Raw genomic sequence first — 90,773 nt, forward strand, 5'->3', positions numbered from 1 at the left:
ATTTGGTGGGTATCGCCTGACGGCTCCACCCACCCTACCCAAACGCGGCCCCAAACACGGCCCCACCGTAGGGTGGGTGGAGCGTAGCGATACCCACGCGGAAACAGGTGCGACGCCGCAGGCCGCCGGATAGCCGCCGATTTGGTGGGTATCGCCTGACGGCTCCACCCACCCTGCCCAAACGCGGCCCCAAACGCGGCTCCAACCGTAGGGTGGGAGGAGCGAAGCGATACCCACGCGGAAACGGGTGCAACGCCACAGGCCGCCGGACAGTCGCCGATTTGGTGGGTATCGCCTGACGGCTCCACCCACCCTACCCAAACGCGGCCCCAAACACGGCCCCACCGTAGGGTGGGAGGAGCGTAGCGATACCCACGCGGAAACGGATTCAACGCCACAGGCCGCCGGACAGCCGCCTGTTTGGTGGGTATCGCCTGACGGCTCCACCCACCCTACCTAAACGCGGCTCCAACCGTAGGGTGGGAGGCGCGCAGCGATACCCACGCGGAAACGGGTGCGACGCCGCAGGCCGCCGGACAGCCGCCTGTTTGGTGGGTATCGCCTGACGGCTCCACCCTCCCTACCCAAACGCAGCCCAAACGCGGCCCCAATCGTAGGGTGGGAGGAGCGCAGCGATACCCACGCGGAAACGGGTGCAACGCCACAGGCCGCCGGACAGCCGCCTGTTTGGTGGGTATCGCCTGACGGCTCCACCCTGCCTACCCAAACGCGGCCCCAACGCGGCTCCAACCGTAGGGTGGGAGGAGCGTAGCGATACCCACGCGGCAACGGGTGCAACGCCACAGGCCGCCGGACAGCCGCCGATTTGGTGGGTATCGCCTGACGGCTCCACTCACTCTACCCAAACGGGGCCCCAACCGTAGGGTGGGTGGAGCGCAGCGATACCCACGCGGAAACGAGTTCGACGCCACACCACCGGACAGCCGGCTATGGGGTCCCCCACATAGTGCGTTGCCTTTGGACGGCCAAAGGCTCCGGCATTGGCGCCCCCACCAAGGCCTGGCGGGCGGTGACCATATTGCTGAAGCCCGCCAGCCGATAACACTGCCGCACACAGGTGTCGCGGTTGGTCCATTTGCCGGACGCCCACATCCGCAATAAGGCGGTACGGGCTGGTTCGTGCTCGTCGCGCCATTGGTCCCAAAGCTCAAAACCCACCTGCGCCCGCCGGATCTCCAGATGAATGCTGGCGGTGTCGGCCGGATGGTCCGGGTGCTCGTCCGTCAACGCAATGGCCCCAATGCGCTCTTCATAGGCGGAGATCAAACTGGCGGCGCGTTTGAGGACGTCGTGGTGCTGGATCAGCAGCCTCATCATGACAATGCTCTCCTTGGCCGCCATCACAACACTCCGTTGACGTGCTCCAGACCGCGTTGCAAACGCTGCTGTATCGGCTCCAGCAAGGCCAGCGCTTCCTCGCTGCTGAACAGCAAGGGCTCGTCGCGGCGTTCCAGCAAGGTCAGCAGCGCCAACAGCCCGGTGTGGGCGGCGCGGATGTCCATCACCCCGCTCAACAGGGCGGAGTCCAGCTCGATATAGCAATCGTTCAATTGGCGGCCCAGATCGCCCAGCAGCAGCACATTGCCGGCGGCGGCGGGCAAGCGCTGAGCACAGGAATGCAGTTGCTCCATTACCGGCGCGGCGGCGGGCTCGGGGCGTTCTCCTGCGCAATGGGGGTAGGCGGGCGGCGGCATTGCGGGGGGAAAGGTAGAGAAGGTCATCACGGTCTCCATGTCATCTTTGGAAACCTGCCCAGGCGAGGCTGGGGCAGGCACATGACAAGGTTGCAAAACCGGCTAGCTTCTTCCAAAGAACCGGCAGCCCTCAAGGGGCTCCCTGCCACGACCCGCCCCGAATGGGAACGGCGTGGCAGCAGACGTAACAGTGCCAAAGCGGACTGTTGTGTCTGCGGGAGAAGCTAGTTATGGGTTTGCAAGCCCTGCGCCGTGTGATTGAGCACGACGCGGGACCAAGCCTAAACAGGCTGGGAGGGGGCGTCAAGGGTGGGGAGTGAAACGTAAAAAAGCCTGCGCTTTATGAGCGCAGGCTTGTGTTCAAGCTATATCAACGGTGGCTGATGTTTTCACATGTCTCTTTAACATTGGCGTGCACGAAGAAGACATGAGGTTTGCAGTTAAAGACTTGCCCATGTTTCCCATTGTGGGTAGCACACATGGGCACGATGTAGGATGCCTTTCGGTATCCCTCAAACTCGGCTCTTGGACGAGTCACGTGTGCTCCTACGGTTGCTTCCGCATAGCAGCCTGCTACGGAGCATGTTCCTGCTTTCACCCGGCTGAACTTGCTCCAATGATTTAGCCAACCATTGCATGTGCAGGTTCTTGTTCCTGTTCCAACCTCATTTTTGATAACTACAGAAGTGTCTACGGAGTAAACCTTTTCCATGTTCAATCACCTTTCCTACGACGCAGGTTCTGGGAGAGAGAGGGTGGTTGCCCACCCTCTACTACCTAGAGTTACTTCTTGCGAATAACGATCTTCCAGGGCTTCCCGTCAGCCCGGCGGATGCGCTTGCCATTACGGGTAATGGTCATCCGGAAGATCACTTCGTAGTCGTCATCATTCTTCATGACGTCTTACCTCCAAAGTGGAGGGGCTCGAACACATAACTCGGTGAAGGTTTACTTTTCGTCCTCTCTTGCATAAGATCGGATTGCATAGTTAAGTAACTTCAACGAGAGATCCCTAGAACCCCGGTTTAGTGATCTTTTCTGAGATTAAGCCGAGTAGATGCTCAGCTTAATGTTTCCCAAAAGGCTATCGAGTTGGCGCTCGATGGCCTTTTATTTTGTAGATGACCAAACATGTCGAAACGCAACATTGTCCGCTTGGCCAGTATCGCTACTACTAACTGTAGTGGGTGACCACAATGATGGCAAGTCTTGACAGCGGAACAAATTCATTAAAATCAACAGGCTAAGCTGGAAAAGTCCCGTGGAGTAATGGTTCTAAAGCAGGAAAATTTCTTGTCTGAGGGCAAAAAACCGTGGGTGTGATTAGGCGCTTAAGAAAAAAATAAACAGTTACCTACTGTTGTGATGCTTACGCGCAACTAAATGTTGATATTTGGCATGACTTTGGAATTTTTTATTGATTTGTTATACCGGTTGCAGGTGAAGAAGCTCCTGTCACCTTCTTCCATCCAGCTTCAAAGGTTGAGTGGTTCTTTCTCGTTTGTAGTACTGGTTCTGGGACTTCCTGGAAGAGCATGGCGCCTGTTTAACCCTCCACCCGATTCCGCCCATTCGCCTTGGCCCGATACAAGGCCTCGTCCGCGCGCTGGACGATGGTTTCGTGGGTGGCGTCGTCGTCGCGCGCGGTGGCCGCGCCTATGCTGACGGTGACCACGCCGGCCACGGTGTCGGAGGCGGCGGACACCGCCGCGCGCACGCGTTCGGCCAGCACCAGCGCGCCTTCGGCGTCGGTGTCCGGCAGCAGCAGCAGAAACTCCTCGCCGCCGTAGCGGGCGGTGAAGTCCGTGGCGCGCGCCGCGCCGTTCAGGGCGGCGGCGATTTGTTGCAGCACTTGGTCGCCCACCGCGTGGCCGTGGTTGTCGTTGACGCGTTTGAAGTGGTCGGCGTCCAGCAGCAGCACGGAGTAGGGCGCGCGGCTGCGGTGGTAGCGCTGGTATTCCGCCGTCAGCCATTCCGTGGCGGCCATGCGGTTGCCCAGGCCGGTCAGCGCGTCGTGGCGCGCCATCTGTTCCAGTTGCGCCGCTCTTTCCTCCAATTGGCGTTTGGCTTGGCTCAGCGCTTCCGTGCGTTCCTCCACTTTTTGTTCCAGGCCGGCGTTGGCGGCGGCCAGCTCGCCGCGGCGCGCCAGCAGGGCGGCGGTCATCTGCCGCATGGCCTGGGCCAGTTGTTGCAGTTCGCGGGCGCCGCTGCGCAAGCTCCAGTCCGCTTCTTCGTCGCCGGCGCTGACGCGCTGGGCGGTGCGGGCCAGGGTTTCCAGCGGGCGGCTGAAGGCGGCGGCCAGCCGGTAGACCACGATCATCAGCAGCAGGGTGATGATCAAGCCGGGCAGGGTCAGCGCGGAGCGCAGCCGGCTGAGGGCGGCGAAGGCTTGAGGCGGCGGCTGGCGGACGATGACGCGCCAGCCGGGGCCGGGGGCGTCGTCTATTGCGGCGTCGGCGTAGAGGTAGGTTTCGCCATCCGCCCAGTCGCCCTGTTGGTAGCCGGGGCCGCTCAGCGGCGCGGGCATGTCCGCCTGGCCCGGCGCGCCGGGCGGGAACAACGGGGCGTTGTTCTGGTTGACGATGAAGACTTGCGGCGCGTCCCCGGCGCTGCCGCGCGGCAGGCGGTCGGCGATCAGCGTCGCCACCCAGGCCCAGGCGCTTTGGGCGGCCAGCGCGCCGCGCAGCTTGCCGGCCTCGTCATGCAGCGGGGCGGCGAATTCAATGCGGGGAGACGGCGCTTTGCCGCTGGCGGAGACGATGCGGCCGTCCGGCGCGATCACGCCCAGCCAGGCGTAGTCCGGGTTGTGCAGCCTGATGTGTTCCAGGCCGCCGCGCAGCGCCGGGCTGTCCAGCGGGGCGCTGAGGAAGACCGGGGTTTGGGTGTGCAGGGCCAGTTCTCGCCGCCGTTGGCTGAGGCCGGCGGCCAGGGATTTGGCGATGCCGCGCGCGGTGGCCTGCAAGGCTTCGCCCTTGTCTTGCAGCAGGCCCTGGTTCAGTTGCGGCTCCAGCGCGGTGTCCAGCAAGGAGGCGAGCAGGAACAGGCCGCCGAACAGCAGGCTGAGCCGCAGCCGGAAACTGCGCGGCGAGAGCTGGGAGAGAAGCTTCATCTTGGTGCGGCCAATGGGGTGGTACAGCTTTATGTTTGTATCCACGGGCGCGGGATTGCAAGGCGGGAGGCGGGGTAAAAAGAGCGCGGCCAACTAGGGCCGCGCGAAAGGAGGGGATGGGGGGGCGGTAAGCGGCGCTTAGAACCTGTTTACGATCTGCTGCGCGTCGTGGAGCGTTACACGGTGAGTGCAGCTTCGAAATGCTGATGTAGCACTTGTACATTCCGCTTTCTCAGCGGTTTTCGCCTAGCTCGCGAGATCGCAAACACGTTCTTAGAGCGGCCAACACAATCTCTGAGGCAAGGCGCGCCGACGCAGCATCAGGGGTTTTTCGCCGTTCTTACTTTTCGGTGAGGCCGCCGCCCAGCGCCTTGTACAGCGCAATGGCGTTGCTCAGTTCGCCGCGGCGCAGGTCCAGCAGCCCTTGTTGGGCGGCGTAGAGTTGGCGTTGGGCGTCCAGCAGTTCCAGCCGGCCGTCCACGCCGGCGCGGTAGCGCTGGCCGGAGAGGTCGGCGCGGCGTTCGGCGCTGGCCACGGCGCGCGCCTGGGCGTCGATCTGGCGGCTGAAGGTTTCGCGGCCGGCCAGGCCGTCGGCCACTTCGCGGAAGGCGATCTGGATTGCGCGTTCGTATTCGGCCACGGCGCTGGATTTGCGCACTTCCGCCAGCCGCAGTTCGGCGCGCAGCCGGCCGCCCTGGAACAGCGGGATGTTGATTTGCGGCGCAAAGCTCCATGCGTGCTGGCCGCCGTCGAACAGATTGCGCATGCCGGGGCTGAGGAAGCCGGCGGAGGTGGTCAGCGACAGCCGCGGGAAGAAGGCGGCGCGCGCGGCGCCGATGTCGGCGTTGGCGGCTTGCAGTTGTTGTTCGGCTTGTAGGATGTCCGGGCGGCGGAACAGCAGTTCCGACGGCAGGCCGGTGGCCAGCCGGGTCACCACCGGCTGGCGGTCCAGCGGCAGCGGCTCGGGCAGGTCTTCCGGCGGTTCCGTGCCCAGCAGCAGGCGCAGCGCGTTGCGCGCTTGCTCCGCGGCGCGGGTGCGCGCTTCCAGGTCGGCGTCGGCGCTGGCCACTTGGCCTTCGGCCTGGGCCACGTCCAGGCCGCCGGCCTGTTGCGCGTCCTTGAGCCGGCGCGCCAGCGCCAGCGATTGCCGCCAGTCCGCCTGGGTGCGTTCCGCCAGCGCCAGTTGTTCGCGCGTCAGCCGTTCCGCGAAGTAGGCGTCCGCCACCGCGCCCACCAGAGCGATCTGGGCGGCGCGGCGGCCGTGGTCGGTGGCCAAGTAGCGGGCGAAGGCGGCGTCGGACAGCGCGCGCACGCGGCCGAATAGGTCAATCTCAAACGCGCTGACGCCCACGTTGACGCCGTACTGGTTTTGCACGGCGGCCGGGGCGAACGGATCGGTTTCGCGGTTGGCCGGGCTGCGCTGGCGGGTGAGGCCGGCGCCGGCGTCCACGGACGGCAGCCGCGCGGCGCGCTGGATGCCGTATTGGGCTTCGGCGGCTTCCACGTTGAGAGCGGCCAGGCGCAGGTCGCGGTTATTGCGCAGCGCCAGGTCTATCAGGCTTTGCAGCCGGCGGTCGCCGAACATGGCGCGCCAGCCCAGGTCGGCGGCGTTGGCGTTGGCATCGTCCGCGGCCGCCGTGGCGTAGCGGGCCGGCACCGGCGGCTCCGGCTTGCGCAGCGGCTGGGTCAGCGAGCAGGCGGAGACGCTTAAGGCCAGGGCCAGGGGGAGGAGCGCTTTCATGATTCAACTTTCTGTTCCGCGGCCGGACGCGGCTTGCGCCAGTTGGCGATGCGCGCTTGCGCGCTCATCACGACCACGAAGAATACGGGTACGAAGAAGATGGCCAGCACGGTGGCGGTGACCATGCCGCCGAACACGCCGGTGCCGATGGCGTTCTGGGTTTCGGCGCTGGCGCCGGTGGCCAGCATCAGCGGCAGCACGCCCAGGCCGAAGGCCAGCGAGGTCATCAGGATGGGGCGCAGCCGCAGCCGGGAGGCTTGCACCGCGGCGTCCACCAGGCTCTTGCCTTCTTCATGCAGTTGTTTGGCGAACTCGATGATCAGGATGGCGTTCTTGGCGGACAGGCCAATCACGGTGATCAGGCCCACTTTGAAGAACACGTCGTTGGGCATGCCGCGCAGCATCACCGCGCCGATGGCGCCGATCAGGCCCAGCGGCACCACCAGCATCACGGACAGCGGGATGGCCCAGCTTTCGTACAGCGCGGCCAGCACCAGGAACACCACGATCATGGACAGCGCCATCAGCATGGGGGCCTGGGCCGCGGACTGGCGTTCCTGTAGCGATTGGCCGGTCCAGGCCAGGGCGAAGCCGGGCGGCAGTTGCGTGGCCAGCCGCTCCATCTCGGCCATGGCCGCGCCGCTGGAGTAGCCGGGCGCGGCGCCGCCGGACAGGCGGGCGGACGGGTAGCCCTGGAAGCGCACCAGTTGCAGCGGGGTTTCGGACCAGGCCGGGCGCACCACTTCGGACAGCGGCACCATGCCGCCGCTGGCGTTGCGCACGTAGAGCTTGAGCACATTGTCCAGCTGCATGCGCGCCGGCGCGTCGGCCTGGATGATGACTTGCTGCATGCGGCCGGCGTGCGGGAAGTCGTTGACGTAGGTGGAACCCATGGCGGTGGACAGGGTGTCGCTGACGCTGTTGAAGGACACGCCCAGCGCCTCGGCCTTTTGCCGGTCTATGTCCAGGCGCACGCTGGTGCCGGCCGGCAGGCTGTCCGGGTAGACGCCCTGGACGATCTTGCTGCGGGAGGCCAGTTCCAGCAATTGGGCTTCGGCCGCTTTGAGCGCGGCGTGGCCCTGGTTGGCGCGGTCTTGCAGCCGCAGGCTGAAGCCGGAGCTGGTGCCCAGTTCGTCGATGGCCGGCGGCAGCAGGCTCATCGCCGCGCCTTCCGTGGCGGCGGACAGGCGATGTTGGGCGCGCATGGCTTCTTCCACGGTGCTGCTGTCGCCGCGTTGTTTCCAGTCTTTGAGCACGGCGAAGTTCAGCGCCGCGTTGGGGCCGGAGCCGGAGAAGCCGTAGCCGATGATGGAGATGCTGGACTGGAGCGCAGGGCGCGTCGCCAGATGGTCATCGAGCGTTTTAACCACGTCGCGGGTGCGCTCGACGGTGGCGTCCGCGGGCAAGAGAAAGCTGGTCATGAAATAGCCCTGGTCTTCTTCCGGCAGGAAGGAGGAGGGCAGCGCCTTGAAGCCGGCGGCCAGCGCGCCGGAGATGGCCAGGAACAGCAGCATCACGCGGCCGGCGCGGCCTATCAGCCGGCCTACGCGGGTTTCGTACCAGGCGGTGAGCTGGGCGAAGCGGCGGTTGAACCAGCCGAAAAAGCCGCGCTTTTCATGGTGTCCCTGCGGGATGGGCTTGAGCATGGTGGCGCACAGCGCCGGGGTCAGTGTCAGCGCCAGCAGCGCGGAGAACAGGATGGCCACGGCCATGGACAGGGAAAACTGTTGGTAGATCACGCCCACGGAGCCGCTGGACAGGGCCATGGGGATGAAGACGGCGGTGAGCACCAGGGTGATGCCGACGATGGCGCCGGTGATTTCCTTCATGGCCTTGGAGGTGGCGTCCTGCGGGGACAGGCCTTCTTCCGCCATCAGCCGTTCCACGTTTTCCACCACCACGATGGCGTCGTCTACGATGATGCCGATGGCCAGCACCATGCCGAACATGGTCAGCACATTGATGGAGAAGCCGGTGGCCAGCATCACGGCGAAGGTGCCCAGCATGGCCACCGGGGCGACGATGGCTGGGATCAGGGTGTAACGCGCGTTTTGCAGGAACAGATACATCACCAGGAAGACCAGCACCATCGCTTCCAGCAGGGTGTGGATCACTTTTTCGATGGAGATCTTGACGAAGGGCGCGGTGTCGAAGGGCACGGAGTAGCTGATGCCGGCCGGCATGGAGGTGCTCAGCTCGGCCAGCCGCGCCCGCACCGCTTCCGCGGTTTTGACCGCGTTGGCGCCCGGCGCCAGTTGCACGCCGGCGAAGGAGGCGGGCTTGCCGTTTTCGCGGCTGACGAAGCTATAGCCCTGGGAGCCTATCTCCACCCGCGCCACGTCGCCCAGCACCACTTTGGAGCCGTTGGCGTTGGCGCGCAGCACGATGGCGGCGAACTCTTCCGGCGCGGTCAGCTGGCCTTGCACGGTGAGCGGCACGGTGACGCGCTGGCCGGGCAGGGCGGGCGCGGCGCCCAGGCTGCCGGGGGCGATCTGGACGTTTTGCTGGGCGATGGCGGCGGTGAGCTCGCTCATGGACAGGCCGTAGGTGATCAGCTTGGCCGGGTCCACCCAGACGCGCATCGCTTGTTCCGTGCCAAATTGTTGGACGCGGCCCACGCCTTCGATGCGGCGCAGTTCTTCGGCGATATTGCGCGACAGGTAGTCGCTGAGCGCGCCTTCGTCGAAGCGGCCGCTGTCCGAGCGCAGGCCGATCAGCATCAGGAAGCCGGAGGAGGCGGATTCCACCATCACGCCGTTCTGGCGCACCGGGGCGGGCAGCCGCGGTTCCACCGCCTTGAGCTTGTTCTGCACGTCCACCTGGGCCAGCTCCGGGTCCGTGCCCGGCTTGAAGGTGACGGTGATCTGAGCGATGCCGGAGGTATCGGCCGAGGATTCGAAATACAGCAGGTTCTTGACGCCGGACAGCTCGCGCTCGATCAGGCTGAGCACGCCGTCGCTCATGGTCTGCGGCGTGGCGCCGGGGTAACTGGCGGTGATGGTGACCGAGGGCGGCGCCACCGAGGGGTAACGCGCGATCGGCAGCTGCGGGATGGCGATCACCCCCAGCAGGATGATGAACAGGGCGATCACCCAGGCGAACACCGGGCGGCGGATGAAGAATTGAGACATGGCGGCTTCCTTCGATCAGCGCTTGGCCGCGGGCGCGGCTTCGCTGGCGGCCACCACGGCGCCGTCGGCGAGGCGTTCCATGCCCTCGACCACGACCTTCTGCCCGGCGCGCAGGCCGGCGCGGATGCGGTATTGGCGGTTGGCCAGTTCGCCCAGCTCCACCACGTTCAGCCGCGCCTGGTTCTTGGCGTCCACGGTCCACAGCTGGGTTTTGCCGCCGATGCGCACCACGGCCTGCTGCGGCACGGTCAGCGCCGCCGCGTAGCTGGCGCGCGGCACGCGGGCGCGGACGAACATGCCGGGCAGCAACCGCCGCTCGGGGTTGTCCACCAGCACGCGCAAGAGCACGTCGCCGGTGCCGGCGTCCACGTTGACGCCGGAGAACAGGATGCGGCCGTTGAGGCCGTAGGGCGCGCCGTCGTCGCGCAGGATGGACACCGGCAGGCCGCCGCCGGCGCTGTCCGGCTGGGCGGCCAGGCTTTGGCGCACGGCTTCCAGCGCCGCCGCCGGCTGGCGCACGTCCACGTACACCTGGTCTATCTGTTGGATGCGGGCCATCGGGGCGCCGTCGGCGCCGCCCACCAGCGCGCCCTCGGTGACCAGGGCCTGGTCGATGCGGCCGGAGATGGGCGCTTCCACGCGGGAGAATTTCAGGTCCAGCTGGCGGCGGGCCAGCGCGGCGCGCGCCTGGGCCACGTCCGCGGCGGCCTGATCGCGCTGGGACGCGGCGTCGTCGTAAACCTGGCGGCTGACGGCGTCGGTTTCCACCAGCGGCTTGAGGCGGGCGGTTTGCACCCGCGCGCGGGCTAGCGCGGCCTCGGCGCGTTGCAGCGCGGCGGCGGCGGTGTCCACTTCCGCCTTGAACGGCGCCGGGTTGATCTGGAACAGCGGCTGACCGGCGCGCACTTCGGTGCCTTGCTCAAATTGCCGGCGCAGCACAATGCCGCTGACCTGGGGGCGGATTTCCGCCACCCGCACCGCGGCCACGCGGCCGGGCAGGTCTTCGCTCAGTTTGAGCGGGGCCGGGGCCGCGCTGAGGGTGCGCACCGGGATCGCCGGCGGCGGCGTTTGGGTCTCGGCCTGTCCGCAGGCGCTCAGCAGCGCCGCCGCCAGCAGGCAGCCGCCGCCGTAGAGGCTGGCTCGTTTACTCTTCATTTCCACTCCAATCAGGCTTGGGCGGGGAGCCGCCCGTAAAAAATATGCGGCAGTATGCCGGGGCCGGATGGGGTTTTTCGTGTGGTAGCATGGAGATTCGATGGAGATGCAAACAGGATGCGAAATCGGCGCCATGACTCAGACAATGCGACCGTCCGGCGGGGCTCAAGACCGTCAGGCCTTGATCCTCGTCGCTGAAGACGAACCCGAGATCGCGGAGATTCTCACCGCCTATCTGACCCGCAGCGGCATGCGCTGCGCGCACGCGGCGGACGGCCGGCAGGCGCTGGAGCTGCATCTGTCGCTGAAGCCGGATCTGGTCTTGCTGGACGTGCAGATGCCGCGGGCCGACGGCTGGCAGGTGTTGGCGGAAATCCGCCACCGCGGCGACACGCCGGTGATCATGCTGACGGCGCTGGACCAGGACATCGACAAGCTGATGGGCTTGCGCATCGGCGCGGACGACTACGTGGTCAAACCCTTCAATCCCGCCGAGGTGGTGGCGCGCACGCAGGCGGTGCTGCGCCGCTCCATGTCCGGCGCGCGTCAGGCGGAGCCGCGCGTGCTGCGCGCGGAGCCGTTCGAGATTGACCTGGAAAACCACGAAGTGGCGGTGCAGGCCGGCAAGCAGCGCCATGTGCTGACGCTGACCCTGACCGAATTCAAACTGCTGGCGCAACTGGCGCGCGCGCCGCGGCGGGTGTTCAGCCGCGCCGAGCTGCTGGCCGCCTGCCTGCCGGAAGGCGACGCCTTGGAGCGCACCGTGGACAGCCACATCAGCAAGCTGCGCAAGAAGCTGGAGGAGTGCGGCGTGGACGGCGTGCCGGTGGGCGTGCGCGGCGTGGGTTACAAGCTGTGGGGCGCGGAATGAGGCTGGAGGGGCTGAGCCGGCAGATTGCGCTGTCGATGGCGACGATGGCCTTCTGCGTGACCGTGCTGGTGGTGGTGACCGGCTTCACTTTCTACTATGTGGCGATGACCTACTGGCCGGTGCATTTCGAGACGCCGGGCTGGAAGATGACGATGCCGGAATGGGTGTGGCTGTTGTCCAGCACCGTGGCGGGCCTGGCGCTGTCGGTGGTGATGGGCTTGCGTCTGGCGCGCCGCATCCTGGTGCCGCTCAACTCGGTGGCGGAGGGCATACGCCGCGTGGCCCAGGGCGATCTGGACGCGCGCGCGGCGGCCGGGGACCGTTCGCTGCGCGAGGCGGCGGCGCTGGCCGACGACTTCAACGCGCTGGCGGGCCAGTTGCAACGCATGACCAAGGAGCAGGCGTTCTGGAACGCCGCCATCGCCCATGAGCTGCGCACCCCGGTGACGGTGCTGCGCGGACGGCTGCAAGGGCTGGCGGAAGGGGTGTTCACCCCGGACGAGAACCAGTTCCGCCGGCTGCTGGCCCAGGTGGAGAGCCTGGCGCATCTGATCGAGGACTTGCGCGTGATCAGCCTGGCGGAAAGCGGGCATCTGGACATAGAGATGCGGGACACCGATCTGGCCGCCGAAGTGCGCGCGGTGGTGGAGGTGTTCGAGGACGCCTTGTTGGCGGCCGGCTTGCAGGCGGTGCTGGATCTGGACGAGCGCCCGGCGCATTGCGATCCGGTGCGCATCCGTCAGGCGCTGCTGGCCTTGCTGGACAATGCGCGCCGCTACGCCCAGCCCGGCCTGGTGCGGGTGCGGCTGCGCATGGAGGACGGCCTGTGCAGCTTGCGGGTGGAGGACGAGGGGCCGGGCATTCCAGACGATTTCGCGCCGCACGCCTTCGAGGCCTTCCGCCGCGCGGACGCGGCGCGGCAAAGCGGCAAGGGCGGCAGCGGCCTGGGGCTGGCGGTGGTGGCCGCCATCGCGCTGGCTCACGGCGGCGAGGCCCGTTGCAGCCGCGTGGGCGGCGGCAGCCGTTTCGAGCTGAGCTGGCCGCAGCCGGCGCCTTAACCGGCTGGGCGCGCAGCCCGCTTCATGAACACAAGCTCCGGGTCGCCGTCGTCCAGATTGTCGATGCGTCCGCTTTCCCGGAAGCCCAGCTTGTCCAGCAAGCGCCGCATCGGCAGATTGGATTCATTGGCGGAGGTGAACAGCTTGTCGCCCGCGCATCGCCTTTCAAACTCCGCCATCAAGGCGCTGGCCACGCCGCGGCCTCTGGCGGTTTCCGCCACCATCAGCAGCGGGATGAAGCGCTGTTGAAAGAAGGAGCGGTCCAGAATGCCGTAGCCCAGCGCCTCCTCGGCCTCGGCCAGCCAGCAGCTTTGCGCGGCGATGGCTTCGCCCAGCATCCTGCGCCGGGCGGGGTCCTGCTGTGCGATGGCGTCGACGCCGATCAGGGCCGGCAGGTCCGCCGCTTGCGCGGCTCGTATCTTGATATCCAGTTTGAGCATGGCTTGCATGTGGTCATCCCGCGCCCGCTTTCAAGGCCGCGTTGATGGTTTTCCACTGCCGGGCGGCGCCGGCGATGAAGAGCAGCAGCAGGGCGCCGGTGGCGATCTGGAGGGCGGGCGCGTCGGGGCTGGACAAGAGGGGATGGCCCAAGGGCAGCCGGGTGGAGGTTTCCGTGACGGCCGGAATCCAATGGAACAGGAAGGTGGCGGACAAGCCGACGGCGGACGCATGGGCGGCCTTGCCGCCGAAAAGGCCCTTGAACTCCGCCAGCAGCGCCAGCAGCAGGACGACCAGCGTGATCAGGGCCAAGGCGTGCGGCTTGCCGAAGCCGCCGTGCTGAAAAATGCCCAGGGCGGTGACGCAGCTGATCACGGTGCCGATCACATAAGCCTGGCCCAGGCGATTGCGCGGGCTGATCCTGCCGTCGCGCCACAGCGCGATGGCGCCGAAAGCGACCGCCAGCAGGCTGACGGCGGTATGAAAGATCCCCAGCGGGGTGAGTCCATATAGCATTTGGATCTCCTTGCTCATAAAGGCTTGGATGCGGCCGGGCCGGAGTCTTGCCGGCCCAGGCTTTGCTGCCACAGCACTATCACTATAAGACCTATGGCCATCACGCATTCCAGCCGGAAGAAATCCAGACAGGACAGCAATTGCGATTGCTGCGTCAGCTGTCCCGCCAGCACGGCCATTCTTTGTTTGGCGCTCAGCTCCGGCAAGGCTTGCTGCAATTGGTCCAGCGCGGCGTTGAACGCCGGGTTGAGCACGCTGAAGCCCTCGGACAGGCGCTGGTAGTGCAAGGCGTTGCGCGCTTGCAGAAACACTGTACTGGCGGCCACCCCCATGGACAGCGACAGCTGACGGACGATGTTCTTGGTCTGGTAGGCGCGGGCGAAGTCGGGCTGATCGATATGGCTGAAGGTGGCCTGCGCCACCGCCATGATGAACAGGGACATGAAGCCGCCGTTGCAGATCAGGATGCTTACGATCAGGCTGGCCGGCGCGTTTTGATTGAGGCCGGACATCAGCACGCCGTAGAGCAGCAGCAGGCAGCAGGCCGCCGCCATCATGGCGCGCACGCCGCGCGCCCGGCGCTTGAGCAATAAGAAGGCGTAGAGCGTGGCAAACAGGATGCCGGCGACAAAGCTCACCGACAGCAAGCGCCCGGTCGTCGGCAGGTCAAAGCCCAGCGCCTGCTGCACCATCACCGGCAGGATGTAGCTGTTGGCGGAAACCAGCAGATAGCAGCAGCTGTAAAAGCCCAGGCCGGCCAGGTAGCGCAGCTGGAGCAGGGCTTTCTTGCGCAGCGGGCGCCGCCGGCGGTGGTATTGCCAGCCCCAGCCGGCCAGCAAGGCCAGCGCGAGGATGGCCAGCAGCCATTCGGGCCGGGAGAAGAAATCGTAGGGCAGCTGTTGAATCAGCCATTGCAGCGCCAGCACGCCGATGATCATGCACAGGAAGGCGCGCGAGCCCTGGGTGTGCGGATGGGCCGGCTCCGCCCGCTGGCTCAGCAGCCGGGTGGCCGGCCAGGCCAGCGCCAGCGCCGGCAGCACGGCGAAGAAAATCCAGCGCCAGTCCTGGCGGCTGATCAATTCCGCGCCCAGCAGCGGGCCGCAGGCGGAGCCCAGCATCAGCGCATAGCCGAAACAGAGCAGGCCCAGCATCTTGCTCTTGTCCGTCAGCGCGTTCACCTCCACCCGCGCCGCGGTGAAGAAAGCCGCCCCGCCCAGGCCTTGCAGCGCCCGGCCCAGTATCAGCTGGCTGGGGCTATTGGCGAAACCGCAGGTCAGCGCGCCGACGCCGAACACGATGATGGACAGGCGGATATAACGCCGCATCCCCAGGCGGCGGCTCAGCCATTCGTGCTGCAACAGCACCAGAACGGCGGCGCTGGCGTAAGCCATGGCCGCATAGCTGAACTCCTCCGGCGCGGCGCCCACGCCGCCCATCACCTGGCTGGAGGCGAAGTTGAGCAGGCCGTTCTGGAAAAACTCCAGACAGGCGATCAGCATGATGGAAATCAGATACCAGGGCGTGGCTTGCGTGCGTTCGGCGTTCATGGGCTCGGGACTCGGGAGGGTGTCCCCATTATCGGAGCCGGCTATAATTCAATAAAATCGATTGTTTACATGGAATCTATCGAAATGACTGATATAGACGCGGTCTGGCTGCGCCGCCTGGATCTCAACAATATGGTGGCCTTGCACACGCTGCTGAGCACGCGCAGCGTCAGCCAGAGCGCGCGGCTGCTGTGCCTGGGGCAGCCGGCGGTCAGCCATCTGCTCAAGCAGCTGCGGGAGCAGTTGCAGGACGCCTTGCTGTACCGGCACGGCCAGCGCATGATGCCCACCCCGTTCGCCGAGGCCTTGCTGCCTGAATTGGAAGCCTGGCTGGGCGCCGGCGAGCGCCTGTTCCGGCAGCGGCCCGTGGACCTGGAAACCGTGGAAAGAACGGTGCGGCTGGCCTTGCCGGACGCGCTGGAGGCCGCCTTGCTGCCCGGCTTGCTCGGGGCCTGCCGCGAGCGGGCGCCGGGCCTGAGCGTGGATGTGGCGGCCTTGTCCGCCGCTCAGGCGCTGGCGGCGCTGGAATCGGCGCAGATTGATTACGCCGTCGGCTACTTTCCCTTCCCCACGCCCCGGCTGGAACGCCAGACCCTGCTGCGCAGCGGCTTCGCCTGCCTCTATCACCGCGAACAGCTGCAATTGCCGGCCGTGGTGGGCGCGGAGGAAGTGGCGGCCTGGCCGCATGTCTACACCTCTTACATCGGCGAAGCGCTCAGCCTGATAGACCATTACCTGCAACTGCGCGGCTTGCAGCGCCGCGTCCTGGCGCGCGCCGCCAGCCTGCTGGCCATTCCGCCGATACTGGCTGCGGTGCCGGCGGTGGCGGTGCTGCCCTCCGTGGTTTGCGCCATCGTCGGCCGGCATCAGGCGGGCATTGCCAGCGCGCGGATAGACGAGCCCAGCTTGCAGCTAGACGTGGAGCTGCTCTGGCATCCGCGAGTGAATCAGGATCTGGTCCATCAATTCGTGCGGGCCGTGTTGATCGGGCAGTGCGCGGATGGGCGGCTGGGAGCGGCCTCCGGCACGGCCGCTAGAGAAGCGCATGCCTGGCAGGTGAAAGCTGAGCCTTATGAGCCGCTGGGGCAGCGCGGCGCATAGCGCGCCAGGCCTTGGTCTGGGTGCTTGATCCAATTGCCGATCTGCCGATAGACGCCGGGCAAATACGATTCCCGGCCCTGATACAGGAAGTAGGCTTGCTTGTACCATGGCCAGTCGGATTCGAGCTGGTAATTGAAGCTGGATGCCTTCATCAAGTTATGCGTCCCGCCGGGAATCAGCGCCACGCTGGCATCGGGCTTGGCGTGCAAGCTGTGTTGAAAGCGGCAGCTGTCGGTCTTGGCGTCGACATTCAAATCGTCCTCGCCCAAGGCGATCAGGACGGGGCCTTGCATGCGGCTTAGGAACGGACGCGAGTCGCTTTGGTAATTCTTCTGCACAAAGATCAAGCGGTCCGGCGACATATCGCTGCGCTGCGCCGCCGCCTGGCCCTTGGCCGCAGGCCCGAACAGAGCGTCGTTTTCTTGCCGCTCGCGCGCGAGCAAGGCTTGGATCTCCTCCGGGCTTTTACCCTGGCTGCGATAGCGCAGAGCCTGGTAGTACTGCCCTTGGTCCCGCCAGTTGGCGGCGCCGCCTATGATCACGGAAAAATCGCTGGCCTGGCGCGAGGCGGCAATGGGAATGACCCAGCCGGCTTGCGAGTAGCCGAAATAGCCGACGGGAATCTTTTGGCCTCGGTAATGGCCGGCGATCATTTCCCGCGCGGCGATGGCTTCGTCCGCCCGGTCGGACATGGATTGATGCAGCCAATTGCCCTGGCTTTTCCCTATGCCGGCCTTGTCCCAGCTGAAGATGGCCAGGTTCTCGGACAACAGCAGATTGAACAAGGGGTAATAGCCATGGTTCGCATAGCGATCCATCGGGCCGTCGCCATGGATCAGCAAGATCACGGCATCCGGTGTTTTGTTCTCGGCTTGCAGCAAGGTGCCGGAAAGCCGCTGGCCATTGTGCTGAAACGTCAGCTCTTCCGCCTTGATGCCGTTGAGCTCGAAGTCGTCGATATGGCTGCTGAAGAAAACGGCGGCGGCCAAGAGCAGGCCGCTCAGCAATAAGGCGGCGAGTAGATGGGTTTTTTTCATGAGAAGGGTGTCCGGCATCGTCCCGCCGCGGCCGGCGGCAAGGCGGGTCATGCTGTCCGGGCTGCGGGTTTGCAAAGATCCTGGGATATTCCCATTGAGTACTACTGTTTTGCAAACCTTTGCCGCGCCGCGGGTGTCGGCGCGGGCATGCCGGGCGGGCCGGATAGGCGTTGGATATGAAAAAAGCCGCCATCCTGATTGGGATGCGGCTTAGACATGGTGTGGACGGTTTGGAGCCGAAGTGGCGCCCCGACAGGAAGTAAATTGCAATCATATGTATTTGTTTTTAATATAATTTATAACGTATGTTTTTTTAAAATGCCCCGCGATATACCCCCTTCGTCATTTCCCAGATCGAATGCTATGAGCGGCTAACAAAAATTCTGATGCTGTGTTGTCACGACTGGCCGAACTGCTTGTACTGCTGCATCGGCGCGGTTTGTCGTAGATGCTGCGCTTGGTTTTGTTAGCTGCTTTTACGTTGTGCCCAAGCTTGGAATAACCCAAGAAATGAAGAGAGACCTCTCTCTATTTATCATTTGTATAGCTTGAGCTGAGGGCTGATTAGTATTGCTGTTCTTGATTACTATATATTACTATGCTTTTGGCATGACTGTCGGTTTGAAACTTGTCAAAAAATTCAATACAGAAGTTTATAGAGTTTATATTGATTGATTTAAGTTGATGTTTGAGCTTATTCGATTAAACATTTTTTATATGAATTGCAGAGAATTTTTATGTCTAAGCTTGTTGCGATTAGAGTTCGAAATTTAAGATCACTTGAGGATACGGGATTTATTGAATTAAAGCCGATTACTATTTTGGTTGGTAAAAATAGTGCTGGGAAAAGCACTTTTGCAAGACTGCTTCCATTGTTAAGACAAACTGCTGAGGTGCAAAAGAAAGAGCCTATATTATGGTGGGGTAGGTTTGTAGATTTTGGCTCGTTTTCCGACTCGGTTAGTAAAAATTCCTCAGCAAGAGAGATAGAGCTAACATTCAAGGTTCTGATAGAGGATATGCTTGGCAATAAAGCATATATATTAAAAGGCTGGAAATCTCCAGGCTCGGAAGAGCTGACAGAGGTTGAGGCAGGCATAGTATTAAAAGAAAATGATGCTACTCACGAGTCTTATTTGGCAAGGGTTAAAATAAAACAAGGCATTGATGAATATACGATTGATTTTGATAATTCGCAAAAATTGGTGTCGATTAAGGTTAATGATTTTTCTCCCGACTTGAGTAGCGTGGCATTAACTCAAGTTGTACTTGCTTCTATTTTTCCACGAATTGAGTTTTTCAAGAAGAGAAAAGTGGCTCTTCCGGATAATAGTACAGGAGAGGTGCTGTATTCCGCAGATCAAATTAAATTTGAATTGTTGCGGTTTTTTTCGGTTGCGGGTTTGGTTCATGGTAATACTGGGTGGGATACAGTTTTAGATATTATTAGACAGTTAGATGTTAGCAGTATCGAGTCTTTGTTGACATCAATGAAGGGGGTCGTGGGAGCTCCCTCTTCATGGCGGTCAACCGTAGATAATTTAAATAAAAATAATCAGAAATTGGTTGATTTGCGTAATAGAATATTGGCTAGTGGCATACTTGGTATGCTGGAGCAAATTGATTCTGTTCTTGTAAGTGCTGTTTCGAGTTGTTCATATATTGAGCCTCTTAGGGCTACCGCAGAAAGGTACTATAGAAAGCAAGGTTTGTCAGTAGCTGAGGTTGACTCAAAAGGTGCAAATGTTCCTTTCTTTTTAGAGAGCTTGACCAGAGGAGATAGGGATCAGTTTGAGAGTTGGATGGAAGCTCATTTGAAAGCAAGAGTAAGAACTGTTCCAGATGGAGGAGGGCATCTTGTTATTCTTTTAAAAGAAAAGTCTGGAATAGAGGTCAATTTAGCTGATGTTGGATTCGGCTTTTCCCAAGTTCTGCCTGTCGCTCTTCAGCTTTGGGCGGCATCAAGGAAAAAAATGAGGAAACGTATTGCACCGAATGCAAATTCATCAATAGTTGTGATTGAGCAGCCAGAGCTGCATCTTCATCCTGAATATCAGGCCAAAATAGCAGACCTCATAAAGTCAACTGTCGATTCAGGGTTTGTTAATGTGATTGTTGAAACACATAGCCCGTCAATTATAAATCGGCTAGGTTTTCTCATTGCGACTGAAAAATTAGATCGAGGCATGATTCAAGTACTTAGGTTTGAGAAAGATGAGACATCTACTTCAACATTTATTTCGACCTCTTCATTTGATAGCGATGGTGTCTTGCAAGATTGGCCTTATGGTTTCTTTGATATATAGCATATGAATATAATTTTGACGAAAGAACTGTGCGATATTGAGGATTGGAATTTGATCCGGATTTCCGCAATTGACAAACTGGCAAGTAGTGGCTTTTATGGTCACCATATGATTTCAATTGAAAATTATTATGTTGCTGATTGCCTTTTATCGAAAGGGGTGGGTTTTAGTGCCGTAACAAAAGCTGTATTGGATAATTGTAGATCTAAGTTTGCTTTTTATGGTGGGCTAAAAAATTTGCCTGGATCAAGGTATGTTGTAACTTCAGATTCGTTGGGTTTTGGTCCGTTAAAATATCCCAATCAGATGGTGTTGGAAAGTGTTGGTTTTTTGTCTTTAGAGCCGTCAACAATAATTGCTGAAAATGTTACCGACTCGGCTATTTTTGATGTGGCAGGTCAGCATTATGCACAATATAAAAAATATAAAGGCATTAATGTGCGTTGTACTCCACGAGGAGGTGGTGGGAATGGCATAAAGGTGGAGTTTAATATGATTGTGCAGGCTGGTAGAGAGCTATGTTTAGCTATCACGGATGGGGACCAAAATTGGCCTGGGCGACCAGAGTCTGATGTATCTAAAGGGTGCTCAAAAATTGCTGCAATGAACCCTGTCTATTGCGAACATTTTAGGCTTCCTGTTAGAGAGCTAGAAAATTTGATCCCAATTTCTGCTGCTTATGAGATTGGTGCTAATCATAATTTGGAATTGATAGAAAAAGTATTGGAAAGGGCACCTCAAGTAAGAATGCACGGCGATTTAAAGGATGGGGTTGACTTTAAAAAAATATACAAAATGAAAAAAAATGGAAGTGAGAGACTGTTTCTTGAAGATGTGCATAGAAGAACCTCATTGCCGGTTAGAGTTTGTGAAGAGTGTTCGGCTGGAGATGGAGAGAAATGTGAATGTGTATTAATCCCAAATTTTAAGGCAGGAATCTCAGTTGAATTTAAAGATTGGTTATTGAGTCAGTCAAGACATAAATCTTTTGAGCGATTTGGTGGTGAATGGCGAGATGATTGGCTAAAAGTTGGAGAAGTGGTTTTTAATTTTTGCTGTGCCATGCCACAAATAAGAGTTTAATTTTAAAAATTTACGAGTAGCTTTTTACTTGCTTATTATGAATTTCAATGAAAGATCGTAAGGTCTTGAATGTTATATTTAAGATCTACCTTCTTTTTAACGTATGTAGCAAAAACTACTGCCAACACTGCCAAATCGTCTATAAGTTGCTGATTGGTATGGGTTTAGTTGTTGGCAGTGGCGGCTAAAGCACTGCCAACAGGCTGGGGCAAACTGCCAACTGGGCGGGATGGGGTGGTTTCACTGCCAATTGACTGCCAACACTGCCAACTCACTGCCAACAGATAAAACTATATAAATCAGTCTATTGGAGAGGTGTTGGCAGAGTTGGCAGTGGGTTTGGCCTCATGTGAGGGATTTTTCGCTTACTCTTCCGCTTCGCAGTCGTGCGGATGTAACTGCATGCGGTAGGCCTGGCCCACGCCTTTGCCGCCATGCACGGTCCAACCAGCGCGCCCCTTTGGTCGTTGCAGCATCCCCGCCCGGTACAGCACTTCGCAGGCATGCCGCACTTCATAGCCGGCGATGACTTCGCCCTTGAAGGCGCCCGGCGTCACCAGAAACACCGCTTCGCCTTCCAGCGTGTAGCGCTTGTAGCCCATCAGGTTGGGGACCAGCGGGTCGCTGTCATTCATCGGCAGCAGCACGAAGCGGGCATACTGGCTGGCCTGCAGCACGGTGGCGGCCTGGTCGATCAGGCGCGCGTCGTCGCGGTCTTCGATGCCGAAAGCCTGCATCCAGCGCTGCCAGGTGGGTTCCACCCCTTGAATCGCCTGTTCCTCCGTCCAGCCGGTCAGGCCGGCATGGCTGGCCATCTCGGCGGCCGCCGACAGAATGGCGAACTTGCGCGTCGCGCGGCGCACAGTCGGGGCGGCCCCCTCCGGCACGGCTGCCAGCATGCGCTGTTGCGACTGCTCCACCCACTGCACCGCCGCCGCCCGGTTATCCTGCAGCCAAGCGACGAAGGCGCGGCCGACGGTGCCGTAATGGCTGCGGGCATGCCGGGTCAGCTCGTCGGCGAAGACTTCGCCATTGCTGCGACTGTGGATGTGATCGAAAGCGCGATAGGGACCGGTGTCGGCCGGGATGTCGAGCTGGCGGATTTCCTGCCCGCCGCGCGGCATCTGGCCACCTTCGGTCAGATACTGGCTCATCGCCACTTCGCCGGTGGAACGTCGATGGCATCAGATATGCCGATCAGCGAACGCCGTATTGCGGAAATTACAAACCGGGTCTTGGGGTTGGGTTGTGCCGCGCTCCCACACAACAAAAAATTTGAAATGCCAAAAAAATGCGGAATTTGCTATGCACGACGGGTGGGAAAACAGGAACGCTGGCGCAAAATGGCCTGCCACGGAACGGCATCGGATGGCGGTGGACTTGGTAGGACGGACTCAGCGGCAAGGAAACGGGGGGAGGCAGGAAGAAGCGAAGAGGAGGCGGTCAGCGAACACGGCAACTGCATGCATAGCGTGCATGAAAACGCATGAGTCCGGGCAGGGGGACAAGGGCGTGCCAGGCCATAAGGCAAGGGCCTGGCACGGGTTCATGCAGCTGCATGATTAGCGGCCCATGAAGTGCGGGGGCGAGGCGGGGCTTCGATAGCGCGCGCAGGGGTTGAGGTAGCGAACAGGGTGTGAAGTTTCATTCAAAATGAATTGTGTGTTGTGAGTTAAGCCTCAGGGAGAGCTTTATTGCATGATTAATGATTTTTTCGCTTGATGGTGTACTCGTCTTTTCTTGTGAAGATATAGCTTCCGCTCTTTTCAAAAATGGCAATCTCTTTACTACTTAGCGCAACTAGAAGCCCTTCGTGAATAACTTCTCCTTTTTCATTTTGAACTGTAAAGCATTTGTCCCATGTGCTTGTTTTTTCTTTTGTGCAGCCAAGTTTTTTAAAGGTGTTAACCTTTTCGGTTTCAATATCGTAACCTTTTTTGTACGCAATGGTTGGAAATATCCACCAGGCAACTGCGCTAGTTGTTATTGCTGCGGGGATAAAGTAAATAATGTACGAAGAAATAAATATAAGTGCGCAAGCTTTAGTGAGCTTGTTGTTTTTAGGGTTTAAGTATTTTGTTATGTTGTTGATTGTTTTTGGATTGATTTGATTGGTTCTTCGTTGTCTATCTTTTAATTTTAATGAAACGTATGTTGTTAGAATTGAGAGTGTGATCAATCCTATTATCCAGAATGCGCCAGGCTTACTTGTGCTCCATTCAAAGATAGTATTGGATATTTCGCCTGCGGTAAGAAGAAAGTAACCAATGGCAAAATATGTATGAATGTATATGTCGGTTGTCGCTAATGGAAATGCTTCCGAGCTAATGCCGTATGCTGCTAAAACCCCTTGGTAGTACCCAAGGCCAATCAAGTATGCTGCCGGTGTCGCGAGTGCAACTAGCGCGGTAAAAAACAGCTTCTTCGAAATGGTTTTTTTGATAGATTCTTCGTTTGTACTGTTTTCTGAGTTGGGTTTTTCAGTCATTGAAGGCTCGTTTTAAGTTTTCGCTTATTTGGTAATGGCTAGTAGAAAGTTTGCACACCAATTCATCATTTCTCTGCGGTCATTTATATACTCGGCTCTGTTGTAAGCGGCAGGCACTTTATTTTTTTCGGTGTGGAATAGTTGTCGTTCAATTACATCCGGGTTAAATCCTTGCTCGTTTAGGATGGTGGATGCAGTTGACCGAAAGCCGTGTACGTCCGCTTTGCCCTTGAAACCCATACTATGCAGTGCCCGACGCAAGGTTTCTGGAGACATCGGGCGGCGTGGGTTGTTGCGATTTGGAAATATATGCTCCCTTCCTCCTGTTATGTCATGTAGCTTTTTTAACACTTCTAAGGTCGGGGGTGAAAGAGGCACAAGGTGAGGCGGTGCGGTTTTTTTGGATTTCTCCGGCAGCTTGCGATGTTCCGGCGGGATGGTCCACAGCGCCTTGTCGAAATCGATTTCTTCCCACCTGGCCATGGCCATCTCTCCGACGCGGGTGAAGGTCAGCAGCATTAGCTTCATCATCAGCTTGGTTTGCACGCTGCCGTCGTACTTCTCCAGCGCATCGAGGAAGGCGGGGATGCCCTCGCGCATCAGCGCCTTGCGCGGGGTGGATTGCTGGCTCTTGAGGGCATCGGTTAGCGGCGCGGCTGGATCGCTGTCACAGTGGCCGGTCAGGATGGCCAAGCGAAAGATGGCAGAGCAGCGTTGTCGAAGGCGCTTGGTTGTGTCGATGCTGCCGGCGTTCTCTACCTTGCGCAGCACCTCCAACAACTCAAGCGGGCGGATATCGTTTATGGGCTTGTCGCCGATATAAGGGAAAATGTGGGCTTTCATGGCCGAAAGGACGCGCTCGCTGTGGGCTGCGGACCATTCGTGGCTTTCTCTTTCATGCCACTCCAGCGCGATGGCTTCAAATGTGTTGGCGGCGGCAGCCAGCTTTATCACCTTATCCATCTTTCGAATTGATGCCGGATCTTCGCCATCGGCGATCTGCTTGCGGGTGCATCATCGCGCTTCAGCCTGGCTTCCTTCTCAGACTGACTTTCGGGTATACGCCCAGCGCCAGCTGCTTCTCTTTGCCATTGATACGATATTTCAGCCGCCAATACTTCGCGCTTGTCGGCATAACCCATAGAGACAGCCCCTGTCCATCGGTGAGCTTGGGATGCTTGCCATCCTCGCGGGGCTTGGCGTTTTTGATGGCGGCGTCGGTTAGGGGCATGGGGGTACTCCTCGCTTTGGGGGGATCGAAATCTGGGGGTGCACAAGATGCCACCAAACATACTCCCACGTACCCCCGGCTTTGCTTGGATGGTTTCGGACTGCTTTGGACGTAAAAAAACCCGCAAAGCCTTATTTGGCGCGGGTTTGTGTACTTTCTCGGACTGCTTTGGAAGTGTAGGTGGCGCCCCCGACAGGAATCGAACCTGTAACTGCCCCTTAGGAGGGGGCCGTTATATCCATTTAACTATCGGATTGGCGGGATAAGCCAGCGCCCTTGATTTTGCTGGATTTCCTATGTTGCGCAACGGTTATGTTATGTTTTGGCGTGGTGCTATTTCCGTTTGTTTCCGTGTGTTTCTGTAGGTTTTCTAGTGCTTAGTGCTACCATAGTGCTACGAAAATGACTCAAGTGATACGCGAAGTAGCACCATGGCGACGATTATACCGATCAATGGAAAGTGGCGCGCGACCGTCCGCAAGAAGCAGGGCGGCAAGCTGGTATTGAACAAAACCAAGACTTTCGACAGCAAGAAGCTGGCGGAGGACTGGGCCAAGCGTCTGGAGGTGAAGGTTCAAGACGATGGCGGGCTGAAATCCGTGCAGGACACGATGTCCACCCGCGGTGTGCTTGTCTCGACGTTGATCCAGAAGTACATGGACTACGTGGAGGCGGTGAAGCCGCTGGGGGAGACCAAGAAGAACGTGCTCAAGGTGCTGCGCGATTCGACCCTGGGACAGAAAACAGCAACCGGCTTGAAGGCTCAGGATCTGATCGACTATTGCATGGAGCGGCACGACCTGTATGGCAACGGCCCCGCCACGCTGTACCAGTATGTCGGGTATTTCCGGCAGGTGTTTGCGATCGCGCCATCAGCCTGGGGCATAGCGGTCACTACCACCGCAATTGATGAGGCCAAGCCGGTGCTGACGCATCTGGGGCTGATCGGGCAGGGGAATGAACGCGATCGGCGCCTCGAGGGAGACGAGTACCAGCGGCTGCTGGAATGGTTCACCGAATACGACCGGGGCCGCGCGCGCGAGGTTGAGATGCTGCCCGTGTTCCGCTTTGCCGTGGCGCTGCCGCTACGGCGCGGGGAGATATGTGGGATCAGCCGTCGGCATCTGGATATCAAGAAAAGAACGGTCATCATCAAAGACCGGAAGGACCCCAAGAAGAAAATCGGTAATGATCAGGAAGTGCCGCTGCTGGGCGAGGCGTGGGATATCGTCCAGGCTCAGCTTGCCGGCCGGGCCGAAGGCGACAAAGAGGAGCGAATTTTCCCGTATAACGTCACCACGGTCAGCGCGGTGTTTCAGCGAGCTGTTGAGTCGCTGGGGATTGAGGATTTGCACTTCCACGACCTGCGCCACGAGGGTACGTCCCGCTTGTTTGAGGCCGGCTACAGCATTGAGGAGGTTGCGCTGGTGACCGGCCACAAGAACTGGAACACGCTGCGCCGGTATACGCAATTGCGGCCGGCGTCGCTGCACCATAAGCCAGCGGCGGCCAACCTCGGAGGAACTCCTGTTGCTCCTCTGGAATCCAAGAGAGCAGTGGGCATAAAGCGCAAGGTCTGGATCGTGAAAACCCCTGATGGTTACCTGCATCCGCTGGAGGATGGTATGGGGTATGTCGAATCAGAGGGTGAAGCATGGGGATGGCTGACAGCGGATGAGGCGCAAGATGCGTTGGAGGGGGAGGGTGGTGCCGGTGAGCTCTTGCGGGTGCTGATGCCAGTCAGCTAAACCAAGATGGGGTTGTGTTGTAAGATTGGCTATGGAAAATTTTCAAAAAATCAATGGGCTATGTGCTAACGTCAGTATGACAAGGGATTTCCCTGCCGTGTAAAAATGATCATTTTTTTGACGGCTTGTTCTTTTTCGCTAATAATCACGTCGAATTCTTCCCGCCATTAGGCGGCCCCGCTGGCCTGAGCCGGCGGATATGTTCTTCCCGTGCACTTGAGGCGCGGCCCCGTGAGCCCGTGCTTGCGGAAATCATCCCGAGTGGTACGCTACTCGGCCCCATGGTCCTGTGACCATGGGTAGTCATCCTGCTGAATAAGCAGCCCCGGCAGCCTGAGCTGCCGGTTTTCTTTTGTGCGCCGGTTATGACAGATATAGTCCCCAAGAAACGTGTTGCATGCTTTATTGATGGCTTCAACCTCTATCACGCGGTGGATGAGCTTACCGACCGCAGGACAAGAAAGAGGATGAACCATCTCAAATGGCTCGATCTGAAGAGGCTTGCGGGCTGCTTTATCCAGCCGAGCATTGAGGAGGTCACGGCGGTTTATTACTACTCCGCGCTGGCGACATGGCTGCCAGATGCCCAGTCCAGGCATGAGGTCTACCTCAAGGCATTGGAGTCTACTGGGGTCACGATCAGGCTGGGAAAATTCAAGAAGAAAGACCGCCGGTGTAATAGCTGCGGTGTGACTTGGGTTGGGCACGAAGAAAAAGAGAGCGATGTAAACCTTGCTTTGGAATTGCTGAATGAGTCTTGGAGAGACTCTTTCGACAAGGCCATCATTATGACTGCCGACACCGATTTGGTACCGGTCATCAAGATGGTCCGAGCACAGTTCGCCCATAAGGAAATTGTGGCCGCGATACCGGAAGGTCGATATGGCAATGCGCTTGATTTGAGGCATAACAGTAGCCTTTCGCAGCGCATCAAGCAGCATCACATTGAGGCCTGCCTATTTGGGGCTTCATTCACGGCCGTTGATGGCTCTGTGCATCCCCGTCCCCATAAGTATCATCCGCCAAGAGTCGCGCCTGGTGGGAGGAAATGAAAAAGCCGGCCATGTGGCCGGCTTCTTACTTTAGGCGCTCTCGCCGTACTTCATCCACAACCCCATACCAAACACTGCCCCGAACACCGCGCCGACCAGGCGGGTTTTCACAATCGAGGCCAGGAGCTCTTCCTTCGCGCCGCTGGCCAGCAACGCGATCTGTTTTTCATCGCTGAGCGCAGCCCACAGCAGATCGCCGCCCTCCTTGAGTAGTAGCACGGCGGCGAGCACAACGCCGGCCGCCAGGAAAGCGTAGAGGATGCTGCGCCCCATCATCTCGGCCACCAGTGCCCCGAAGGCGATGATAAAGGCGATCAAGAAACCGGTGCCGAAGAAGGCCCAGAGATAAGCCGATAGCTGGTCAAAAAATCCCATCTTGTTCTCCTGTGGTGACAGATCAAAGCTGTGGAATAAGCGGCTGGTCAAGCCGGCGCACAGACTCGGCGCCATCGAGCACGCGGAGCCGGCGTGCCATCTCATTCAGCAGGTCCGCCGCGGCCTGGGAGTCCCTGCAGACCAGCTCAACGACGTTCGCGTCCACCACATTGCAGCTCTCAATGTTCTGCGCGCCAATCAGCTTGCCGTCCCGGCCGACCACTACCAGGTAGCGCCCCTCGGGCAGGTTGGCCAGCCGCTCGGATTGGGTGGGCGTGGCCGGCAGGCAGTCCCCTTGCCGGGCTAACTGGGTTCGCTTGCTTTCAAGCCGGGCCTCCACACGGCGCGAAAGCTCGTTGGTGCCGATGCGGCTGACCCACTCGAGCGCCCGCTTGCCCTGGCCTTCGGTCATTTCGTCCAGCGATGCCACGCTGAACTCGCAGCATACTTCTTCCTCGAGCAGGCTCCAGAATTCACTGCGATATTGACCGGCCAGCACGTCATGTACAAAGCCGAGGCGTTTGACGATCGCCTCGCGGGTGGCGGTGAACATCCGTGCGCTATCGGCAGGGGCCGCCTCCGCCAAGTCGTGGCTGACTTGGTCGAGTACATCGAGCACCCAGCGCCGGAACGCCTTAGCGACCGGCGTGCGTGCAAACATGGCGATGAGGTGGGTGCCGCGAAGCGAGAAAATGCGGACCTCTTTCTCGGATTCGCCGTTGCCGAAACCCTTGACCGTCAAATTGACGGTCAAGGTCATGTTTTCCGTGAATTCGTCCTTGTTGCGTTCGTAGATACGGGCAACAGAGTCCTCGCGGGCATAGCCGAGGGCGCGTGCAATGTCGCCCGAGCGGAGCCACGGTTGGCCGCTTCGGCAGACAACATCAAACGGGGTGTCTTGGAAGGTAAGAGACTGGGAAGTGGTCATGTGACCTCCATGGAATTTAGAGTAGGTGACCACCAAAAATGGTGGCCGGGGGCACTCTCGGATCCATGGGAACCGCGTCACGCCTTCCTCTTTCGAGTCTGCTATAGCGTGTCTCTAACCCGGCCATTGAGGCGTACGTGCCCGACGCGCAGGTGCGCGCAGGCACAAAAAAAGCGCCAAACTTACGGGGGCGTGAGGACCGCCATGGATTTTGAGAGGTCTCCAGTATCCCGCGTCTGGCCAAGACAGTCAAATCGAAGCGCATTCGAGCTCGGGGTAAAGCTTTTCCGCCTCGCGGTTGAGCTGATGCACCCGCTCTTTCCAGATCGGGTCGGTGGGCGGGGTAAAGTTATATGTGCGCCCAACTCGATGTGAAAACTCAATCGCCTCCAGCAGTATCAGATCAGGATGGGCTGCGAGTTTGCCTGGCAGGACGACTGAGGCGTGCTGCCCAAGCTCTCCCACCAGATCCTCGTAGAAGATCGACTCCACGAAGCGCGCCAGCTTGCCGTCAAAGCTGGCGAACCACACCGTATAAGCTCCGCCGCCGATGTCGAGCGTTTCGCTTCTGAGCACCATGTTTAGGAAGCTGATGTCGCAGGCGCCGTTGTGCGCCAGGCGCTGCAGCTCTCGGCCCGAAACGCTGATCTTGTCTCGGACGAACGGGGCAAAATTGTCGATCAGGCGGTTGCAGTAGGCTCGTTCCTGGGCGTTGAGTCGCCAGCCGCTTCTCTTTGCCCGGGCCTCCAGGTCGCCGAGCACAATCCTGGCAATCAGCATTTCCTTGGCGCTGAAGCAGTCTACCCACTTGCGCATCAACGATAAAAACCGGTTGTACCGCTCCATGGGCGTGGTCAGCGCCTGGTCGTTGGCGGCGATCAACATGCATAGCAGCAGCAGGTAGGGCATGCGCCGGACCATGGCTTCGTCTTCTGGCATGCATTCGATGCAACCGATGGTAGGGGTGCGTTCGCGGTGCTCGCCATTTGGGTCGTGCGGATCGTCGATTAGGCCCGGGGCATACATGGCCCAGAATTCATGGTACTGCCTGACGATATTGTCGAATGCAGCCGGTTCCAGTTCTGGCAGCACAAAGCCTGGGCTGATCGAGATGGGGATATGGTTGGCGGTGGCCTGGCTCACCAGTTTGACCAGTTCGCCGAGGCCACTCTTTGCCAGGAGTTGCTGATTTGGAGCGCCTTTTGTTACTTTGACATGCCGTGCGATGTCGAGCACTACATTGGTGTCAAGCACCAGGCTGGTTCCCTTGCGCCGCGATAAGTCCCGCTGCATCTGTTCAAGATTGCATTCGGGAGTCTCGTTGCGGCGGCGGGCTATTTTGATGAAATTCAGTACGGACATCGACTCTCTCGTCAGTTGATCAGCATATTGCATATGCCGTCACCCCGGAGCCGATTCAAGAGGCGTTTAGAGTTGGCTTCGTTCCCAGCTTTCTTTGGCCGACTGCCTCTGCTTGTCTATGAACTGAGCCAGATCGTCGATATGTACCATGACTGGTGCTTTCTGGCTTTCGGCCAGCCGCATGGTAGGCACCGGCAAGGTATTCAGGTTGGCGCGCCGGCGGGCCTCTGCCGGGCTGAGCCCGAAATATTCCTCGCAGATATCGTCCAGCTTCAGCACGGGCCGCTCGTATTGGGCCATCAGCAGGAATGCGGTTTTCATTGTTATCCCCTTATCTCACATGCGCCCAGCTCTCGCGGCGCAGCATCTTCTCGACAGTTCTCACGTGAAGCCCGAAACGGCGGGCCAGGCCAGCGGCGCTGTAGTCGCGGTTGAGCCGCTCTATCAGCCTCTGCTTGCGGGCGTGGAGACGGCGAATTCTGGCCACCACCGCTTCGTCCGCCTTGGCCTGCGGCAGCTCGGTGCCGTGCTTGGCATAGAGCCGGGCGCCAGTGGACTGCCATTCGCGCCGGTCCATGTTGTGTTTGCTGCCTCTCATCAAAAGACCCTCTCTTTTTCTCCCCAGTCGCCCTTCTTCCAGTCATTGGTACCGGGTATCCATTTTTGCCGAGTGCAGGTGGCTCCGGGTTGATGCGTCGGCCGCTGCGGGCCGACGTAGACCTCCTTGCCATTCACCCATAGCGAATAGCGGTATTGCGTCATGCCGCAACTCGCTCCCGTTGTTTCAGCTCGGCCAGCGTCCAGGCCGCCATGTCGCTGCAGTTGGCCCAGATTAGCGCGCGCGCCGGCCCGGGGCTGACACTGTTGCCCACCATGCGCACTTGGGCGCTCTTGCTGAACACGCGACCGTCGTGGCCACGGTCAATGATGTAGCTGGCGGGGAAGCCCTGGCAGCCGTACAGCTCGCGCGGGGTGAGCATGCGTAGGCAGATGTCGACGATCACCCACGGTTCGCCCCTGATCCAGACGGTGACCAGCGCCAGGCGATCGCGGGTGGTGCTGTCGCCGTGGTCCGCCGAGATCATTGTGGTCCATGCCACCTTGTGGCCCAGCGCCTCCAGCTCGCGTACGTACCGGCGCCAGGTGCGGCCGGCATGCTTCGGGTCGGGCACCAGGTATTGCTCCTGCACCGGCACGCGCTCTCCCTTGGCGGCAACGGTGCCGTCCAGCTTCATCACGCGACCCGTGTGTTTGCAGCGCTTGGCGATCAGCCGCCCCCATTGCAGGATCTGCTTTACGTTTTCCAGGGTAATGACGCGTGGCTGGCGCCCAGGTGCGCGGCGCTTGCCCATGCCTGCCCAGCGCAAGCCGACCCACGCCAGAGCGCGGATTTTCCTGTCGCGTGGCTGGCCGCCGGCAGCCTGGCTGTGGTGGGTGCAATCCGGCGAGAGGTGCAGCAAGCCGATGGCGCGGCCGCGGGTCGCTTCATACGGGCAGACCTCAAACACGTCGGCCCGGTAGTGCTCGGTTTGTGGGTGATTGGCGGTGTGCATCGACACCGCGTCCTCGTCGTGGTTAACCGACACATCGGAGTGTCGTCCAAGGGCTTGCTCGATGGCGGTGGACATCCCGCCACCGCCGGCGAACAGGTCGACGATGATCTCGTTGTCCATGCCGAGTAAGAATTGATCACGAATCATGGCTGACTCTCCGAAATGTTTTGTTGAGGCTGTGATTGATAGAGTGGCTGCGCCGGCGCAGTACATTGGCTAGCCGGGCGCGGTCGTGATGACTGTTGGTTGCTTGGCCGAGCAGTCCAAAGTAGCTGTTTGCGGCTTCGAACAACGACTCTTCGCCCATGTGGGCGCAACGCTCGATTGCCTGGCGGTAGCTGCGGCGGCGGGTTGTTCGAGCCCATGGCTTGATCACCTGGCCGACGAAATCGACACCGCGCGATACAGGTTGCAGAATGGTTTTCTTGGGATTGATTCGAACGTGCAGCCGCTCCTGCAGGAACGCTTCGATTTGCGCCTTGGCCTGGTTCAGCCACTGCGCCGATTCGTGCAGCAGGATGAAATCGTCCACATAGCGGATGTAGTGCCGGGCGCCGATCTGGTGCTTGGCAAACTGATCTAGCGCATTCAAGTAGACATTGGCGAAGAACTGCGACGATAGGTTGCCGATCGGCAAGCCCAAGTGGGCCGGCTGGTTCATCAGCCGCTTGTGTGCCGGGACGAGTGCCATCAGCTCCGGCCGCCCGCGGAATTCAAAGTCGCTGCGCGGGTCGTGGAACAGGATCTGCTCGGCCAGCGCCATCCACCAGGGCTCGCGCACGCGCGCGGCCAACTGGTGGCGCAGCACGTCTTTGTCGATGCTCACAAAGAAGTTGGCTAGATCCAGCTTCAGGTAGTAGGCCGGCTTGCTCCAGTTCTCCGTAATGCTCCGGATCTTGGCCTCCAGTCGCTCGGCGGAGTACAGCGTGCCGCGCGCCGGGATGCAGGCGCAGCTATCGGCAATGAACGCGGCGTGAAAGCGGGGCGAGATCCGGTTGTAAAGCAGGTGATGCACGATGCGGTCCCGGAAGTCGGCCGCCCACACTTCGCGCGGTTTCGGTCGGGTGACGACGAAACAAATTGACCGCCCTGGCTTGTAGGTACCGACCTGCAGCTCGTCGAATAGACCGACCAGGTTGCGTTCCAGGTTGGTCTCGAATGCCAGCGCGCTGCGGCTGTTCCGCTTCGTGCGCCGGCAATCGAAATAGGCCTCTACCAAGTCGCGGAAGGAAAATCCAGCGCGCACTGCACTTGAATCTGCGGACTGCCCGCGCGCGGAACTCGTTGTTCTTGTGGTTGTTGTTCTGGTTGCCATCATTGAAGTTCTGATTCCATGCGTTGTTGGGCGAAAACTGCGTCTTTTCGTACGATCTACGTCGCACTGCCGAAGGCGGTGCCGATCAGCAGTGAAACTGCGCCAGACCTGCCCGGCTGCTGCCGGCGGTATCCCTAGAGCGCATGTCGGTGGCCTCGTGAGCCAGCGGTACGACCAGATTCAAAATCACACGGGCCTGGCCGCCTTGACGGTCAGGCAGCAGGTGATGCTGCGGCATGCTTGCGCCAGCCTTGTGCTTGTTTCCCGACCTTATCGGTCAGCTCAATCGCCGCGGCATACTGGCCGTGAGAGATCAGCCGCATGTCGACGGAGAGCCGCAGGGTTAATTCGACTACCTGCAAGTGCTCCAGCAGCTCCACCAGGTGTGGCACCTTGTTGCGTGCCGCGTTGGCGCGATAGACCAGGATCGAGAGCGTGACGCACTCTTTGCGCAGGTCATCGCCCAGGGAGCGTTTGAAGTCCCTATGCATGCTGGCCGTCAGTTTGGTAACCAAGGCCAGCAGGTCGTAGGTGACCTTGTAGATCGGGAGTTGTGTATGCAGTGCCATGCTGGATTCGAGCGCGGGCTCGCGCCCGCGCTTAAATGGTTAAAGGGCTAAATGGATAAGGTTCTGCGGACTGCCCGCGCGCGGAACTCGTAGTACTCGTGGAGGTAGTCCTGGGTGCCATCAAGGAAGCCCTGACCCCAGGCGCCGTAGGGCGAAAACTGCGTGCTGGTCCAATACCAGTCCTTCTCGAACAGTTCTGGCACGTTGGCATAGCACAGTGCAGACTCGCGGCGGGCAGGCAGATACCAATCGGCGTGCCCGTCGATCACCAGGCCCGCCGCCCACTCGGCAGCCGGGTGTTCATGCTCGGAGCGTGCCAGTGCCAGAGTGTTGGCCCGGCCATCCCATTCGCTCTTGGCGCCCGGTTCGTCCTCCTCGCAGCCGCCCCAAGCGATTTCCTGCATAAAGCCATCGGCGCCCTCGGCGACGATCAGGTGATAGTCGGGCTGGCCGTTCTCGCCGCGCATCAAGCCGGCATAGATACCGCCATGAGCCGCCCAGTATTCGCCGATGCGCGGGGTTTTCTGAGCCGCCGCCGCCGGGTCCTTGGCATGCACGAAGCTGTCGATCAGGATGCGTGCTGCGTCTTCGGCCGGCACGGTCAGGGTGGCTTTGCCGATCGGCAAGCTGATGGTCTGTTGCTGCATGGCTCCCTCCTGGGGATCAATGGCCGAGCGCTTCGCGCCCGGCTAAATGGCTGAATGGATTAATTGCTGATGCGAATCTTGCGGACTGCCCGCGCGCGGAACTCGCTGAGCTCGTGGTTGGTGCCCTGGCTGCCATCACCGAAGTACTGAACCCATGCGTCGTAGGGCGAAAACTGCGTAGATGCCCAATACCAGCGGGCGTCGAAAGCCTCAGGCTGGCCATCCTGGAAGGCCTCCACGGCGGTCTGAGCTGGTGACTGTTCGGTGTACGGAAACCCCGGCGGCACGCTGCTGGCGTTGTCGCCATCGCGGAACGAGCAGTAGTTCTCATCCGTGGTCGGTTTCAGGTTGCGGTACAGAATCTCCAGCTCGTCGCGGCTCGGCAGGTACCAGTCGGCAAAGCCGCCGATGGTCAGGCCCAGCGCCCACTTGGACAGGTCACTACCGGCATCGGTCATGGCTTGGGTATTGGCCTTGCCATCAAAGCAACTGCGCGCCCCTTCAATGTCCGCGCCGTATTCGCCCCACTTGCCGGTGGTCTCGCCTTCGGCCTTGGGCGCAACGATCAGTGCAAATTCGTCAGTGCCGATACGGAAGCGACCGGCAAAAAAGCCGCCCTCGAAGGGGGTGCCAATGTCGGCGGGAGTGGTATTGGTAGTCATGTCCATGTGCTGCTCTCCAAAAATTGCATTCTCAGAATGCAGGGGGTTCAACGGTTTTGCGGCGAGGCCGCTCTGGGTGTGCTCAAGACGGTTCATACTTCGCCGCCGTCGCTCTCAACCAAGTCAGCCGGGTAACGTGACTCGCAGCAACTCGGGCATCCGCATTCCGCGCGCGGCAGGCGCATCGTTTCGCACTCGTCCGCCGGCTGTGCTGAGCGCGGGGTGATGTGGTGGCAGGTGTAGGCTTGGTACTGGCTCACGCTGCGGCCCTTTCCCCAGTCAGGTGCTCAAAGGTGGTCAGGAACATTTCCTTGGCACGGTGGCTGCTAGCCGCTTCAATGGTGTTCGGTAGGGGGCTCAAACCGGCAAGACACGGCCACGGTGCGTGGTGGGCCGGCATCAGGTCGCGTTTCTCGGTGGCCAGAGCCACCAGGTCGGCGCGCTTGATCTCGGGGTGGCGGAACAGGGCCGGGTCGATGTCGAACGCGTGGGCGACGGCGAGCATGATGCGGTGCTCAATGCAGACGTAGCCTTCCAGGTGCGGCTTGACCGGGCTGGCTACGTCGCAGATGAAAGCCTCGCTCGCGTCGTGCAGCAGGGCGGCCAGCGCCAGCTCGGCAGGAACAATATTGCTGACGATGCAGCTGTGCTGCGCCACGCTGTAAAACTCGCGGGTGTGGCCGTTGAAGCGGCAGATATGTGAGAGCGCGTGTGCGATGTCGTTGATGTTGATGGCGGCCGGGTTCGGGTTTATCGGGTCGAACGCGGTGCCGCTGTGGGTGAGAATCCAGCTCATGCCAGCACTCCTTCCGTGGTGTTTTTAACGTGGCGCAGCGACTCAATGAGGGCTTGCATACCGGGTTCGCTGAGTTGCTGGCCTGGAATATCCAGCGTGATGCAGGCGATGCTTGAAAGCGTCAGAGTGCGCAGAAGTGCGGCCAGTACGTCCGCTTCGTGTTCTGCGTCGTGTAAGGCGTGATGCTTGATCTTGTCCGCCGGGAACTCGGGCAGCTTGGTTTCCGGGTAGAGGTCCAGCACCAGGCCGCGCTGGCTGCGCAGGCAGCGGTTGCGCCAGAACGGCCAGCGCAGGCCATGCTGGGTAAAGGCATGCTGTAGCTGAGCGTTGTCGAAATCCGAGCCGTTGCCCCAGATCGGGTACGGGTTGAGCTGCAGCCAGGTTTGTAGGGAGTGCATGGCAAGCCAGATCGGCAGGCGCTGGCCGTCATCTTCGAATGCCTCAGAGAAGGCTTCGTCAGACTGTTCAAGCCACCAGTCCACAGTTGATTGGCTGACAGTACGGCCTGGCTGACGATGGCCGGTATCCCACTGCAGGCGGCGGTACCATCTGGCCAGCGGAGTTGCCTTGCCGTTCTCGATCTCCACCGCTACTGCACCAATGGTGAGCAATACGGCACTGGGCGCGATGTCCAGTGTTTCGTTGTCGATGATGATTTGTCGGGTTTTCATGTTTGCTTCCGGCTGTTGAGCTTCCCGAAGCCGCCGCGCTGCTGCTTTGCAGCGGCTTGAGGAAGCCGGCCCGGGTGGGCCGGATAGGTTGGTTACACGGCGCCGAAGTAGATCGGGCAGTCGGTGATCTGCTTCTGTAGTTGCTCGATGGTTTGCTTGGTGGCGGCTTCCAGTACCTGGTCGGGGCGGTGCAGATCGAACCAGATGGTGAGCTGGCCGCTATCGCGGTTGATGCGGAAGCGCAGGAAGGCTTCGATGAAGTAGCCCTGCCCGCCGGCGTAGGGCACGACACCGATGCCAAAGCGCTCGAACATCTGCAGCTTGCCTTTGGTCTGGTCGTTGCCTTCTTCCACGTACTCGAACTGGACTTGGCCGTTCTGCACCTTGGTGCCGCTGCGGTAACGCACGGTGCTGGTCATTTCCAGATTGGTGACGAACTCCAGCATTTCGGCGGCGCTAGGGTATTTGCGCTGCTCGTCAAGCGGGTTGGTCTCAACGATGTTGGCGATGTTGTTGGTGAGGAAGGTGGCCAGCGCCATCTGATCGAGCTTCTTGCCGTTGTTGGTGGTCCAGTTTTTCCAGTCCACGGTGGTTTGCGGATCGAAGCGCACGATGTGGTCGCCAAAACCGGTATCCGCTTGGCTGTCGCCGTTGACGATGGCCTTGAACTTGACGCTGTTCGCCGCATAGTCAGCGTCCACAATCACTTGGGTGCCGGTCTGCTTGTGACGGTTGACATAGTCGATGAAGCTATCCAGCTGGTGCAGGTTGGTGATGCCCTTCTTGCGCAGCGGAGCTTCGCGCAGGTCTTCCAGGCGGGTGTTCTTCCAGCTGCCGCTGGCGTCCGGCTGCAGCAGGAACGGCGTGCCGTTGATGGTCTCGACAAACGGTTTTTGTGCGGCGTCGAGGGCGGACTGGATCTCGTTCACTTGGGTCATGCGGGGTATTCCCTATGGGTTGAGGTTGGGTGAATTAGTTGGAGCCGGCGGCCTTGAGGGCTGCCGGTGTGGCCGGTACGGCGGCCAGCGGCGCGCTGGCTTCCGGCTTGGGTACGGCAGAGAGGTTGAGTTCGGTCTGGCGCGGGTCTTGGCGCTGCAGGCTGCCGGACGGCTGGGCAAACATGAGCGTGCCGGCCTTTTTCTCGCGCGGGATGACAGACTTGATGTCGTCGGTGATGGTAACGACGGCGTCGCCCTTGCTGGCTGGGTCAAAGCTGATCTTGACGGTGACGCTGCCCTTCTTGCCGGTCGCTAGAACGGCATTGACAACCTTGGCCATCTCTTCGGTGAGTTCTTCCACCATTTCTCCGGCGCGGATGTCACGGAGTTGGTCGGTTGCTGCTCGCATGATTGAATCTCCTTGGGGTGAGTGCTGGGTTAGCTGGCCGCCAGGCAGGCGTCGACCGCCTCGCGGATGGCAAAGGTGACTGCCTTGCCGCGCGGGAAGCGGGCAAAACGATCGAGATTGATGACGCGGAAGGCGCGAACGTTCTGGTGCTGGCCCGATTTCTTCACCACAACCAGCAGCTGCTTGCCGAGACCTGGGGCCGGTATCAGCAGGCCGGGAGCGGCTGCAGCCGGATCGAGGCCGTGTACCTTGGTGGCGGCGTTGTGGTGCTGCTCGGCGATCTGCTTGGCGACATTCGCCACGCGGGCTTTGTCGCTTGCGTGGCCGCCGGTGATCAGCAGGACTTTTGGCATGGATTTCTCCTTGTGAGGGTCGGGGTAGGCCGCCGCACTAGGCGCCGGCCACGTAATCAGCGAGCTTGCAAGCCGCGAAAAACAGCCCGGTCGCAATGGCTCCGCGAAGGGTGCCGAAGATGAGTGCGCAGGCCAGATTCCAGGTGGAGTGCAAGGTGCGGGTCACTGGAGCGCCTCGCGCTCGATTCGGCGGTCTTCGATCGCACGGCGGGCTGCTGCGCGGCGCTTGTCCGCTTGGGTGAGTGCCGGCGGCAACGGGCCGCCAAGCTCTTTGCTGCGCTGAATGGCGCGGCGTTCCAGATAGTCGGGTTGTGGGTAGTGACGGGTCGCCATGGTTAGCCCTTCTTGATCGCAGGGAACACGGCGTTGCCATTTACGAAAAACGGGCTTTTGATGACCCAACCATCAGCGCGCAGTTGGCGTGCGCACTCGTCCGTTAGGAACTGAGAGGGGATATCCAGGGCTGCCATACCATCTCCTAAACATCACGATTTGTGATGTGCGAATCATCACGCAATGTGATGTATGGGTCAACCGTTTTTGTGATGTGAATTCATATTTGTGATTTTTGTGGCGGACGGGCAACAAAAAACCGGCTGAGAGCCGGTTTTTGTGATGTTGAGCTTGCTGGGCGTGAGGTGATGGACGCAATTAGAGCGCATCAATTAGGTGGTGCCGCTGAGCGCGCGGCACTCGGCCTGCGCTTCGCATGGGTGGCTTGTTATGTGGAATAGCTAGGCGGGCTGACTTGAACGGCGATGTGGCGAGGAAGGGTGCTGCGGGCGCTTGTGCGCTAGATTAACCGCCGCGCCACACCACGTGCCCAAATATCCTAATGAACTCGGCCTGTTCGGCGGAAATTTCGATGTCGCGGTACCGCTCGTTGTCCGAGTGCAGGATCAGGGTGCCGCCGGGCTGCTTGAAAATACGCTTGATGAACCACTCGTCATCGAAACACACAGCGTAGACCTCGCCGTCTTTCGGGGCGGTGTCGCCTGTGTCGATCATGACCGTGTCCCCATCCGCCAGGTAGGGCTGCATTGAGTCCCCGCGCACGTATAAAGCCTTGAGGCTCTTGGGGTCCAGGCGCCGGGCGTTAAGGAATCTGCGGCGGAAGGCCAGGGGGTCTTTCTCGTGAACGACCCAGGCAAGATTGCCGCAGCCTGCCGACAGCCTAAGGTCATGCCGCTCGACAAAGATATAGTCCTCGGCATCCAGTTCATCTGTCGCTTCGTATGACACGATGAGGCCGGTTGCGGTAGGAGACTCTTCCTCGCCGAACAGGATTTCCTTGACGCTGACGCGCAGGGCCTGAGCGATCGCTTCTAGATCGCTCAGGCTGGGCTCGCGCTTATCGTTCTCGTACTGGCTGATGCGCGACTGGCTGCCCCACCCGCACAGCTCAGCAAGTTCCGGCTGTTTAAGCCCGGCTTTCTCGCGCAGTTCTTTCAGACGTTTGCCGATGTGTAGCACTTTGTTTTCCTCCTGCCTCGAAAGTTATCACATCCTGTGATTAATTGAAATCACATGGCGCGCTGCAAAAAAATCTCGTTTTGTGATTTTCGCGTTTACTGAATAACAAAACGTGATTATCATCGGCGCATGAATACAGATCTCATCAAGGACATCATCCAAGACGCCGGGGGCACCAAGGCGGTCGCGATCGACCGCGGCATCAATGAGTCTGCGGTCTACAACTGGATCGCTCGTGGCCAGATCCCTGCAGACCATTGCCCCAGCCTGGAGCGCCTTTCCGGTGGGAAGCGCCGCTGCGAACAAATGCGTTCTGATGTCGAGTGGTCTGTACTCCGCGGCTCGTCTGCCGCGCCGATTTCCTCCTCTGCTGCTTCTTCTAACCCTTGAGCGGCAGTTTGCCGGTGTAGCCGGCTTTTTTTATTCATGGCTTCAGCCAGTCGGCTGGGGCGGGCGGTAAGCCGCCGCGCGCCGGAAGGTGCGGAATGCACAGCGGGGTATGCAAATGCAACACGCGACTGGTGCTCTGGCTGGACTGGACTACGGCCCCGCCGCCATTTGGTTGATGGATGTGTGATGTTGACACCCCGCCCTTTCCATCTGCGAATGCTGAAAGTGCGAGCGTGGCAGATTCGAAAGTTGCCGCCTGATCAGCGGCAGCAAGCAGGTAAGAGCCTGCTGAGCGAGATCAAGAATTACCTGGACAAGTTGAGCGATGGCACAAACGTATCGCGATCCAACGTTTGATGAAGTGGCAGCCCGCGAAGCGCGTGAGCAAAAAGAAGCGGCACGCGATGCCGAGCGCGCCGCGTATGCGGCAGCTCGTCGCGCTGGACCAGCTTATAAGGCAATGCGCCGCCGGAAGATAGCGCGCCTGATGAGACAGGTGAAGCTGGGGCTGTTGAAGTGACCTGGCGCACGGTGGGCCTGGCTTGTCAGGTGTTTGACGGGCCGGCCAGCTATGTGAATGCGTGGGACATCGGTTTTCAGAAGGAGCTGCGCCGGATAGCCGGCATTCGTAGCCTCACTGAACGCCGCAGGGCATTGAAAGATATCGAGGCGCAGAGCGGCGCGCCGGCGCGAAAACGGATGGAAGCAGCGCTGGCAAGGCTTTGGGCCGCAAGGGATACCCAATGAAAAGCAAATTGGCAGAGCTGCTGGTGACCCAGTATGGCAAACCGGCCGAGAAGCAGCGCAAGACGGTGGTGAGCGAAGAAACGCTGGCGCGGCCGTTTGGGTCGCACAAGGATGCGTTCTACGGTCTGCTGGTGCCGGTTACAAATCCTCGTCGCTGAGCAGCATGCTGAGTGTGGTGGTGCACCAGTGGTCGAGGTAAGACAGTGTTTCGTCCGACAGGTTGGATTCCGCATTCATCGTGGCGAGCATCCTGGCCGACTCTTCGCGGAAATGATTGGCGATTTCAGCGCGGCGGCCACTGGTGGCAACGACCGATAGCAGCAGTGTCTGCACACCCATTAGGTTGCCGGTGAGCTGGTTGAGACGAGATTCGATTTCTTTGTTGTCCACGGTATTGCTCCAAGTGATACCGGCAGTTTAAAGCAGAAACAATTCGGAGGCGAAAATGGGGGCGTTACTAGACAGCGTGCTGGATCAGTTTCGCGAGCGGGGAATGCCTGACATTGGCATTACAGATCTGCGGGCTGACGATAAAAAGCACGTCTATGGCCCGAAGAAAAAGGCTTGGTATCGTCTGAACGAATACCACTCGCCCAAGACCGGTAAGGTCTGGTTGAGTGGGGTATTCGGTCACAAGGATGAGTGGTGGAAGATCGAACACCAGGCTGATGGCGAGGTCATGACGCCCGAAGAACGGGAAGCCGCTCAGCGTGAATTCGAGCGTAAGGAGCGGGAATACCAGGCGCGGCAGCGGCGAGTGTACGAGCTGGCGTCCAACCGGGCGCGTGCACAGTGGGAGCGATCGGTAAAGGACGGCGAATCCGCCTACTGTGTGCGTAAGCAGATAGCGCGGGCCGAGAGTGCGCGCTATATGACCGATCATGGCTGGGAAAACTGGCTGATCATTCCGTTGATCCGCTACGACCAATCGCGGCTGGTCGGGGTGCAGAAGATCGCGCCGGAAAAGCCGGCGGATGGCGTCGACAAGCGCTTCACCAAGGGCTTCGAAAAGAACGGCGCCGCGTGCCGCTTGGGCGATGAGCCGATTGATGGCGATTTGCTCCTGGTTGCCGAGGGTTACGCCACGGCCACCAGCGGGCGGGAGGCGGTTGAATATGATTACCCGGTATTCATGGCCCTCGATAGCGGCAATCTGCCACACGTGGCGCGCATCCTGCGGGCGAAGTATCCGAATAGCCCTCTGTTGTTCCTGGCTGATGACGACTACTTGCCGAAGAAATCAGGCGAACCAAACCACGCTGGCGAGAAGAAAGCGCAGCAGGCCGTGCTGGAAGTCGGCAACGCCGCGTTTGTGCTACCACGTTTCTCGGTGGCTCGACGGGCGAGCGATGACGATGAATCATTGCCGAAGTTGACCGACTTCAACGACTTGCACGACGCCGAAGGAATTGAGGTGGCGCGCGCACAGATCCGCGCTGCAATCAACGCGCAGCTCTCCCCGCCCCCACTTGAGGAGGTGCCGAACGGCGATTCGGCGGCGACTGTCGTCGACAACCCAGAGGGGGGTGAGGGGCCGCCGCAGGCTGATATTGAAGCCGAGCTCTATAAGCACTTCGCCCTGGTTGAGGGCAAAACGCGGGCGATCGACAAACGAAGCGGGGTGGAATACAGCAAGGCCGCGCTCAAAGACCGCTACGGCAAGGATGCCGTGGAGGCTTGGCTGGCTCGTGACAATAAGCTGCTGATGACGCAGGCCGAAGTATCGGCCATGAAGCGGATGCGCGAGCAGAAGGAGCGGCGCACGGATATCGAGCTGATTGAGAACCTGAAGCGATATATCTACCTCGATGGATCGAGCAACATCTGGGATGAGCAACTGCGCAGGGTAATCGATCAGGCGTCGGCCAAGCTGGCGATGGGGAGCTATTTCAAGGTGTGGCTGGATGACCCGAACCGGAGAAAGCTGCCGTTTGATGCCATCCGCTTCGAGCCCGGCCGCGATCTCGGGCCGGACTACATCAACTTGTATCGTGGCCTTCCGCTCGTTCCGGCGCGGCCGGCTGGAGAATTGCCGCGGGATTTGTGGGCGCTGGTGCCGCGGTTCCCCGCTTGCGAAAACATCATTGTGCTGCTGCATCACCTGTGCAACTGGCGCTCCGAAGTGGTCGAGTGGATGATCAACTGGATCGCCTATCCCCTACAGAATATCGGCGCCAAGATGGACTCGGCGATTCTGATGCATGGCGATATCCATGGCTCTGGCAAGTCCATGTTCTGGGAGCTCTGCGTCAAGCCGTTGTACGGCGAGTACGGCACCACGCTGGGACAGCACCAGCTTGAGAGCCAGTACACCTCCAGCCGCAGCCGCCGGCTGTTCATTCTGTTCGAGGAGGTGTTTGCCTCGAACCAGAAGTACAGTCACACGGGGGTGCTCAAGCACATGATCACCGGCAAGACCCAGACGATCGAGAAAAAGTTCGTCGATTCCTGGGAGGAAGAAAACCACCTCAATGCGGTATTCCTATCCAACGCCATCCAGCCGTTCCATGTGGAAGCGCACGACCGGCGCTATATGGTGCTGTGGCCGGGCGAGAAGTTGCCGGACGAATTGAAAACAGCGGTGAGCTATGAGCTGGGCAATGGCGGCCTCGAGGCGTTCTATGGCTTCCTGATGTCGGTGCCGCTGACGCTGGCGGCCGGGCGCGAGCCGGACGGTATTGAGAAGTTCGATCCGCACACGCAGCCGATGATGACGCCGGAGAAGTCCCGCTTGATCCGCTATGGGCTGTCGGGCTGGGAGCTGTTCTATAGTGAGTGGCTGCGTGGCGATCTTCCCGTACCCTTCTTGAGTTGTATGGCCGACGACCTGGTGGCGGTTTATCACGTCTGGTGCGCCAGATCCGGTGAGAAAGAAATGTCGCGCAACAAGTTCGTCAACGCCATGGCCACCAAAGTGCCGAAGGCGCGGCGGCGCTGGCGGTGGAAGGGCATGGCCGACTCTAGGCAGGACCAGATATTCAAGGTTGGGCGAGAGGGCATGGGGCTTGCCGAGATGGATTATCTGGGCGACCATATATCCCAGTTCCGCCATGCCATGCGCGATGCCGAAATCAGCCTGCCCGACGACCTCTAAATGTGCAGGGTGTGCAAGTAGTGTTCAGGTTTCTGTGCAGGTTGCAAACTCAATAGCGACGCGGGTTTGTGCAGGATGTGCAGCTAAAACGGTCATGCGCGCAGGCGCGTGGCCTTTTTTATTTTTCCCTTTCCCCATTTAAATGTTTTTGGCGGTGAAAATAATATCTCGCGTGCGCGTAAAAACAGCCTGCACAGGCTGCACAACCTGCACAAAGCCCCGTTGTTATTGGCTTTGCGGATTGGCGGTATTTGCACATGTCCATGCACAAGGGGTGCACGGGTATTTTTGCAACCCTGCTGGCATTGAACTTGGCCTGTAGTAAAATACTGATTAATAAAAGAAAGCCTGGCTTGACTGGGCTAAGGAGTCTCCAGGGGTCTTCACGGAGGCGAACTGTGAACCGTAACCAAAATATCGACGTTGTATCTATCGTCCGGAAGGCGATTGAAGTTTTATCCGCAGCAGGTGGCGCCAAGGCCATCGATTACGGGCGTGGTCCTGGTGGCCGGGAGTTTGTCGGCGCGCTGGTGATGGATGTGGAGGCGGCTTCGGCAATCAACGAGGCCATGATTCTGCTGCCGCCCGAGCACAACCTGGCGCTGATGTGGAAGGTGCTCAACAATGACCCGCGTGACGGCTGGGCGGTTTGCCAGGATCTGGCATGCTTTGCCTCTCATCACCTCGGGCCATCCGGTGATAAGTTCGGGCGGGAAGGTCTGCTGTACTGGGTTCGCCATTGGGCGCGCCGCGACGGAAGCTGCCGCGAGGCCGCCTGGCGATTTGGCTCCTCCTATGACACCCATAACCGTTACTACCGCGAGGTTGTCCAGCCGTTGCTCAACGGTTGGTTCGTTGCCGCCAGGGGCGCTCTTGAGCCTGTCATCGAAAATTATTACCTATCCGTTCGGGATGCTGCTTGACAGGGTAAAAATCTGACAATAATATGCAATCTGCAGCGACCCAAATTGCGTCTAAAGCCCGGAGAACCCCTCCGGGCTTTTTGCATTTCGGGCGCCAGAAGGGCGGCGACCACGGCCAGCAACCGAGCAAAGGAAGCGGATGGGTGGAGTTGGCGAAAGGCGAGTTACCCAGCCAAGGATGGCGCACCAAGCGCATGGGGTACTGACCGGATGGCGACCGGATAACGCATCAGCAGCCTTACTTACGACGACATCTCAACGCAATCAGCCGGACGAGTCATGCCAAACCGGCCCCGGACGCTGTAACCGGGATCGAGTACCTCTAGATCGCCTCCGCTTGGGCTTCTTGCCTGGGCGCGCCGCCCTTCGGGGTGGCACCCTTCCAGCCCCGCGCATCGTCGCGGGGCTTCTGCTTTCCAAGGAGCATCACATGTCGAAGCCGTCTCAGCCGTTTGCCCGCGCGCTCGCGTTCAGCCAGGCGCTGACCGCCATCATCAACCTGCCGCTGGCGCTGCGGATTGCCAAGCTCGCCGAGCTGGGCAGCTACCAGTCGCAGGGCAAGGGTAAGGGGCGCTTCACGGGCAAGTTCAGTGCCAAGCGCATGCGCAACTCCAACAAGGCGTTTGAGCATGCCAGCGGCTGCGGCCCGCGTGAGGTCGCCCGGCGCCGTCGCCAGATCGAGCGCGGCATGCTCCAAGTCTCTCCTGTTTAAGCCCTGCCAGATCGCAGGGCTTTTTGTTTCTGCGCGCGGTTGGCATAGGAGCCATAGAACCTACGGGTAATCCGCGTGCCCCCCATTCGAAAGTCCGCCATGGCTGCCAGCATTTCGGTATTGACCAATGCCCGGGAGCTTCAGCGCAAACTGGGAGCCGTTGCGCGCAAGCAGCTGCCATTTGCCACGGCCCAAGCACTCACCGCGGTGGCGGGGCTCGTCCAAGATGGCGAGACCAAGCTACTTGTGGAAAGGCTCAAGAACCCGTCGCCCTTCACTCGAAAATCGGTGGGGATGCGCGGAGCGCGCAAGAGCAACCTGGAGGCGATGGTCTTTATCAAGGACCGAGCTGCCCGCTACCTGGAGCCGTTCGAGGATGGCGGTGTGCACCGGCTGGCCGGTCGTGCGCTGCTCAACCCGAAGGACATCAAGCTGAACGCCTACGGGCAGCTGTCGCGCGGCACGCTGGCCAAGCTCAAGGCCCGGCCCGATATCTTCATCGGTCCGGTGAAGACCAAGAAGGGTGTGGTCAACGGCGTGTGGCAGCGGCCTACCGATACCCGCCGCGTCACGCTGCTGAACTCCAAGGGGAAGCGGCTGGGCCGGCTCAACAAGGCCGCCGAACAGCGTGGCCATCTGAAACTGCTGATCCGCTTCGGCGATGCGTTGCCGGTCAAGACCCACCTGGGCTACCGCGAACGGGCGCAGCAGATCGTCGGGCGCAACTTCAATCCCGAGTTCGATAAGGCGCTGGCCAAGGCCTTGGCCACAGCCAGATGACCTAGGCGATTGCCATGGGTCCTTCCTGGAGGGTCAAGTCCCGAGGGCATTGCGCGCCGCGTTTCCTTTCTAGTCACGAGGTTTTCCATAGGGGGTTATATGGTGCACGGCCTTGCCAGACCTGGCACTCAAGCCGAGTTCGGCCATCTGGTCGGCATCAGCCAGCCCGCCGTCAGCGACTTGGTCGCGCGCGGCGTGCTGCCCCCCGGCGCCAATCTGATCGACTGGCTGCAGGCGTACTGCGCGAACCTGCGCGAGCAAGCAGCGGGCCGGGCGGCCGAGGGCAATGGCCCGAGCCTGGTCCAGGAGCGTGCCCGGCTGGCCAAAGAACAGGCTGACTTGGTGGCGATGAAGAACGCCCGCGAGCGCCGCGAGCTGGCACCGGTCTGGATGCTCGAGGTGGTGCTGGCCGGAGTATCGCGCCAGATCGCCGGCATCCTTGAGGCGATCCCCATCAACTTGAAGCGGAACTCCGGTTCGATCACCACCAAGGACCTGGAGTACATCACCCGCGAAATCACGACTGCCCGAAATCTGGCCGCGTCGGTAGAGTTTGACTGGAGCGAACTGGATGGACAGGAGCGAGATCCAGAAGGCCATTCAGCGGGGCCTGACCCCGATGGGGGCACCTGATCCGCTGACGCTGTCCGAGTGGGCCGCCGAGCATTTCTACTTATCGGCCGAGTCCTCATACGTCGAGCAGAAATGGGAAGCCTACCCGCCCCAGGTGGCGGTGATGAACGCCATCAGCAACGACGACATCCGAGAGGTGGACTGGATCAAGTCCGCCCGGGTGGGGTACACCAAGATCATCCTGGCGGCCATGCTCTACATGGCCGAGCACAAGCGGCGCAACCAGGCCATATGGCAGCCGACCGACGACGACTCCGACGACTTCGTGAAAACCGAGCTGGAGCCGGCGTTGCGCGACGTGACCGCCATGCGCAAGGTGTTTCCGCAGTATCTGGCCCGGCACAAGAGCAACACGCTCAAGCAAAAGAAGTTCGTCGACTCGATCCTGTTCACCAAGGGCGGCAAGGCCGCCAAGAACTTCCGGCGGATCTCGATCGACACCGGCTTCCTCGATGAGGCCGATGCCTTCGACCGCGACGTAGAGAAAGAGGGCGACCCGTTCACCCTCGCCAAGAAGCGGACCGAAGGCGCCACCTTCCCCAAGATGGTGGTGGGCAGCACTCCCAAGCTCAAAGGCTTCTCGCTGATCGAAGACCGGGCGGCGCTGGCCGACGTCCTGCTGCGCTTCCACATCCGCTGCCCGCATTGCGGGGAGTGGATCACGCTGCAGTGGGGCGGCAAGGACAAGCCGTTCGGCTTCAAGTGGGTCAACGGCGACGCAGAGACGGTCGCCCACCTCTGCGGCGAATGCAGCGCTCTGTTCACCCAGGCCGATTATCTGACGGTCTGGGGCTCCGGGCGCTGGATCAGCGATTCCGGTATCTGGACCGCTGATGGCATCCGCTTCTACAACGCGGCGGATGAGGAGGTGCCGGTACCGGTTCACGTCGCATTCCATATTTGGACCGCCTACAGCCCGCAAGCCACATGGGCCGACATCGTGCGCGAGTTCCTGGCCGCTGCCGAAAAGGCTAAGGCCGGCGACATGTCGAAAATGAAAACCTTCGTCAACACCACGCGTGGCGAGGTGTGGGAAGAGGATGTCGAGAAAACCGACTCTGACGCCCTGGCGGAACGGGCCGAGTCCTTCCCGCTGCGCGTGGTGCCGATGGGCGGCCTGGTGCTGGTGGCCGGCGTCGACGTGCAGGCCGACCGCTTCGAAGTGGTGGTGTGGGCGCTCGGTCGCGGCGAGGAGTCCTGGACGGTCGATTATGTCCAGCTGCACGCCAACCCCGCCGACGAAACTGAGTGGGACAAGCTCGACGCCTACCTGCAGACGGCCTTTCCGCACACCGCCGGCAGCATGCTGACCATCGAGGCTGCCGCGGTGGATACCGGCGGTCACTACACCCACCAGGCTTACAACTTCTGCCGCCAGCGCGCGCGCCGCAAGATTTTCGCGGTCAAGGGCGATAGCCAGCAGGGCAAACCGATCAAGGGCCGCAGCTCGTCGCAAGACGTGAACTGGCGCGGCAAGGTGATCAAGCGCGGCGTCAAGTTGTGGCTGGTCGGTACTGACACTGCCAAGGACTTGCTGCACGGGCGTCTGCAGATCGTCGGCGCCGGCCCTGGCGCAGTGCATTTCAGCAAAGAACTGCCGGAGACGTTCTACAAGCAGATCACGTCGGAATACCGGGTGCTGGCGAAAACCCAATCGGGCGATCAATACCGCTGGGTGAAGCCGTCCGGCAAGCGCAACGAGGTGCTGGATTGCACGGTGTATTCGATGTTCTGCGCCCAGCAACTGGACCTGCACCGCTTTACCGACAAGATGTGGGAGAAGCTCGAAGCCGCAGTGCAGCCGCCGAACCACGATCTGTTTGCCGCGGCACCGGCACCGGCGCCGCTTCCTGAAAAGCCGCCGGAACGACCGGTGGACGCGCCGGCGCCCCGCCCTGATCCCGCTCCGCGCCGATCCCGGATTTCCCGGTTTGCGTAGCCAGCCCGCTTCGGCGGGCTTTTTCTTTGGAGACAGTCTTGTTCAACCCGAACACGAGCCTATTGGCCGGCCTGTCGACGGCGGCCCTGCAGCAGGCGCTGCAGGACGCCCAGCAAGCCTATATCGATCTGTCTACCGGCGCCAAAGGCGAGTCCTTCTCCTACACGCAGGGGGATGGGGCTAAGTCGGTGACTTACACCCGCGCCAATATCGGCCAGCTGCAAATGCTGATCAGGCAGCTTCAGCAGCAGCTCGGCATCATCCCGCGCGCCCGGCGCGCTATCCGTCCCATCTTTTAAGAATGGTCGCTCCCATGATCCTCGACTCTACAGGTAATCCGATTGCGCCCGCCGCGCCGACGGGAGCGGCGTATGGCCGGGCTCGGGCCGATTTAGGCCCCGGTGCCGCCCTGGCACCGTATTCCAGCGTGTTCCCTTACGAGGCATCAAGCTGGCAGACGCAGGAAATGGGCGACTGGCTGCCGTGGATTCGCTCTCCCGATGCTGAGATCAACCAGTTCCGTGACCGCATGGTCGCCCGGAGCCGGGATCTTGCTCGAAACGATGGCTGGGCCGCCGGCGGCATCACCCGGATACTCGACAACACGGTGGGCGCCTCCATGCGCCTGGCGGCCAACCCCGACTACCGGTCCTTGGCCGCTTTGACCGGCAACAGCAAGTTCGATGCGGTCTGGGCCGAGGAATTCCGGCGCGCGGCCGAAGGGCTGTGGCGTGGGTATGCCGATGATATCGGCCGCTATAACGATGTGTCGCGCCAGTTGACTGTGTCGCAGCAGTTGCGCCTGGCGCTGCGGCACAAGTTGATCGACGGTGATTCGTTGGTGGTCGCCTACTGGCTGCCCGAACGGATCGGGCGCGGTGGTGCGCGCTATGCGACCTCGTTCATGGTGGTCGATCCTGACCGCCTGTCCAATCCGTACCAGATGGTGGACACCAAATACCTGCGCGGTGGCGTCGAGATCGACGACTATGGCGTGCCGGTGGCCTACCACATCCGCAAGGCCCACCAGAACGACTGGTATAACTCGGTCGAAAGCATGCAGTGGGAGCGCGTCGAGCGCGAGGACGAGGACGGCTGGCTGCGCGTTATCCACGATTTCGAGCGTGACCGTGCCGGCCAGAATCGCGGCATTGGCGTGTTCATTCCGGTGCTGGCGCGCTTCAAGATGCTGGCGCGGTACTACGGGGTGGAGCTGCAAGCCGCCACGATCGCCGCGACGTTTGGCACCTACGTCACCAGCCCGTATGACCCTGAGCAGGTCGACGACGCGCTCAGCGATGGCGAGTTATCGAACTACCAGCAGTTGCGCTCCGACTGGGCGAGTGAGCGCCCGGCGATGCTTAACGGAGCGCGCATCCCGACGCTTGCACCTGGTGAGACGATCACCTCGGTGGGCGCCGCGCATCCGCACAACGGCTTCGGAGAGTTTGCGCACGAAATGCTGCGCACCTTCGCGGCAGCATCCGGCGTGTCAGCAGAGCAGATAACTCAGGATTGGTCGAAGACCAATTACTCGAGCGCGCGCGCCGCCTTGCTGGAGAGCTGGAAGACGCTGACCCGGCGCAATACGGAGTTCAAGATCGGCACGGCCACCCCGATGTATGCGTGCTGGCTGCATGAGGCGATGGACCGGCGCGATCTCCCTTTGCCGCGCAATGCGCCTGACTTCCTCGATGCGCGCACCCAATATTCGCGCTGCGACTGGCTGGGGGTGGCCCGTGGTTGGGTCGATCCGGTCAAGGAAAAGCAAGGCGCCATCTTGGGCATGGATGGTTGTCTTTCCACCCTCAAGCGCGAGTGTGCCGAGCAGAGCCTCGATTACGAAGAGGTTATCCAGCAGCGTGGCGCCGAGAAAAGGCTGTTTGAAGAAGCCGGATTGCCTCCGCCCAAGTGGTTCGGTGATGGTGCCGCCGATGCCGCTCAACCCCCAGATGAGCCTCAACCGCAATGATCAATTATCCCCATCTTGCCCAGCGTCTGTTCAACGTGCCGATCGCGATCACCCCGCAAAAGGCGGAAGTGGTAATGGCGGCACTGGCCGATCGTTTCGGCATTGCCAGGCTGTTCCGTGCCAACGGCGATGCCGTCGCACTCGATGGCTTTGGCTACGACAGCGAGCCCGCTCAAGATCGCGCCTATGAGGTGGTCGCCGGCGTGGCCATCATCCCGGTGACGGGCACGCTGGTGCAGAAGCTCGGCACCATGCGTCCGTACTCGGGCATGACCGGCTATGACGGCATCCGAGCCAACCTCAGCATGGCGCTGGAAGACAAGGATGTCCGCGCCATTGTGCTCGACATCGACAGCCCCGGCGGCGAGGTGGCCGGGTGCTTCGATCTGGCCGATGCGATCTACCGCGCGCGCGGCGCCAAGCCCATCTGGGCAATCCTGACCGAGTCGGCTTTTTCGGCGGCTTATGCCCTGGCCAGCGCATGCGACCGCATCATCGTGCCGCGCACGGGCGGCACTGGCAGTGTCGGCGTGATCTGTATGCACGTCGACATGTCGAAGGCGCTCGGTGCCGCCGGCATCACGGTGACACTGATCCACTACGGCACTCGCAAGGCCGATGGCAGTGACATGCAGCCGCTTTCTAAAGAAGCGCTGGCACGCTTCCAGGCGGATGTCGACGCCATGGGCGAACTGTTCGTCAAAACGGTCGCCCGCAACCGCAAGCTGTCTGCTGCCGTCGTGCGCGGTACGCAGGCCACCACCTTCCTTGGCGCCGAGGGCGTCGAGATTGGCTTCGCCGATGCAGTAATGGCACCGGATGAAGCGTTCCGCTCCCTGCTCGCCGAGCTGGGTTGAAGTGCTCCTGTAACTCCTACCAAGAGGTTTCTATGACTAAGCTTTCCCGCGTGGCGAGCGCGCTCTCGTTCGCCCATCTCGCTGGCATCGGTTCGTTCAAGGGCAAGCGCGCCCGCGCCGACGATGACCAGGATGACCGCCGCCCGGACGAAGAGGCGGACGATGACCTGGACGAGCGCGATCAGGACCGCGAAGACGGCGATAGCCGCAAGAGCAAGAAAGGCCGCCGTGCCGACGACGCCCGCGACGACGAAGAGGCGGACGACGAGCAGCTCGACGATGGCGAAGACGACGACAACAAAGGCAAAGGTGCCAAGCGCGCCCGTGCCGACGATGACGACGAAGCCGCCGAGGACGACGAGCGCGACGACGACGAGGACGAGCTGCGCGGCAAGAGTGCTGCGGCCTCGGCCCGTCGTCGTGAGCGTGCCCGCTGCGCCGCCATCATGGGGTCCAAGTACGCAGCCGGCAACCCGGTGCTGGCCGCCAATCTCGCGTTCAACACCTCGATGACGCGCAAGCAAGCCGTCGCCGTGCTGCGCGACACTCCGGCGGCCTCCAGCCCCGGCCAAGGTCGCTCTGCTCGTAATCCGGCCCTCGGTGCCGGCGGCGAGCGCTCGGGCAATTCCAGGGCGGCTGCGGCATCCAGTTGGGACACCTCGATGCAGCGCGCGCGCCCCGGCAAGTAACCCCTTTCACCATTAAGGACCCAACAGCATGACTTATGTTGCGCAAACCCCGCTGCAGGAGCAATGGCACGCTGGCGGCTTTCTCGTTTCCGAAGCCCATGGCCGCCGCTCGCGAGACCGCGGCACCTTTGCCAGCGGCACCAAGGCACTGCCCGGCGCTGTTCTTGGCAAGCAAACGGTCGGCTCTACCGCTGCAGCTGCCGCACTCGGCACCAATACCGGCAACGGCACCTTCGGTGCGATTACCCTCTCGGCCGGCGCCATTGCCGGTGCGTATGCGGTCGAGTTTGACGACGCCACCCATTTTGTCGTTTCGGACCCGACCGGCAAACAAGTGGGTCACGGCACGGTCGGCGCGGCCTTTGCCGCCGGCGGCATCGGTTTCACCATTACCGCTGGCGGCACTGCTTTCGTCGCTGCGGACAGCTTCACGGTGACCGTGGCGGCCGGGGCCGGCAAGTGGGTGCTCTGCATGGCAACCGCGACCGATGGTTCTCAGATCGCTGCGGGCATCAGCTTTGGCTATGTCGATGCGACGCTGCTCGACACGCCGGGCACGGTTGTCACTCGCTCTTGCGAAGTCAACGCCTCCGAACTGGTCTGGGATGCCTCGATGAGCCAGGGCAACATCACCGCTGCCCTCGCGCAGCTCACGGCTCTCGGCATCATCGCCCGCTAAGCCCCTCCCTCCCTTTCGAATCCCATAAGCCGCCTTCGGGCGGCTTTTCTATTGTTGGAGCACATAGATGGCCAGTTTGGACATTTTCCACCAGGATGCCTTTTCGACGATTCAACTGACCACCGCAGTTGAACGTCACCCGTTCTTGCCCTCCGGTCTGGGCGAGTTGAACATTTTCGAGCCGGACCCGATCCGCACCACCGCGCTGGCAGTGGAAGAGCGCCAGGGCAAGCTGACGGTGATTCCGTTCTCGGAGCGTGGTCAGTCCGGCACCCAGCGCCAAACCGAGAAGCGTAAGGCGCGCTACTTCGAGGTGCCGCGGCTGCGTCATGAGGACACCATTTACGCGAACGAGCTGCAAAACATCCGCGCGTTCGGTACCGAGTCCGAGCTGATGCAGGTGCAGGACGAAGTTGCCCGCCGCCTGAATGGCCCGACTGGCTTGACCAGCAACATCGAATACACCTGGGAATACCACCGTCTCGCCGCCGTTCAGGGCCTCTGCCTGGATGCCGATGGCTCGGTGCGCTACGACTGGTTCCAGGAGTTCGGTATCACGCCGGCGCAGGAGGTCGCTTTCAACCTTCCGGCTGCTGCACAGAATACGCTGCGCCCGCTCATCAACGGCATTGTCCGTAACATGGCGCGCAAGGCCCAGGGCGCGTTTACCCAAGCCACCAAGGTAGTGGCGTTGTGCGGCGACGCGTTCTTCGACGAGTTCGTCAACCACCCGGACGTGATCCGCACTTTCCTGAACTGGAGCGCTGCCGCCGAGCTGCGCGACGGTAGCCAAGGCGCGGCCTTTAGCGCGTTCCCGTTTGCCGGGGTGCTGTGGGTGAACTACCGCGGTTCGGACGATAACACCACGCTCAAGATCCCGGACGACAAGGTGAAATTCTTCCCGGTCAATGCCCCCGGCATCTTCAAGGTGGCCTATGCCCCGGGCGAATCGTTCGAATGGGTGAACACCCCGGGCAAGCCGATCTATGTGGTGCCGATCTTTGACCGCGACCGCAACGAGTGGTGGAAGATGGAAGTGTCCAGCTATCCGCTGCACATCTGCACCCGTCCGGAGGTGTTGCAGACCGGTCGAGCCGGTTCCTAATCGTGGCCATCGACTGGGAAAAGATGGTCATCGGCCCAGCGATGAAAGTGTTTGGCGAGCCGGTAGCGTATGTACCCGCTATCGGCCAGCCGTTCACGATCTACGGGGTGTTCGATGAGGCTTACCACTCCGTCGATGGTTTGGGCGATACCGTGCATACCTCTACCACAATGCCGGTGCTTGGCGTGCGCGCTGCCGACTTCCCGCAGCCGCCGCAGCAGATCGATCAGCTGACCATCCAGCGCACCGGCATCACCTATGCTGTGGCGGATGTCCATCCGGATGGCCACGGGCACATCAAGCTGCTGCTCAACTACGTCTCCGGAGGCTGACCATGCTTTACCGCACGGAACTGCGCCAGGCGGTGGTGGCGGCCCTCCTGCAGGCCAATACGCTGGCGGCCCAAAAGGTCTATGCCCCGCGCGATCTGCCGACGACGCCGGCATCAATGCCGCTGATCCTGGTACAGACCCCGCTTGAACGCAAAGTCAGCCTGGGGCGTCATGCGCCGCTGTTCACCACCACGGCCACCATAGCAGTGAATGCCCGGGTGCAGGGTGCGACCGTCCAGCAGGTGGAGGCCGACCTTGAAACGCTGTGCGAGCAGATCGAAGAGGCGGTGCTCACCGATTACACCGTACTGAAAATGGTGCAGCAGGTGGCGGCGGTGGATACCGAGATCGATGTGACCTCGGAGTCGCGCAGCCACCTCGGCGAGGCATGGATTCGCTTCGACATGGAATTCCCTCAGGCGTACCGCCCGACCATCACGCAGTCTCTGACCGACATGGAATTAACCGCTACGGTCACCAGCGAGGGCGGCGCCCAGTCGCCACCGACCACCATCGGCATCCCCCTTACATAGGAACGAACCATGTACGTGTATCCCGCCCCCGGGCTCGTGATTCGCGACCCGGACTTGCATGACCTGTTGCCTGCGGCTGGGCGCGAGGTTCCCGACACCGACTACTGGCATCGCCGTGTGCGCGATAAGGATGTCGTTCTGGAGCCGCCGGCGTTGACCGACCCTGGCGAGTAAGCCCCACACCCCTACAGAACCCCGCTTCGGCGGGGTTTTGTTTTTGGAGCGTCGTGAATGACCATTCCATTCAAAAACATCCCGGCCAATATCCGGGTGCCGCTGTTCTATGCCGAGGTCGACAACTCGCGCGCGAACACGGCGCAGGCCAACCAGCGTGCGCTGATCATTGGCCAGATTACCGCCGCCGGCACTGGGGTGGCCAACGTGCCAGTGATCAGCCAGGGCGTCAGCGATGCGCAAACCGTTGGCGGACAAAACTCGATGCTGGCCCTGATGACGGCCAAGTACCGCCAGAACGACCAGTTCGGCGAGGTGTGGTATCTGCCCTTGGCGGATAACGCCGGTGCCCTGGCTGCCACGGGCACCATCACCATCGGTGGAGCGCCGACCGCGAACGGCACCTTGTACCTGTACGTTGGTGGCGTGCGCTACGCGATCCCGGTGCTGACCACCCAGACCTCGGCGCAGATCGCTACCAGCATCGCCAATATTATCGGCGCCGATGCGGCATGCCCGGTGACCGCTGCTGCTGCCGGCAGCGTGGTAACGCTGACAGCCGTCAACAAGGGGCCGTGCGGCAACGATATCGACCTGCGCATGAACTACCAGGGGCCGATCGGTGGCGAGCAATTGCCCGCCGGCGTGTCGGTGACCATCGCTCAGATGAGTGGCGGCGCCACGGCACCAGACATGACCACGGCGCTCGCCAACCTGGGCGACATGCCGTTCGATTTCATCGTCTGCCCGTTCAACGATGCCACCAGCCTGAATGCGCTGCAGTCGCTTCTCAACGACCAGACCGGGCGCTGGAGCTACTCCAAGCAGCTCTACGGCCATGTGTTCGCCGCCTATCGCGGCACGTTGGGTGCCCAGACCACGCTCGGCACCACGCGCAATAACCAGCACGAAACCATCATCGGTTTCAACGACAGCCCGACGCCGAACTGGCTCTGGGCCGCCGCGCTGGCCGGCGCTGCTGCGGTCAGTCTGCGTGCTGACCCGGCCACCCCGCTGCAGACCGTGGCGATTCAGGGGGTGCTGGCACCGCCGCTGCAGAGCCGCTTCGTCCTGTCGGACCGCAACACCCTGCTGTTCGACGGCATCAGCACCTTTATGGTCGGCCAGGACGGCACGGTCTACATCGAGAACCTGATCACCTCCTACCAGAAAAACGCGTTCGGCAACCCGGATAACAGCTATCTGGAGGTGGAGACCCTGTTCACGCTGATGTATGTGCTGCGCTTCATGCGGACGATCGTGACCAGCAAGTACGCACGGATGAAGCTGGCCGCAAACGGTACCCGCTTTGCCGCCGGCTCGAACATCGTCACGCCGGACATCATCCGCGGCGACCTCATCGCAGCCTACCGCGAGCTGGAATACCAGGGGCTGGTACAGAACGGCGACGCGTTCAAGCAGGGCTTGATCGTCCAGCAGGACAGCAACAACCCCAACCGCGTCAACGTGCTGTGGCCGGGCATCCTGATCAACCAGCTGCGCATCTTCGCGCTGCTGGCCCAGTTCCGCCTGCAGTAATCAAACCAACCAAGCAGGGCCGCCTCCGGGCGGCTTTGTGCTTTATGGGAGCCGTAAATGGCTGATACCACCAACCTGCTGGCCGGTACCGCAACGCTGACCGTCGACGGCACCGCGTACATGCTGGAAGGCGACCTGTCGTACAGCGTGTCCAAGGTTTCGCGCGAGACCATGAAAGGCATGGACGGCGTGCACGGCTACAAAGAAACGCCGAACGCACCGTTCATCGCCGGTACCTTCCGCGATTCCAGCGGCCTGACCGTGGCGGATTTCAACAAGATGACCAACGTGACCGTGACCGCCAAGCTGGCAAACGGGAAAACAATCATCGGCCGCAATATGTGGACGGTCGAAACCCAGGAAGTCGAAACCGCCGAGGGCACCGTCAAGGTGCGCTGGGAAGGCATGAGCGTCGAGGAGGCGTGATGGCTGAAGAAAGCAAAACCGAAATTCCGGACGAGCTGACCATCGAGCTGCGCAAGCCGGTGGAGGTGGCCGGCGAGACGACTTTCGTGCTCGAGCTGCGCGAGCCGACCGTCGACGAATTGGACCGGTTCCTGAAGGCGATGGACAAGCACGGGCCGGTCGAGGCCACCAAGTTGCTGATCTCAGCGGTGTCCGGTGTCAACGTAGCGGTGCTGGGCAAGGTTGGCGCGCGCGATTTCAAGGCTGCTGAAAGCTACCTGTCCAATTTTTTCTGATCGCCCCGAACGGCATGCTGCCCCCGGACTGGGAAGCCGCCTTAGCGGAAGTGACCCGGTTTTACGGCTGGGGGCCGCATGACGCGTGGGGGCTCACCTGGTCGAAAGTGGAGTGGTGGCGCGGCCATATGATGAGGATGAGCAATGGCGGCTGAAAATCAATTCCGGTTGACGATCACGGCAGTGGACAAAGCCACGGCCGTTTTCAACCGCATCCAAAGTAAGCTCGGCTCATTCGGCAAGCGCCTGGACCTGAGTAAGAGCCTGGGCTCGCTGGACGGCAAGCTGGCCAGTATGCGGTTCGATACCCTGTCTAAGAAAGCCGCTGGCTTCGGCAGCACCCTGGCCAGGGCCGCCGAGCCGATGAACGTGGTGGTCGGCGCTGCGACTATTGGCGGTCTGGCCGCCGCGGCATCCAACTGGGCCAGCCTGGGCAGCAATGTGCTGAAGACCTCGCAGATCATTGGGGTGTCCACGCAGGATCTACAATCGTTGCGCGGCGCCGCCAAGTTGGCGGGCGTATCCGCCGAGCAGCTGGATGGTGGCCTGGCTCAGTTGGGCACCACGCTCAATGATGCGTTCTATGGCCGCAACATGCAGGCGCTGGCCCTGCTCAACAAGCTCGGCATCGGCATTCACCGAACCAAGGATGGAGCCATCGACACCACGCGGGCGCTGAAGGACCTGGCCGATGCACTGGCCAATCCGAAGATGAACGCCCAGACCAAGTCGATGCTGGCCGGCCAGTTCGGTCTGCAGGGGCTGTTGCCGATGTTGCTGGGTGGCAGCAAGAACTTGACCGCCAATCAGGGGCGCGCGACGCAGCTTGGGGCGGTGCAGTCCGATGCCGAGCTCAGGAAGGCGGCAGAGACCGAGCAGAAAAAGCGCGAGGCGGCGCTGGCTGGCCAACACGCGGAGAACTGGCTCGGCAGCACGATCAGCCCGCTGTACAACAAGATCATGGAGACGGCCACCAAATGGCTGTCCGAATCCCCAGGCATGACCATCGCCGGCAGCGCGGCGATGGGCGTGGCGGGAACCTGGATGGCCAAGAAGGCGCTGCAGGCGGTGGGGTCCAAGCTGTTGAATGCTGCTGCCAAATCCGCCGCGGCTGCTGTGACCGAAACAGGGGGCGCAGCAGCTGCCGCCACCGGCGCCGAGGTGGCTGGTACGCTAGGCGGCCTGGGCTCGGCCATCATGGCGTGGGTTTCCCGGTTGTGCGCGCCGGCCTACCTGCTGCTGCATTCCGATTCGCTCAACGCGGGTGAGAACGAATGGATCAAAAAGCGCATGCAGGATGGTGGCCTGGGCTCCAAGACCTGGCACGGCATGGATATCAATGGTCGCGAGTACACCGCACTGCGGGACAAGGCGCGCGGGGCCTATCAGCCGTGGTATGAGTTCGGCGACGAGAAAGACCTCGGCTATATGGAGCGCTACGTCAAGGAGCATCCAAAGGAAGCACCAAAGGGCTGGACTGCACAGGCTGCGGTATCACAGGACGACCCTATTTGGCGTAAACGAGGCATTCGAAACAATAATCCTGGGAATCTGCAGTTCGTCGGCCAGGCTGGTGCTCGGAAAGAGCCTGGGGCCGCGGGTCGTTTTGCGGTGTACGACACTCCGCAACAAGGTCTTGATGCCCTAGCGATCCAGATTAAACGTTACGCAAATGCCGGAAAGAATTCCGTTCGGTCGATCATTGAGCAGTTTGCGCCGCGCAATGAAAACAACACGGAATCATACATTGCGGGTGTAGCAAAGCATCTTGGTGTGAGCGATACCGCGCCTCTGGACTTCTCCCGGCGAGATGTTATGTCATCGGTAATGGATGCCATCGTCCGCAAGGAAAATGGGAAAAATCCATACCAACGGAAAATGTTGGATGCATCAGCAGCAGCTGCCGTTGACTACCAGGGGGTGTATGGCCAAAGGACAGTGCAGTCATCCGCTGCGGCTCGCAATGTCAATCAGCCGGCGGCTGTTGGAGATAGCAACGGTCAGATAGCCGCTTTGTTGGCTCAGTTAAACGACAACGTGTCCAAGCTGGGGCAACTCAAGGTTAACGTGCAAACGCACGTTACCGGGCTGCCGTCGGGTGCATCCGCACAGTCCAAGGTTGCAAGCGTTGGTGAATCGCCTCAATACAATTTCCCTATGCCTGAAATGGTGACTCCATGAGCTTTCAGGACGTTCTCAACGGCGTGCAGCAGGCCGCCGGTACCGTCAGCGGTGTGATGTCGGCTACTGGTCGGCTGCTCGATGCGCTCGGTTTGGGCGCGCCCAGCTACCAGGATCAGGTGCGGCCGGCGTCGTTCCGCGGCATTCCATTCGCCGTGTTGGCAGGCGAGGGCAGTTTCGGCCGGCGTAACGCCATCCACGAATATCCCAACCGCGATACCGTCTGGGTCGAAGACATGGGTCGGGCGGCGCGCAAAATCAGCCTGATCGGCTTTCTGGTTGGTGATGACGTGATCCAGCAGCGCGACCAGCTGATCGCCGCGGCTGAGACCGAGGATATGGGCGAGCTGGTGCACCCTACGCTCGGCACCATGTTCGTCAGCCTGATCACGCTGCGCGTCACGGAGAAATGGGACTCCGGCCGGGTCTTCGAAATTGCATTGTCGTTCGTCGAGTCCGGACTGAAGGAATTCCCGTCCGATACCACCGACACCGCTTCCGATGTACTGGGTGCGGTGGGTGATGCCAACTTGGCCACTGCCGCCGATTTCCTGCACCAGGTCGCGGATGCGGTCAAACAAGGCATTGCGATCGTGCAACAGGTGGTGAACACGGTGACGAAGTGGGTCGGCATCGTCAAAAACGTCATCAACGCGGCGCGCAACCTGTACAACGCGGTGCACAGCATCCCGGGCACCTTTGGTCGTTTCCACGGTTTGCTCGACTCGGGCTCCAGCTCCGGGGCGGCGCCGCGCAATGCCACGGCTACCGCCGTTGCGGTACGGCTGGCGATCGCGCAGGGCACCCAGGCACGGGCGACCGTGGCCAACAACCTAAGCAGCATGTCGTCGGCTGCTGGCGCACTGAGCAGCGGCTCGAGCACGATCAACGCTTTCTCTTCATCCGTACAGACGGTGGTTTCCAGCATGCTATCTGCATGCGCCAGCCCGCTGGACGGCATCAATGCGCTCACGCAACTGGCGCAGTTCACGCCGCCTGTGCTGGCGCAGGACAGCTCGCCGATCGGGCAGGCCATGACCACCGCCCAGAATGCCACTGCGGCGCTGCTGAGGCGTAGCGCTGTCATCGGCGTTTGCCAAGCTTCGGCCAGCTATCAGCCGAGCAGCTATGAAGGTGCCGCCGCGATGCGCGCTCGGGTCACTACGTTGTTGGACGTGGAAATTCAATCGGCTGCCGACCAAGGGCTTGATGCCACCTATCTGGCGTTGCGGCGGTTGCGCGCGGCGGTGGTGGCCGATTTGACCGCGCGTGGCGGGAAGCTGTCGCGCATGACTACGGTGAGCACGCCGGCGCCAGTGCCGGCCCTGCTGCTGGCGCAGCGTCTTTACCGCGATCCAGCTCGGGCCGATGAACTGGTGCAACAAGCTGACCCGATCCATCCGGCGTTCATGCCGGTCAGCTTCAAGGCATTGGCGCAGTAGCTTACGGCGTCACCATCTCTGGCATCGGGTATCGCTTCATCAGTTCGGCCTGCTCGGCGCTGGAAATCGGCTTGACCGGGCCTCGCTTGACCTTCTGACAGAAGAAGGTGGTGGGATGGCCCTTCTGGTGGTAATGGATCGCTACAAGCGGCCCCTGCCGCTGGCACTCGGTCATCGTTTTGAACTCGGTGTAGGCCATTTGGCCGCCCTGGTAACCATCGGCGAAAACGAGGGTGAGTAAGAAAACGTACATGGCTTCTAGTCCACCAGTTCAAATTGACCGGGCTTGATGATTATGCGTTTTGAGCAGGCGGGGCAATTGAAGCCCGCAACATCGGCGTTGACTCGGACCGCTGTCGCACACTTTGGGCAGGGGCCTTTGAGGACCTTGGTTCGCTTTGAAAATAGCATCTTTATTCCAGTGAAGAACAGAATGAGCCCAAGGAACCAGCCAACATATGGAATAAATGCCAGCACGATGGCAATTAGGATTGTGCCCGCAAAGACAAAAAAATTATCAAGCACATGTGCCACGACGGATTTCTTGTAATCGCTCACGCATGACGTGGATTGCTTTTCTTCCTGCATGCTAGATGACCTTACGTCAAGATATAACCAATCATTCTGCATCAATAGACCGCCCGCGTGGCGGTTTTTTTATGGGCGCCGCATGGACGATCTCACCATTCTCACCGGCAAGGGCCAGGTCACCGGAAACGGTCAGATTGCTGGCAATAGCCGGATTACCGGCTGGACTGATATCCGCGTTACACGCGGTATCGAGCGGTTCCCATCTGGATTCTCGGTGACAATGACCGAGCGCTTTGCCGGTGATACGCGCGATGTGGTCGTCAAGCCTGGCGATCCGCTGCAAGTGTTGCTGGGCCAGGACGTAGTGGTCACGGGCTACGCCGATCGCTTTGCACCCAGTATCACGGCCGGGCAGCACAGCATCTCCCTGTCCGGCCGCGGCAAGTGCCAAGACTTGGTGGACTGCTCGCACGCGTGGAACGGCTGCCAGATGTCTAACGTGACCGTGCTGGCGATCGCTCAGGGCCTGAGTGCGCCCTATGGTGTATCAGTGACGGCCCTGGCTGATGTCGGCGCGCCCATTCCGCAGGTAAATCTGGCATGGTCAGAAACACCATACAGCGTGATTGAGCAGCATGCGCGCTATCGGCAACTGCTGGTCTACGAAGACGAATACGGCAATCTCGTGCTGGCCCGGGCCACCATGCCAGACAAGGGCGGCGATTATCCGGTGATTGAGGAGGGGAAGAATATCGAATCTGGAAATTCGATGTTCTCAATGGACTCGCGCTTCAGTGAATACGTGGTGCGGCGCTTGTCGATCGATCTCATGTCGGATGTCGGTGGTGGCCCTGATGTACTAGCGGTCGTTACCGATCCTGGCGTGCCACGCTTCCGTCGGCGCAGCCTCATCGCCGAGACTGGTGATGGTGCCGATTTCACAGTGTCAAAGGCTCGTGGCAATTGGGAGGCGGCGCGCCGTGCCGGCCGCAGCCTGCAGGTAAATCTCACCGTGGATAGCTGGCGCGATGGCTCCGGCAAGTTGTGGACCCCAAACACGCTGGTGACCGTCCGGGCGCCATCGCTGCGGCTGCAGAGCTTGACCTGGCTGATTGCTGAAGTGACCTACCGGCGCGATGCGACCGGCACACACGCCGACCTGGTGCTGATGCCGCCTCAGGCGTTTTTCCCGCAGCCCATCCTGCTGTTCCCTGGGCTGCAGGACGTGGTGCCCGCCAATGGAGCTTCTCCGAAATGATCCAGCAATTCGAACGCCTGGCGAACCGGCTTTGGATGTTGGTTGGCCGCGGCAAAACCACCACCGTTAACGACGCCGGCCCGATCCAGATGGTGCAGGTACAACTGGGGGCCAACGAGGTGCGCGACAACACGCGCCGCGCCGCCGAGTATGGCTTCACCAGCAGCCCGCCAGCAGGCAGCGACGCAGTGTTGGTATTTGTCGGCGGTGACCGCTCTAACGGCGTGATCATCGCCACCAACCACCAGGCTTCGCGTCTGAAGAACCTGCAGCCGGGCGAGGTGGCGATCTTCGACAACCAGGGCCAGTCGGTCTATCTGACGCGTGCCGGTATCGTGGTCAATGGTGCCGGGCTGCCGCTGACGGTCAACAGCACGCCGGTGGTGACCGTCAACGCAGCCACCAAGATTGCCCTGAACACCCCGGAGCTCGACGTATCCGGCCAGATCAAGGCCGGCGGCGACATCACTGACAACAGCGCGAGCAGCGGCAAATCGATGGCGCAGATGCGCAGCATCTACAACAGCCACGGCCACCCGGTGCCGGGCGTCCAGGCCGGCAGCTCGACTGTGAATACCAATCCGCCCACCCAGCAGGAATAACCATGGCAGACATCTCGACGGTCTGGTCGCCGCTGATCGGCGCCGCCGACTGGCAACAGCAGGGGCCGCTGCTGGCCAGCGGCAACGATCTGGAGACGGCCATCCTCATCAGCCTGTTTACCGATCGCATTGCCGGCCAAGCCGATGCGATTCCGGATGGCACCGGCGATCCGCGCGGTTGGTGCTGTGACGACCCAGCTAGGCCGATCGGCTCCCGGCTGTGGCTATTGCGGCGGGCCAAGCAGACCACGGAAACCGCCAATCGCGCGCGCGACTACATTGTCGAAGCGCTGCAATGGCTGATCGATGACGGTGCGGTGATCAAGTTCGACGTGCGCGTGCAATGGATCGGCCCCGGCCAGCTCGGCGCCTGGGTCGTGGCTCATCGAGCGGATGGAACAAAGGCCGCCCTGCAATACGACTGGGCATGGAAGGGGATGAACTGATATGCCGTATATCCGGCCAACGCTATCCGACCTACAGAACCAGGTCGCTCAGGACATCGGCGCGGCGCTACCCGGCAGCGATGGCCTGCTGCGCTTCAGCAATCTTAGTGTGCTAGGCAAGGTGCAAGCCGCGCTGGCCTACCTGCATTACGGCTATTTGGACTGGATCGCCAAGCAGGCAGTGCCGTTCACGGCTACCGGCGAGTACCTGCAGGGCTGGGGCGCGCTGAAAAAGACAACCATCAAGCCGGCCACCCAGGCCACCGGCCAAGTGACCTTTCCCGGCGTGGTCGGCACGCCGTTGCCCAATGGTTCCGCCATTAACCGCGGCGATGGGGTCGGCTATACCACCACGGCCGATGCCACGGTTGGCAGCAACGGCTATGTGACCGCGCCGGTCATTGCCAATGCCGATCCGCAGGGGTTGACCGGTGCATTTGGCAACACTGCCGCCGGCACCGCGATGACGCTGGCCGCCGCAGTGGGTGGCATTACCTCGAGCGGTACGGCTGCCACCGCGTTTACTGGTGGCGCTGACCTTGAGGCCGACGACGCGTTCCGCCAGCGCGTGCTGATGGCCTACCAAATCACTCCGCAGGGCGGGGCCAACAACGACTACGTGACCTGGGCGCTACAGGTGCCCGGCGTGACCCGCGCCTGGGTAGCCAACAACGGCTTTGGTGTCGGCACTGTGGTGGTCTACGTGATGCTGGACAGTGCCGAGGCCGCCAATGGCGGGTTTCCGGTCGGTAGCAATGGTGTGTCGCAGTACGACCAGGGGCCCGGCGGTGTGCCGCGCGGCACGGTCGCTACCGGCGACCAGCTGACGGTGGCCAACTACATCTGTCCGCTGCAGCCAGTGACGGCTCTGGTCTATGTGGTGGCCCCGACGGCAAACCCGATCAATTTCACCATCAAAGGCATCCCCGCCGGCTCGCAAGCGGCGGCCAGGACGGCGATCTCCAACGTCTTGTTGCGCCAAGGCGCGCCGGGCGGCCAGATCAACCTGGCCAACGTCTGGACTGCGATCGCGTCGGTGTCGGGCGTCAGCGACTTCCTGATCCTATCGCCATCCGGCGCGGACATCACCAACCCGACCGGCGCACTGCCGACCTTGGGCACGGTCACCTTCCAATAACGAGGTCACATGCCCGCACCCAACTACTCTGCGGCCGATTACCTGGCCGCGATGCAGAACCTGTTGCCACAAGGCAAGGCGTGGCCGCGTGAGCCCGGCGCGGCCCAGACGCAGGCACTCTCCGGGTTGGCGCCGGTCTACGCTCGCCAGCACGCCCGCGCCAACAACCTGCTGGCGGATGCCTTTCCGGCGTCCGCTTACGAGTTGCTGCCGGAATGGGAGTCCACGCTCGGGCTGCCCGATCCGGTGCTCGGCATGGCTTCGACCGTGCAGGGACGTCGGCAGCAGGTGGTGGCCAAGCTTACGGCGGTGGGTGGCCAGTCAGCTGCCTATTACCAGTCACTGGCCGCTGCGCTGGGCTACAGCATCACCGTCACCAACTACGCGCCGTTTCGCTGTGGGCAAAGCAGCGCCGGGCAGCCGGTTGGTTCGCAAGACTGGTGCCACACCTGGTCTGTCAATTCTGCGCTCAACACCATTATTCGTTTCTCTGCTGGCCAGTCCGGTGCCGGCGAGCCGCTGGCGAGCTGGGGTAATGCGCCGCTGCAAAGCCAGATTCAGGCAGCGGCCCCCGCGCATACCGTGGTCCAGTTCCACTACTCATGAGGTAGCGAATGTTTCAAATAGATAACTCGACCGCTGCAACCGCGCAGCCAGCCTCGACAAGCCCGGGAACCCCGGGCTTTTTTACTGATGGCAACCCGGTCAACGGCACGGCGCCGACGGTGGTTCCGGCCGAATGGCTGAATGCGGTGATGATGGAGCTGGTCAACGTTGTGACCGGCGCCGGTTTGACGCTGAGCAAGTCGTCGTTCAACCAGGTGCTAACCGCGGTCAAGCGGCTGGGCCAGAAAACGGTGGTGCTGACCGATACCGGTGCTGCCAACGCCTATACCGCGACCAATTCGCCGGCGCTGGCAGCTGGCGATTTGGTCGCCGGGCTGGTGCAACAGGTCAGCATCGCGCATGCGAATACAGGCACATCGACCTATTCGCCGGATGGCCAAACCGCGGCCCCGATCTACGGCCTTGGCTTGCAGCCTCTACAGGGTGGTGAACTGCCTTTGGGTGGTGTCGCGGTATTGATGCGCGCGACTATTGCGGGTGTCAACAGCGGCAACCCGATCTGGATTCTGATGGAGTGCGCTGGCGGCGCGCAGCAGGTGCCGAACGCAACGCAGAGCCAGCATGCGGTGGCGTTGGGGCAGATCGCCCAAGCCATCGGAACGACCGCACCGCAGTTTGACAGCAGCTTGAAGCTGGCGACGACCGCGTTTTTGCAGCGGGCCATGGGTAACCACAACAGCGTGGTGGGTCTTACTGGGAGTGCCACGCTGACACAGGCTCAGCTGGGTTCGTTCGTCGAGGTGACGGCCGGCACCGGCGTGGTGATCACGCTTTGTAGTGCTACTGGCGCCGGTGGAGGCGCATTCCGCCTCTACAACAACACTGCGAACAGTGTGACGGTATCGGCCGCCACCGGGCAAAACATCAACGTCAATCGCACCAATGTGTCCAGCTTCACGCTGATGGCTGGCGAAGCGTGCGACATCGTTACCGATGGTGTGAGCTGGACTGTTATCAACGGCATCGGCGCATCATCCCTTGCTGCTAGTGGCTATCAGAAACTGCCGAACGGGTTGATTTTCCAGTGGGGGCCGTTCACAGCAAACAATGGTGCATCGAACACAATTACGCTCCCTATTACCTTTCCCACCGCCACGGTTTTTGTCTCCGCGATGACTGGTGCTGCGTCAGGTACTGACTTTACGGTGCGCAGCGTCACGTTTGTTGGAAAGAGTAACTCTCAGTTTATTGTGAACGTTGTGCCAGCCTCTAGCTTTTCAGGCTACTGGATGGCAATTGGTTACTGAGGACTATTTATGAGCAAGTATTTCGCTGGATCAAGTGGTGGCTTCTATGACTCCGCCATCCATGGCGCTCTCATGCTGGCCGTAGTCGATCCGTCCTGGACACGTCCGACCATTAAAGAGCCAGACCCGAATTGGGTACAGCTGGCAGATGATTCCGAGGCCACCGCACCGATGATCGACGTGCCGGATATGTCGGTGACTGCACCTACTATCACCACCTCCAACCCGGCATGCCAGATTCCAGCCGACGCTGTGGAAATCACCGCAGAGCAGCACGCCGAGCTAATGGCTGCTCAGTCCGCGGGCAAAATCATCACCTCAGGCGCGAACGGCAACCCCATTGCCACCGACCCGCCACCGCCATCGACCGCCCAGCTTGCCGAACAGGCCCGGGCACAGCGTGATCGCCTGCTCGGCGATACCCAGTGGATAGTGCAGCGCCACCGCGATCAGATAGAGATCGGCACCACTACTACGTTGAGCGCAGACCAGTTCAATGAGCTTCAGGCCTACCGGCAGGCCCTGCGCGATGTACCGGCACAAAAAGGCTTCCCGGCATCTATCACCTGGCCGGCCGTGCCGGCATGCGCACAGGAGGTTGAATAATGCGCTGGCTCATTCTTGCTGTAATCAGCCTGTTGCTGACCGTGGTTTCCGTACTGGCTGCCCCGCTGCTGGTTCTGCTCGCCGGCGCCGACGGCAACCTGCCGCGCTGGTTGTCCTGGCTGCAGACCAGCGACGCGACGCTGGACGGTGACCAATACTGGCGCGATCCGGCTGCGCACCCGACCGTCAACCGGCTGCCGCGATACCTGCGCCGGTTGATCTGGATCTGGCGCAACCCGGGCGGTGGCTTCGATGAACGGGTCGCCGGTGTCACCGTCGACCGCACCATGGTGCGCCAGGTGCGTGGCAATCCCTGGATCAGCAACCAGCCGTATGCCCCCGGCTGGTGCTGGGCGCGCGTCGGGCCGGCCTGGATGCTGTATGTGGTCTGGCCGACGCTGCCCGGCCGCTGCTTGCGCCTGTATCTGGGCTGGAAGCTGATGGGTGCCGTCCAGCACCCCATCGAGCCCGACCGCGTGCCGATCGTGCTCACGTTCAACCCGATCATGCCACGCAACTAGGGCCGCATCTCGCGGCCCTTCGCCTTTATAACGCCCGCCGCTCGCGGGCGCTTTCATTTCTGGAGGTTCCCAAATGTTCAAACGCATGCACGACTACCGCGTCTATCTGCTGATCCTGCCGTTTACCCTCGCGCTGTTTGCGATCGACCGTGTTATCGCCGAAACCTGGCTGCAGCTGGGCCTGGCCCTGCCGGTGCTGGTCGGCGTCGCCCTGGTGCTGCGCAAGTCGCTGTTCCATGTCGATGTGTCCCAAGCTGGCGACATCGCCCTGCATTCTCCGGTCGGTGCTGCGCTCGTGGTGTTGGCCGACCGGCTGTTCATGGCGGCCGTGCTGATTGGCGGTGTGCTGTGGCTGCGGGGCTGAGCGCCGGCGCGCTTGCCCTGCTGCCGCTGCTGTCGGCGTCCATCGGGCAGTACTGGCCGGACATGCCGGCGCACTCGGTGCTGGCGGCACAGGTCGAGCAGGAAAGCGGCTGGCGCGTCAACGCCAAGCTGCACACCTCCCGCGAGCTCGGTGCCGGCCTGGGGCAGTTCACCAAGGCTTTCAACAAGGATGGCAGCGTGCGGTTTGACGCCATTGGCGAGATGACTGCCGCCCATCCGGAAGCGCTGCGCGGCTGGTCCTGGGCGACCGCCTACGCCCCGCGCTACCAACTGCCGGCCGTGGTGCTGAAAAACCGCGATGCCTACCGCCTGATCAAGTGGGCGTCTACCGACTACGACCGGCTGGCGATGATGGACGCCTCGCACAACTCGGGGCTGGGTTCCGTGATCCAGCGCCGGCGCAAGTGTGCCAACACGCCCGGCTGCGACCCGGGCCGCTGGTTCGGCCACCTCGAGCATAGCAGCACGCAATCGAAAACCCGCCGGGCCGGCTATGGCCAGTCGTTCGCCGAGATCACCAACACCCATGTGCGCAACGTGATGGTTGTCAGGCGACCGAAGTACCAGGCTTATTTCAAGGAAAAATAATGACCGCACACACCAAGTGCGCAGCGGCGGACGATGTGGTTGTCCTGCCGCGCGAGGAGTTCCGCGAGCTGCTGGCCGAGGCGGCACACCGTGGTGCCGAACAAGCGCTGAGAGAAGCCGGTGTTGATGCCGCAGTGCGGCTGGCCAAGCGTGTGGACGGCATCAGCGACAAGATCATCACCACTCTGGTAGCCGGCTTCGTTGGCGGCATCCTCGTGGCGATCTGGGCCGGCGTGACTGCGCTTGCGCGCTTGAAAGGGGGCTGATTTGGCGACCAAGATTAACGAAGCCGATTTCGTAGCCGCCTGGGTCGACCTCGGTAGCGCCTCCAAGGTGGCTAAGCGCCTCGGTATCACCGAGCGCGCCGTGCACGACCGTGCCGCCCGGCTGCGCGCCAAGGGCTACGAGCTGACCTGCGCCGATCCACGTTCGCCGAATCGCGGTGCCACTCCTGCGGCCAAGCGGCCAGTCGCGGCGGTCGAGCCCGCTACCCAAGTAGCCGATCCCGAGGTCAAGGCGCTCCGGGCGCAGTTGGCCGCCATGAAAGGCAACGAGCTCGACGCCGAGTATGTGAAGCGCAAGATCATCGGTCTGTCGCGCGCGCCAGTTGAGCCGCCTGATTGGCTGGTGCGGCGTGGGTTCGATGGCAAGGTGCTCGGGGTTCCGACGCTGTTCGCCTCCGATTGGCACTGGGCCGAGGTCGTCGATCCACAGCAGATCAACGGTGTGAACGAGTACAACCTCGCGATTGCGCACCGGCGCGCGCGCCGCATGATCGAGAAGACCGTGATGTTGCTGCGCGATTGTTTCGCGGGGGCCAAGTACCCGGGGATTGTGTTCGCGCTCGGCGGCGACATGGTCTCGGGCGATATCCATGACGAGCTCGCCGTCAGCAATGAGGTCGACATCATGCCCTGCGTGATCGACCTGATCGGCGTGCTCGCTTGGTGCATTCGCGCGCTGGCCGATGAGTTCGGACAGGTATTCGTGCCGTGTGTGTCCGGCAACCACGGCCGCAACACGGTCAAGATCCGCGCCAAGGGCAGAAACCATACCTCGTTCGACTGGCTGGCCTACTGCATGCTGGCGCGCGAGTTCGCCAATGACCCACGCGTTCACTTCCTGATCCCGGACGGCCCAGACGCCTACTACCGCGTTTACGGCACCCGCTATCTTCTGACGCACGGCGACCAGTTCCGTGGCGGTGACGGGATGATCGGCGCGCTCGGCCCGATCATCCGCGGCGACCACAAGAAGCGCTCTCGCGCTGGCCAGGTCGACATGGCCTACGACGTGCTGCTGCTCGGCCACTGGCACCAGTTGATTCAGCTGCAGCGGTTGATCGTCAACGGGTCGTTGAAGGGGTACGACGAATACGCCTACAGCAACAACTTTGGCTTCGAGCGCGCCCGCCAGGCGCTGTGGATCACCCATCCCGAGCACGGCATCACGTTTTCCATGGCAGTAAACGTCGACGACGACAGTGAGCGTGGTGGCGGTGCCGCTTCTGAATGGGTGAGCTTGCAGAAAGCCGCTTGATTGGACCGCGTTATAACCCAGCCCCGCTTCGGCGGGGCTTTTTTATGGAGCTGCGTATGCCGCAACTTCCCAATCTCCTGGCGCTCTGTGGTGCAGCCGGCGCCGGCAAGTCCACCATCGCCGCCGAACTGGTCGAGCGCCACGGTTATACCGTGATCAAGTTCGCCGGGCCGCTCAAGGACATGATGCGCGCCCTCGGCCTATCCGAGGATGAGATCGAAGGGCGCCTCAAAGAGGTTCCGTGCGAGTTGCTCGGCGGTGCCACGCCCCGGCATGCGATGCAGACGCTCGGTACCGAATGGGGCCGCCAGCTGATCCACGCCGATCTGTGGGTGAGCGCGTGGCGCCGCGCCGTTCAGCGGGTGTTGGCATCCGGTGGGCGCGTGGTGGTCGATGACTGCCGGTTCATCAACGAGCTGGGCGCGGTTCTGGAAATGAACGGCGCGGTCGTGCGCTTGGAGCGTGCCGGCTCTGGCACGGCCAGTGTGCACAGTTCCGAAACCGGCCTGTCTGGCATTGAGTTGCCGACCGTGACCAACGACGTCGCGCCGGCGCTGGTAGCGGAGCGCGTCCTATCGGTGAAGCGCTGGATGTCGGGAGGGGCGAAATGATCGATCTGCTCAGGCCGTACTTTGCGCTTATCCGTGCAACCTTGATCGTTGCGGCGCTGGTGGTGGCCTTCGCGGGCGGATGGCATTTTTCTAGCCTGGAGAGCGAGGCCGACCGGCTGAAACAGCAAAACGCTGCCGTCGCCGAAGCGCTGCAGCTTGAGCGCCGCGCCGCCTCCCTTGGTGCCGCCCTGGCGCAAGGTGAGCAAGTGCGCGCGAATGCGCGCGAGGTGAGAGCCCAAACCGTTACCAAGGAGGTCGTGCGATATGTTGAAAGGGAAAAAGCCCGCGCTGCTGCTGGCAAGCCTGTCGTTGTGCTCGATGCTGACTGGGTGCGCGGGCACGACCTCGCTGCCACCCCGCCCGATCTTGTCGACGCCGGCGCCGTTCCTGCTGGAGAAGCCGGGACAGCTACGGCCGGTGAAGCACTCGAAGCCGTCAGCGCCAACTACGACCAGTGCTACCGCTGGCGCGACCAGGTGATCGGCTGGCAGAGCTGGTGGCGCGTGCAGCCGCATGACAGGGCGCCTGCTCCGGTTCAGCAAGACTGAGGATGTACGGTAGGCCCAGGTTCCTGGGCTTTATTTTTGCTCATCTATTCACAAAAAGTGATAAACGAGATCAGGGCAGCTCCGCGCCCCGATACTCACAAAAAGTGATAACTTGGATTGACAGCCTATTCACTTTTCCTCTACGGTTCGGCATAGGTGCTGAACACACCTTTCGTAGGCGGATATCCGCTCCCGTAAGACTAGCGGTTTTTTTGCGTCCATATGTTTTGATTGTCCTGCTTTGTCCGGGCAATGCTAGCTTATGGCCGGGTGGCGCGCAGCTATACAACACTCCCGCGAGGGGGAAAATCTGCGGGCGGCCCTACGACCGTGTTCAAGCACCTGGCCGCCCCTCTGAACAGGGGGCGATCTTGAACGAATCGTAGGAGGCCATCATGCCTGAATCCCTTAACCTCAATCCTCAAGAGCTGATTCTTGTTCACAACAACGAACTGCGCACCACTTCTCTGAAAGTGGCTGATGCATTTGGAAGGCTGCACAAGAACATCATTCAGCGCATCGAAAGCCTTGATTGTTCGAAAGAATTTGCATCGGCTAACTTTTCAGCCCATGTTCAATTAATCGAAATAGGCCGAGGTGCCAAGCGCGAGTCCAAATATTACGAAATGACCAAGGATGGTTTTATGTTCTTGGTCATGGGCTTTACGGGTGCCCAGGCCGCGCGCATCAAGGAGGCGTACATCAATGCCTTCAACTGGATGGCCAAGCAGCTGTTTGGCCCGGTGGCTGGCTCCGGTTTAAAAAATGGGGATGTGGCGGTGTCGGCGCGCGGCCTTGAGTCCTTGCGCTTGACCTTAAATGACTTCCGCGCAAGCGCTCTTCGGGTCAGCGAGACGATGATTTCCCAGATGCCCTGGCCGCGCCGCGGTGAGGCGCTCTCGCTTTGGACCTATGCCCATGAGTTGCCGCTTTCCTGGTTGCAGCTGGGGCATGATAAATCTTCCGGGGTGAGTGCTGTGCAGTTGTCGTCGGGCCAGGCTAAGGCGCTTAAGCCCTTGGACCGGTGGCCAAAGTCCCCCACCGCAACAGCCCGCTGGCTCATGGCCACTACCGGTCGCTCGGTAGGCAAGCCTGCCGCCAGTTCGGTACCGGCGATAGGAGTGCGCTCGGAATACATGGCAGTTCGAGAAAAAGTGCTCGCCTGGCTCTCGGGGATTGAGCAGCCCATCACGGCCAGGGATGTGGCAATGCATGCCTTGGGTCTTTCCCCAGGGCAGGTGTCGGCTGGTGATCTGATTCGGGTTGGTCGCGTGCTTAGGTCCGCTCGTTGGCGTCACTCGCATATCGATGTGGATGGTAAGTACGTAAGGGTGTATCACCCGCCCCGTAGGTTTGAATAACGGCATAGACCGCTTAGCGCTGTAATCGGCGCAGAGGAGGAAGAGCTGGGCCTTCACGCCCAGCAAGAAAGGGCCCTTGCGGGCCTTTTCTTCATCAATTTCCATTTGGTGGTGCGCTCGACTGCTCCATCTTGGCAGATTCAAATCGGATCGCCCCGCCGACGACTTGGAGGAAGTAGAGCGCCATTTCTCCATTTAGCGTGGCCCCCGTGGTTCTGTCGGCGATCAGGGAGCATTGCCCATCCAGTAGGCAAATGAGGTTTTGCATTGTGTCGGAGGAAGAGCCCCCGATCAGAGGGTTTAGGCTGTTGGCAATATTGCGCGATAGTTGAGAGAGCGGCATTTTTGTTCGTCTTTTGCTGTATGACGGATACAGCTTAGCGTGCTGGGCAAGATGCCGCACGAGCGCCGCCCTAAAGTTTTACTGGCCTTTTTTGGCGAATTCCTTGGCCGTCATCAGCAAAACAGTGAGCTGGTAGTTGGAGAGTTGTGGCACCAGTGTGCGCAGCTCGTGAACGATTTCGTCGCGAGTTTCGGAGCGATCTCCGTGCACCAGGTGATCAACCGTCACATCTAAAAATGTCGCCAGACTTGCCAAGTGATTGTTTCTAGGCATTGTTGTTTTGAGCCAACCGTAGACAGTCGGTTCCGTCACCGCACATGCAAATGCTATTTCTTCCACGGTGACGCCGCGCCTTTCTTTCAGGCGCCGTACCCGTTCTGCAAACGTCTCCACCCGTGAAGGGTAAGAAAGAATTTAGGCGCCGGCAAGGCGCAAACTATAGGTTCTTCTAAAGTTTGCTTTATAAAACGATGTAACGTGGTTACAACACTGGTATAAATGACAATTGACAGTCATTTAGAATTTCTAAATGACAAAATCAAACGAAATATTTCAGCCAGTTCATCGTCGCTCTTGCAGGCTAGTTGGCGCGCCAGGTCCTCTGGTGATTCAGCGGCGACGTAGACGTTTCCTGGGGGCGGCGCAGCTTCACGGGGGCCTCTACCAGTTTCGAGCCATATTGGGTTCACGTTCAGCGCCTTGGCGATATCAACAAGCCGCGTTGTAGCACGACTGCGCCCGATCTCGATACTTGCGATGGTTGTGGCACCGACGCCAGCCTTTCTGGCAAGGCTTCGTTGTGTCCAGTTTCGCTTTTCCCGCTCGGTTCTGAGCCTGGTCCCTAGAGTTTCCATTCAGGGATTCTGCGGGAATGTTTGTGCGCAACGGTGCTCATGCTGCTGCGAAATGCGTTCAATATTCGGGCAATAAAAAAGCCCTCGCATTGATGCGAGGGCTATTGATTGTGGCGCTCCCGACAGGAATCGAACCTGTATCTGCCGCTTAGGAGGCGGCCGTTCTATCCGTTGAACTACGGTAGCGGTGCTATGGAAGTGCTACTTGATTTTTTATGCCGATCATAACGGCATGTATTTTATACAAAATCTTATCCAGTCAATCCCTTTAACTACGGAGACGCTGTGAAAAGCTTGATTCAAAAATCATTAAAAGGCTCGCGAGCTAGAGCGAGACAAGGCGAAAACGGCTGAAGAAGCGGAATGTACATACGGTACATGAGCATTCTGAAGACGTTTTCAACGCGGTATCGCTGACGCGCAGCAGACTTTTGTCCTTAGGCGCTGCGGTCCACCGACAGGCGGGCCAACTCCACCAAGGCCTGACGGGTGTCCGATTCCGGAATCGGCGCCAGCGCGGCCACGGCCTGTTCGGCCACCTTGACCGCTTCCGCCCGGGCGTAGTCCAGCGCGCCGCAGGATTGTACCGCAGCCAGCACGTCCTGGAAACGATCGCGGCTGGCGTGTTCCAGCGCGTCGCGCACGGTGGCGGAGGCTTCCGGGCCGCCGTTGCGCATGGTGTAGATCAAGGGCAGGGTCGGCTTGCCTTCGGCCAGATCGTCGCCCAGGCTCTTGCCTATGGTGTCGGCGTCGCCGCTGTAATCCAGCACGTCGTCGATGATCTGGAAAGCGGTGCCCAGGTACATGCCGTATTCGGCCATCGCCTGCGCCTGTTCGGCGCTGGCGCCGGCGCTGAGCGCGCCCACGCGGGCGGAGGCTTCAAACAGCTTGGCGGTCTTGTACTTGATCACGCGCAGGTATTCGTCTTCGGTGACGTCGGTGTTGCCGATATTGAGTAGCTGCAGCACCTCGCCCTCGGCGATGATGTTGGTGGCTTCCGCCATCACCGCCAGGATGTCCATATTGCGGGTGGTCACCATCATCTGGAAGGCGCGGGTGTAGAGGAAGTCCCCCACCAGCACGCTGGCGGCGTTGCCGAACAGCGCATTGGCGGTTTCGCGGCCGCGGCGCAGGTCGGATTCGTCCACCACGTCGTCGTGCAGCAAGGTGGCGGTGTGGATGAATTCGATCATCGCCGCCAGCTCGTGCAATTGTTCGCCGCCGTGACCCAGCGCGCGGCCGGACAGCAGCGTCAACACCGGGCGCAGGCGTTTGCCGCCGGCGGAAATGATGTATTCCGCTACCTGGCGGATCAGGACGACGTCGGAGTGCAGCCGGGCGCGGATGACGCGGTCTACGGCCTGCATGTCGTCGGCTATCAGTGTACGGAAAAGCGGGGTGGACACGATTTCAACCAGTTATTTGAGATGGGTACGCCAAAGGCTGGAATGTTACCAGAAAAGCCCCTCCAGCCGCCACGGGGCGTACTCCTTAGGACTAAGTCGATGAAATCATTGACAAGTTGACGGGGTGTCCGTATAGTTTCGCGTTCTCCCGCAATAGGCGGCGAGATTTTTATATTCAGGAGCTCATGCGAATGTATGCGGTCATAAAAACCGGCGGCAAGCAGTACAAAGTTGTCGTTGGTGAAAAACTCAAAGTAGAACAGATACCTGCAGACGTCGACAGCCAGATCGTACTTGAAGAAGTGCTGATGATTGCTGACGGTGAACAGGTTGTTGTAGGCGCCCCGATGATTGCCGGCGCCACTGTTAAGGCCACCGTTGTTTCCCACGGTCGTGGCGACAAGATCCGCATCTTCAAGATGCGTCGTCGCAAGCACTACCAGAAACATCAGGGTCATCGTCAAAACTTCACCGAAATCCGCATCGACGCGATTTCGAAGTAAGGATAAACAGTCATGGCACACAAAAAAGCAGGCGGTAGCTCCCGCAACGGTCGTGACTCCGAAGCCAAACGCCTGGGCGTTAAGGTTTACGGCAGCGAACTGATTCCGGCAGGTTCCATTATCGTGCGTCAGCGCGGCACCCGCTTCCACGCAGGTGAAAACGTTGGTCAGGGCAAGGATCACACCTTGTTCGCCAAGGTTGACGGTTACGTTGAATTCACCATTAAAGGTGCAATGAAGCGCAAGATCGTTAATGTGGTTCCGTACACCGGCGTAGACGGCGAATAATTTTTCGCTTTCTAGTGACCGAGAAAGCCCTATCCTGCGATAGGGCTTTTTTCATACCCTGAGGGGCAAGGCGTGAGGGTGGCCGCGAGTCCATCCTGACCCCTGACTCCTCGCAAGACAGAGGTTGAAAACATGAAATTTATCGATGAAGCCCGCATTGAAGTGTTCGCGGGACGCGGCGGCAACGGCGTGGCCAGTTTCCGTCGCGAGAAGTTCGTGCCCTTCGGCGGCCCGGATGGCGGCGACGGCGGCAAGGGCGGCAGCGTGTACGCGGTGGCGGACGAGAACGTCAACACCCTGGTGGAGTTCCGCTTCGTCAAGAAATACCTGGCCGAACACGGCGAGCGCGGCCGCGGCGCCGATTGCTACGGCAAGGGCGGCGACGACATCGACCTGAAAATGCCGGTGGGCACGGTGATCACCGACCATGACACCGGCGAGCTGGTGGCGGACCTGACCCATCACGGCCAGCGCATCATGATTGCGCGCGGCGGCAAGGGCGGCCTGGGCAATATCCATTTCAAATCCTCCACCAACCGCGCGCCGCGTCAGTGCACGCCGGGCGAGCAGGGCGAGCAGCGCACGCTGAAGCTGGAGCTGAAAGTGCTGGCCGACGTGGGCCTGCTGGGCATGCCCAACGCCGGCAAGTCCACCTTCATCCGCGCGGTGTCGGCGGCGCGTCCCAAGGTGGCGGATTATCCGTTCACCACGCTGCACCCCAATCTGGGCGTGGTGCGCATGGACGATACCCGCAGCTTCGTGATCGCCGACATTCCCGGCCTGATCGAAGGCGCGGCGGAAGGCGCCGGCCTGGGCCACCGCTTCCTCAAGCATTTGCAGCGCACCGGCTTGTTGCTGCACGTGGTGGACGTGGCGCCGTTCGATCCCGACGTGGACCCGGTGCGCGAGGCGCGCGCCATCGTCGAGGAACTGAAGAAGTACGACGACGAACTGCACGGCAAGCCGCGCTGGCTGGTGTTGAACAAGGTGGACATGCTGCCGCCGGACGAACGCGAGCTGACGGTGTCCGCCTTCCTCAAGGCCTACGGCTGGCCGGAAGAGCAGCCGGACGACCGTTTCGGCTTCGATCTCAAGGCGCCGCGCGTGTTCAGCATTTCCGCGCTGAACCACGAAGGCACCCGCGAGCTGACCTTCGCCATCATGTCCTATCTGGACGTGGTGCGCGCGGAGCAGCGCAAGCAGGTGGAAGAGGCGCAGCAGCAAGCCGCCGCCGCGCGTCAGACCATGATTACTCCGGATGCGGCGATGCATCAGGACACGACGGAAGAATAAGCGCCTGTTTACGGTCTGCTGGGCGTCGAGAGATGTGACGCGGTGAGTGCGTTTTCGCCTTGTCTCGTTCTAACCCGCTAGACTTTGGGTGGGTTCTTTCATCCAGGCGCCGGCATCCACGGCAAGCAAGAAGGCCAGTCTCGCGACTGGCCTTTTTCATTTCAGTCCGCCGCCGCGGGGGTGACGCCGCGCGTCGCCCACCAGAACAGCAGGGCCAGCAGGCTGACGGCGGCGCCCAGCAAGCATACGGCTTGCCAGCCGGCATGGGCGTAGGCCGCCGTTGCGCCGATGGCGCCCAGCCCGCTGCCAACGGCGTAGAACAGCATGTAAAGGCCCACCAGCCGGCTATGGGCTGCTGGCCGGGCGCGGAAAATCAGGCTCTGGTTGGTGACGTGCAGCGCCTGGCCGCCCAGGTCCAGCAGCACGATGCCGATCAGCAGCGCGCCCAGCGATTGCTGCATCAGCGACAGCGGCCACCAGGCCAGCAGCAATAAAGCCAGCGCCGCCGCGCTGGTGCGCTGGCCATGTCCGCCGTCGGCCCAGCGTCCGGCGCGGGCGGCGGCCAGCGCGCCTATCGCGCCCGCCAGGCCGAAGGCGCCGATGGCGGTGCGGGAGTAGCCGTGGGGCGGCGCGCTCAAAGGCAGGGCCAGCGCGCTCCAGAAGACGTTGAAGGCGGCGAACATCAGCAGCGCCAGCATGCCGCGCGCTTGCAGCGTTTTTTCCCGCCGCAGCAAGTCCAGCATGGAGGCCAGCAGCGCCGGGTAGCGCATCGCGTTCGCGGCGACGGGGAGCGGCGGCAAGCGCCGCCACAGCGGCAGCGCAATCGCCAGCATCAGCCCGGCGGCGGCGAGGTAGACGCCGCGCCAGCCGGCTAGGTCGCTGACGGCGCCGGAGAACGCCCGCGCCAGCAGCAGGCCGATGAAGACGCCGCTTTGCGCCGCGCCGACGACGCGCCCTTGCTCATGCGGCGCGGCGGTGCTGGCCGCGTAGGCGATCAGCCCCTGCGTCATCGCCGTGCCCAGCAGTCCGACCGCGAGCATGCCGGCCAGCAGCGCCGGGGTGGAGCGGGCCATGGCCACCGCCGTCAGCGCGGCGGCCAGCGCCAGCAGTTGCGCCGCCATCAGGCGGCGGCGCTCCAGCAGATCGCCCAGCGGCACCAGCAGCAGCAGGGCCAGCGCGCAGCCTATCTGGGTGGCGGTGATCACGCCGCCCACCGCCGCCTGGCGGATGGAAAAGTCCCGGGCCAGCGCGTCCAGCAGGGGTTGAGCGTAATAGACGTTGGCCACGCTCAGGCCGCTGGCGGCGGCGAACAGCCATACCAGGCCGGCGGGCGTGTTCGCTGGCTTGTGTTTCAAGAGTGGCGATGGGGCGTGCCTGGCGTTCATGGTTCCGAGTCCGTTCAATCTGGTTGCAAAATGAAACCGATTGAATGCTAGGGCAGGTGGTTTTAAAATGCAACTGATTGATCCCGCCGCCGCAGAACCCAAGGAGAGCCCATGACGCGCCACAACACCATGAATCAGGAGCCATGTCCGGTGGCGCGCAGCGTCGACGTGATCGGGGATCGCTGGTCCTTGTTGATCGTGCGCGACGCCTTCGACGGCGTGCGCCGCTTCGGCGATTTCCAGCGCGGCCTGGGCATGGCCCGCAACATCCTGTCCGACCGGCTGCGCAAGCTGGTGGACGCCGAGGTGCTCGCCACCCAGGCGGCCTCGGACGGCTCCGCTTACCAGGAGTATGTGTTGACGGCCAAGGGGGAAAGCCTGTTCGCGGTGGTGCTGGCCTTGCGCCAGTGGGGCGAAGGGCATTTGTTCGAGGCGGGCGAAGGCCATTCGCTGTTGATAGACAAGCGGACCGGCCAGCCCGTGCCCTTGATGTCGCCCAGGGACGCGGACGGCGTCGAACTGGCGCCCGAGGCCACCGAGGTGCGCAAGCTGGCCTGAGCCGATCAGCCGAGACAAAGACGGAGCCGCAGTGCAGCCATGCGCTGGACCGGCGCTTGTTCCTTCCCGCATTCTTCAGGGCTGCGGCCCATTACCCTTCCCGCGTTCTTCCCGGTACGCCTTGTCCTTGTCTGCCATTTGAACAGCCCCTTCGGCGAAGGGAAGTAGATTGTTCATATGAAGACTTTTTCATTTGCAGGTACACCCATTCCGATACCAAGCGTTACTTGAGTGGGTGTCTGGATGTTGTATTTTGTCCTCAACAAGCCGCAAATTCGCCCTGGCGCTGAAATACCAAGTCATTAATTTTCCATGACGGCATGACGTAAGCTTAGATAAGAGCGGCGTGGGCGGCGGGCGGCGGAGACGGTATAGACAAATTGCTCTATTTATATAACATGAAGCGCTCAGCCCCCACGGGGGCGATGCCGGATCAGAGGGCGAAAAGCCCCGTGCGCTTTAACTTGTGAAATGCATATGCCCGGCTGTCGGCTCGGGATTTTCACCGTTGGCTGTAGATGAAGTCTATGAGGAGAAGCAAATGAAGAAAGCATTGGCTGTGATGGCTTTGGGTCTGATGACCGCGTCTATCGGCGCATGGGCCAAGGATTGGAAGGAAGTCCGCTTCGGGGTGGACGCCAGTTACGCGCCGTTTGAATCCAAGGCGCCCAACGGCCAGCTGGTGGGCTTCGACATCGATCTGGGCAATGAAATCTGTAAGCGCCTGAAAGCCAAGTGCGTGTGGGTGGAAAACGATTTCGACGGCATGATCCCGGCTTTGAAAGCCAAGAAGTTCGACGGCGTGCTGTCCTCGATGTCGGTGACCGAAGCCCGGATGAAGGAAATCAGCTTCTCCGCCAAATTGTTCAACACGCCTACCCGCATGGTGGCCAAGACCGGTTCCGGCCTGATGCCGACTCCGGCTTCGCTGAAGGGCAAGCGCGTGGGCGTGGAGCAAGGCACCATCCAGGAAGCCTACGCCAAGAAACACTGGGCGCCGGCCGGCGTGGAAGTGGTGCCTTATCAGAACCAGACCCAAGTGCTGTCCGACCTGGGGGCCGGCCGTCTGGACGCCTCGTTGCAAGACGCGGTGCAGGCGGATGAAGGCTTCCTGAAGAAGCCGGAAGGCAAGGGCTTCGCCTTTGCCGGCAAAGAGCTGGTTGACCCGCAGACCCTGGGCGAAGGCGCCGCCATCGGTTTGCGCAAGGAAGACAAGGAACTGAAGGCCGATATCGACAAGGCCATCGCCGGCATGCTCAAAGACGGCACCTACAAGAAGCTTGAAAAGAAATACTTCAACTTCGACGTTTACGGCAAGTAAACGGCAAGGGCCCGTTCAAGCATGCAAGGCCGCCGCGCGGCAGGCTTTGAACGGGCTCTAAGAGTGTGTTTACGATCTTGCGAGCCAGAGTCCTCATCGCCTAAGGCGTCCACGACGCGCCGCGGATCGTAAACATGTTCTAAGCCGCAAGCCGCCGACAAAACCGCTGCATTGGAACCCGCAGCGCCTCCGTGGCCGGAGTGGGCCATCCGTTTTGTCGGCGGCTCGTCTTTTGCGCAAGTCAGGGCCGGTTCGGCGCGCGCCGCCGCCCTGAAAGGGGAAGAGCATGTTTTTGCATGGATTCGGTTCCATTATCTGGGACGGCACGCTGGTGACGCTGGAGTTGGCGGTGTTGTCATTGTTGCTGGCCTTCCTCATCGGCCTTATCGGGGCCGGGGCCAAGCTGTCCAGCAATCCCTTGCTGAGCGGCGTGTCCACCTTGTACACCACGCTGATTCGCGGCGTGCCGGATCTGGTGCTGATGCTGCTGATTTTTTACAGCCTGCAGATCGGCATCAATCATCTGACCGAATGGCAGGGCATGGAACGGATTGACCTCAATCCCTTCGTGTCCGGCGTGGTGACCCTGGGCTTCATCTACGGCGCTTATTTCACCGAAACGCTGCGCGGCGCCTTCATCTCCGTGCCCAAGGGCCAGCTGGAAGCCGGCACCGCTTACGGCATGAGCCATTGGCAGGTGTTTTCCCGCGTCCAGTTCCCGCAGATGATGCGTTTCGCGTTGCCCGGCATTTCCAATAACTGGCAGGTGATGCTGAAAGCCACCGCCCTGGTGTCCATCATCGGCCTGACCGACGTGGTCAAAGTGTCGATAGACGCCGGCAAGAGCACTTACAAAGTGTTCTTCTTCACCCTGGTGGCCGGGGCGATCTATCTGCTGCTCACCACGGTGTCCAACTTCGTGTTGATGTGGCTGGAACGCCGTTATTCCATGGGCGTGCGGGAGGCCGAGCTATGATAGACATCATTCAGCAATACTGGCGTCCCTTCCTGTGGTCGGACGGCTACCATTTGTCCGGCCTCGCCGTCACCATGTGGCTGCTGGTGCTGTCCATCGCCTTCGGCTTCATCGTGTCCATCCCGCTGGCGGTGGCGCGGGTGTCCAAGGTCAAATGGCTGGCGCGCAGCGTCTGGTTTTACACCTATGTGTTCCGCGGCACGCCGCTCTACGTGCAGCTGCTGTTCTTCTACACCGGCATGTACAGCCTGGACGTGGTGCGGGAAGTGGGCTTCCTCAACCACTTCTTCCGGGAAGGCTACAACTGCACCATCCTGGCGTTCGCGCTCAACACCTGCGCTTACACCACCGAGATCTTCGCCGGCGCGATCAAGGCCACCCCTTACGGCGAAATCGAGGCCGGGCGCGCCTACGGCATGAGCAAGTTCACTCTTTACCGAAGAGTGATCATTCCGTCCGCGCTGCGCCGCGCGCTGCCGGCGTACAGCAATGAAGTGATCCTGATGCTGCACGCCACCACCGTGGCCTTCACCGCCACCGTGCCGGACATTCTGAAAGTGGCGCGCGACGTCAACGCCGCCACCTATGACTCCTTCAACGCCTTCGGCCTGGCCGCCTTGATCTATCTGGGCGTCACCTTCATCCTGGTGGGCCTGTTCCGCAAGGCCGAGACCAGATGGCTGGCTTATTTGCAGCCGGCGAAAACCTGAGAAACGGACTAGAAGATGGACAAGCTGAATATCCAGAACATCTATAAGAGCTACGGCAGCCACGAAGTGCTCAAGGGCGTTTCGCTGACCGCCAAGGCCGGCGACGTGATCAGCATCATCGGCTCATCCGGCTCCGGCAAAAGCACCTTTCTGCGTTGCATCAACTTCCTGGAAAAACCGAATCAGGGCAGCATCAGCCTCAATGGCGAGCCCATCCGCCTGGCCGCCACCAAGAACGGCGAACTGACGCCGGCGGACCAGAAGCAATTGCAGGGCATGCGCACCAAGCTGGCCATGGTGTTCCAGCACTTCAATCTGTGGGCGCACATGACGGTGCTGGAAAACGTCATCGAGGCGCCGGTGCACGTGCTGGGGATTTCCAAGGAGGAGGCCACCCAGCGCGCGGTCAAATACCTGCGCAAAGTGGGCCTGGACGAACGCGCGCAGGACAAGTACCCGGCGCATCTGTCCGGCGGTCAGCAACAGCGGGTGGCGATTGCGCGCGCGCTGGCGATGGAGCCGGAAGTGATGCTGTTCGACGAACCCACCTCGGCGCTGGACCCGGAGCTGGTGGGCGAGGTGCTGAAAGTGATGCAGGCCTTGGCCGAGGAGGGCCGCACCATGATCGTGGTCACCCACGAGATGGGCTTTGCCCGCAATGTGTCCAATCACGTGATGTTCCTGCACCAGGGACGGGTGGAGGAGGAGGGCTGCCCGGACGAGGTGTTCGGCAACACCAAGAGCGAGCGCTTGAAGGCCTTCCTGTCGGGCAGTCTGAAGTAAGCCTAGCCCGGCCCCGCTGAAGAAAGAGCAAACCCGCCGGCGCGCGATGGCCGGCGGGTTTGATTTTTGTGGATAAGTTTGAGTTTGGCCGTTGGTTGTGGATAAGCCGGTTTACTGGGGATGATCGGCGCGGAACAGCGTCCATTCCTCCACCGTACGGCCGTCCGGCAGCTGGCACAGCGCGTACTCATTGCCCTGGGCGTCTTTTTGCGGCAACAGCTTGCCGCCCTTTTCCCCGCAATACACGGAGGCCGGATTGGCCATGCCCACCGCGGGGCGCTCCGGCGGCTTGGTCTGGCTGCAGGCGCTCAGGCCCAAGAGCGCGGCGGCGCATATCAAGATTCTCATGCGGTTTCCCTTTCAGTATCAGGCCGACAACAGCTTGCCGGATTTGAAGGCCTCGCGGCTGGCCACCTTGGCCAGCGACAGGCCGGTGGTGGTGTAGGTGCGGGCGCTGGTGGCGTACAACATGCCGGGGCGGTTGGCGCGGATCTCGCTGCAGCGGTCGCCTATCGGGTCTATCACCTCGGCCAGCAGTTCGCCGCTGGCCACCTCGCTGCCCGGTTGGGCGTGGTAGACCACCACGCCGGCGTGCGGCGCGTACAGGTTTTCCGAGCCGGCCAGCGGCGTGGCGGGGAAGGGCAGTTCCGGCTGCGGCGGCGCGGCTTCGGCGATCACGCCGCGGTGGCGCAGGAAGTTGAGGATGCCTTCCGCGTCCCGGCGCGCGTAATCGTGATGGACGTCGATTTCGCCGCGCAGTTCCACCGTCACCGCCAGGCAGGCCATGTCGATCTGGACGTCCAGGCCCTCGGCCGCCGCCAGGTCGCGCAGCTGCCACCACAGCTGGCCGCAGGCTTCGTCGAAGGGATGGTCGCCGGAATCGGTGGCCAGCAAGGTGGCGCAAGCGCCCAGGTAGCGCGACAGCGGCTCGCACTGTTCCCACAGCGGGGTGCCGGTGTACAGGTGCAGGCCGGCGCGGCAGTCGCAATGCAGATCCAGCACCACGTCGGCGTCGAAAGCCAGCTTCATCAGCGTGTGGCGCAGCGATTGCAGCTCGCTGTCGGCGCGCAGCGCGCCCAATTGCTGGCGCGCCTCCGCGCGGATCAAGGCGGTGTTGGCCTTGCCGTCGCGGCCCAACTGCGCTTTCACCGCCTCGAAAATGGGCTCGGACAGCACGGGGTAATAGCGGTTGAAGTTCTGGCCGCTTTGCAAGTCGAAACGCCCCAGCGGCTTCTCGCTCTGGTTCTGGTTCAGGCCTATGGGGTTGGCCACCGGCACCAGGATCACCTCGCCGCGCAGCAGGCCGGCGGCGTCCAGCCGCTGCAAGCCTTGCTTCAAATGCCAGGCGGTCAGCATGCCGGGCAGCTCGTCGGCGTGCAGGCTGGCCTGGATATAGATTTTCTGGCCGCTTTGCGGCACGCCGAAATGGAAGCTGGTCAGGTCGCGCTGGCTGCCCAGGCTGGGCGACAGCAAGGGCTGGCGGTGGGTGTACATGGGTTCTCCTCTTGCGGTGTGCGGCTCTGTCGTCGAATCTTATGCCAAACCGGCCCGGGCAAGATAGGGCCGCCGAGCGGACATGCGTTGACGAACGAGCATGCCCCCCGGACAATCATGGCTTTTGCCATTCCACGCCCGCGCGCGTGGTGGAGTGCCTTTGGATTCTCTCTCCGACTTCTTCCAGCCCGGCATCGAGCCCGCCTCCTTGCAGGCGGTGTCGCGCCTGACCGGCGCCTGGCCTTATCTCGCCGTCTTCGTCACCCTGTTCCGCGGCGGCGACGAAGAAGTGCTGATGCGGCTGCTGGTGTTGCGGGAACTGGGCGGCCGCGCCGAAGCGCCGCTATGGACGCCGCAGGAAATCGCCCAGCGTTTCGCCTATCTGAACGACACCAAGCTGGCCACCATCCTGGGCCGGCTGCGCGAAGGCGGCCTGCTGGTCTACGACAGCGACGGCGGCGTTTACCAGCTGTCCGAGGGCGCGCGCGTCGCGCTGGCGGCGCTGGCCACCATGGTGGATTTCGCCGGCGACGACGTGGAGCTGGGCTATCTGACCAGCCAGGTGGCCGCCGGCCAGGCGGTGGGCCAGGTCTCCGACGAAGCGCTCAAACACCTGCTGGCGCGCCTGAACGAGCTGTACGCGGAATTTGAAGAAGCGCTGGAATCGCAGTCGGAGTTCCGCATCCGCGCCGCCCAGCACCGCCTGGAAGCGGTATGGCGCTGGGTGGCCAAATCCACCGAGGTGGTCAAGAGCCTGACCCAGGACGACACGCTGAGCCTGCTGGTGCTCAACCAGGCCCAGGCCATCGCGCTGGCGCAAAGCCGCATGCTGGCGCTGGCCGGCACGTTTGAGCGCCGGCTGGCGCAACTGGCCGCGCAGCGCGTGCATCTGGGCGGCTCCGGCCTGACCTCCACCGACATCGCCGACTGGCTGCGCCGCATGGCGGCCGGCCAGCTGGCGCACAAGCTGGACGCCTGTCTGTCCATCGCCCCCGAGCCCGCCTTCCTGTCCACGCCGGAGCTGGCCGACGTGGCCGAATTCGAACTGCTGGCGCGCGAGCGCGCCAAGGCCGGCTCCATGACGCTGCCGGGCGGAGAAGCCGCGCCGCTGGCCGACGCGCCGGAAATGGAGCGCCTGCTGGAGGCCGAGGCCATGTACGACGCCTTGCTGGAACTGGGCATGTCCGGCGCGGCCGACGCCCACATCAGCCAGGCGGTGCTGGCCGACAGCTACAACGAAACCGCCTATCGGCTGTCGCTGCTGTCCCTGATCGGGGATCCGGAAACCAGCAACGACCAAAGCATCGTCGCCGCGCTGGCCAAGCTGCCGTTCAGTCTGCAAGGCGGCGAGAGCGTGATCGAGCCGGACCACCCGGAAGTGGCGTCGCTGTCCGACGCGCGACTGGTGGCCGCGGCCCAAAAAGGTTCTTAATGGAAACAGAAATCAAAACCCTGACCGCCCGTCTGCTGGCGCATCGGGTGGTGCCGCGCGGCGACGCGCTGGCGAAGAAGGCGCTGCTGGACGACAGCTTCCGCCTGGAGTTGGACAAGAGCCTGGCGGCCGTCGGCCTGCGCCTGGTGGAGAACCCCTACGCCGAACACCTCGCCGTGGCCTTGCTGCCGGAAATGACCGAACCGGTGTTCGGCTCCGGCGACGCCTGGCTCAACAATAATCTGGGCCTGCCGCGCGACGGCGTGGCGCTGCTGGTCATCCTGTGGTCCTTGATCATCCTGCCCAAGCGCGAACGCCAGATCGCCCGCGTGGAAGCCGGCAAGGAAAACCAGAGCGATATGTTCGGCGCGCAAAAGCCGCTGGAAACCGGCGAGGCCGTGTCCACCGGCGTGTCCGAGGACGCGCTCTACGCGGACTTCGGCAAGGCGCTGGGCGGCCGCACCCGCTTCAACGCCAACCTGGGCCGCCTGGTCAACCTGGGCTTCATCGTGCGCCGCAACCGCTGGCTGGACGAAGGGCCGATGCTGGACCTGATGATCGACTACGCCCAGCTGGCGCCGCGCATCATCGAAGGCGCGCTGGCCGACGTGCTGCTGCGCCGCGAAGGCCGCGACGCGCTGGCTGACAAGCGCGCGGAAGCGGCCGAGGACGGCCTGGACGCCGCCGCGGAGGCGGACGACTCCGCCGGCCCGCTGTTTGACCTGCCGCCGGACGAGGACGCGGCCCACGAGGAGATGCGCTGATGTTCCAGATGAAATCGGTGGAAATGGTGCACTGGGACTTCTGGCAGCGGCTGACCGTGCCGCTGGACGCGCAGATCGTCACCATCATCGGCCCCAACGGCTCCGGCAAGACCACCTTGCTGGACGCGATGCGCACCCTGCTGGCGATCAAATGCTCGGGCAAGCGCGATTACAAGCGCTACGTTCGCAACAATAAGGAACCCTTCGCCTACCTGCGCGGCGTGGTGGACAATCCGCGCCGCCCCAGCGGCGGTCTGTATCCGACCCCCTTCTTCCCCATCGTCGCGGACGCCGTCACCCTGCTGTGCCGGGTCAAGAAACAGGGCGGGGACTGGGTGCGCCACTACGCCATCCTGGACGGCGACGTGCCGCTGGAGCTGGCCGAAGGCCAGGCCCAATGGATGGGCGTGCAGGAATACCGCCGCCGTCTGGAAATGGCCGGCCTGACCCCGGCGGTGGCCGAAGTGCTGGCGCTGGAACAGGGCGATACCGACAAGCTCACCGAATACAGCCCGCGCCAACTGCTGGACCTGGTGTTCCAGGTCTTCGGCGACAAGGACGTGCTGGACAACTACCAGCGCGCCCGCGACGAGCAGCGCGCCACCGAGCTGGAGCTGGAATCGCTGAGCCGTCAGGAAGAAGCGCTGCAGACGCGGGTGGAAACCATGAAGACCCGCGCCAACCGCTATCTGGAATGGCGGCAGCTGCAAACCGGCATCGCCCGGCTGCGCGACGAGGCGCTGCCGGTGCTGGCCTATCTGGACGCCAAGTCCGCGCTCGGCAATGTCTGGAAAAACTACCGCGGCAACTTCCACACGCTGAACCAGGCCCAGGGTGAGCACGCCGACACTCTGCAACTGGTGGCCAAGCTCAAGGCGGCGGAAGTGGCCGCCGACGCCTCGCGCAAGGCGGCTGAAACCGCCCGCGTCGGCGCGCAGGAAGCCTTTATGGCGGCCAAGGGCGAACACGCCGGCGTGGCCGGCCAGCTCAAGGAACGGGACCGGCTGCAAGCCTTGGCCAGCAAGGAATACGGCGCCGACGCCGCCCAACTGGCCGACAAGCTCTCCGCCTTGCGCGGCGAAGCCGAGCAATTGAAAGACGGCCTGCGCGAACTGAAAAAGCAGCGCCAGGACAGCTCCCAGCACCTGGAGGCGCTGGAGATAGGCCGCGGCCGCGCGCCGGAAGACGTGCGCCAGTTCAAGGCCGCGCTGGACGAGGCCGGCATCGGCCACCTGATGTTGTCCGACATCGTGGAAGTGCTGGACCCCAACTGGCAGGCGGCGGTGGAAGCGCTGTTGCGCGGCTATCGCCACGTGGTGCTGCTGGAGCGCGAATCCGACCGGCGCGAAGCCTGGCGCATCGGCGAGAAACTGCGCTACCGCCACTTCGTGGTGCCGGAGCGCAGCAGCCCGCCGCGCGCCAACGCCGGCAGCCTGATGGAAGTGGTGCGCTTCTCCGCCGACGCGCCGGAATGGCTGTATCGGCAATTGAACAGCGTCAGCCGCGTCGACGACGCCGAGCAGGGCGCCGACGTCAGCGGCGACTGGATCACCCGCGACGGCTACTTCCGCGAACGCCGCGGCGCGCGCCACATCGGCGTACCGGCGCATGAGTTCGCCTTCGGCGAAGCCGCCCGCCAATCGCGGCTGCTGGCGGTGCGCGAGGCATTGAAAGCGCTGAACACCCGCATCCTGGCCGATGAAGAACGGCTGGTGGCCGCCACGCGCGAAGCCGCCGGCCTGGCCGAATACCTGGGCGGCATGGACGCCATCCGCCAGCTGGACAGCCGCGCCGAAGAGTTCGCCGCGCTGGAAACGCGCAAGCAGGGGTTGGAAAGCGAAATCGCCCGCCTGGGTGCGGCGCTGGGCCTCGTCAGCGCGGAGAAGGAAGCCGCCGACCAACGCTACAGCGACGCAAGGCTGGCGCACGACCGCGTCTGCCAGCGCGAACAGGACAGCCTGGCCGCCTTCCGCCAAAAACAGCAGGAAGTGGAGCAGGCGCGCCGCCAGGTGCGCCGCCTGCTGTCCGAGCTGCGCGAATGGGCGGAGCGCTTGCCCGATGCGGCGCTGGCGGCGGATAACGTCGCGGCGCTCGAAAGCGAGTTCGACACCGCCGCCGACGCCAAGCACCAGCTCAATTACTTGGAAGAGCGGCTGCAAAGCGGAGACTGGGAGCAGGACGAAGCCGTGTTGGCCCTGAAGGACAAACTGGTGGAAGACCTGACCGGCCTGGACCGCGAGCGTCAGCGCCGCCAGAGCGAAGTGGACCGCTCGCGCGAACTCACCGACGAAGCGCGCGCCGCCTATATGGGCAAGCTGCGCGCCACCGTCCGCGTCTACGGTCAGAACGTCAAGCGCCTGGGCGAACTGGCCGGCATCCAGGTGGAAGTGGAACTGCCGCAGCTGTCCAACGACGACGCGGCGCTGGCCCAGGCCGGCCTGGTGCTCAAGTTCAACTTCGACCAGAAGGGCCTGATGGGCATGAACGACGGCGAAGCCTCCGGCGGCCAGCAGGTGATGAAGTCGCTGATCCTGCTGATCGGCCTGATGATGGACGAGTCCAACCCGTCCGGCTTCGTCTTCATCGACGAGCCGTTCGCCCACCTGGACATCTTCAACATCGACCGCGTCGCCGGCTTCCTCAAAGCCACCGAGGCGCAGTACCTGATCACCACGCCCAACACCCACAACATCAATATCTTCGCGCCGTCGGAGCTGACGCTGGCCACCCGCAAGAAGCGGCCGGGAGAGCAATGGGCGCCGCCCATCCTGCAAACCCGCCGCCGCGCGGACGGCGGCGAACCGGCTTGAGCAGACTGCGCAGCCGCCCCTAGGGGCGGCTTTTGCTTGTTAGCATGGACAGACCCTAGCTCTGTCAGGAGAGCCCATGTCCAATTATCGACGCGACCGCAGCGCCGGCGGCAGCTGGTTCTTCACCGTCAACTTGGCTGATAGGCGACAGCGTTTGCTGCTCGATCATGTTGAGGCCCTGCGTGAAGCTTTCCGTTACACCTTGCGCCGCCATCCCTTCCGGGTTGAGGCCATCGTGATCATGCCCGACCACCTGCATACGGTGTGGACTCTGCCGGTTGCTGACGTGGATTACCCTCTGCGTTGGCGTTTGATCAAAACCATGTTTACCCGATCATTGCCGGCGGTAGAGCGGATCTCCGCTTCGCGCCGTGGCAAGGGCGAGCGACATGTTTGGCAGCGGCGTTATTGGGAGCACCGTTTGCGGGATGAGCAAGACTTTGCCCGCCATATCGATTACATCCACAACAACCCGCTCAAACATGGCTACGTCTCCGCACTTGCGGACTGGCCATGGTCTTCCTTCCATCGTTACGTGAGGCATGGCGTGTTGCCGGAAGATTGGGCCGGGGGAGATGGCGAGGGCGCCGAGTTTGGGGAGCGGGGGGATTCGATCACAAGGAGTGAGTAGATAGACCCAGCTTCCGTATGGTTGCGCTCCATCCTCGCCACTACGATCGGCGCGTAGGGTGGGAGGAGCCGCAGGCGATGCCCGCCAATGATCCGCAATCAAACAGGCCGGCGTCGTCGAGCATGTTTCCGCGTGGGTATCGCTTCGCTCCACCCACCCTACGGCGAGCGGTGCGTAGGGAGGGAGGAGCCGCAGGCGGTGCCCGCCAATGATCGGTAATCAAACAGGCCGGCGATGTTGAGCGCGTTTCCGCGTGGGTATCGCTTCGCTCCGCCCACCCTACGGCGAGCGGTGCGTAGGGAGGGAGGAGCCGCAGGCGATGCCCGCCAATGATCGGTAATCAAACAGGCCGGCGATGTTGAGCGCGTTTCCGCGTGGGTATCGCTTCGCTCCACCCACCCTACGGCGAGCGGCG

At 61.5% G+C, this 90,773-nt stretch carries 100 protein-coding genes and 2 tRNA genes; 59 read left to right on the forward strand and 43 right to left on the reverse strand.

Features of this window, described 5'->3' with window-relative positions; translation table 11 throughout:
- Positions 1 to 948: 948 nt before the first annotated feature.
- The 6 genes from NK214_RS11805 to NK214_RS11830 form a co-directional block, all read right to left on the reverse strand.
- The gene (locus NK214_RS11805; protein ID WP_253314551.1) at positions 949 to 1,338 is read right to left on the reverse strand and encodes a hypothetical protein; all 390 of its coding nucleotides are present in this window, start codon (positions 1,336 to 1,338) and stop codon (positions 949 to 951) included.
- A 23-nt stretch (positions 1,339 to 1,361) separates the two neighbouring features.
- On the reverse strand, positions 1,362 to 1,742 hold the full coding sequence (locus NK214_RS11810) for a hypothetical protein (RefSeq protein ID WP_253314552.1): 381 nt from the start codon (positions 1,740 to 1,742) through the stop codon (positions 1,362 to 1,364).
- A gap of 1,519 nt (positions 1,743 to 3,261) precedes the next feature.
- Positions 3,262 to 4,869 carry a diguanylate cyclase gene (locus tag NK214_RS25165; protein ID WP_253314553.1) on the reverse strand — a complete coding sequence of 536 codons (1,608 nt, stop codon included), beginning with the start codon at positions 4,867 to 4,869 and terminating at the stop codon, positions 3,262 to 3,264.
- A 295-nt stretch (positions 4,870 to 5,164) separates the two neighbouring features.
- Positions 5,165 to 6,565, reverse strand: coding sequence for an efflux transporter outer membrane subunit (locus NK214_RS11820; protein ID WP_253314554.1), 1,401 nt, complete (start codon positions 6,563 to 6,565; stop codon positions 5,165 to 5,167).
- The gene (locus NK214_RS11825) at positions 6,562 to 9,696 is read right to left on the reverse strand and encodes an efflux RND transporter permease subunit (protein ID WP_107800700.1); all 3,135 of its coding nucleotides are present in this window, start codon (positions 9,694 to 9,696) and stop codon (positions 6,562 to 6,564) included. The genes NK214_RS11820 and NK214_RS11825 overlap by 4 nt, the downstream gene beginning before the upstream one ends.
- Before the next feature lie 15 nt (positions 9,697 to 9,711).
- Positions 9,712 to 10,851: an efflux RND transporter periplasmic adaptor subunit gene (locus NK214_RS11830; protein WP_253314555.1), complete on the reverse strand. Its 1,140-nt coding sequence runs from the start codon at positions 10,849 to 10,851 to the stop codon at positions 9,712 to 9,714.
- Positions 10,852 to 10,984: 133 nt separating this feature from the next.
- Here NK214_RS11830 and NK214_RS11835 point away from each other — a divergent pair, with 133 nt between their 5' ends.
- Together NK214_RS11835 and NK214_RS11840 are read left to right on the forward strand one after the other, a co-directional pair.
- Complete coding sequence (locus NK214_RS11835; RefSeq protein WP_107801976.1) at positions 10,985 to 11,722, forward strand: response regulator; 738 nt, start codon at positions 10,985 to 10,987, stop codon at positions 11,720 to 11,722.
- Positions 11,719 to 12,780, forward strand: a complete 1,062-nt coding sequence (locus NK214_RS11840) for an ATP-binding protein (RefSeq protein ID WP_253314556.1) — start codon at positions 11,719 to 11,721, stop codon at positions 12,778 to 12,780. The genes NK214_RS11835 and NK214_RS11840 overlap by 4 nt, the downstream gene beginning before the upstream one ends.
- Here the strand turns inward: NK214_RS11840 and NK214_RS11845 are convergent.
- Genes NK214_RS11845 through NK214_RS11855 form a run of 3 tightly spaced genes read right to left on the reverse strand, consistent with a single transcriptional unit; the run spans position 12,777 to position 15,281 of the window.
- The gene (locus NK214_RS11845) at positions 12,777 to 13,229 is read right to left on the reverse strand and encodes a GNAT family N-acetyltransferase (protein WP_253314557.1); all 453 of its coding nucleotides are present in this window, start codon (positions 13,227 to 13,229) and stop codon (positions 12,777 to 12,779) included. The genes NK214_RS11840 and NK214_RS11845 overlap by 4 nt on opposite strands.
- A 4-nt stretch (positions 13,230 to 13,233) precedes the next feature.
- Positions 13,234 to 13,734, reverse strand: coding sequence for a hypothetical protein (locus tag NK214_RS11850; RefSeq protein ID WP_253314558.1), 501 nt, complete (start codon positions 13,732 to 13,734; stop codon positions 13,234 to 13,236).
- A 14-nt stretch (positions 13,735 to 13,748) separates the two neighbouring features.
- Complete coding sequence (locus NK214_RS11855; protein ID WP_253314559.1) at positions 13,749 to 15,281, reverse strand: MFS transporter; 1,533 nt, start codon at positions 15,279 to 15,281, stop codon at positions 13,749 to 13,751.
- 84 nt (positions 15,282 to 15,365) lie between these two features.
- Between NK214_RS11855 and NK214_RS11860 the strand changes: the two genes are divergently transcribed.
- Positions 15,366 to 16,382: a LysR family transcriptional regulator gene (locus tag NK214_RS11860; RefSeq protein ID WP_253314560.1), complete on the forward strand. Its 1,017-nt coding sequence runs from the start codon at positions 15,366 to 15,368 to the stop codon at positions 16,380 to 16,382.
- On the opposite strand, the gene NK214_RS11865 is transcribed toward NK214_RS11860, so the two are convergent.
- On the reverse strand, positions 16,352 to 17,419 hold the full coding sequence (locus NK214_RS11865; RefSeq protein ID WP_253314561.1) for a S9 family peptidase: 1,068 nt from the start codon (positions 17,417 to 17,419) through the stop codon (positions 16,352 to 16,354). The genes NK214_RS11860 and NK214_RS11865 overlap by 31 nt on opposite strands.
- Before the next feature lie 737 nt (positions 17,420 to 18,156).
- On the opposite strand from NK214_RS11865, the gene NK214_RS11870 reads away from it, so the two are divergent.
- Entirely contained in the window at positions 18,157 to 19,725 is a 1,569-nt protein-coding gene (locus tag NK214_RS11870) for an AAA family ATPase (protein ID WP_253314562.1), read from the forward strand.
- A gap of 15 nt (positions 19,726 to 19,740) precedes the next feature.
- Positions 19,741 to 20,808, forward strand: coding sequence for a hypothetical protein (locus tag NK214_RS11875; protein WP_253314563.1), 1,068 nt, complete (start codon positions 19,741 to 19,743; stop codon positions 20,806 to 20,808).
- Between the two features lie 365 nt (positions 20,809 to 21,173).
- Here the strand turns inward: NK214_RS11875 and NK214_RS11880 are convergent, their stop codons facing one another.
- Positions 21,174 to 21,962, reverse strand: a complete 789-nt coding sequence (locus tag NK214_RS11880) for a hypothetical protein (protein WP_253314564.1) — start codon at positions 21,960 to 21,962, stop codon at positions 21,174 to 21,176.
- Positions 21,963 to 21,986: 24 nt separating this feature from the next.
- Here NK214_RS11880 and NK214_RS11885 point away from each other — a divergent pair, with 24 nt between their 5' ends.
- Positions 21,987 to 22,298 carry a hypothetical protein gene (locus NK214_RS11885; RefSeq protein WP_253314565.1) on the forward strand — a complete coding sequence of 104 codons (312 nt, stop codon included), beginning with the start codon at positions 21,987 to 21,989 and terminating at the stop codon, positions 22,296 to 22,298.
- Between the two features lie 212 nt (positions 22,299 to 22,510).
- Here NK214_RS11885 and NK214_RS11890 read toward each other — a convergent pair whose 3' ends face one another.
- From NK214_RS11890 to NK214_RS11905, 4 genes are all read right to left on the reverse strand, one after another.
- Positions 22,511 to 23,296 carry a hypothetical protein gene (locus NK214_RS11890; protein ID WP_253314566.1) on the reverse strand — a complete coding sequence of 262 codons (786 nt, stop codon included), beginning with the start codon at positions 23,294 to 23,296 and terminating at the stop codon, positions 22,511 to 22,513.
- Positions 23,297 to 23,320: 24 nt separating this feature from the next.
- Complete coding sequence (locus NK214_RS11895; protein WP_253314567.1) at positions 23,321 to 24,259, reverse strand: tyrosine-type recombinase/integrase; 939 nt, start codon at positions 24,257 to 24,259, stop codon at positions 23,321 to 23,323.
- A 61-nt stretch (positions 24,260 to 24,320) separates the two neighbouring features.
- Positions 24,321 to 24,527, reverse strand: a complete 207-nt coding sequence (locus NK214_RS11900) for an Arm DNA-binding domain-containing protein (RefSeq protein ID WP_253314568.1) — start codon at positions 24,525 to 24,527, stop codon at positions 24,321 to 24,323.
- A gap of 181 nt (positions 24,528 to 24,708) precedes the next feature.
- Positions 24,709 to 24,775, reverse strand: a tRNA-Arg gene (locus tag NK214_RS11905).
- A 183-nt stretch (positions 24,776 to 24,958) separates the two neighbouring features.
- Here NK214_RS11905 and NK214_RS11910 point away from each other — a divergent pair.
- Positions 24,959 to 26,275, forward strand: a complete 1,317-nt coding sequence (locus tag NK214_RS11910) for a site-specific integrase (protein ID WP_253314569.1) — start codon at positions 24,959 to 24,961, stop codon at positions 26,273 to 26,275.
- 365 nt (positions 26,276 to 26,640) lie between these two features.
- Complete coding sequence (locus NK214_RS11915) at positions 26,641 to 27,327, forward strand: NYN domain-containing protein (RefSeq protein ID WP_253314570.1); 687 nt, start codon at positions 26,641 to 26,643, stop codon at positions 27,325 to 27,327.
- Between the two features lie 30 nt (positions 27,328 to 27,357).
- Here NK214_RS11915 and NK214_RS11920 read toward each other — a convergent pair whose 3' ends face one another.
- From NK214_RS11920 to NK214_RS12000, 18 genes are all read right to left on the reverse strand, one after another.
- Positions 27,358 to 27,702: a hypothetical protein gene (locus NK214_RS11920; protein WP_253314571.1), complete on the reverse strand. Its 345-nt coding sequence runs from the start codon at positions 27,700 to 27,702 to the stop codon at positions 27,358 to 27,360.
- A gap of 22 nt (positions 27,703 to 27,724) precedes the next feature.
- Positions 27,725 to 28,630 (reverse strand): BRO family protein, encoded by a 906-nt coding sequence (locus NK214_RS11925; RefSeq protein ID WP_253314572.1) that lies wholly within the window; start codon positions 28,628 to 28,630, stop codon positions 27,725 to 27,727.
- A 249-nt stretch (positions 28,631 to 28,879) separates the two neighbouring features.
- Positions 28,880 to 29,992: a hypothetical protein gene (locus tag NK214_RS11930; RefSeq protein ID WP_253314573.1), complete on the reverse strand. Its 1,113-nt coding sequence runs from the start codon at positions 29,990 to 29,992 to the stop codon at positions 28,880 to 28,882.
- A gap of 66 nt (positions 29,993 to 30,058) precedes the next feature.
- Positions 30,059 to 30,313 (reverse strand): pyocin activator PrtN family protein, encoded by a 255-nt coding sequence (locus NK214_RS11935; RefSeq protein WP_166454037.1) that lies wholly within the window; start codon positions 30,311 to 30,313, stop codon positions 30,059 to 30,061.
- Between the two features lie 10 nt (positions 30,314 to 30,323).
- Positions 30,324 to 30,590, reverse strand: coding sequence for a hypothetical protein (locus NK214_RS11940; RefSeq protein WP_166454038.1), 267 nt, complete (start codon positions 30,588 to 30,590; stop codon positions 30,324 to 30,326).
- A gap of 160 nt (positions 30,591 to 30,750) precedes the next feature.
- Positions 30,751 to 31,692 carry a DNA cytosine methyltransferase gene (locus tag NK214_RS11945; protein WP_253314574.1) on the reverse strand — a complete coding sequence of 314 codons (942 nt, stop codon included), beginning with the start codon at positions 31,690 to 31,692 and terminating at the stop codon, positions 30,751 to 30,753.
- The gene (locus NK214_RS11950) at positions 31,682 to 32,863 is read right to left on the reverse strand and encodes an RNA-directed DNA polymerase (protein ID WP_253314575.1); all 1,182 of its coding nucleotides are present in this window, start codon (positions 32,861 to 32,863) and stop codon (positions 31,682 to 31,684) included. The genes NK214_RS11945 and NK214_RS11950 overlap by 11 nt, the downstream gene beginning before the upstream one ends.
- Before the next feature lie 209 nt (positions 32,864 to 33,072).
- Positions 33,073 to 33,429 (reverse strand): four helix bundle protein, encoded by a 357-nt coding sequence (locus NK214_RS11955; protein ID WP_253314576.1) that lies wholly within the window; start codon positions 33,427 to 33,429, stop codon positions 33,073 to 33,075.
- A gap of 47 nt (positions 33,430 to 33,476) precedes the next feature.
- Positions 33,477 to 34,076 (reverse strand): DUF1566 domain-containing protein, encoded by a 600-nt coding sequence (locus tag NK214_RS11960; RefSeq protein ID WP_253314577.1) that lies wholly within the window; start codon positions 34,074 to 34,076, stop codon positions 33,477 to 33,479.
- Between the two features lie 59 nt (positions 34,077 to 34,135).
- Positions 34,136 to 34,744: a DUF1566 domain-containing protein gene (locus NK214_RS11965; protein ID WP_253314578.1), complete on the reverse strand. Its 609-nt coding sequence runs from the start codon at positions 34,742 to 34,744 to the stop codon at positions 34,136 to 34,138.
- A gap of 250 nt (positions 34,745 to 34,994) precedes the next feature.
- A complete protein-coding gene (locus NK214_RS11970) occupies positions 34,995 to 35,534 on the reverse strand; it encodes a phosphohydrolase (RefSeq protein WP_253314579.1) in 540 nt (179 codons plus the stop codon).
- Entirely contained in the window at positions 35,531 to 36,205 is a 675-nt protein-coding gene (locus NK214_RS11975) for a 3'-5' exonuclease (protein ID WP_253314580.1), read from the reverse strand. The genes NK214_RS11970 and NK214_RS11975 overlap by 4 nt, the downstream gene beginning before the upstream one ends.
- A 92-nt stretch (positions 36,206 to 36,297) precedes the next feature.
- Positions 36,298 to 37,143, reverse strand: a complete 846-nt coding sequence (locus NK214_RS11980) for a DUF2303 family protein (protein ID WP_253314581.1) — start codon at positions 37,141 to 37,143, stop codon at positions 36,298 to 36,300.
- A 34-nt stretch (positions 37,144 to 37,177) separates the two neighbouring features.
- A complete protein-coding gene (locus NK214_RS11985; RefSeq protein ID WP_253314582.1) occupies positions 37,178 to 37,552 on the reverse strand; it encodes a hypothetical protein in 375 nt (124 codons plus the stop codon).
- 29 nt (positions 37,553 to 37,581) lie between these two features.
- A complete protein-coding gene (locus tag NK214_RS11990; RefSeq protein WP_253314583.1) occupies positions 37,582 to 37,905 on the reverse strand; it encodes a hypothetical protein in 324 nt (107 codons plus the stop codon).
- Positions 37,906 to 38,067: 162 nt separating this feature from the next.
- Positions 38,068 to 38,238, reverse strand: coding sequence for a hypothetical protein (locus tag NK214_RS11995; RefSeq protein WP_166454049.1), 171 nt, complete (start codon positions 38,236 to 38,238; stop codon positions 38,068 to 38,070).
- A gap of 2 nt (positions 38,239 to 38,240) precedes the next feature.
- Positions 38,241 to 38,375, reverse strand: a complete 135-nt coding sequence (locus NK214_RS25010) for a hypothetical protein (protein WP_256477428.1) — start codon at positions 38,373 to 38,375, stop codon at positions 38,241 to 38,243.
- A 328-nt stretch (positions 38,376 to 38,703) separates the two neighbouring features.
- Positions 38,704 to 39,378 carry a S24 family peptidase gene (locus NK214_RS12000; protein ID WP_253314584.1) on the reverse strand — a complete coding sequence of 225 codons (675 nt, stop codon included), beginning with the start codon at positions 39,376 to 39,378 and terminating at the stop codon, positions 38,704 to 38,706.
- A 129-nt stretch (positions 39,379 to 39,507) separates the two neighbouring features.
- On the opposite strand from NK214_RS12000, the gene NK214_RS12005 reads away from it, so the two are divergent.
- The 4 genes from NK214_RS12005 to NK214_RS12020 all read left to right on the forward strand — a co-directional run bounded on the left by NK214_RS12005 (position 39,508) and on the right by NK214_RS12020 (position 40,673).
- Entirely contained in the window at positions 39,508 to 39,768 is a 261-nt protein-coding gene (locus NK214_RS12005; RefSeq protein WP_253314585.1) for a YdaS family helix-turn-helix protein, read from the forward strand.
- Between the two features lie 325 nt (positions 39,769 to 40,093).
- Positions 40,094 to 40,288: a hypothetical protein gene (locus NK214_RS12010; RefSeq protein WP_253314586.1), complete on the forward strand. Its 195-nt coding sequence runs from the start codon at positions 40,094 to 40,096 to the stop codon at positions 40,286 to 40,288.
- Complete coding sequence (locus NK214_RS12015) at positions 40,285 to 40,515, forward strand: hypothetical protein (RefSeq protein ID WP_253314587.1); 231 nt, start codon at positions 40,285 to 40,287, stop codon at positions 40,513 to 40,515. The genes NK214_RS12010 and NK214_RS12015 overlap by 4 nt, the downstream gene beginning before the upstream one ends.
- Positions 40,512 to 40,673 carry a hypothetical protein gene (locus tag NK214_RS12020; protein ID WP_253314588.1) on the forward strand — a complete coding sequence of 54 codons (162 nt, stop codon included), beginning with the start codon at positions 40,512 to 40,514 and terminating at the stop codon, positions 40,671 to 40,673. The genes NK214_RS12015 and NK214_RS12020 overlap by 4 nt, the downstream gene beginning before the upstream one ends.
- Here the strand turns inward: NK214_RS12020 and NK214_RS12025 are convergent.
- Positions 40,654 to 40,905, reverse strand: coding sequence for a hypothetical protein (locus tag NK214_RS12025; protein ID WP_166454054.1), 252 nt, complete (start codon positions 40,903 to 40,905; stop codon positions 40,654 to 40,656). The genes NK214_RS12020 and NK214_RS12025 overlap by 20 nt on opposite strands.
- 55 nt (positions 40,906 to 40,960) lie before the next feature.
- Here NK214_RS12025 and NK214_RS12030 point away from each other — a divergent pair, with 55 nt between their 5' ends.
- From NK214_RS12030 to NK214_RS12125, 20 genes are all read left to right on the forward strand, one after another.
- Entirely contained in the window at positions 40,961 to 43,609 is a 2,649-nt protein-coding gene (locus NK214_RS12030) for a DUF5906 domain-containing protein (protein ID WP_253314589.1), read from the forward strand.
- Positions 43,610 to 44,007: 398 nt separating this feature from the next.
- Positions 44,008 to 44,532: a hypothetical protein gene (locus NK214_RS12035; RefSeq protein ID WP_253314590.1), complete on the forward strand. Its 525-nt coding sequence runs from the start codon at positions 44,008 to 44,010 to the stop codon at positions 44,530 to 44,532.
- A gap of 430 nt (positions 44,533 to 44,962) precedes the next feature.
- The gene (locus tag NK214_RS12040) at positions 44,963 to 45,244 is read left to right on the forward strand and encodes a hypothetical protein (protein WP_253314591.1); all 282 of its coding nucleotides are present in this window, start codon (positions 44,963 to 44,965) and stop codon (positions 45,242 to 45,244) included.
- Positions 45,245 to 45,343: 99 nt separating this feature from the next.
- Entirely contained in the window at positions 45,344 to 46,024 is a 681-nt protein-coding gene (locus tag NK214_RS12045; RefSeq protein ID WP_253314592.1) for a hypothetical protein, read from the forward strand.
- A gap of 99 nt (positions 46,025 to 46,123) precedes the next feature.
- Positions 46,124 to 46,657, forward strand: coding sequence for a terminase small subunit (locus NK214_RS12050; RefSeq protein ID WP_166453428.1), 534 nt, complete (start codon positions 46,124 to 46,126; stop codon positions 46,655 to 46,657).
- Entirely contained in the window at positions 46,596 to 48,596 is a 2,001-nt protein-coding gene (locus tag NK214_RS12055) for a phage terminase large subunit family protein (protein ID WP_253314593.1), read from the forward strand. Before NK214_RS12050 ends, NK214_RS12055 begins: the two co-directional genes overlap by 62 nt.
- 38 nt (positions 48,597 to 48,634) lie before the next feature.
- The gene (locus tag NK214_RS12060; RefSeq protein WP_253314594.1) at positions 48,635 to 48,895 is read left to right on the forward strand and encodes a gpW family protein; all 261 of its coding nucleotides are present in this window, start codon (positions 48,635 to 48,637) and stop codon (positions 48,893 to 48,895) included.
- 14 nt (positions 48,896 to 48,909) lie between these two features.
- Positions 48,910 to 50,568: a phage portal protein gene (locus tag NK214_RS12065; RefSeq protein WP_253314595.1), complete on the forward strand. Its 1,659-nt coding sequence runs from the start codon at positions 48,910 to 48,912 to the stop codon at positions 50,566 to 50,568.
- A complete protein-coding gene (locus NK214_RS12070) occupies positions 50,565 to 51,425 on the forward strand; it encodes a S49 family peptidase (RefSeq protein ID WP_253314596.1) in 861 nt (286 codons plus the stop codon). The genes NK214_RS12065 and NK214_RS12070 overlap by 4 nt, the downstream gene beginning before the upstream one ends.
- A 32-nt stretch (positions 51,426 to 51,457) precedes the next feature.
- Positions 51,458 to 52,114: a hypothetical protein gene (locus tag NK214_RS12075; protein ID WP_253314597.1), complete on the forward strand. Its 657-nt coding sequence runs from the start codon at positions 51,458 to 51,460 to the stop codon at positions 52,112 to 52,114.
- Positions 52,115 to 52,142: 28 nt separating this feature from the next.
- Positions 52,143 to 52,793: a head decoration protein gene (locus NK214_RS12080; RefSeq protein WP_253314598.1), complete on the forward strand. Its 651-nt coding sequence runs from the start codon at positions 52,143 to 52,145 to the stop codon at positions 52,791 to 52,793.
- A 67-nt stretch (positions 52,794 to 52,860) separates the two neighbouring features.
- Complete coding sequence (locus NK214_RS12085; RefSeq protein ID WP_253314599.1) at positions 52,861 to 53,898, forward strand: major capsid protein; 1,038 nt, start codon at positions 52,861 to 52,863, stop codon at positions 53,896 to 53,898.
- Between the two features lie 2 nt (positions 53,899 to 53,900).
- On the forward strand, positions 53,901 to 54,230 hold the full coding sequence (locus NK214_RS12090; protein ID WP_253314600.1) for a hypothetical protein: 330 nt from the start codon (positions 53,901 to 53,903) through the stop codon (positions 54,228 to 54,230).
- A gap of 2 nt (positions 54,231 to 54,232) precedes the next feature.
- A complete protein-coding gene (locus NK214_RS12095; protein WP_253314601.1) occupies positions 54,233 to 54,763 on the forward strand; it encodes a hypothetical protein in 531 nt (176 codons plus the stop codon).
- Positions 54,764 to 54,772: 9 nt separating this feature from the next.
- Positions 54,773 to 54,937 (forward strand): DUF2635 domain-containing protein, encoded by a 165-nt coding sequence (locus NK214_RS12100; protein WP_227105147.1) that lies wholly within the window; start codon positions 54,773 to 54,775, stop codon positions 54,935 to 54,937.
- 57 nt (positions 54,938 to 54,994) lie between these two features.
- Complete coding sequence (locus NK214_RS12105) at positions 54,995 to 56,476, forward strand: phage tail sheath subtilisin-like domain-containing protein (RefSeq protein WP_253314602.1); 1,482 nt, start codon at positions 54,995 to 54,997, stop codon at positions 56,474 to 56,476.
- 57 nt (positions 56,477 to 56,533) lie between these two features.
- The gene (locus tag NK214_RS12110; RefSeq protein ID WP_253314603.1) at positions 56,534 to 56,902 is read left to right on the forward strand and encodes a phage tail tube protein; all 369 of its coding nucleotides are present in this window, start codon (positions 56,534 to 56,536) and stop codon (positions 56,900 to 56,902) included.
- Positions 56,902 to 57,177, forward strand: a complete 276-nt coding sequence (locus tag NK214_RS12115) for a phage tail assembly protein (RefSeq protein ID WP_253314604.1) — start codon at positions 56,902 to 56,904, stop codon at positions 57,175 to 57,177. The genes NK214_RS12110 and NK214_RS12115 overlap by 1 nt, the downstream gene beginning before the upstream one ends.
- Before the next feature lie 144 nt (positions 57,178 to 57,321).
- Positions 57,322 to 59,358 (forward strand): hypothetical protein, encoded by a 2,037-nt coding sequence (locus NK214_RS12120; protein ID WP_253314605.1) that lies wholly within the window; start codon positions 57,322 to 57,324, stop codon positions 59,356 to 59,358.
- Positions 59,355 to 60,800 carry a DNA circularization protein gene (locus NK214_RS12125; protein ID WP_253314606.1) on the forward strand — a complete coding sequence of 482 codons (1,446 nt, stop codon included), beginning with the start codon at positions 59,355 to 59,357 and terminating at the stop codon, positions 60,798 to 60,800. Before NK214_RS12120 ends, NK214_RS12125 begins: the two co-directional genes overlap by 4 nt.
- Position 60,801: 1 nt before the next feature.
- On the opposite strand, the gene NK214_RS12130 is transcribed toward NK214_RS12125, so the two are convergent.
- Entirely contained in the window at positions 60,802 to 61,053 is a 252-nt protein-coding gene (locus NK214_RS12130; protein ID WP_253314607.1) for a hypothetical protein, read from the reverse strand.
- A gap of 5 nt (positions 61,054 to 61,058) precedes the next feature.
- Complete coding sequence (locus NK214_RS12135) at positions 61,059 to 61,388, reverse strand: hypothetical protein (protein ID WP_253314608.1); 330 nt, start codon at positions 61,386 to 61,388, stop codon at positions 61,059 to 61,061.
- A gap of 82 nt (positions 61,389 to 61,470) precedes the next feature.
- Between NK214_RS12135 and NK214_RS12140 the strand changes: the two genes are divergently transcribed.
- The 15 genes from NK214_RS12140 (at position 61,471) to NK214_RS12210 (ending at position 72,807) form a co-directional block, all read left to right on the forward strand.
- Complete coding sequence (locus NK214_RS12140; protein WP_253314609.1) at positions 61,471 to 62,589, forward strand: phage baseplate assembly protein; 1,119 nt, start codon at positions 61,471 to 61,473, stop codon at positions 62,587 to 62,589.
- The gene (locus tag NK214_RS12145; protein WP_253314610.1) at positions 62,586 to 63,191 is read left to right on the forward strand and encodes a phage baseplate assembly protein V; all 606 of its coding nucleotides are present in this window, start codon (positions 62,586 to 62,588) and stop codon (positions 63,189 to 63,191) included. The genes NK214_RS12140 and NK214_RS12145 overlap by 4 nt, the downstream gene beginning before the upstream one ends.
- A 2-nt stretch (positions 63,192 to 63,193) precedes the next feature.
- On the forward strand, positions 63,194 to 63,637 hold the full coding sequence (locus tag NK214_RS12150) for a phage GP46 family protein (RefSeq protein WP_253314611.1): 444 nt from the start codon (positions 63,194 to 63,196) through the stop codon (positions 63,635 to 63,637).
- A 1-nt stretch (position 63,638) separates the two neighbouring features.
- Positions 63,639 to 64,775 (forward strand): baseplate J/gp47 family protein, encoded by a 1,137-nt coding sequence (locus NK214_RS12155; protein ID WP_253314612.1) that lies wholly within the window; start codon positions 63,639 to 63,641, stop codon positions 64,773 to 64,775.
- A 9-nt stretch (positions 64,776 to 64,784) separates the two neighbouring features.
- Complete coding sequence (locus NK214_RS12160; RefSeq protein ID WP_253314613.1) at positions 64,785 to 65,381, forward strand: YmfQ family protein; 597 nt, start codon at positions 64,785 to 64,787, stop codon at positions 65,379 to 65,381.
- Positions 65,382 to 65,389: 8 nt separating this feature from the next.
- Complete coding sequence (locus tag NK214_RS12165; protein ID WP_253314614.1) at positions 65,390 to 66,649, forward strand: hypothetical protein; 1,260 nt, start codon at positions 65,390 to 65,392, stop codon at positions 66,647 to 66,649.
- A 9-nt stretch (positions 66,650 to 66,658) separates the two neighbouring features.
- Complete coding sequence (locus NK214_RS12170; RefSeq protein WP_253314615.1) at positions 66,659 to 67,255, forward strand: phage tail assembly chaperone; 597 nt, start codon at positions 66,659 to 66,661, stop codon at positions 67,253 to 67,255.
- A complete protein-coding gene (locus NK214_RS12175; RefSeq protein WP_253314616.1) occupies positions 67,255 to 67,776 on the forward strand; it encodes a hypothetical protein in 522 nt (173 codons plus the stop codon). Before NK214_RS12170 ends, NK214_RS12175 begins: the two co-directional genes overlap by 1 nt.
- Positions 67,777 to 67,849: 73 nt before the next feature.
- Complete coding sequence (locus tag NK214_RS12180) at positions 67,850 to 68,140, forward strand: hypothetical protein (RefSeq protein WP_253314617.1); 291 nt, start codon at positions 67,850 to 67,852, stop codon at positions 68,138 to 68,140.
- Positions 68,125 to 68,748: a hypothetical protein gene (locus tag NK214_RS12185; RefSeq protein ID WP_253314618.1), complete on the forward strand. Its 624-nt coding sequence runs from the start codon at positions 68,125 to 68,127 to the stop codon at positions 68,746 to 68,748. The genes NK214_RS12180 and NK214_RS12185 overlap by 16 nt, the downstream gene beginning before the upstream one ends.
- Positions 68,748 to 69,014, forward strand: a complete 267-nt coding sequence (locus NK214_RS12190) for a hypothetical protein (protein WP_253314619.1) — start codon at positions 68,748 to 68,750, stop codon at positions 69,012 to 69,014. Before NK214_RS12185 ends, NK214_RS12190 begins: the two co-directional genes overlap by 1 nt.
- Position 69,015: 1 nt before the next feature.
- Positions 69,016 to 70,287, forward strand: coding sequence for a hypothetical protein (locus NK214_RS12195; RefSeq protein WP_253314620.1), 1,272 nt, complete (start codon positions 69,016 to 69,018; stop codon positions 70,285 to 70,287).
- A gap of 56 nt (positions 70,288 to 70,343) precedes the next feature.
- Positions 70,344 to 70,898 (forward strand): deoxynucleotide monophosphate kinase, encoded by a 555-nt coding sequence (locus NK214_RS12200; RefSeq protein ID WP_253314621.1) that lies wholly within the window; start codon positions 70,344 to 70,346, stop codon positions 70,896 to 70,898.
- Complete coding sequence (locus tag NK214_RS12205) at positions 70,895 to 71,446, forward strand: hypothetical protein (RefSeq protein ID WP_253314622.1); 552 nt, start codon at positions 70,895 to 70,897, stop codon at positions 71,444 to 71,446. The genes NK214_RS12200 and NK214_RS12205 overlap by 4 nt, the downstream gene beginning before the upstream one ends.
- A 395-nt stretch (positions 71,447 to 71,841) precedes the next feature.
- On the forward strand, positions 71,842 to 72,807 hold the full coding sequence (locus tag NK214_RS12210) for a Rha family transcriptional regulator (RefSeq protein ID WP_253314623.1): 966 nt from the start codon (positions 71,842 to 71,844) through the stop codon (positions 72,805 to 72,807).
- Positions 72,808 to 73,228: 421 nt separating this feature from the next.
- Here NK214_RS12210 and NK214_RS12215 read toward each other — a convergent pair whose 3' ends face one another.
- From NK214_RS12215 to ispB, 4 genes are all read right to left on the reverse strand, one after another.
- The gene (locus NK214_RS12215) at positions 73,229 to 73,489 is read right to left on the reverse strand and encodes an XRE family transcriptional regulator (RefSeq protein ID WP_253314624.1); all 261 of its coding nucleotides are present in this window, start codon (positions 73,487 to 73,489) and stop codon (positions 73,229 to 73,231) included.
- A gap of 173 nt (positions 73,490 to 73,662) precedes the next feature.
- Positions 73,663 to 74,004, reverse strand: coding sequence for a helix-turn-helix domain-containing protein (locus tag NK214_RS12220; RefSeq protein ID WP_253314625.1), 342 nt, complete (start codon positions 74,002 to 74,004; stop codon positions 73,663 to 73,665).
- A gap of 111 nt (positions 74,005 to 74,115) precedes the next feature.
- Positions 74,116 to 74,190 (reverse strand) — tRNA-Arg (locus tag NK214_RS12225).
- A gap of 251 nt (positions 74,191 to 74,441) precedes the next feature.
- Entirely contained in the window at positions 74,442 to 75,371 is a 930-nt protein-coding gene (gene ispB / locus NK214_RS12230; RefSeq protein WP_199226037.1) for an octaprenyl diphosphate synthase, read from the reverse strand.
- A gap of 230 nt (positions 75,372 to 75,601) precedes the next feature.
- On the opposite strand from ispB, the gene rplU reads away from it, so the two are divergent.
- From rplU to obgE, 3 genes are all read left to right on the forward strand, one after another.
- Positions 75,602 to 75,913 (forward strand): 50S ribosomal protein L21, encoded by a 312-nt coding sequence (gene rplU, locus NK214_RS12235; RefSeq protein WP_039753142.1) that lies wholly within the window; start codon positions 75,602 to 75,604, stop codon positions 75,911 to 75,913.
- Positions 75,914 to 75,925: 12 nt separating this feature from the next.
- Positions 75,926 to 76,201 (forward strand): 50S ribosomal protein L27, encoded by a 276-nt coding sequence (gene rpmA / locus NK214_RS12240; RefSeq protein ID WP_019099926.1) that lies wholly within the window; start codon positions 75,926 to 75,928, stop codon positions 76,199 to 76,201.
- Positions 76,202 to 76,333: 132 nt separating this feature from the next.
- On the forward strand, positions 76,334 to 77,494 hold the full coding sequence (gene obgE / locus NK214_RS12245; protein WP_107800692.1) for a GTPase ObgE: 1,161 nt from the start codon (positions 76,334 to 76,336) through the stop codon (positions 77,492 to 77,494).
- A gap of 161 nt (positions 77,495 to 77,655) precedes the next feature.
- Here obgE and NK214_RS12250 read toward each other — a convergent pair whose 3' ends face one another.
- Positions 77,656 to 78,879, reverse strand: coding sequence for an MFS transporter (locus NK214_RS12250; protein ID WP_253314626.1), 1,224 nt, complete (start codon positions 78,877 to 78,879; stop codon positions 77,656 to 77,658).
- Positions 78,880 to 78,990: 111 nt separating this feature from the next.
- On the opposite strand from NK214_RS12250, the gene NK214_RS12255 reads away from it, so the two are divergent.
- The 5 genes from NK214_RS12255 (at position 78,991) to NK214_RS12275 (ending at position 83,227) form a co-directional block, all read left to right on the forward strand.
- A complete protein-coding gene (locus NK214_RS12255) occupies positions 78,991 to 79,437 on the forward strand; it encodes a helix-turn-helix domain-containing protein (RefSeq protein WP_227105092.1) in 447 nt (148 codons plus the stop codon).
- A 541-nt stretch (positions 79,438 to 79,978) separates the two neighbouring features.
- Positions 79,979 to 80,758: an ABC transporter substrate-binding protein gene (locus NK214_RS12260; RefSeq protein ID WP_107800689.1), complete on the forward strand. Its 780-nt coding sequence runs from the start codon at positions 79,979 to 79,981 to the stop codon at positions 80,756 to 80,758.
- Positions 80,759 to 81,044: 286 nt separating this feature from the next.
- Positions 81,045 to 81,734 (forward strand): ABC transporter permease, encoded by a 690-nt coding sequence (locus NK214_RS12265; RefSeq protein ID WP_107800688.1) that lies wholly within the window; start codon positions 81,045 to 81,047, stop codon positions 81,732 to 81,734.
- Entirely contained in the window at positions 81,731 to 82,444 is a 714-nt protein-coding gene (locus tag NK214_RS12270) for an ABC transporter permease (RefSeq protein ID WP_107800687.1), read from the forward strand. Before NK214_RS12265 ends, NK214_RS12270 begins: the two co-directional genes overlap by 4 nt.
- Before the next feature lie 15 nt (positions 82,445 to 82,459).
- Positions 82,460 to 83,227: an ABC transporter ATP-binding protein gene (locus tag NK214_RS12275; protein WP_107800686.1), complete on the forward strand. Its 768-nt coding sequence runs from the start codon at positions 82,460 to 82,462 to the stop codon at positions 83,225 to 83,227.
- A gap of 111 nt (positions 83,228 to 83,338) precedes the next feature.
- Here the strand turns inward: NK214_RS12275 and NK214_RS12280 are convergent, their stop codons facing one another.
- Entirely contained in the window at positions 83,339 to 83,575 is a 237-nt protein-coding gene (locus NK214_RS12280; protein WP_166453390.1) for a DUF333 domain-containing protein, read from the reverse strand.
- An 18-nt stretch (positions 83,576 to 83,593) separates the two neighbouring features.
- Positions 83,594 to 84,721: a succinylglutamate desuccinylase/aspartoacylase family protein gene (locus NK214_RS12285; protein WP_107800684.1), complete on the reverse strand. Its 1,128-nt coding sequence runs from the start codon at positions 84,719 to 84,721 to the stop codon at positions 83,594 to 83,596.
- A gap of 154 nt (positions 84,722 to 84,875) precedes the next feature.
- Here NK214_RS12285 and NK214_RS12290 point away from each other — a divergent pair, with 154 nt between their 5' ends.
- The 4 genes from NK214_RS12290 (at position 84,876) to NK214_RS12305 (ending at position 90,358) form a co-directional block, all read left to right on the forward strand.
- Positions 84,876 to 86,153 (forward strand): hypothetical protein, encoded by a 1,278-nt coding sequence (locus NK214_RS12290; RefSeq protein WP_227105088.1) that lies wholly within the window; start codon positions 84,876 to 84,878, stop codon positions 86,151 to 86,153.
- On the forward strand, positions 86,153 to 86,917 hold the full coding sequence (locus NK214_RS12295; RefSeq protein ID WP_253314627.1) for a hypothetical protein: 765 nt from the start codon (positions 86,153 to 86,155) through the stop codon (positions 86,915 to 86,917). Before NK214_RS12290 ends, NK214_RS12295 begins: the two co-directional genes overlap by 1 nt.
- Positions 86,917 to 89,727: an ATP-binding protein gene (locus NK214_RS12300; RefSeq protein WP_107800681.1), complete on the forward strand. Its 2,811-nt coding sequence runs from the start codon at positions 86,917 to 86,919 to the stop codon at positions 89,725 to 89,727. Before NK214_RS12295 ends, NK214_RS12300 begins: the two co-directional genes overlap by 1 nt.
- A gap of 76 nt (positions 89,728 to 89,803) precedes the next feature.
- The gene (locus NK214_RS12305) at positions 89,804 to 90,358 is read left to right on the forward strand and encodes a transposase (protein ID WP_253314628.1); all 555 of its coding nucleotides are present in this window, start codon (positions 89,804 to 89,806) and stop codon (positions 90,356 to 90,358) included.
- Positions 90,359 to 90,773 lie beyond the last annotated feature (415 nt).

The organism is Chromobacterium sp. S0633 (genome assembly GCF_024158805.1).
Classification (GTDB): domain Bacteria; phylum Pseudomonadota; class Gammaproteobacteria; order Burkholderiales; family Chromobacteriaceae; genus Chromobacterium.

Excerpts from the sequence above, each read along its gene's own strand:
- NK214_RS12180 (WP_253314617.1), top strand. The coding sequence starts at position 67,850 with ATGTTCAAACGCATGCACGACTACCGCGTCTATCTGCTGATCCTGCCG.
- NK214_RS12130 (WP_253314607.1), bottom strand. The coding sequence starts at position 61,053 with ATGTACGTTTTCTTACTCACCCTCGTTTTCGCCGATGGTTACCAGGGC.
- NK214_RS11870 (WP_253314562.1), top strand. The coding sequence starts at position 18,157 with ATGTCTAAGCTTGTTGCGATTAGAGTTCGAAATTTAAGATCACTTGAG.
- NK214_RS12105 (WP_253314602.1), top strand. The coding sequence starts at position 54,995 with ATGACCATTCCATTCAAAAACATCCCGGCCAATATCCGGGTGCCGCTG.
- NK214_RS12165 (WP_253314614.1), top strand. The coding sequence starts at position 65,390 with ATGTTTCAAATAGATAACTCGACCGCTGCAACCGCGCAGCCAGCCTCG.
- NK214_RS12085 (WP_253314599.1), top strand. The coding sequence starts at position 52,861 with ATGGCCAGTTTGGACATTTTCCACCAGGATGCCTTTTCGACGATTCAA.
- NK214_RS12255 (WP_227105092.1), top strand. The coding sequence starts at position 78,991 with ATGACGCGCCACAACACCATGAATCAGGAGCCATGTCCGGTGGCGCGC.
- obgE (WP_107800692.1), top strand. The coding sequence starts at position 76,334 with ATGAAATTTATCGATGAAGCCCGCATTGAAGTGTTCGCGGGACGCGGC.
- NK214_RS11835 (WP_107801976.1), top strand. The coding sequence starts at position 10,985 with ATGACTCAGACAATGCGACCGTCCGGCGGGGCTCAAGACCGTCAGGCC.
- NK214_RS11940 (WP_166454038.1), bottom strand. The coding sequence starts at position 30,590 with ATGAGAGGCAGCAAACACAACATGGACCGGCGCGAATGGCAGTCCACT.
- NK214_RS12250 (WP_253314626.1), bottom strand. The coding sequence starts at position 78,879 with ATGAACGCCAGGCACGCCCCATCGCCACTCTTGAAACACAAGCCAGCG.
- NK214_RS12135 (WP_253314608.1), bottom strand. The coding sequence starts at position 61,388 with ATGCAGGAAGAAAAGCAATCCACGTCATGCGTGAGCGATTACAAGAAA.
- rplU (WP_039753142.1), top strand. The coding sequence starts at position 75,602 with ATGTATGCGGTCATAAAAACCGGCGGCAAGCAGTACAAAGTTGTCGTT.
- NK214_RS11825 (WP_107800700.1), bottom strand. The coding sequence starts at position 9,696 with ATGTCTCAATTCTTCATCCGCCGCCCGGTGTTCGCCTGGGTGATCGCC.
- NK214_RS11855 (WP_253314559.1), bottom strand. The coding sequence starts at position 15,281 with ATGAACGCCGAACGCACGCAAGCCACGCCCTGGTATCTGATTTCCATC.
- NK214_RS11965 (WP_253314578.1), bottom strand. The coding sequence starts at position 34,744 with ATGGACATGACTACCAATACCACTCCCGCCGACATTGGCACCCCCTTC.
- NK214_RS11805 (WP_253314551.1), bottom strand. The coding sequence starts at position 1,338 with ATGATGAGGCTGCTGATCCAGCACCACGACGTCCTCAAACGCGCCGCC.
- NK214_RS11830 (WP_253314555.1), bottom strand. The coding sequence starts at position 10,851 with ATGAAGAGTAAACGAGCCAGCCTCTACGGCGGCGGCTGCCTGCTGGCG.
- NK214_RS12040 (WP_253314591.1), top strand. The coding sequence starts at position 44,963 with ATGTCGAAGCCGTCTCAGCCGTTTGCCCGCGCGCTCGCGTTCAGCCAG.
- NK214_RS12265 (WP_107800688.1), top strand. The coding sequence starts at position 81,045 with ATGTTTTTGCATGGATTCGGTTCCATTATCTGGGACGGCACGCTGGTG.
- NK214_RS12150 (WP_253314611.1), top strand. The coding sequence starts at position 63,194 with ATGGCAGACATCTCGACGGTCTGGTCGCCGCTGATCGGCGCCGCCGAC.
- NK214_RS12045 (WP_253314592.1), top strand. The coding sequence starts at position 45,344 with ATGGCTGCCAGCATTTCGGTATTGACCAATGCCCGGGAGCTTCAGCGC.
- NK214_RS12205 (WP_253314622.1), top strand. The coding sequence starts at position 70,895 with ATGATCGATCTGCTCAGGCCGTACTTTGCGCTTATCCGTGCAACCTTG.
- NK214_RS11865 (WP_253314561.1), bottom strand. The coding sequence starts at position 17,419 with ATGAAAAAAACCCATCTACTCGCCGCCTTATTGCTGAGCGGCCTGCTC.
- NK214_RS12210 (WP_253314623.1), top strand. The coding sequence starts at position 71,842 with ATGCCTGAATCCCTTAACCTCAATCCTCAAGAGCTGATTCTTGTTCAC.
- NK214_RS12305 (WP_253314628.1), top strand. The coding sequence starts at position 89,804 with ATGTCCAATTATCGACGCGACCGCAGCGCCGGCGGCAGCTGGTTCTTC.
- NK214_RS12275 (WP_107800686.1), top strand. The coding sequence starts at position 82,460 with ATGGACAAGCTGAATATCCAGAACATCTATAAGAGCTACGGCAGCCAC.
- NK214_RS12295 (WP_253314627.1), top strand. The coding sequence starts at position 86,153 with ATGGAAACAGAAATCAAAACCCTGACCGCCCGTCTGCTGGCGCATCGG.
- NK214_RS12065 (WP_253314595.1), top strand. The coding sequence starts at position 48,910 with ATGATCCTCGACTCTACAGGTAATCCGATTGCGCCCGCCGCGCCGACG.
- NK214_RS12120 (WP_253314605.1), top strand. The coding sequence starts at position 57,322 with ATGGCGGCTGAAAATCAATTCCGGTTGACGATCACGGCAGTGGACAAA.
- NK214_RS12080 (WP_253314598.1), top strand. The coding sequence starts at position 52,143 with ATGACTTATGTTGCGCAAACCCCGCTGCAGGAGCAATGGCACGCTGGC.
- NK214_RS12115 (WP_253314604.1), top strand. The coding sequence starts at position 56,902 with ATGGCTGAAGAAAGCAAAACCGAAATTCCGGACGAGCTGACCATCGAG.
- NK214_RS12030 (WP_253314589.1), top strand. The coding sequence starts at position 40,961 with ATGGGGGCGTTACTAGACAGCGTGCTGGATCAGTTTCGCGAGCGGGGA.
- NK214_RS11840 (WP_253314556.1), top strand. The coding sequence starts at position 11,719 with ATGAGGCTGGAGGGGCTGAGCCGGCAGATTGCGCTGTCGATGGCGACG.
- NK214_RS11945 (WP_253314574.1), bottom strand. The coding sequence starts at position 31,692 with ATGATTCGTGATCAATTCTTACTCGGCATGGACAACGAGATCATCGTC.
- ispB (WP_199226037.1), bottom strand. The coding sequence starts at position 75,371 with ATGCAGGCCGTAGACCGCGTCATCCGCGCCCGGCTGCACTCCGACGTC.
- NK214_RS12050 (WP_166453428.1), top strand. The coding sequence starts at position 46,124 with ATGGTGCACGGCCTTGCCAGACCTGGCACTCAAGCCGAGTTCGGCCAT.
- NK214_RS12055 (WP_253314593.1), top strand. The coding sequence starts at position 46,596 with ATGGACAGGAGCGAGATCCAGAAGGCCATTCAGCGGGGCCTGACCCCG.
- NK214_RS11895 (WP_253314567.1), bottom strand. The coding sequence starts at position 24,259 with ATGGATAAGGTGATAAAGCTGGCTGCCGCCGCCAACACATTTGAAGCC.
- NK214_RS11960 (WP_253314577.1), bottom strand. The coding sequence starts at position 34,076 with ATGCAGCAACAGACCATCAGCTTGCCGATCGGCAAAGCCACCCTGACC.
- NK214_RS11920 (WP_253314571.1), bottom strand. The coding sequence starts at position 27,702 with ATGGGATTTTTTGACCAGCTATCGGCTTATCTCTGGGCCTTCTTCGGC.
- NK214_RS12010 (WP_253314586.1), top strand. The coding sequence starts at position 40,094 with ATGGCACAAACGTATCGCGATCCAACGTTTGATGAAGTGGCAGCCCGC.
- NK214_RS11950 (WP_253314575.1), bottom strand. The coding sequence starts at position 32,863 with ATGATGGCAACCAGAACAACAACCACAAGAACAACGAGTTCCGCGCGC.
- NK214_RS11880 (WP_253314564.1), bottom strand. The coding sequence starts at position 21,962 with ATGAGCCAGTATCTGACCGAAGGTGGCCAGATGCCGCGCGGCGGGCAG.
- NK214_RS11980 (WP_253314581.1), bottom strand. The coding sequence starts at position 37,143 with ATGACCCAAGTGAACGAGATCCAGTCCGCCCTCGACGCCGCACAAAAA.
- NK214_RS12270 (WP_107800687.1), top strand. The coding sequence starts at position 81,731 with ATGATAGACATCATTCAGCAATACTGGCGTCCCTTCCTGTGGTCGGAC.
- NK214_RS11955 (WP_253314576.1), bottom strand. The coding sequence starts at position 33,429 with ATGGCACTGCATACACAACTCCCGATCTACAAGGTCACCTACGACCTG.
- NK214_RS11995 (WP_166454049.1), bottom strand. The coding sequence starts at position 38,238 with ATGGCGACCCGTCACTACCCACAACCCGACTATCTGGAACGCCGCGCC.
- NK214_RS12075 (WP_253314597.1), top strand. The coding sequence starts at position 51,458 with ATGACTAAGCTTTCCCGCGTGGCGAGCGCGCTCTCGTTCGCCCATCTC.
- NK214_RS12220 (WP_253314625.1), bottom strand. The coding sequence starts at position 74,004 with ATGGAAACTCTAGGGACCAGGCTCAGAACCGAGCGGGAAAAGCGAAAC.
- NK214_RS12110 (WP_253314603.1), top strand. The coding sequence starts at position 56,534 with ATGGCTGATACCACCAACCTGCTGGCCGGTACCGCAACGCTGACCGTC.
- NK214_RS11975 (WP_253314580.1), bottom strand. The coding sequence starts at position 36,205 with ATGAAAACCCGACAAATCATCATCGACAACGAAACACTGGACATCGCG.
- NK214_RS12175 (WP_253314616.1), top strand. The coding sequence starts at position 67,255 with ATGCGCTGGCTCATTCTTGCTGTAATCAGCCTGTTGCTGACCGTGGTT.
- NK214_RS12005 (WP_253314585.1), top strand. The coding sequence starts at position 39,508 with ATGAATACAGATCTCATCAAGGACATCATCCAAGACGCCGGGGGCACC.
- NK214_RS12155 (WP_253314612.1), top strand. The coding sequence starts at position 63,639 with ATGCCGTATATCCGGCCAACGCTATCCGACCTACAGAACCAGGTCGCT.
- NK214_RS12260 (WP_107800689.1), top strand. The coding sequence starts at position 79,979 with ATGAAGAAAGCATTGGCTGTGATGGCTTTGGGTCTGATGACCGCGTCT.
- NK214_RS11900 (WP_253314568.1), bottom strand. The coding sequence starts at position 24,527 with ATGCCCCTAACCGACGCCGCCATCAAAAACGCCAAGCCCCGCGAGGAT.
- NK214_RS11935 (WP_166454037.1), bottom strand. The coding sequence starts at position 30,313 with ATGAAAACCGCATTCCTGCTGATGGCCCAATACGAGCGGCCCGTGCTG.
- NK214_RS12125 (WP_253314606.1), top strand. The coding sequence starts at position 59,355 with ATGAGCTTTCAGGACGTTCTCAACGGCGTGCAGCAGGCCGCCGGTACC.
- NK214_RS11820 (WP_253314554.1), bottom strand. The coding sequence starts at position 6,565 with ATGAAAGCGCTCCTCCCCCTGGCCCTGGCCTTAAGCGTCTCCGCCTGC.
- NK214_RS11985 (WP_253314582.1), bottom strand. The coding sequence starts at position 37,552 with ATGCGAGCAGCAACCGACCAACTCCGTGACATCCGCGCCGGAGAAATG.
- NK214_RS12170 (WP_253314615.1), top strand. The coding sequence starts at position 66,659 with ATGAGCAAGTATTTCGCTGGATCAAGTGGTGGCTTCTATGACTCCGCC.
- NK214_RS11930 (WP_253314573.1), bottom strand. The coding sequence starts at position 29,992 with ATGTCCGTACTGAATTTCATCAAAATAGCCCGCCGCCGCAACGAGACT.
- NK214_RS12285 (WP_107800684.1), bottom strand. The coding sequence starts at position 84,721 with ATGTACACCCACCGCCAGCCCTTGCTGTCGCCCAGCCTGGGCAGCCAG.
- NK214_RS11810 (WP_253314552.1), bottom strand. The coding sequence starts at position 1,742 with ATGACCTTCTCTACCTTTCCCCCCGCAATGCCGCCGCCCGCCTACCCC.
- NK214_RS12100 (WP_227105147.1), top strand. The coding sequence starts at position 54,773 with ATGTACGTGTATCCCGCCCCCGGGCTCGTGATTCGCGACCCGGACTTG.
- NK214_RS12020 (WP_253314588.1), top strand. The coding sequence starts at position 40,512 with ATGAAAAGCAAATTGGCAGAGCTGCTGGTGACCCAGTATGGCAAACCG.
- NK214_RS12200 (WP_253314621.1), top strand. The coding sequence starts at position 70,344 with ATGCCGCAACTTCCCAATCTCCTGGCGCTCTGTGGTGCAGCCGGCGCC.
- NK214_RS11910 (WP_253314569.1), top strand. The coding sequence starts at position 24,959 with ATGGCGACGATTATACCGATCAATGGAAAGTGGCGCGCGACCGTCCGC.
- NK214_RS11890 (WP_253314566.1), bottom strand. The coding sequence starts at position 23,296 with ATGACTGAAAAACCCAACTCAGAAAACAGTACAAACGAAGAATCTATC.
- NK214_RS12280 (WP_166453390.1), bottom strand. The coding sequence starts at position 83,575 with ATGAGAATCTTGATATGCGCCGCCGCGCTCTTGGGCCTGAGCGCCTGC.
- NK214_RS11885 (WP_253314565.1), top strand. The coding sequence starts at position 21,987 with ATGGCATCAGATATGCCGATCAGCGAACGCCGTATTGCGGAAATTACA.
- NK214_RS25010 (WP_256477428.1), bottom strand. The coding sequence starts at position 38,375 with ATGGCAGCCCTGGATATCCCCTCTCAGTTCCTAACGGACGAGTGCGCA.
- NK214_RS11915 (WP_253314570.1), top strand. The coding sequence starts at position 26,641 with ATGACAGATATAGTCCCCAAGAAACGTGTTGCATGCTTTATTGATGGC.
- NK214_RS12145 (WP_253314610.1), top strand. The coding sequence starts at position 62,586 with ATGATCCAGCAATTCGAACGCCTGGCGAACCGGCTTTGGATGTTGGTT.
- NK214_RS12095 (WP_253314601.1), top strand. The coding sequence starts at position 54,233 with ATGCTTTACCGCACGGAACTGCGCCAGGCGGTGGTGGCGGCCCTCCTG.
- NK214_RS12300 (WP_107800681.1), top strand. The coding sequence starts at position 86,917 with ATGTTCCAGATGAAATCGGTGGAAATGGTGCACTGGGACTTCTGGCAG.
- NK214_RS12140 (WP_253314609.1), top strand. The coding sequence starts at position 61,471 with ATGGACGATCTCACCATTCTCACCGGCAAGGGCCAGGTCACCGGAAAC.
- NK214_RS11970 (WP_253314579.1), bottom strand. The coding sequence starts at position 35,534 with ATGAGCTGGATTCTCACCCACAGCGGCACCGCGTTCGACCCGATAAAC.
- NK214_RS11990 (WP_253314583.1), bottom strand. The coding sequence starts at position 37,905 with ATGCCAAAAGTCCTGCTGATCACCGGCGGCCACGCAAGCGACAAAGCC.
- NK214_RS11860 (WP_253314560.1), top strand. The coding sequence starts at position 15,366 with ATGACTGATATAGACGCGGTCTGGCTGCGCCGCCTGGATCTCAACAAT.
- NK214_RS11850 (WP_253314558.1), bottom strand. The coding sequence starts at position 13,734 with ATGCTATATGGACTCACCCCGCTGGGGATCTTTCATACCGCCGTCAGC.
- NK214_RS11845 (WP_253314557.1), bottom strand. The coding sequence starts at position 13,229 with ATGCAAGCCATGCTCAAACTGGATATCAAGATACGAGCCGCGCAAGCG.
- NK214_RS12070 (WP_253314596.1), top strand. The coding sequence starts at position 50,565 with ATGATCAATTATCCCCATCTTGCCCAGCGTCTGTTCAACGTGCCGATC.
- NK214_RS12160 (WP_253314613.1), top strand. The coding sequence starts at position 64,785 with ATGCCCGCACCCAACTACTCTGCGGCCGATTACCTGGCCGCGATGCAG.
- NK214_RS12190 (WP_253314619.1), top strand. The coding sequence starts at position 68,748 with ATGACCGCACACACCAAGTGCGCAGCGGCGGACGATGTGGTTGTCCTG.
- rpmA (WP_019099926.1), top strand. The coding sequence starts at position 75,926 with ATGGCACACAAAAAAGCAGGCGGTAGCTCCCGCAACGGTCGTGACTCC.
- NK214_RS11925 (WP_253314572.1), bottom strand. The coding sequence starts at position 28,630 with ATGACCACTTCCCAGTCTCTTACCTTCCAAGACACCCCGTTTGATGTT.